Genomic DNA, 115,343 nt, shown 5'->3' on the forward strand with positions numbered 1-115,343 from the left:
TATCTCAACGGGAACCTGTTCGGGTGGTTTTTTAGCGCTGATCATGATTGCTGCTGCAACGAATGCAACAACAATAATAATAAGTGGTATACCACTCTTCTTTAGACCGGAGTTCTTCATTTTCTATCCCTAGGAACGTGTTGCGAAGGCCTGTTAAATAAGACCTGATATTTTATTATTGTATGTAACCAGTGTACTGATTTTTCTTTTCTGTTGCTTTACATAGATTGTTAGATTTTATGTATTTTTTTTGAAAACCGCATCGCTACATAAAGCACGGGTAATATAAGGAATTATTGGACTAATAAAAAGTCTGATTGAAAAACTTTCGATAATCGGTGATTATTTATGCGCTCAAGTGAAAAAGAGCGTTAGAAAAGACACTTTTTTCTAAAAATAATATTTTCGCTACGTTGAAGAGAAACACATTATGAGTCTTAAGAAGCAATACCTTAAATCTAAACCAGTGTGCAAAGTGACATTTCGACTGAATGCGGAAGCAGCAGGAGAAGCGAAAAACGCAGAGCTTTGCGGCGACTTTACTGGCTGGGACGAAAAGCCCCTGTCGATGAAAAAGCTAAAAAGCGGTGACTTCACCCTAACAGTTAACCTAGAAAAAGATGCCGAATATCAATTCCGCTACCTTTTAGACGGTAAAACTTGGGAAAATGACTGGGAAGCCGATGCATATAGAACATCACCAGTTAGTTTTGAAGAGAACTCCGTAGTTCGCGTATAAGCCACTTGCAAGCCACACTAAAATAATTACAGATTCCCTACAGAAAGGGCTGCAGAAGCAGCCCTTTTTTATTGCGTGTTATCGCTCTTATTCAAACAGGTATTCAGTCAGCTGTTATACAAACATGCTGCTAATACTTAATTAAATAGCGCCTTCCAATTCTGGAAGTACTTCAAACAAGTCACCCACCAAGCCGTAATCTGCAACTTGGAAAATAGGCGCTTCTTCGTCTTTGTTGATAGCGACGATAACTTTAGAGTCTTTCATACCAGCAAGATGCTGAATGGCACCAGAAATGCCCACTGCAATATAAAGCTGAGGAGCAACAATCTTTCCTGTTTGACCCACTTGCATGTCGTTGGGCACAAAACCGGCATCAACGGCTGCACGAGATGCACCCATAGCTGCGCCTAGTTTGTCAGCAATACCTTCAAGAAGCTTGAAGTTCTCGCCGTTTTGCATACCGCGACCGCCAGAAATAACCACATCGGCAGCAGTAAGCTCAGGACGCTCTGACTCTGTAAGCTCTTCAGATACAAAATCAGACTTCTCGTTTGCTTTTACTACGTCGATAGCAGCAACTTCAGCACTATTACCTGTTGGAGCAGCATCGAAAGACGCAGCTCGCACAGTAATCACTTTCGTTGCATCGCTTGATTGTACAGTCGCTATCGCATTACCCGCGTAGATAGGACGAATAAACGTATCTTCGCTTTCTACGCCAATGATATCGGAAATTTGAGCTACATCGAGAAGTGCCGCAACGCGAGGCATGAAGTTCTTGCCCGTGGTTGTTGCTGCTGCAATGACGTGAGAATAATCGCCCGCTAGTTCAAGTACTAGATCTGCAACATTCTCAGCTAGCTGATATTTATAAACCGCGTTGTCTGCAAGCAATACCTTAGTAACGCCGTCTACTTGCGCCGCTGCATCAGCAACCGCCTGACAGCCTTCACCAGCAACCAATACATGAATGTCGCCACCCATTTGCTTTGCAGCATGCACTAGTTTATTAGTTTCGGTTTTTAGGCTCGCATTGTCGTGTTCTGCGTATACAAGTACTGTCATGAGATCACCTTCGCTTCATTTTTAAGTTTATCTACTAACTCAGCAACGTCTGCTACCTTAATACCACCCTCGCGCTGTGGCGGTGGCGTTACTTTAAGCACTTTCACGTGAGACTCTAGCGCTACACCAAAATCTGCCGCTGCTTTAACATCTAAAGGCTTGCGTTTAGCCTTCATGATATTAGGAAGTGATGCATAACGAGGTTCGTTTAAACGAAGGTCTGTGGTTACTACCGCAGGAAGAGAAAGCGCAATAGTTTGAAGGCCGCCGTCTACTTCACGTGTAACGTGTACTTTTTCACCGTCGATGGCCACTTCAGAAGCGAACGTGCCTTGAGGCATTCCCGTTAATGCTGCTAGCATTTGACCCGTCTGATTATTATCAGAGTCGATGCTTTGCTTGCCAAGAATAACCAGCTGTGGCGCTTCTTCTTCAACAACTTTAGCTAAAAGCTTAGCAACTTGTAAAGAATCTAGGTTTTGATCGGTATCAATCTGAATGCCACGATCAGCACCTAATGCCAATGCCGTGCGAATTTGCTCTTGGCAGCTTTTATCGCCTATTGAAACAACAACGATTTCAGTGGCAATGCCCTTTTCTTTTAATCTTACTGCTTCTTCAACAGCAATTTCACAAAACGGGTTGATGGCCATTTTTGCATTAGTAAGGTCGACGCCAGATTCATCGGCTTTCACTCTTACCTTAACGTTGTAGTCGATCGCGCGTTTGACCGGTACGAGTATTTTCATATTTACCTCAATTATAGAGTTCGTCGGTGTCTACTACGTTTCACTAATAATTAACTATTAAAAATTAAAAACGTATTACTTCACCACGCTTTTTGAAACTTTAATAAAGCACTTTACGTTAAAAAAAAACCGTGGAACGTCCGTTTTTACAAGGCTAGCTCGAAAAAGGCGTTAACACCACGTTTACCAGCGCATAAAATGCGTTGTCAGTTAACGTTAACGTAAACTGCTATGCAATGTACTTACTGTTGACGTAAACGTCAACCTGGATTACCTTGCAGGTCGACATTTAATTTACATGTTTTTGACACATTGCATTATTTGTTTCATCAATAGTGCATTATAAAAATACGAACATAAGGAGCCTCCCGTGGAACGAGAATCGATGGAGTTTGACGTAGTCATCGTCGGTGCCGGCCCAGCTGGACTATCAACTGCTTGTAAGCTCATGCAGCTTGCAAATGAAAATGACCAAGAATTAATGGTTTGCGTAGTCGAAAAAGGCTCCGAAGTAGGTGCACATATCCTTTCGGGTGCTGTTTTTGAGCCTCGAGCCATGAATGAACTCTTCCCCGATTGGAAAGAGAAAGGCGCGCCGCTTAACACGCCTGTTACCGAAGATCACATTTACCTGCTCAACGATGAGAATTCGGCCAAAAAGCTGCCAAACGGTATTACCCCAAAAACCATGCATAATGAAGGCAACTATATTGTCTCTATGGGTAATGTTTGCCGCTGGCTTGCAGAACAAGCTGAACAGTTGGGTGTTGAAGTATTCCCTGGCTTTTCTGCCGCAGAAACAATTTACAATGAAGACGGTAGCGTTGGCGGTGTAGTAACTGGCGACATGGGCGTTGGTGAAAATGGCGAGCATAAAGACGGCTACATGCCGGGTATGGAGCTTCGCGCAAAATACACGATATTTGCAGAGGGTTGTAGAGGCCATCTTGGTAAAGAACTTATTTCTCACTTCAACCTAGATAAAGACAGTTCGCCACAACATTATGCCATCGGCTTTAAAGAAATCTGGGATATCGACCCAGCCAAACACCAGCCAGGTTTAGTGGTGCACAGCGCGGGATGGCCATTAGATGAAGCCACTGGCGGCAGTTATATGTATCACGCCGAAGATAACCAAGTGTTTGTGGGCTTAATTGTTGACCTTAATTATGAGAACCCTTACTTAAGCCCGTTTGATGAGTTCCAACGTCTAAAACATCACTCGGTATTTAAGCAATACCTTGAAGGCGGTAAGCGGGTTTCTTACGGCGCTCGCGCCATTGCTAAGGGTGGATTTAACTCACTGCCTAAAATGACGTTCCCTGGCGGTCTATTAGTAGGTTGTAACGCTGGTACGCTGAACTTTGCGAAAATTAAGGGCAACCATACGGCCATGAAATCTGGCATGCTGGCTGCTGAGAGTATATTTGAAGCAATAAAAGAAAATAATGAAGCACCGGTTAAAGAATTAACCAGTTTCACAGACAAATTTAAATCGTCTTGGGTATACGATGAATTATTCCGTTCGCGTAACTTTGGCCCGGCAATTCATAAATTGGGTAATTTCTGGGGCGGTGCATTTAACACCTTAGAACAAAATTTCTTTAAAGGTAATTTACCCTTTACCATGAAAGACGAGCATAAGGATTATGCGCAGCTTAACGAAGCGGATAAATCACAAGAAATCAGTTATCCCAAACCAGACGGAGTCTTGAGCTTCGATAAACTATCTTCTGTGTTTTTATCCAATACAAACCATGAAGAAGATCAACCCTGTCATTTGCAATTGAAAGATCCTTCTATTCCAATTCAGATAAACTTACCGAAATTTGCAGAGCCTGCTCAACGTTACTGCCCTGCTGGTGTTTATGAAATTATTGAAGATGAAGGTGAAAAGCGTTTTCAGATTAATGCACAAAACTGCGTACACTGTAAAACCTGCGATATCAAAGACCCAAGCCAGAACATTAAATGGGTAGTGCCTGAAGGTACTGGCGGTCCTAATTATCCGAATATGTAAATGTTGAGTCGATTTGTGTAAAGGTTTGCTTTTTAGCGACTGAATTACGCTATATATCGTATTAAATTAAAAAGTGGGCTCTGCCCGCTTTTTTTTTGCCCGTTTATTAATTATTATCATTATGAATTTACACCCAACGTACTAAGGTTAATTAATGAGTGATTTTTTAGATATTTTAACCCATGGAAGACGTTTACAAGGTGCAGTAAAGGAATTAAGCATTGAAGAACTGGAAGAAGTTCAAGAAAAATTAGCAAATATTGTTGATAAGCGAAAAGAAAAAGCGCTAGAGCAAGAAAAAGAAATACAGGAAAAACGGGAAAAACTGGCCGCCATTAAACAACAAATGGAAGAAGCAGGTTTAAATGTTGAAGACCTGCAGGCTTTAAGTAGCGAGACAAGCAAGAAAACAGGTAAAAAACGCCCTGTTAAATATAAGCTTGTAGACGAAAAAGGCGTTGAGCATCCTTGGACCGGTATTGGCAGAATGCCACGGGTTTATAAAGACGCCCTTGATAGTGGTAAATCGTTGGATAGCTTTTCAATTAATTAAGGCACGCCTTAATACATACTGTTATTAATTACATTTATATAGGTCTGCATTGCAGGCCTCTTTTTTTCATCAATTTATTTGGCGACTACGTGGATATAAATTACAAAATATCTCAATGCGATAATTCATCGTCATGGCTTTTTTTAATTCATGGATTATTTGGAAGCGCTGATAATTTAGCAATAATTAAACGGCATTTTGAAAAACAATACAATATTGTAAGCATCGACCTTCCCGACCACGGTGAGTCGAAATGGACAAATGGATTTGACGTCACTAACGCAGCCAGCGCCATTAACGATATTGTCGAAGCACTTTCCCTTTCGAGTGTAGCGCTACTAGGTCATTCCTTAGGTGGCAAAGTCGCAATGCAGTTTGCACTTAACTACCCAGAGAAAGTGAGTCATCTTGTTGTGGCTGATATTGCGCCAGTTGCATACAATCACAGGCATTACAGCATATTTAATGGTTTAAATGCGGTTCCACTAGATGACATACAGGGCAGAAAAGACGCTGAATCGGCAATGTCTGAGTTTATTGAAGAACCTGGTGTACGACAGTTCTTACTTAAAAGCTTGTACAAAACGGACGAAGGTAAATGGTCTTGGCGATTTAATTTAGCAGGACTGATAGAGAGCTACCCTCACATAGTAGATTGGCAACAAACGTCTAAACAATTTAACGGGCCTACCCTATTTATAAAAGGGGGCAATTCCGATTATATCACCGCGGAGCATAAAGCCGCTATCGGTACCTATTTCCCGAATGCGAAGGCGCATATTATTGAAGGTGTCGGGCACTGGCTGCACGCGGAAAAGCCTGCGGCTTTTAACGCAATTGTAGAGAGAATGTTACAAAAAAATTGATTTTTTGTATTGATAAAACAATCTCTTATTAAATTTGCGATGACAGCGAATACTATTACATATTTTTGAATGTTTTGGTCTCTTACACATTCGCATATTGTGATATCATTCGCGCAGATTTTGTAGATTACTGATATTGAATTAACGAAACCATGCTTGCAGAAAACTATGAACTAATAGAGTCCATTATGCTATATGGCGGCCTTGCAATACTTTTTGCATTGATGGGCTTTGCTGTGCACGATGTATTGCGTAAGAACGATGTTCCTCTCATTGGTAAAGTAGTGACCTACGGCGTGCTTGGCTTAGGTGCCGTGGGGTTTCTAGCTAAGGGACTCATCGAATGGTTCTGGCTTAATTCAGGCGTTTAAACAGACAGAAATGATTAATAGAGGTTAGTTATGGCGAGCGTTGGCCTATTTTTCGGCAGTGACACGGGTAATACCGAACACGTAGCGAAGATGATTCAAAAAGAATTAGGTAAGCAACTCATTGACGTAAAAGACATTGCTAAGAGCAGCAAAGAAGATATTGCCGAGTTTGACCTTCTTATCTTTGGAATACCTACGTGGTATTACGGAGAAGCACAATGCGATTGGGACGATTTTTTCCCAGAGCTTGAGGGCATCGACTTTACCGATAAGCTAGTGGCAATTTTCGGCTGTGGCGATCAAGAAGACTACGCTGAGTATTTCCTAGATGCCATGGGTATGGTGCGCGATATCGTTGAAGCGAAAGGCGCAATTCTTGTTGGTCAGTGGTCTACCGATGGCTACGACTTTGAAGCGTCTAAAGGCATGGCTGATGACAATCACTTTGTCGGTCTTGGTATTGACGAAGACAGACAGCCAGAGCTTACTGACTCTCGAGTGAAAGCTTGGTGTAAGCAGATTCACGATGAGCTATGTCTTGCTGAACTGGCATAAGCAGCGCCCGTTTATTAAAGATAATAAAAAACCGCTCATGATGAGCGGTTTTTTTGTGTCTGGTATTTTATCCCTGACATTATGCTTTCGTTTATAATTGAAAACGCTCAACCGCTTTTCGCAAGCTTTCAGTTTGCGCATCTAACTTCATGGTCGATTCGTTAGACTGCCTTGTGCTTTGAGCACTGGAGTCTGCCAAGCTGACAATGGTGTTTAAGCTTTGCGCTACGTCGGCCAACAACACGTCCTGCTGTTCGGTATCGGTGACAATGTGCTCGTTGATGTTGCTTAGCTGCTCGATAATTTCCCGAATACCTTTTACCTGCTCTGCAACCTGGTGGGTAATATCAACGCTGCCCTTTGCCTGCTCTTTCCCAGATTCAATGGCTTTAACCGCTTCAGCAGCATCTTTTTGTAAGTTGCCAATCATCTGCTCAATTTCTTCGGTTGAGTCATGAGTTCGATTTGCTAGGGTTCTTACTTCATCAGCAACAACGGCAAAACCACGTCCTTGCTCCCCTGCTCTGGCAGCCTCTATGGCCGCGTTAAGCGCCAATAGATTAGTTTGTTCTGCAATGGTTTTAATAACGTCAAGTATGCTACCAATGCTGCGAGAGTTATCATCTAACCGGGCGATAATCTCTGCAGATGTTTCAGCCTGTTTAGCTTGGCTATCTACTTGCTGTCTATTTCGCTCTACGAGGTGGCCAATGTCTTGACTCTGATTGGTAATATCCCGTAGCGCAGACATAGCCTGATTAATTTGTTTAAGGTTACTGCGGCTTTTTTCCTGTACATGTTGCGTATTGGTGGACGTAACCTTAACTTGCTCTCGTTGGTCATCCACATCAACGAGGCTCTTATCACCCAATTCGACGCTCTCTTTCGCTATTTCGATTAATCGCGTTTCTTGCTCTAAAATATTCCCAACCAGCTCTCTTAGGCTATCGGTCAGGCTATTCACTTTGGCAGACAGTGCTGAAAACTCATCATTCCCTTCTTCTGGTAGCTTCTGGCTTAAATCCCCCTTACTCAATAAACTCAAACCGCGGTTAATGCGACTAAGTGGTTTTGAGATGCTGCGGGTAACCACAACGGCCAGCACGATAGCGGTAATAAGGCCAAAGATAGCAACAATAGTATTTTTAACTAAGTTAGCTTGTACCGATTCTAATATTGCGTTTTGCCCACTTAACGCTTGAGCTTGAACCCGTTTAAATAACGCGTTGATATCGTCTAAGGCCGTATTGAGCGATGAGGTCGCATTGCTTCTCTCTTTCACCGTGTTTTCAATCATGTCTAGCTTTGCTGTTTGCAGCGCTGTTAGCTTATCAACAGCGACCAGTAAGGCATCGTACTGCTCATTAAACGCACTCACCGTGCCACCGTCGTCTATGCCGCTTGCTAACCTATTTATATAGTCTCTATCTACCTGAAGGTTACTGAGTTGATAACTTAAATCATCAATAATCCCTAGGCTTTCTTCTGAGCGATTAGACTCTGCTAATTCGATAAAAGAGTCATTGATTGTGAGAAGCTTGTTATCTATGGCAGTGCCAGCGCCAATTAATGTTTCTATACCTGGATCGTTAGAGTCGATGTAAGAAAGGTCAAGCATAAGTGCACTGGCCTCATCGGCCACCATTAGCACTTGTTCAAGTTGGCTTTGCAACTGCGCCTCTACTTCCATACGCGATTTTATGGCCGCATACATTTTATTACTGCTATCGACGTAATGAAGACTATCTGCAATTGCTTTTTGGGCGTCGTCATTTGAGGGCATTAACGATTTGAGGTTATCGAGATCTTTTGTGAATTCAGAAGATAAAGAATCAAATAATGCTTTATTTTTTTCGAATGAAGCAGCGTTTTCCACATGGAAGCCGTTTGCTGTGATAACAGATAATGACAAAATTTCTGTTTTCACTCTTACCATGCTGGTTTGCTCAGGCATTTTTCGCTCAACAACATCTTCTGCAGATTTGCGGATATCGTTAAGGCCGAAGTAAGATAAAACACTGGTAAATAAAAGTAAGCATCCGAACAGACCAAAGCCTAACGTTATTTTATTTATTATTGTTAACTGCATAATAGAATCCAACAAGTACGCCCGACAAAAGCAAGGAGTGTCACAATAGTCTTTCAATTCTAGTTTAACAATATGTAAATTCAATGCACCAAAAGTTTATATCTATTTTACATATTCATGTTTCTTATCCTGCACTTAATGAACAATCGCTACCTTTTTACGCTTAATTGAACAAACTCTTATTTTTTGCTCATTATTTAGTCGATGAGTAAAATTCGTTCATAAGGTTAAAGAAACCTTAGTTTTACTTTAAAATCGCTACAAGTTACCTATAATACCAGCAAATGTTTTTCACACTTTCTCAGTAGGTTGTAATGGATCAAAATAAAGAATTGAAAAGAGCAGGGCTTAAAGTCACTCTGCCTCGCCTTAAAATTTTACAAATTCTGCAAGACCCAAATAATCAACACATAAGTGCGGAAGATGTGTACAAGATTCTTATCGAACAAGATGAAGAAATTGGTTTAGCTACGGTATATCGTGTTCTTAACCAATTTGACGACGCCGGCATTTTAAATCGTCATCACTTTGAAGGCGGCAAATCTGTTTTCGAAATAAGCCATAAAGACCATCACGATCATTTAGTATGCCTTAAGTGTGGAAAAGTGATTGAGTTTGAAGACGATATTATCGAGCAGCGACAAGAAATGGTGGCAAAGCAGCACAATATTAAGCTTACTCACCACAGCCTGTACCTTTACGGTGAATGTACCGACGGGAACTGCGATACCCTCGACTAATTTAGGCGTGTTGACCTAAAGTTCAAATGAAAAACCTGCCTTTACTCACGTATCGGCAGGTTTTTTTTCGCTTTTCAAGCGTGGCTTATATGCGCATTAAGCGTCAAATTTATAAGCGTGATACGCCCTTATTGCCCGTTCCCACACTTCGCCTGCCTCGCCCTCACCGATGACATTCCCATCAATTTCAATAACCGGAGACACTTCCTTACTCGATGACGTAAGCCACACCTCATCTGCATCGAGAAGTGACTCTTTAGAAAACCACTCCTCTACAACGTTAAGGTTTGCACGCTTAAACGATTCTAGTGCAATTTGGCGGGTGATCCCTGGCAGCAATTCATTATTTAAGGGCGGCGTTTTAATCATGCCGTTTTTCACCATAAATACATTGCACGAACTTGCCTCAGTTATCAGTCCTTTCTCATTAAACAAAATCGTTTCGTTAACACCAGCTTTCACGCCACTTTGAAAGTGCATGACGTTGCCAAGCAACGATGTGGACTTTATATGGCACCGTTGCCAACGCTTGTCTTCTTCTAGTGCCACTTTAAACACCTTGGCACTGCTTCTTGAATTTGACTGGGGGGCTGCCATTTCAAACGCGAAAGCAAAAACCGTTGGTGTAACGCCAGTTGGGTATGCATGATAACGCTTAGTGTCAGTACCTCGACTCACATGGAAATACACTCCCACGTTACCACTTTCTATATGCTGAGCATTTTCTGTTGCCAGCTGCAGCACAATGGATGTCCACATGGCATCGTCATAAGGATTATCAATTTCAATGGCCGATAGCCCCGAGGCCAACCGCGACAAATGGCCCTTAAGCCCTACCGGTTTTCCCGCATAGGTCGGTATCACTTCATAAATACCATCACCAAATAGGAAGCCCCTATCCATCGGTGAAATTTTTGCTTCACTAAGGGGAAGGTATTCACCGTTTAAAAAAGCGACTGTCATGCAATTTCTCCTCTCAATCGCTGCACGTGTTGCCGAGACAAAAGAATGTCGGCTCGGGCTTCTTCACTATTTTGAAAAATAAAGGAAACACTTTCCCCAGGAACCCGCTGAGCCAAGCGACTCACATCGAGTGGGTTTAAACATCCTAGCTTCGGATAGCCACCTAGGGTTTGTCTATCGCGCATCATAATAATAGGCTGTCCATCTGGAGGTACTTGAATGGCGCCTACATGAATAGCCTCTGAGCGCATTGAAGATAGTGATGAAGCAATATCTGCTCCGGTCAAACGATAGCCCATTCTGTCGATTGATGAACTGACCGTATACTCTGAGCTTTCAAACATGCGCTTCGCTACCTGACTAAAATGCGCTTCTTGATAACCTTTAATAACACGTAAAGGCGCGTCTATGTCATTGGCTACATGCTTTCTGCACTTTATCGACATGCTGTGCTGGATTGGCAGCTGTCGAACAGATAACGTTGCATACGTTTGCTCACCGCAACTACTAATATCAATACAGTCACTGTCGCTAATCACTCGACCATCGCCATGAAGGCCGCCAAGGGATTCTCGAACTACAGTACATGCACTGCCAACGTGATAAGGAACCTTCCACTGACCACAAATAGCAAGATACGCCTTACTTCCAACATATTCACTTTCAAAGCTTAAGCGGTCATTTTTATTGACCTTGATACTGGAATAAGACGGCTGGTCATGCCCGTTTACCTGCACCTTTACCTGCCGCCCAGCAACGGCAACAATAGTAGGCTCACTAAAACAGACCGTCATTTTTCCCATCACTTCTAAACAGGGTGTATTGTCGGGGTTGTGAACAAGAAAATTTGCCCAATGATACGCCATTTCGTCCATAGGGCCGGATTGGGAGAACCCTTGGCGCTGCTTACCTATTCTGCCTTCATCAACAATGAGGCTGAAAAGGCCTTTCGAAATTACTTCAACCTTCATGATAGGCGTTAAACTCACTTTCTGTTATCGACACAAATTTTACGGTATCGCCAGCACTTAGCAAAGGTTGATTGTCTTTATCCAACATGTTTTCAGGGCACAGGCCCATTAAATTCCAGCCGCCGGGAGATTCGCTAGGATAGACGGCGGTTTGTCTATCTGCGATGGCAACCGCTCCCTTCGGCACTTTCTTTCTGGGCGTGCTTAATCGTGGGCACTGTAGTTGTATCGGAATATCTCCCATGTAGCCAAATCCAGGAGCAAACCCCACCGCGTAAACCTTATATTCAGTGCTGGTATGAAGTGAAATTGCCTCTTCAATCGACAGGGATGTTTTTTGACTAATTTCAGCAAGATCGTTAGCGTCTGGCGCACCATACCACACAGGCAATATATGGCATTTTCCTGGGGCTACTTCAGTTTCACCACCTGCCGAGCTGCCAACTTCAGGGCCAATCATGGTGTTTCCACCGTTTTGCCAGCTGCGAAGCGTATTGTATACAAAGTGGCTATCGACTCGCTCAATATCGAATATTATTAATAAGCTATCGTAGGATGGCACACATTCTACAAGCCAAGGCCGCTCGCTATTTCTGGCAGCCCTATCGAGTACACGCAACCATTGCTGACAGGCGGCATTTGCTTGTTCTAGGTTTGAACCTGAAAAATACAACATAATGGCATCTGCTCCCACGGGAACAAACTGCTTAATACTGCCAAAAGGTTGCATGAGCATCTCCTACCTTAAGACCACTTTCAAAATAACGTGTTTTTTGAAACAACATAGTTATAGGTAAGCTCTAATTTGGCGGGCTATCTCTACAGCGCCGGCTGTATCGCCGTGCACACACAAACTGTCTGCTTGAATAGATAACGTGGCGCCTGATGCAGTTGTTACTGTGCCCTGCTCTATAAGTTGCTTGGCTTGTACTAACGCGTCTTGCGAACTGAGTACAGCACCGTCTATTTGACGAGACTGTAGATAGCCTTCATCGGTATAGCGTCTGTCAGAAAAAGCTTCAAACAACAGCGATACGCCATGCTGTTTTGCTTCATCTATGATTTCTTGGTGTTCAGATGTGGCTTGTACCATCAACGGAAGTTTTCCTTGGCACATGGCGGCAACACTTTTCATCACGGTTTGCCTAATGTCCTTATTTTTCATCATGTCGTTATAAAGTGCACCGTGTGGCTTAACATAATCGACCTGCGTGCCCACTATGTCAGCCATCCCTACTAATGCACTTACCTGATATTGAATACAGGCACTAAGCTCATTCGCTTGCATTGCCATACTTCTGCGTCCAAACCCTTGCAAATCAGGGTAAGACGGATGAGCACCAACCGACACACCATGGGCTTTGGCAATATCCAGCGCGGCTTTCATTACCAATGGATCGCCAGCGTGAAAGCCACAGGCAATGTTTGCCTGGTCTATCTCAGACATAATGTCTTTTTCCACAGGCATAGACCAGGCCCCAAAACTTTCACCTAAATCGCAATTTAACTTCATAATGGTTTAGCTCTTAACTCCAATCCGATATTATGTTACCTGTTCTATTAAAAAAGTCAGTGTTAATGATAAATATTGGAAAAATTAATACATTGCGCGTGGTAGCAGAATACCCTTTTGGGTACGCCCTAGCCGCCCTAGACGCTAATGAAAACGAGTTTGAGAGTGGTACTGATAACGAAGGTGCTGCTGTTTTCGATTCAGAGGCCCACACCCTTGGCATCGATGAAACCGTTACTCTTCCTCTTGATGAGGTTGAAACACCCCTTGCAACAAATGCGGAGATAGATGTATTTGTTGCCACAAATCAGCGTGGAGAGCCCTACGCAACGGTGAAAAAACCGCTGATTCAAGTGGGTGAAGTCAAAATATTAAAAGCGGTATCTGCAACCAACTTCGGCGCTTTTTTCGACTGGGGTTTAGATAACGATTTACTTGTTCCAGATGACTATCAAGCCGAGCCTGTTAGTGCGGGTATGAAATACGTTGTTTATACGTTTTTTGATAATAAAACCCAGCGCATCTTAGGTGCGACCAAGCTTCACTACTTTTTACAGGAAAGTAACGCCTATTTGAATGAAGGCGACGATGTTGAATGCCTAGTTTATGCCAAAACTGATCTTGGTTTTAAAGTCGTGATAAACGAAAAGAATCTTGGTCTGATTTTTCACAGCGACGCGTTTAAACCATTGAAAGTAGGTCAAGCTACCTCAGGTGTGATAAAAACAATTCGCGAAGATGGCAAAATTGACGTTGTCCTTCAGCGTATAGATAAAGATGCGCGAAGTGAGCTTCAGCAGGCCATTTTAGACGATTTAGACGCCCACGGCGGCATATCGACACTCACTGATAAGAGTGCACCTGAAGATATTTACACGCATTTTAATGTGAGTAAAGCGGCCTATAAAAAGGCGTTGGGTGCGCTGTATAAACAGAAAAAAATCACTATTAACGCTGATGCAATACGATTGAACACTAACACTTAATCTACACAATTCAGGATATATAATGAAAGCACGTGTTTCATGGGATAAAGACCTTACGTTTACTGGTACTACCGACAGTGGTTACAACACCGTGATGGATGGAAACGGCAACGCTGTTTCACCTATGGAGTCGGTGCTTGTTGCTATTGGTGCCTGTTCAAGTGTGGACGTCGTCGATATTTTGAAAAAAGGGCGCTTTGACATTACAGCGTGTCATTGTGAACTTGAGGCCACCCGCGCTGAAGAGCCACCACGGGTGTTTGAAAAAGTACATGCTCACTACACGGTGTCGGGAAAGGGAATTACCGACAAAGCGTTAGCCCGTGCTGTGCAGTTATCAGCGGAAAAATACTGTTCGGTCATGTTAATGCTTAAGGGCAATGTTGACATTACCACCAGCTACACCTTGGTTGAATAAATAATAGGTGGAATAAGCGTTGTCTAGGCAGGCTTTGGGCTTGTAGACTTTAGTTTAAATCGCTGTAACTTAGCGATATTGGCTAACAGATAGTAAAAAAGGCTAACCATTTCGGTTGGCCTTTTTGTTTTTCACCTTCAAAAAACCCTAACATACTGAAACTTAAAGCGTTTAGTTTACTGGCACGTTATCTGCTGATACTGGTCATTATGATATAACGACAATAAATGTTAGGGCATTGACCATGGAAACAACACATAACACCTCATATCAGAACTCAAACAACGCGTCACTTCGCAGTTCGAACACTAACTCTCCATTTTTACGCTATGCCGTTATCGGTAGCACAATTCTTGCGCTTAGCGCATTTGCAACAGGCTGCACAGATGCTGATGCGATTGATGCAGCGAATGGCCCTGACAAAGTAGAAGAGACGGTATTCGCTATTCCCGTTGAAGCACTGCACTTAAAAACGGGCGACATTACTTCAACGTACGATACTACCGCTATTTTAGAGGCCCGTGAAGAAGCGTTTGTCTCTGCCCGCGCATCAGGAATTATTGAAGCCATATTCGTAGAAGAAGGCGACTACGTAGAAAAAGGACAAGCGTTGGCACAGCTAGATAAGCGCAGGTATGAGCTCAATGTGTCAAAAGCACGCGCTGATTTACAAGGTATCGAAAACGAGCTTGAACGCGTCAACAAGGTATACTCACAAAAACTCATTAGTCACGATACCTACGACAAACTCAACGCACAGTATGAATCAGTTAAAGCCTCGTTGAGCATTGCTGAATTGGATTTAAAAGAAACCACAATAGAAGCACCTATCAGTGGGTTTATTGCATCTCGCAATGCCAAAGTAGGTAACCTCACCGAGTCTTTCCAACGTGAAAGAATGTTTCATATTGTGCAGCAAAAAGATCTTCAGGGCGTGGTATTCCTACCAGAAAACGAATTAACGAATGTGTCTGTAGGCCAAGTTGCTACCCTAAACGTTGCCGCGTTAAACAATCAAGAAATAACCGCACATGTCGAGCGAATCAGCCCCGTTATCGACGCCACTACCGGCACCTTTAAAGTAACCCTGCGAGTGCCCAATGGACAAAACACGTTAAAAGCCGGCATGTTTACCGATGTGTCTCTTGAATATGCCACTCATGCCAATACCACACTAGTGCCCCGCCGTGCCCTGGTTACCATTGATAATACCCACAGCGTTTTTGTAGTTGACGGTGGCGTGGTTAAGAAAGTCAATGTATCTACCGGATTTGAAAATAACGATGTTATTGAAGTGACTCACGGGTTAACCGGTAACGAACAAGTCGTTACTGCGGGACATCAAAACTTAAAAGACAATGCGCCTGTTGAAGTTGTAAACAGCTAAGCGAAGATAAATAAGGAATAGTATTATGCGTATTGTCGATATTGCTGTTAAGCGTCCCGTCGCCGTTTCTATGTTTACTTTCGCGGTGTTGTTATTTGGTATGGTGTCTCTTGGTAGGCTGTCGGTGAATTTATTGCCTGATTTGTCTTACCCCACTTTAACTATACGCACCGATTATGATGGCGCCGCTCCCGCAGAAATAGAACAACTGGTATCTAAACCCATTGAAGAATCCATCGGCGTCGTTAAAGGCGTGCGTAAAGTTACCTCTACCTCACGTGCAGGCCAATCAGACGTAGTCTTATCCTTTGCTTGGGGTACGGACATGGACTTTGCCAGCTTAGAAGTAAGAGAAAAACTAGACGTACTTCGACTTCCTCTGGACATTGAAAAACCTCGACTGCTGCGTTTTAACCCCAGCTTAGATCCCGTTATCAAGTTAGGCCTCACTACTGACATCGAAAACCTTTCCGAAAGCGGTATGAAGCGCTTGCGTTTATATGCCGAACAACAAGTAAAACGAGGCTTAGAGTCTGTTGAAGGTGTTGCGGCCGTGCGATTAGGCGGAGGGCTAGAAAATGAAATTCACATTCTTATTGACCAGCGTAAAGCCAGTCAGCTATCTATTCCCATCACAGATATTGTTGAGCGTATAAAAGCGGAAAATGTTAACGCCGCAGGCGGAAGAATAGACAATGCCGCCCAAGCCTTTTTAGTTCGAACACTAAACCAGTTTGAAACACTAGACGAAATCGAAAACTTATTTATCGGCCGCTCAGGTAATCGAAACATCCAATTAAAAGATGTTGCTGTTGTACAAAGTGCTTATAAAGACAGAAGTGTCATCACGCGCTTTAATGGCACAGAAGGTGTTGAAATAGCCATTTACAAAGAAGGTGACGCTAATGCGGTGGATGTGGCTACAAATGTGTCACGTCGCCTGAAAGAAGTACAAAAAGCCCTCCCCTCAAATTATGCACTTGATCAAACTTATGATCAGAGCGTGTTTATAAAACAGGCCATCGACAACGTGAAGTCAGCAGCCATTGTGGGCGGTATTCTAGCCATGTTGGTGCTGTATTTGTTTCTAAAAGACTTCTGGGCAACGGTCATCATTTCTGTGTCTATTCCTGTGTCTGTTATTGCCACGTTTAATTTAATGTATGCCAACAACATAAGCTTAAATATGATGAGCCTTGGCGGTATAGCCCTTGCTGTTGGGCTATTGGTAGATAACAGCATTGTTGTGCTTGAAAATATTGACCGCCACCGCAAACACAAACGTGGCTTAACAAAGGCTCAACATGGCGAAGACGCTACGCAATTTGAGGCGGCCTCTAAGGGCACCAAAGAAGTATCAGGTGCGATAATCGCCTCTACATTAACCACCATGGCCGTCTTCGTTCCACTTATATTTGTTGAAGGCATTGCTGGTCAGTTATTTCGAGACCAAGCACTAACGGTTTCCTTTGCACTCGCCGCATCTCTCGTGGTAGCGCTCACCATCATTCCGGCGATGGCAAGAAGAAAATCAACGCAACAATTATCTCACCAAGATACATTCGATAACCCGTCAGCCTCTGTAAAAACTGCTCCCACTAGTCTGTTAGGTAAAATAGCGTTTTACGCCACCTGGCCTGTTAGAGCACTGTTTAAATTTGTTTTTGTTTTCTTACCTGCCGCTCTTGTGACCTTGATAATTGGTGCGTGGCACATCATCAGCAAATGTTTATCGGTAGTGTTCACACCCCTTGTTTGGCTGTTTTCCAAAGGGTTTGATGGCCTATCAAAAGCGTATGAAGTGTTACTGAAAGCAAGCCTTCGCGCTCGAACTGCAGTGCTAGGTATTGCAGTAGCCGTATCTGCTGGAGGGGTTTTGCTGTTACCTCAGTTGGGTATGGAACTCATTCCCACCATGTCACAAGGAGAGTTCTCAGTAGAAATCACCTTGCCAGCAGGTTCTCCTTTGCAGAAAACCGATGCCGAACTCAACGCACTAGCGGCCGTTGTATTTAATGAGATGAACAGCGTGGGTAGTGGTCCAGAAGACGAACAACAGAGCGGATCGCACACAAAAGTGCAGCGTACTTATGCGATGTCTGGAACGGGCAGCCTCATTAGTGCTGCGCCAAATCAAGGTGGCGATCATTGGGGTCGCTTAAATGTGGTTATGCACGCCAATGCCACCCAACATGACATGCAGCAGGTTCAGAACACCTTGCGTGATTATCTAAACAACAAACCAAATATCGAATCAGTGTTTTCTGAGCCTGAACTCTTTAGCTTTTCATCGCCAATTCAAGTGGAAATTACGGGATACGATTTAAATCAGCTGCAAGAATATGGTGACGCTATTGCGCTTAAGCTAGCAAGCTTTGCGAATTTTACCGATGTAACCACCAGCATTCGCGATGGCAATCCAGAGCTTAAAATAGTCTTCGACCACGCTAAGCTTGCTCGGCTAAATTTAGATGCAGCCACTGTGTCGCAACTGATCGCAGCCAAAGTGGGCGGGCGCATTGCCACCCAATACAGTGTTGAAGATAGAAAGGTTGATGTACTGGTTCGCACAATTGAAAGCCAGCGCAACGATATAGCGGGCGTAAGGGCAATTGTTATTAACCCTCGTTCAACACAGCCTATTCCCTTAAGCGCAGTAGCCGATGTATACATGAGTGTGGGTCCAAGTGAGATTACCCGTGTGGGGCAGCAGCGTGTCGCTATCGTTACGGCAAATTTAGCGAAAGGAAAGCTAGACGAAGCTGTTGAGGTTGCGAATACTGTTCTTGACGAAACACAACTTCCCCTATCACTCAGCGCCACCATTGCAGGTCAAAGTGAAGATATGCAAAACAGCTTCCGTTCGCTGCAATTTGCTCTCGCCCTGGCAGTATTTATGGTGTACCTGGTTATGGCGTCGCAGTTTGAATCCTTGCTACATCCGCTTCTTATTTTGTTCGCAGTGCCACTTGCAGGCGCAGGCTCAGTGTATGGCTTATGGCTCACCAACACACCGCTTAGTGTGGTGGTGTTTATCGGGCTAATTATGCTGTGCGGTATTGTTGTGAACAACGCCATTGTGCTTGTCGATAGAATAAATCAGCTGCGCAGGGACGGGATGGAAAAACACGCTGCCATTGTTGACGCTGCCCAAACCCGTTTACGACCCATTGTAATGACTACATTGACAACCGTTCTCGGTTTGCTCCCCATGGCATTAGGTTTTGGTGAAGGTGCGGAAATAAGAACACCTATGGCGGTAACGGTTATTTTTGGATTACTGTTTGCCAGCTTACTTACGCTCATTTTACTGCCGGTGCTGTATAGCTTATTCGACAATAAAAAAATACCTGTGGATACCAGTGCAGTGATGACACGCAACGAGTCTATTGCAAAAGGAGGCGCGCTATGAAGCCTTCACAAGAAAAGCCGCCCACTGTAGGCGAGGCGGGTCGCGTAGACAAAGTTGCTGGTGCTGGTGCGGGTGTGGATAAAGGCGCTGGTGCCGATGCTGGTAAAGTAGCAGGTATAGGCGCGGCGTTAGCAAGATTTGCCCTTAACAAACCCGTCACTATAGGCATGCTATTTTTCTCCATGCTGCTGTTTGGATTAGTGTCTTCTAGACTGCTTCCGTTAGAGAAGTTTCCCGGTATTGATATACCCCAAATGGTTATCGAAATCCCCTACCCTGATGCTACCCCAATTGAGGTAGAAACCATGATAACGCGGCCTGTGGAAGCGGCCATTGCCACCATGTCAGGGATTAAGCGCCTGCAAGCCCGTTCTTATGATAATAAAGCAGAAATCGTTGTTGAGTTTGATTGGGAAGAAAATCTTAAAGCCAAAAGTATCGAGGCAAGGGAAAAGGTAGACGCGATAAGAAATGAGCTGCCTTCAGATATTGAACGCATTATGGTGTATAAATTTAACACCAATGACATGCCTATTTTTCAGCTGCGCGTGTCTAGCGATCGGGATCTTTCTAACGCTTACGATTTGCTTGAGCGCAATCTAAAGCACCCGCTCGAGCGAGTCCCCGGCGTGTCGAAAGTTGAGCTTTATGGCACCATGAAACGTCAAATCACTATTCGGCTGAACGCTAAAAAGCTTTCTACCTATCGCATAGACAGTAATGAGCTTGAACGAAAATTACAGGGGGCTAACTTTTCCCTAACTGCAGGCTACATGTATAACGATGGTCAAAAGGTGCTTGTTAACCCAACAGGTGAATTTGACGACATCAACGACTTTAAACAAATGTGGATCAAACCCAATATTCGTTTATCGGATGTGGCTGAAGTGAGCTATGAATTGCCTTTGCGAAACGAAGGACGCCATTTAGACAGAAGCTTTGCTGTAGGTTTCAATGTTTTTCGTGAATCTGGTAGTAACTTGGTCAACGTATCAGACGCCGTAATGGCCGTGATCAATGAAGCAAAAAACGACCCTGAGTTTTCGGGTATCAACCTTTTTGTAATGGACGACACCGCCAAAAGCGTTACGTCTTCTCTAAGCGACTTGTTAAGTGCGGGTTTGCTAGGTGCACTACTGTCAGTCATCGTTTTATACTTATTTTTGCGCCAGCTGGTCACCACACTTATTGTTGTGCTGTCGGTGCCATTTTCAATATGTATCGCCCTGGGCGTCATGTATTTACTGGGTTACACCCTAAATATACTGTCACTGATGGGACTGATGCTGGCCGTTGGTATGCTGGTAGATAATGCGGTGGTAGTGACTGAAAGTATTTTTCAAGAGCGCCAGAAAAACAATGATATTGGTTATGCCACACAAAGCGGAGTCAACAAGGTAAGCTTGGCCGTAATTGCGGGTACCGCAACCACCGCCATTGTATTTTTACCCAATATCATTGGCGTTAAAATTGACGTAACCATCTTCTTAGAGCATGTAGCAGTTGCCATTTGTATTTCGCTATTTGCCTCTCTTTTTATTGCGAAAACCCTCATTCCCTTACTGACCACTAAAGTGAAAATTCCGGTGGTCAAGCAGTCAGCGCCCCCGGCTTACATTTCTCGTTACGGGAAAATACTTCAGTGGGTACTTAACAATCAGGGTAAAACATCACTTATTGCTGTTGGTATTCTGGCATCCACTATTATTCCCATGCAGGCGGTGACGTCAGATGATGATGGTAATAACAACCAAGAACGCATTTGGCTGAATTACCACATTACCGAAAACTACACCCTATCGGAGGTAGAAAATACGGTTGAAAAAATGGAAGCCTATTTGTATGAAAATCAAGAACGCTTTCATATTAAACAGGTATACACCTATTTTACTCCAGGGTATGCCACAAGCGGCCTTACGCTTAATGACGACCTACCTGTGCCGGTTAGCCAGATCAAAGAGGATATCCGTGAGTCTATGCCCTCTTTCGTAAGAGCACGCCCCACATTTCAGTGGGAAAGTGGAAGTGGTGGCGGTATTCGAGTGACATTGCTTGGCGAGTCTTCAGAGCAATTAATGAAAATTTCAGACCAGCTGGTGCCGGTTCTTGCCAAAGTGGAAGGACTTAAAGATGTGAAGGCTGATACAGGCTCAACCCGTGACGAAGTTCAGATTCGAATTGACAGAGAAAAAGCCAATCGATTCGGTATTGCGGTTAATGATGTGGCCAAACTAGTTGCTACCGCCCTTCGCGGTAGTAATCTAAGGACGTTTCGCTACAGCGACGCTGGAGAGGTTAACGTACAGCTCAAGTATGGTAGCGATATTCAGTCCTCACTCAGTGCACTCAAAAATATTAATATCGGCTTTGCCCAAAACCAATCAATTACCCTTAATATGATTGCTGATTTTGAAATAAAGCCTCAGCTGTCGCAAATTAACCGTAGTTATCGCCAAACCGCGTTGGCTATTGGTGCCAACCTTGAGGGTGAAACCACCACCGAACAGGCTAGACAGCAAATAGAGGTAGCCCTCGAGAATATTACCCTGCCTACGGGCTATACTTGGACTTTGGACGGCAGTTTCTCTCGCCAAGATGAAGCTAATGCGGTTATGCAGATGAACATGCTATTGGCGCTTTGCATGATATACGTGGTGATGGCAGCGTTGTTCGAATCGCTGATCTTACCTACATCCGTCATAACATCATTATTGTTTTCCTTCACCGGCGTATTTTGGGCGTTTATGGTAACCGGAACATCAATGTCAGTAATGGGTATGATTGGTATGCTTATACTTATGGGCATTGTAGTAAATAATGGTATTGTGCTGGTAGATAGAATTAATCAGCTGGTCAATGAGGGACTCTCTTTGTATGACGCGGTTGTTGAAGGGTGCGTTACCCGAATAAGACCCATACTCATGACAGTGGCAACCACTGTGCTGGGGCTAATTCCGCTTGCCATAGGCACAACGCGGATAGGCGGCGATGGTCCACCTTATTCCCCAATGGCCATCGCCATTATTGGAGGTTTGCTATTTTCTACACTAACCAGCTTGTTCCTTGTGCCGTTAGCATATGTACTACTCCTCAAGTTGAGATTCCACACTCAGCGACTCTTTATCAACGGACGCAACAGAGTGTCGCGTTGGGTAAGGGTTTGAGCCAAGCATCATTAACCAGTTATGACTTCCTGGCTGGGTGTGTGATGTTCTTTTAAAGAACAGCACCACCCGCCTTCTCATATTAACCATAGTCAACGCTTACCTTAACTACGTGAAGTAAGGTATTCGTGAACCGTATCAGCGCCACGTTCAGCTGAAAACTGAATGAGGTTACTTCCATTACAGGTTAACCCTGTGTCTGAGGTAACTAATCGTAGTACCTGACGCTGGCTATCACCAATACGGCCTACATTGCGTGATATATTTGAACGGAAAGTTTTGATGTCGTCGTTGATAATGGCTTTGCAAAATCCTGCAAATTCAGTTTCACCAACAAAGCGTACTTCTTTTTCTGAAGTAGCAGCACTTGCACTGCATGCTATTGATAACGTTGCTGTAGCAATAATGGTCTTTAGCAATTTCATAATGTTTTCCTCGATGCATAAAAAGGTTTTTAGCACTCAGGTCATTCCTGAGCGCCTATTAGTTATGCATCAAGATTGAAACTTTTTCTGTTGTAATGTTGTGTAAGGTAGGTAAATTTGCAGTAAATTCAATTGTTAATACATAATTAATAGCTTAACCAATTGAAATATAGAGATTTAATTGAAATCAATATTCCAGATTGTTATTACAAATAGGAAATGAGAAACAAAAAACTCTAATACTAAAGTATAAAAAACGTTTTTTTGAACCTCCAATTCTGAAATTTTAACAAAAAAAATGGCATTTCAGATTATTTTTCACACTGAAATGCCATTTTATTTTGTAATAAAACTACATTTTACTCGTATTTTCTTTCGACTTTCGTTTCTATCGCGTCGATATAAGCATGCCAAGACCCATATCCAATAAGCGGCATTAGAATGATAAAACCGACAAACCCAGTGACAAATCCTATGGCAACGGCCGAGAAAATTATTGCCGCCCAAATCAACATGGGAACTTTATTTAACCACACCGCGTTGACACTCGTTAGCACAGCGGTAGCAAGATCGACTTTGCGCTCCATGAGTATTGGTTGAGTGAATGCAGTAATAAACAGCATGATCATGGTAAATGCCGCCCCCACTAAGGTGCCCAACATTAGAAACGGTAGTAAACTCTCAAGATTGTTATCGATATAAGGAGGATAAAGGGCATGGATTAGCGACGCTACACGTAGCCAAAAAATCATCATGACCATGATGAGTAGCGCAAAACCCCACTCATTAAATGCATTTCTTCGCATTGCTCGCAATGAATGTCTTAACGTAGGTTTGTGACCTTTTTCCATTTCCCAGCTTACATCGTAAAGACCTGCGGCTAAAAACGGGCCTATCAACATAAAGCATACGATGGCAGGCAGAATAACCAAGTGCCAACCCGTCATTTCAACTAAATACATAATGAACCATGGAATAACGGCGAACAGTACACCATAGAAAACTGTTAATCCTGGCGCTCGCATGGCGTCTCGCAACGCCAATGACAACCATTTTATGGGGTCGCCAACATCTAATTCTTTACAGGGAATGACACGCGCAATGCCACTTTGAGTAATCGCATTTTCTGGAGTTTCTTTAAAATGGTGCGACATATTAAAATCACCTCTGATGGTAAACTTGCTTTTTCTTGGTGTTTTTATAAACACCTTATTCTTACGATAGGCTTATATGAATAAGTTCACAAGTTATTAACATAAATTTTATAACTTTATAGACAAATGGATAGTCAAAAGGATAGCCATCACCATTATTGTTCGCAATTTGTGCAATGAGGGATAAAAAGTGTCGTCATTCGCTGAATTCATCTAAATTGCCGTCGCATCTCACTGTGGATTGCGATAATCTCAAGGCATGTAAATCAACCAGATAGACCATGAAAACTGTATCTCGCTCACATAAATTAGATAACGTTTGTTATGACATTCGAGGCCCAATAGCAGCACAAGCTAAAAAGATGGAAGACGAAGGTCATCGCATATTGAAATTGAATATCGGTAACCCTGCCCCGTTTGGCTTTGAAGCCCCCGACGACATAGTGAAAGACGTTATTCATAATCTGCCGACTTCCCAAGGGTATTCAGACTCAACGGGAATTTACGCGGCGCGTGTAGCAGTTATGCAGTACTATCAACAGCGAAATATCAAAGATATTCGCGTTGACGATGTTTATATTGGTAACGGGGTCAGCGAACTCATCATGATGGCGATGCAAGCACTGCTTAATCATGGTGACGAAGTGCTTATTCCAAGCCCTGACTATCCACTGTGGACAGCAGCGGTAAGTCTATCGTCAGGCTCTCCGGTTCATTATCATTGCGATGAACAGGCCGATTGGTTTCCTGACCTTGATGATATTAAAAGCAAGATCACCAGCAAAACTCGTGCAATTGTTCTGATTAACCCGAATAACCCTACGGGGGCTGTGTATGATGAAGCGCTTCTGCAAGACATTGTTGAATTAGCGCGGCAACATGGACTTGTTGTATTCAGTGATGAAATTTACGATAAAATTCTTTACGACGATGCGAAACACACCAGTATTGCGTCGCTAGCCGATGACGTGTTTTTTGTTACTTTTAGCGGCTTAAGTAAGAACTACCGTGTCGCCGGATTTCGCGCTGGTTGGCTATTGGTTAGTGGTAATAAGCGACTGGCCTCAGATTATATTGAAGGGCTCAACATTCTCTCTTCAATGAGAATGTGCGCAAACGTACCTTGTCAAAGCGCTATTCAAACTGCACTTGGCGGATACCAAAGTATTAACGACTTGGTAAATGAAAACGGCAGGCTGCGTATACAGCGTGATGTGACCACTGACATGCTTAACGGCATCGATGGCATACACTGCGTTAAACCTAAAGGCGCTATGTACTGCTTTGCCCGAGTGGACGAGAAAAAATTCAACATTCACAACGATGAGCAAATGATTTTAGACTTGCTTAGCTCGGAAAAAATTCTGCTGGTACATGGCAAAGCATTCAACCTTAATAGTGGCATTTACTTCCGCTTGGTATTTTTACCTCACAGTGACGTTTTAGTGCCTGCCCTGCATAGAATTGGAAATTTCTTTAGAACCTACAAGCAGGGAGCTTAATATGTCAGATAGAAGTCATTTCTTTGCTCACTTATCTCGGCTTAAGTTAATTAATCGCTGGCCACTGATGCACAATGTGCGTACCGAAAATGTGCAGGAACACAGCTTACAGGTGGCAATGGTTGCTCATGCCCTTGCGCTTATCAAAAATAAATTTTTCGGTGGCACCGTTAATCCAGAGCGTATAGCCACAATGGCCATGTTTCATGACGTATCTGAGGTGTTGACTGGTGACCTTCCCACGCCGGTTAAGTACTTCAACCCGGCGATAAAAGAAGAATATAAAAAGATAGAAAAGATAGCGGAAAATAAGCTCATTGAAATGGCGCCTGAATCCTTTCGCGATGACTATGCCGCGCTGATAGATTCACAAAACCATAACCCAGAAGATGCTTTCATTGTGAAAGCAGCGGATGTGCTGTGTGCTTATCTAAAAACGTTAGAAGAAATTGCCGCTGGAAATCGCGAGTTTACGCTAGCAAAGAAACGCTTGGATAAGATATTGAAAGAGTATCACTCTGAAGAAGTGGATTACTTTCTCACTCAATATGTACCGAGCTTTTCGTTGAGTCTTGATGAAATAACCCAAGACGAAATGTAACATTCAAAAAGGAGTTACTGTGACGATATCTCAATGGGAATTAGATTTACACGAGCGTCGCCTTCCTCGCAGCGAATCGAGAGACGGCGATCACAGAAATCCTTACCAAAGAGATAAAGCAAGAGTACTCCACAGCGCCGCTTTTCGACGGCTTCAAGCAAAAACACAAGTATTGGGCGTTGGTTTAAGTGATTTTTACCGAACTCGACTGACGCACTCGCTAGAGGCCGCTCAAATAGGTACGGGGATCACCGCGCAGCTTTGGAACAAATTTCCCGATATAGCCAAAGACTTAGTGCTCGACCCAACCTTAATTGAAACCATCTGTTTAGCTCATGACATTGGCCACCCTCCTTTTGGTCATGGTGGAGAAATTGCGCTCAACTACATGATGCATGAACACGGTGGTTTTGAAGGTAACGGTCAAACGTTTCGTATTGTTACTCAGTTGGAGCCGTACACGGCCGACCATGGCATGAATTTATGCCGACGCAGTATTTTGGGATTAGTCAAATACCCCAACTTCATAAATACACTGCATACTAAAGAGGCTGCCGGCGCTCGGCCCCAATCATTGCGCCAAGTTAAAGCCGATGATTGGCACCCGCCTAAAGGGTTATTTCAATGTGATAAGCCCTTGTTCGATTGGCTACTTGCTCCGCTAAACAATGACGATAAACAGTTGTTTATGCAATTTACTGGCAGTACAAGCGCTCACAGTAAAACCTGCTTCAAGTCATTTGATTGTTCTATTATGGAGCTGGCCGATGATATTGCCTACGGAATCCACGATTTAGAAGATGCCATTGTCATGGATATGGTGCAAAAAGCGCATTTCATAGAAGATGTGACGACCCCATTAAAAGCTCTGTCTATTCCATGGCTTTCAGATAATATCGAATCGCTGACCACAAAATTGTTCAGTCATGCCCACCACGAGCGTAAAAATGCTATTGGCGCGCTGGTAAACAGCTTTATCACTGCTATCGAAATTCAAAAGGTAGACGGCTTTTCTCATCCGCTATTAGCCTTTAATGCCACCATGCCCCAAGGCTTTGGCGAAGCATTGGCGCTATTTAAGCGATTTGTGTTTAGAAAGGTAATACGTCGCCCTGATGTTCAGCTGTTAGAATATAAAGGGCAATTGGTGGTGATGGTGCTCTTTGAAGCCTTTGCCTCAGATCCTGCCCGCTTGCTGCCAGAGAACACACAAGAGCGCTGGCGTAAAGCAGAGGAAGCGGGAAACGGAATGCGTGTGATCGCCGACTATATATCAGGTATGACCGACGAATTTGCATCTCGCCTTTACAGCAGTATATTTTCCCCTAAACAAGGCGGTATTCAAGACAGCTTCCATATCTAGCGCTAGGTGTAGAACAAGATTATTAGGTTCAGTTGCGCAAGGCTAATCGTTAACCGCATCCGCAACAGTTGTTGCATTCACAACTTGGTTCACACTCCCCTGAATAACCACGGTGGCTGATATTTTATCCTGAATAGCCTGTCTGTTTGGATCCCAGTAAACCTGTAAAAAGCCTAATAACCCTGTCGCAAAACCTGCTCCGTAACCGCCGTAGCGGCCAAAGCAATCAAGCATGCCCAGTGGCTCACCGCTTAGTGAAACCACGCGAATATTACACACTTTTTTACCTGGAGTTTGCCCGCGCCAAAGTAACGAGAACAAGGTAAAGTAAACAGCAGCCCAACCAAAACCTAAACCTAGGTCTTGTATAATACCTTTGCCCCACTGCAAGATACTGGTTACAGGTGTTGTATTGTTTTCGTTTGTATTTTCGTTTGTATCTTGGCCCGCAATACTCTCTGGCGCTGAATCTACATTTTCAACATCATCTGCTGCCATAGGTTCATCATCAGCTATAACCATTAAGTGCAATAGCGCTCGAGCAGCTTGACTATTTCCAGTGTCTTCAATTTCAGCAAGTTCAGGCAATTGAGCAACTAAATTAGCGCTAGCAGCACTTTGGCAAATATCATCGCAATTTTTATCATCGTCTGTTTGCGCTAAATATGTGCGAATTATTGATTTATCATGCTCACTTAACTCATCTTTTTGTTCTGCTTTGTTTATTTGTATTCCTTGCAGAGTGCTGCCGTCTTCAAAGAAGTCTATGGCTAACGAGAGTACCGTTAGCGAGCTTACAAATAAAAAGCCTGCTGCAAAAAGCTTAAGGGCTCTGCGCCAAAACGACGACATTTTAGGAAGGTATTGTTGTGCTGTGCCTTTATAAAAAGCCATAGCAGCGACAAAGGCAATTAACGTTGCGCTAAGCTTTGCAGCCATAAATATTAGAATGACATCAATGATCATTGCCATTGCGCGTTTAATAGGTGGAGCCAAAGGAATGCCTAATAGCGCTTGGTCAACTTTAAAGGCATACGGGGTTATAACATTTCTGGTTTCTGAGCCAGACAGCGCTAATTGCTCTATTTCGTTGGCTTTCATTTTTATACTTGTTATTAAAATATGTAAATCATTCAAGTTACGCGCTTTTCATTTTCAGAACAAGCTAAAGCTATTGATTACTATGCATAAAAAAGCATTGTGGGTTTATTTAGGGCGTGTTCTTTTTAATTCATGAAATTTTATTCTTATTAAATGGGTCTTATTTTATACGTGTTAAATCTGTAGTGACTTTTTATAAAATTCGCGTGTGTAATTTCATGTAATAAAACGCGTGTAAAACAAGGCGTGTAATACAAGGCATTTAATACAGGTGCAATCCTAAAGCCTTGTCTTCACGTAAGTAATGTAACCTTGGTGCCTCCGCGCGCAGTCGACGTTAGCTGCTTTTCAGTTTTTAATATCTAAGCGCGCTCAATAATTATGGTGTAAGTATGTCTAAACCTTTTAAGCCTTCAGTAAGGCTAACCGACAATCATGTTACCGATGAAAGTGTTTATATGAACCGGAGATCATTGCTTAAGTCTCTTGGGTTTGTCGGCGCGTCAACGCTACTTGCACAATCTGCAAGTGCGGCTGACTGGTTTTGGGAAGACGAGAAAGAGAAAGCAACCTTTCAAAGTAAGTCGCTGGATTTTACCAAACCTAGTCAGTATCAAATTAATGAGACTCGAACCCCAGAAAAGAAAGTCACGTCTTACAATAATTTTTATGAGTTTGGCACATCAAAAGATGCGCCAGCAGAAAACGCCAGTGAATTTAAAACCGACCCATGGACATTGAAAATAGATGGTTTAGTTAAAAAGCCATTAGTTCTCGACCATGACTCATTGACAAAGCGATTTCCACTGCAAGAACGCATTTATCGTTTGCGCTGTGTAGAAGCGTGGTCGATGGTGGTGCCTTGGATAGGGTTTGAATTAGCAGCACTTATCAAACAAGCCGATCCATTAATGTCAGCAAAGTACGTGGCATTTGAGACCCTGTACGAACCAGAACAAATGCCAGGGCAAAGTAATCGATTTTTGGGTGGCGGCATTGAGTACCCCTATGTTGAGGGCTTACGCTTAGATGAGGCTATGCATCCATTAACGCTGATGTCGGTTGGCTTATACGGGAAAACCCTGCCCCCACAAAATGGAGCCCCCATTCGATTGGTTGTACCTTGGAAGTATGGGTTTAAAAGTATTAAGTCTGTGGTGCGTATCCGTTTGACAGATAAACAACCTCCGACAACGTGGAATCGACTTGCCTCAAATGAATACGGTTTTTATGCCAACGTGAATCCTAAGGTCTCTCATCCTCGTTGGAGCCAGGCGAGCGAACGTCGAATTACCTCTGGTGGTCTTTTATCTCGAAACCGAATAGAAACGCAGCTGTTCAATGGGTATTCAGAAGTGGCTCCTCTTTATTCGGATATGAACTTGGCAAAGTTTTACTAATATGGCACCTAGGAAAGCTCCCCTGCGCCTGTCTCCATGGCTCAGACGTTCAATTAAATCAGTCATTCACATAGTCGCTCTCGGTTACTTAGTGTGGCTGTTCTACGCTGGAATTACCGACACGCTAGGGCCAGACCCAGTGGATACACTCTTAAACGAGACCGGCATCTGGGCAATTCATCTTTTATTCATTACCCTATTGCTCAGCCCGCTGGCTAAGCAGATGCGTAGCCCAGCTCCCATTCAGTTCAGAAGAATGCTTGGTGTGTATGTGTTCGTCTACGCATTGGCTCATTTGAGTACCTACGTTTTGTTTGAGCTTCAACTTGATATGGCGCTAGTGCTAAGTGAACTCGTTAGTCGCCCTTACATTGTGGTTGGCATGGTGGCGTTATTGCTACTATTAGCTCTTACTGCGACTTCTTTTAAGGTAATACAAAGAAAAATGGGGAAGCGTTGGCAGCAGCTGCACAATGCAATTTACCTCATATTACCACTGACTCTTTTGCACTTTAGCTGGTCACAAAAAACCTTTTGGCAAGAGCCCATTTGGTATTGGTTAGCGGGAATCATTCTCTTAGCACCGAGAGCAAAACAGTGGCTAATGACATATAAAAAGAAAAGAAGTCGTAAGCAGGCAAAAAAATCAGCGGCTAAAGCAAATAGCCCTCAATACCCTTAATTATTTACTTTCAGCGTATGATTCTTCAATAAGCGCATTGAACGATTTATGACAGTATGAATAGTAGCAGTGAATAGCGAGCGGTTTTCGCCATAGTAACAACACAAAGGAAAAACCAAAAATTACTGCGAAGCACTCCTGCTACTAGCGTGATTGGGTCGCCAATAATTGGCACCCAACACAAAAGCAGGCTCCACTTTCCCCAACGGGTAAAAAAGTGAGAAGCGCGGAGAAACGCTTTTTCGCCTATTCTTAAAAGCTTTGTAGCGACCACCCTGCCGTATTTAAAACCCAGTGCGTAGTTCACCAGAGCACCTAGAATATTTCCACTGGACGCCACTAACAATAAACCCCAACCAGAGAGTCCATTGCTATACAGTGCTGTGATAACTATTTCTGAACTAAAGGGCAATATTGTGGCAGCCAAAAATGCACTGACAAACATGCCCGCATAACCAAGATTAACAAAGAAGTTCATTATGCTCTCTTTTTATAATTGCTTTGTCCTCACTGCCTTATCACTTTGCCTTAAACTCACTGCCCGAGCACTTTGCCTTAAACTCACTGCCAAATGTATGTGAGGTTATCAATAAAGGTGCAGCTCAATTTCTAAAAAGCCCGTGGTTACTTTAAATGTACACACAAGAAATAACGGGTATTTCCTATCTCTAGTTTCTTTACTTGTACTGACACCTGTACTGATACCTGTACTAATACCTTCAACTGCAAACAGTACCAGATTCAAATTTTACGGCGTAATAAAAATTCCTTTTATTTAAAAGCACTTAGATAGATTTCTCGCAGTTGTTCGAAAAAAACACAATCTACTGCTTGCAAAAGGGATTCATCACAACTACTGTATACACATACACACTGTATACTTAAACAGTTAAAATGGTTTTATAAAAATAAGGTATGTCCTATGAGTAATTCACCAGTTTGTCGATTCAATGCACTTCGCAACGCAGTATCTAATACCGCGGTTGAAAATGTAGTTCAGCTTCCATTACCCATTGAAGGTTACCCCGGTGAAGGAAAAGGAAGCTTTGAAGAAAGAAACGACAAGGGGTGGAGTTATCTTCTCTCTGACTCAGTAGCGTTTTCTAAAGACGTTGTAAATGCTATTCGCATTCAAAAGCCTGAGAAAGAGAAAGTACCAGAGTGGATAAGTAAGCTCATCACTGGCGGCCAATGTAAAACGCTGTATGTTGAAAATATAGATTTAGATTTACAACCCACAGACAGCGACATGATCCGCAAGCTCTGTGAACTTTACTCTGTGAGTTTAGTTAACGTAAAAGTAGACAATACTCAGCAGAGCAAAAATGTTGCGATTGGCCCCTGGTGAAACACAGAAGAAATAGAGAAGAAACACAGAAGAAGTAAAAAAAATGGAGAGAAAATAGAGAGGAAACAGGCAATATAGCAGTCTTATTTGGCTACGCTTTCAATATGCACTCTCGCAGTGCTTCCTCGCAATTCACTCTGGTAATGCGATACACTACCCCGTCATGAAACCCTAAGTGTAGATGAGTGTTATGCGTTGCTATTGTTGTTCTTCCGCTTCTTTTGAACGTTGTTGTGAGCCCTTTTTAAATGGTACCGAATCGCCGAAAAGTGCAGAGCAACTTATGCGTTCTCGATTTTCAGCGTATGCGACAAAACAGTACGATTACGTACTGAATACCTACACTCGTGAAAAACAAGAAGGCTTGACCTTAGAAAACCTTAAACAAAGTGCTGATGGCACCTTGTGGTTTGCTCTTCAGGTAACGCCCCACTCCGCTCAAGAAACAACATCTGATACCGTTGAATTTACGGCATTCTATTACGAAAACAAAAGCCTATTTCAGCTGCATGAAACATCAAATTTCCTTATTGAGGATAACCAATGGCGTTATCACGATGGCACGCTTCACGATGACTGTGGAAAAATAAAATACGGTCGGAATTTGCCATGTCTTTGTGGCAGCAATAAGAAGTTTAAGCAGTGCTGTGCAACAAAATTGCGGTAGTGAGTGTCGTCTTGGAATGTGCATGTGCATGTGCATGTGCATGTGGGCAAAGTGTAGGCCTGTGATATACATCACAGGCAAATAGGTATAGGTAACAAGCAGATGCTGAGCTTCTATACTTTAAAGAACTTGATACTCAATGGGTAATGCCACAGCTCGCCACCGTTGGCTTTTAACGCTGCAACAATCGCAAAAATTAAGTTTAGAATGCCCAGAATCATTAATCCGAATGCACCAATAAATATCAACAGCAGAATTCCGCAGATTATTGAATAGATAACCAAGCTTATAAGCCAGTTTGCCGTTACTTTACCGTGTTTATCTATGTCTTCATTTTGGTCTTTGTGGGCTATCCACATTACAATAGGCAAAATAAGCCCCAGCCCAGGTATAACGATACTCGCTAGTTGGCTTACATGTATGAGCGTGCAGTATGTTCGTGCTGTAAGCCCCCAATATAATTTTTCTTCCGTTGTCATTACTACTCCCTTAATTATGTTTTTAGAATGAGGTGTACATTGAATTTAGTTTTTCAACAGTTCATGGTTATTGAATGTTGTTTATAGTATCGCTGTTAAATTCGATACATCGTGAAAGCTTTGGCGCATTCCTACGGTGTAATTATTAGCAGCAATGGAAATATTAGTACCACTAATTTACCTCATTGGGTAGTCAACATACTGGCTGTTAGACAAGTTTTTCAACGTTACCCCAACAAACAATGCCCGATGCTATCTCTAAAACGCAATTCGGCACTCAGCATTCAATTTGTAGCATTCAGTATTCAGTCTGTCCAAACACTATTACGCCCTCGTCCTCAGTCAGCGAAAGTGATGTGCGGGTTGCATAATCAGCCAACCACTTCTCAGTAAGGTGTTTGTACTGGCTTGATTGTTTAAAAGCAGTTGACGCTTCAATAAGTTTTTCCACAAGTTCAGGGGTGGTGCCCTTTTTTGATACCGCTAAATACGTTGTTGCTTTTTGATAGGTAAAAAGTTTAGTGATGCTATTGCACTTATCACCTAAATCATCACAAATGATGTCCATTCCGCCATCGGAGAAAAACAGGTAGTCTGCACGACCGCTTTCAAGGGCTAACACAGCACTCTTCCAGCTGTTTTTAGGTACAGCCCAATAACCTGCCTTTTTAATAATCTCCTGTCTAAAGTCTCCCTTAAGCACCGCAATTCGGCTACTTGCAGGCAATTCGTTCAGTGAGGAAATGTCGGTATTACTTCCACGTTTGGAAAATATAGAATAGGCGTTTTGAGTTATGGGAGTGATCCAATGAAATAGATCCTCTCGTTCTACGGTTCTCGCTAGTGAAAATACGAGAACATCTTGTTTCATTGCACTTTCAATTAAAATACGCTGCCAGGGTGCACTTAAAATATCAGTTTTGATACCTGCTTCAACCAAAATGCTCTGAACCAAATCAACGGCGTATCCTGTAAGCTCTCCTCGCTTGTTTCGTTCACTAAACAACGGCTCCTCATTGGTAATAACCCAAGGTTTTGGCTGGCTATTGTCATCTACCAGGGTTTTGCCAAGAACGATGACTCCTTCTATTTCAGACACATTGGGCGAGTAATCTTCTAATACTGGCAGCCATCGACGTTTAATTTCCGCATACTCTGGACGCTTTAAAAGCCGACTGACTTCTTTGACTAAATCAGTGGCGTACTCTCTATTTTTATCTGTCTTTGGCATCGCCACGTAGCTGTACAACACGTTATGGGAATATTGTCTGCTGACGGTGGAGCAATCTAAGTCGTTTTGCTGACAAAAAATAGCCATACCAAGATCAGAGAAAAATATGGCGTCTACCCGGTCTTTTAGTACAGCATCTACCGCTTGATTCCAGGTATTGAACTGGTGCAAAACAAACTGGGGGTATTCACTCCCTAACTCAACTCGATAATCTCCCCGCATTACAGCAACAGAAATGGTTTTGTTTTGCGCCGTCAGTAAATCAAGATCAATGGCCTTTTTGCCATACAACCCCACTACGTTTGCCGTTAATGGTGCTATCCAAAAATATTTGTCTTCTCGTTCTGCGGTTCGACCAATGCCAGTCGCTAACATGAGTTCGCCGGTATCGAGCTCTTGAATTAACCGCGCGAAAGGCAATGGCGTCACATCAGCTTGAATACCCGCTAAATCGAGTAATGCGGTGGCAAAGTCCACTGAATAGCCTTTAACACTTCCATCGCTTTGAAACTCGCTAAATACAGGCGTATTTGCCGAAAGAACTTTCATAGTTTCAACAGCACTAACGTGCTTCATTTGAAAACAAAAAGTGGAAACAAGCGTAAGAAGTATCAACTTTACTTTGGGCACATTAAATTCTCGTAAGCATGTGTATACTAATTGTACAACAAACATCATTGCTTATGCCATTTACAGAAATTGAATTATTAACGTAAAGCAGGTGATAAAACGCGAGCATTTACTTTTATGTATATAAAACAGGTATTTTATCGCTTTGAACCGCAGTTACGTGCAATTTATCGACGTAACTGATCGTTTTTGATTGTGTGGACTATCAATAGGTACACACAATCAAGGAGGTATATTTATGGCGAAAGTACTCGTAATTGGCGCATCTGGTCAAATTGGTAAACAAGCGACAGGAAAACTCTTAGAGCTTGGTCATCATGTTATTGCACCAGTCAGAAGCCCAGAAAAATTGTCTGATCTTGATAACAGCAACCTAAGCGTTATTGAGCAAGATTTAGAAAAAGACTTTTCTTCCCACTTCGAAGGCGTGGACGTTGTCGTATTTACCGCAGGTTCAGGTGGTAATACTGGTGCAGACAAGACGATTATGATTGATCTGTGGGCTGCGCAAAAAGCCGTCGACTACACTAAGCGCGCAAAAGTCCCTAAGTTTATTATGGTGAGCTCTATCGGCGCCGGTGATCCTGACTCAATACAGGGCGAAATGAGACCCTATTTAGTTGCCAAACACGTGGCGGATGAATACTTAATAAATAGCGGTGTGAATCACATTATTTTACGTCCGGGAACATTACTCAATGAGCCTGGCACGCATCTAGTGAGAACTGACATGCCAGACAACCAAGATGAAGCAGTGATCCCAAGAGAAGACGTGGCTACTGCAATCGTGGAAAGCGTGGGACGTACAAGTGAGGATAACTTAATTACCTACCTGTTCAAAGGCGACGAGCCAATTTCTAAAGTATTGGGTTAACCACCTGCTAGGCTATCTGCTGAGCCGCCTGTGATTCTATATGGCGGCTCTGCTTCCTATTCCCCTCTTTTTAACCCTCTCTCATTTACTCCCTTCCAGCCTAAGTGGCAGTTGAGCTCTTTAAGAACGCTTCTTCAAGCTGGTTTTTCGGGCACATTTTTCAATCGAACTTTTTAATCGCGGTTTCAACCACTCGTGGCTAGCTAAAACCTCAAATTCGAGCCATTGCCTTAAGTCCTAGCCTTAAGTCCCAGCCTTAAGTCTCAATCGCTCAATCGTGAGTCTTAACCGTAAGTGGCATTACGGAATGAGCGACTGACTCACCCAGTTGTCATTTTCATCTTTTTCGTGCCATTCCCTATGCTGTGGATTACCACGTAAATTAAGGTAGTCCACATTTTCAATGTTAAGGGATAGTACACAAAAATGTGCGGGAACGATTGAATAATCCCCTTCGATGTTCAATGCAGACTCATCTTGCCTAGGCGTTCCCGGCCGGCCCCACAGAAACTGCTTTTTACCCGCATCAGAAAGCTTTTCCCACTGCGCTTCCACCAAATCAGGCTGTTCAACCTTAGTTACCATTGAAGCTATACAGTTAAAACGATACTGCTCGCGAGTTTTAGCAAAGTACCACGACACGTGACATCGGTTGTTTTCACTCAGCTGCTGATACTTGTCTGTACGTGTATCTGAAATCACCAACAGCTTGTTATCATCGGTTATTCCACGATGAACAACCGTTCTACAAAAAGGCACGCCCTCGCGATTAGCCGTGGCTATTTGAAAATATCGGCTTTCAGGTATGCTTCGCGTTTTATGTAAACTTTTCACTAAGCTTTGGCGCCATGATGGCATAGTCAGTCCTTACGCAGCGCTCTTCTTCGCTAATGCGAAAAGAGTATAAAAATTTTCAGTAGTAATACGTGCTAATTCTTTCACCGATATACCCTTAAGGTCTGCAATAAACTCAGCCACTTCAACAACATATCCAGGCTGGTTTTGCTTTCCTCTATGGGGCACCGGCGCTAACCAGGGTGAATCAGTTTCAATTAACAAACGCTCTAAAGGGATTTCCTTCACCACCTCACGTAATTCATCTGCTGAATTGAACGTAACGATCCCTGAAATAGAAATATAAAAGTCCATCTCTATCGCAGCTTGGGCCATTTCCAAAGATTCAGTAAAGCAGTGCAACACCCCTTTAGTACTCGGGTCTTTATGCTCTTTCAGTAAATTGATTGTATCTTCACGGGCGTCTCGAGTGTGAATGATAAGTGGTTTATTGGTGACGTTCGCCACTTTTATATGGTCGATGAACGAAGTTAACTGAACATCTTTACTTTCAGGGCTATAAAAATAATCAAGGCCCGTCTCGCCCACTGCCACTACGTCACTCTGCTGTGCTTTTTCTAGCAATTCATCGTAAGTGCATGCTTCATCTTGATGAAGAGGATGTACACCACAGGACACGGAGACATCATCAAATTCGGCAACGGCCTCTCGCATGCTGTCAAAATCGGCAACCGAAACGCAAACACATAAAAAGTGCTCAACGCCACGAGTGCGCGCAAAATTAAGGGTTTCAGCCAAGGCCTCAGGGCCCTGCTTTAATCTGTCTAAATGACAATGAGAATCTACAAACAAGTTACACCTTTACTCATATTAGTCGTTATTCGTTGGCCACTATTTATCGCTGAAATAACTTTAAAAGCCCAAATAGTACCATCGACCTATTCACCCCAGGATGTTGCAATGTTTTCACTACATCTACGCACTGTGCGTAACGGGAATAATCTGACGGCTGTTGGCTAGCCATATAATCGCCATGGGCTTTTTGCATGCACCACTGGGACGCTAGCACCGCTTTATCTTGCCATTTTTTTGCCAAGCGATGTGCTTGACTGTCGGCATCGCCCGCAAGCAATGCCTGAAAATCATCATTAAACGTGCGAAAGCTAAATTCTTCCTCACCTTTTAAAGCCGCTTCAGCGCGTAACGGCGCGTTACCATACGCTGCTAATAATGCTTCACTGGCATCTTCTACGCCACATTCGCGCAGGTAGTTCAAACTTAACGCTAGACTAGGTAGCGGCAGCGCGTGCTTTTCACATCGACTCAATATGGTAGGCATTAATTTTGTTATGCTACTGGTAATAAGCACGAGATAGGTATTCGCCGTTGGCTCTTCCAACGTTTTTAGCAGCGCGTTGGCCGCGGCTTCAGTCATTGTATCGGCATTGGGGATAAGCAGCACTTTATTACCACTCATCTGAGCTGTACCACTTAGTTTAGCAATGCCTTCGCGTATTTTATCAACACCTAACTGCTTTTCACTTTCTAAAATATACAGGTCGGGATGATTACCCGCTATACGCAGCAAGCAAGATGAGCATGTTCCACACGCGCCTTGCGCTGTAGGTGTTTTGCATAGAAGTGCGTTACCTAACTCTTGTGCCAACCTGTATTTACCGATACCACTTGCACCACTTAGCAATAAAGCGTGATGAAGCTTGTTCGCTAAGTATCGGGAAGTAAATGAATGAAAGACATCATTAAACCAAGGATACATTGGTTACACACCTACCACATAGTTATTGATTAAGGCCTTAACGGCACTGTGAACGCTTTCCATTGGCTGCATAGCATCAACAACTCGAATACTGTCATCGTTATTGGCAAGCGCTAGGTAACGCTCTCGGGTACGCTCGAAAAATGCGATCCCCGATTGTTCAATTCTATCAAGCTCTCCCCTTCCGCGGGCGCGCTCCAGACCAATAGCAGGCTCAACATCTAGGTAAATGGTAAGATCGGGCTTAAATCCTTTAAGGGCGATATGACTTATTGCGCTCATCGTATCGGGCGATACGCCCCTGCCACCGCCTTGATATGCTTGTGATGACAAGTCGTGCCTATCTCCAACTACCCAAACACCGCTCTCTAACGCTGGATAAATGCGATTTGTTAAAAGCTGAACTCTGGCGGCGTACATCAACAAAAGCTCTGTTTCTTCAGAAACCTGTTCATCCCAGTCGTGTTTTACACAATCACGAATAGCTTCTGCCATGGGTGTGCCGCCTGGCTCCCGTGTTTGCTCAACGGATTTTCCTGCGTTCTTTAAGGCATCCACGATAAGTCCAATGACCGAACTTTTGCCCGCGCCCTCAAGGCCTTCAACGACTATAAACTTTCCATTCATGGTTTCAAAAACATCTCTTTAATTGATTGCTATTCGACGAATAAGTACGGCTATTGTCCGGCCTCTACTAAGTTATTTTTAGCTATTACTTAAACTTAGCGTCGCAATTGGTACTGTCGTACGGCTGCATTATGTTCACTTAACGTATTTGAGAATTGATGACTTCCATCGCCTTTAGCTACAAAATAAAGTGCATCCGTCGTTCTCGGGTTTAAGGCCGCGCGAATGGCCGCCTTGCCTGCCATTGCTATAGGGGTCGGCGGAAGGCCTTTTATGACATAGGTGTTATAAGGCGTTCGCGTACGTAAATGCTTACGCGTTATATTACCATCAAATGAAGGTCCAATACCGTAGATTACCGTTGGATCGGTTTGTAGGCGCATGTTCTTGTGTAGTCGATTTACGAAGACACCGGCTATCAGATCCCGCTCCTCTGGTACTGCCGTTTCTTTTTCAATAATGCTGGCCAAAATAAGTGCATCGTAGGGCGTTGCTAGTGGCAAATCTACTTCTCGGGCTTCCCATTCAGAGTTAAGAAAATCAACAAGGGCGATATGTGCCCGGGTCAATATTTCGCTGGCTTTAGTGCCTTTAGTGAAAAAGTAAGTATCAGCAAGATAGAGCCCTTCGGTATTGTCGAGTTTTTCGCTCTTACTTACCCCTAATTGAGCTAACGTATTGGTTTGCGACAACAGAATAGACGTCATGTCTGGTGCTAACGCCTCAGCCTTTGATGATGAACTTGCAACGCCCGATAGCGAAGACGCACTGTCATTGGCTGCTTGTTGGCCCAAATCAAATTCAATTTCGCCAATGCCCTTTAGTGTATTGTGCCATTGAGCCAACGTTAACCCTTCAACCAGACTGACAGAAAAGAAGTACTCATCACCTTGTGTGAATATAGTGAAAATATCGGCCAGCGACTGCCCGGGAAGCAACATATAAGTGCCCGATTTAATATCTGTACTGGCGGCAAAGAACTTAAGCCACACTTTGGCAACAGTAGGGCTAATGTCAGTCATTTCTTTATTGCGAAGCTGCTTTATAGTTCTGTACGCGCTGCCCCCTTTTTCGATAGAAAACAGCGTATTCTGCTTTAACTCAAGAGGCGTGGTAACCATGTTAGAGATGTAATAAACGCCTGCTGCAGCGCAGAGCGAGGCGAATACCATCAAAAAAGTAATTACGTATAAAACACGTTTCACAATCATGACTCCTGTCTTTTCGATTGATAGCGAAGGGGCTCAACACCTGTTTTATTACTAAGCTCGTTTTTATACAGGCGTTTAAGCAACAGTGTTTGAAGAGTGTCGATGTTGTTGTGATTCACCGGATATAATGACGTACTACCATCAGCAAAAGTAATACTTTTTATTGGAGCGACCTTCATTAGGGCATTTGTAATAACCACGCAATCTGCCCGCATAACGTCGTTAAACGTAAACTCTCCTACCTTGTGCGGTACATTTTCTTCATTCAGTGCATTAAGTAAACATTGCCTGACTACACCATTTACACCGCTACCTGTCAGCGAGGGGGTGCACCACGTATTATTAGTGAAAAAGAAAATATTACCTGCACTGCATTCAATAACGTTACCTTGTGTGTCGCACACAAGCGCATCGTCAGCATCGGCTTGGTTAATTTCTCTTTTAATCAGTACTTGCTCTAAACGGTTCATGTGCTTGATGCCGGCTAACGCAGGCTGAATAGCCAATGCTGTTTGCGCACACATTAGGGTAACGCCCGTGGCAGAAAGAGAGTCGTAATGAGTAGGATATGGATGTTGAGTGAATCGAACTAACGGTGGATTTGCTTCATCACGACTGTATCCTCGCCCGGCCTCTCCGCCAGATACATGCACTTTTAATACGTACTTAACTTCTGACTTATCCTGTTGTGGCGGGTTTGATTCTCCCTCTGATAGCGCGTCTTTTCCATCGCCTATCTGTGAGGCTTCTTTTCTTTTTAGACAGGCGCTAGCTTGAAGTGCCTCTATCTTAGACCCTATAGCGCGTTCTAAGATGTGAGTATCAATAGACAGACCAATTGCCGCACAATCGTGGGATAGCCGAGACAGATGAAGAGACAGTAATTCAGGATGGTCGTTTACCACACATAGGGTAGTAAATACGCCGTCACCATAATTAAAAGCCCTGTCGCTTGACGCTATGGGCGTGTCACTGGAAATTATTTTCACTGCCTGCTCGGTATCTCAAGTGCTAATGTTAGTAGTGGGGAGTATACCAAGTTGTAGTGGGGAGTATACCAAGTTGTTGAGTGCAAACAACAAAGGGTGATACATAAGATGCATCACCCTTTGATTTATAAAAGCTCAGTGTAAAAGCGCATTATGACAAGGCACTGTAAAAACTCAGCTAAGCCTAACTATGTCGTGTGCTTACAAACGCTTGAAGATTAACGAGCCGTTCGTACCGCCAAAACCAAATGAGTTGCATAACGCATGGTCAGCAGTAAACATTTTTGCTTTATTAGCTACAAAGTCTAAATCGCACCCTTCGCCCGGCTCATCAAGGTTGATGGTGGGTGGCGCCATTTTATCTCTCAACGCTAATATCGTGAAAATGGCCTCTACAGAACCCGCAGCACCTAACAAGTGGCCTGTCATTGATTTAGTAGAACTCACCAACAAATCGTAGGCGTGTTCGTTAAATACTCGCTTAACCGCTGCAACCTCGGCGACATCTCCGGCTGGCGTGGATGTACCGTGAGCATTTACGTATCCAATTTCGGTGGGGTCGATTTTCGCGTCTCGAATTGCGTTTTCCATCGACGTTGCCGCACCTTCACCGTCTGCTGGTGGAGAAGTCATGTGATAAGCGTCACCACTCATACCAAACCCAACAAGTTCTGCATAAATAGTCGCGCCGCGTGCTTTCGCCGCTTCGTACTCTTCTAGCATTACCACACCAGCACCCTCGCCCATTACAAAGCCATCTCTGTCTTTGTCCCACGGACGACTTGCAGCTTTAGGATCGTCGTTACGAGACGACAACGCGCGAGCAGCAGCGAAACCTGCAATACCTAGCGGCGTAATAGTTGCCTCGGCACCGCCGGCTAACATTGCATCTGCATCGTCATAGGCTATTGTTCTTGCGGCGATACCTATGTTGTGAACCCCTGTGGTACAGGCTGTTACAACATTGATATTAGGCCCTTTCAACCCTTCCATAATGGAAAGAAAGCCAGAAATCATATTCGTTATCGTGGATGGCACAAAGAAAGGAGATACACGCTTTGGCCCACTGTTGAGCAATTTTGAATGATTTTGTTCAATTTGCTCTAAACCACCAATTCCCGAACCTATTGCTACACCTACGCGGTGAGCATTATCACCAGTAATTGGCAGCCCTGAATCGGCTAGTGCTTGTTTACCCGCTGCAACACCTAACTGGATAAAGCGGTCCATTTTTTTCGTTTCTTTCTTATCGATATAATCCAGGGGATCAAAATCGTTAATTTGGCCTGCGAAACGGGTTGAATAGTTACTACAATCGAAATGAGTGATTTCACCTATGCCGCTCTCGCCTGCGAGCAGTTTGCGCCATGTGTCTTCACTGTTAAGACCCAATGGTGAAAGCATCCCAATACCGGTAACCACTACGCGACGTTTTGTCACAAAAAGTCCTCGCTTTGGAACTAAGGAAGGAGAAACAAAAACGGCTCTAAAAAAGAGCCGTTTCGTAACTTAATAAAGACTTATGCGTCTTTATTTGCATTAATGTAATCAACCGCTGACTGAACAGTAGTGATTTTTTCAGCTTCTTCATCAGGAATTTCAGTATCGAATTCTTCTTCCAAAGCCATTACCAACTCAACAGTGTCAAGTGAATCAGCGCCTAAATCGTCAACGAATGAAGCTTCTGCTTTTACTTCTTCTTCTTTAACGCCAAGCTGTTCAATGATGATTTTCTTAACGCGTTCTTCAATGTTACTCATAATTCTAGGTTTCCCTTAAACGTCACTAGATAACAAAAGTGTCGCTAGTTTATTTTGCTAGGTCGTTCCTTGCAAGCACCAGTGTAAACTAATTTTCTGGTCAAACCAGCGACATTCGAAATTGTTTAAATACTATTTTTACATCCAAGTTTGGGTAAATACCACCCTAAACTCAACAAAATTCGCAAAAATTGCGAATTTACCCCATATACATTCCACCGTTAACGTGGATTGTTTCACCTGTAATATAGGCGGCACCGTCGCTTACTAAAAACGCAACAGTGGAGGCAACTTCATCCGGCGAGCCTAATCGGCTTGCTGGAATATCTTTAAAAATGGCTTCTTTTTGGTCATCAGACAATGACTTTGTCATATCTGTATCGATGAAACCAGGCGCAACAACGTTAATTGTTATGCCTCGTGACGCCACTTCTCTCGCCATAGACTTAGAAAAACCGATTACGCCTGCTTTCGCAGCGGCATAATTAGCTTGGCCAGCGTTACCGGCACTGCCTACAACAGAGCCAATATTGACAATACGGCCAAAGCGTTTCTTCATCATACCGCGAAGTACCGCTTTTGACAGCGTAAATATTGACGTCAAGTTAGTATCAATGATGTCCTGCCACTCGTCGTCTTTCATTCGAAGCAAGAGATTATCACGAGTAATACCCGCATTATTGATAAGAATATCAATGCCGCCGTCGGCGCTACTAATCGCTTTTATGGCTTCATCTACGCTGGCTTTATCGGTTACATTGAGTGCCAAGCCTCTACCGCCAAACGCTTCGAGATACGCCGATATAGCAGCTGCACCATTGTCACTTGTTGCTGTACCGATTACCGTTGCGCCTTGACTAGCAAGTGCAGTAGCAATGGCTTTTCCAATACCTCTGCTCGCACCAGTAACAAGGGCAACTTTACCGTCTAACTGACTCATTGCATTTCCTTATTGTTGTAATGCTTCCACACCCTCGGGTGTATTAACAGCAAGAGACTCAAGGCTCTTGTTAATTCGTTTATTCAAACCGGTAAGCACTTTACCAGGTCCTATTTCTATGACGCGAACAACACCTGCCGCGGCTAAATATTCAACCGTGCGAGTCCATTGAACGGGACAATATAATTGACGCACTAATGCGTTTTTAATTGCCTCACCTTGCGTTTCAATGGTTACATCCACATTGTTTACAATGTTAATGGCCGGTTCTTTTACCAATAGTGAAGTTAATGCGTCTTCTAGTTTGTCTGCAGCTGGGCGCATAAGTTCACAATGTGAAGGCACGCTTACCGCCAAAGGCAACGCACGTTTTGCACCTGCCTCTTTACACGCATTAGCAGCTTGTTCCGCTGCATTTTTTTCACCGGCAATAACCACTTGCCCAGGAGAATTAAAATTAACTGGAGCAACCACATCACCCGTTGCAATAGCGGTTTGCTGACACACGTTAGCGATAGATGAATCATCTAAACCAATAATGGCAAACATTGCACCTGCGCCAGCTGGTACAGCTTCTTGCATATACTTACCACGAGCTTCAACCAGTTTGACCGCGTCGGTAAAGTCCATAGCGCCACCGCACACCAAAGCGGAATACTCACCTAAACTGTGACCGGCAAGATAATCTACCTCTATGCCCTGCTCACGAATAACGCGCCATGTCGCCACGCTTGCGGCTAATAATGCAGGTTGGGTAATGTGAGTCTCGTTAAGTTGACCGTCAGAGTCGTTCTGAACAAGGCTCCAGAGGTCGTAACCTAGTGCGTCAGACGCTTCTTTGAACGTTGCCTCAACCACTGGGTACTGAGCTGCTAACTCTTTTAGCATGCCCACACTCTGAGACCCCTGACCTGGAAATACACAGGCTGTTCTAGTCATTCTTCTTCCTTATTATTGTATAAATCATTAGAAGTGAAAAATGGCGTGGTTTACGTTCGCTTAGTAGCGAACTAACGCAGACGCCCACGCAAAACCGCCACCAAATGCTTCTAATAGCAAATGTTGACCGCGCTGGATTCTACCGTCTCGTATCGCAGTGTCTAACGCTGTAGGAACCGTAGCGGCTGACGTATTGCCGTAATGCTCTAACGTTAGCACCACTTGATCAAGAGACATATTCAGCTTTTTAGCTGTCGCTTTGATAATTCTGAAGTTGGCTTGGTGCGGCACTAACCAATCTAAATCTGTCTTTTCCATACCGTTGGCAGACAGAGTCTGCTCAACTACCTGAGATAATTTGTTCACGGCTACTTTGAACACTTCATTGCCGCGCATTACGCCCCAGTTTTCGTGTACCGACTTTTCGTCGCCCCGAGTTGGGTTGCCTACGTAAAGAAGGTCGCCATATGAACCTGCCGCATGAATATGCGTTGATAAAATTCCAGGCTCGTCGCTTGCTTCAATGATTGTGGCCCCTGCCGCATCACCAAATAAAATGACCATGGTTCTATCAGCGGGGTCAATAAGGCGGCTTAAGCAATCAGTGCCAATAACCAGAATGCGTTTCGCCATACCTGACTTAATATACTGATCGGCCACACTCAATGCGTAGCAATATCCTGCACAGGCTGCTGCAACATCAAAGGCGGGAATGCCGTCTAAATCGAGCATGCGCTGAATTTCGCACGCCGTGCTAGGTAAAGCATAACGACCACTTGTGGTGGCACACACTATCATATCAATGGTTTTAGGATCGATACCCGCCATTTCAATGGCTTTCTTGCTGGCCTCTACACCCATGGTCGCAGCAGTTTCATCTGCACCAATTATGCGACGTTCTTTGATACCTGTGCGATCAGTAATCCACTCGTCACTGGTATCAACCATGACTTCTAAATCTGCGTTTGTGCGCACGTCATTGGGGTAATAACTGCCTGTTCCTATAAAGCGAGAATATTTGCTCAAAGTTGCTCCAACAATACCGTTTCTATCTTTGTTTTTATCTTATCCGGCAAATGCATTTCTGCTTCTTTCATTGCTTGAACAATGGCGTAATAAAAAGCATCTTTTTGTGCATTTCCGTGACTCTTGATAACAATGCCGCGCAATCCTATCAGACTCGCACCATTATACTGGTCGGGGTTCACGCTATTGTAGATAGATTTCAGTAATGGGAAGGCAATTCTAGCTAATAAACGGGTGTATAAATTCTTTTGAGACTGGCGTTTTACTTCATTAATCACTAGCTTAGCCAAACCTTCGCTCGACTTTAGCGCGATGTTACCAGTGAAGCCATCGGTGACTACAACGTCAGCATAGTCGGTGAATATATCATCACCTTCGACATAACCAATGTAATTAATGCCAGGGGCATCTCTAAAAAGCTGATCGGCAGACTTCACTTGTGCGTTGCCTTTTATATCCTCTTCGCCGACATTGAGCAGCGCGACTCTGGGAGATGAAATACCAGAGACTTCTTGAGCCAGCACTGAGCCCATCACTCCGTATTGAAAGAGAATTTCAGGCGTGCAATTAACGTTAGCCCCCAAATCGAGTAGAAAAACATTATGGTTACTCGTGGTTGGCAACATATTGATCAGTGCGGGTCTATCAATGCCTGATAAGGTTTTAAGTAAATAAAAGGAAAGTGTCAGCAAGGCGCCGGTGTTTCCGGCACTTACGCAAGCATTGGCTTGACCGCTTTTAACGCGCTCAAGTGCTCGTCGCATGGAGGAGTCTTTTTTATTTCGAAGTGCTGACGTCGGCGCTTCTCCCATTTCAACAATTTGGGAGCAATGAACAATGTCGACGCGGTCGCGTTCTTCAGAGGTAAGGGCTGTGATGCCGCTTTCAATAACTGATTCGTCGCCGCAGAGTGTGAAGCGAATATGGGGATGTAGCTGAATAGCCTTTACGGCCGCAGAAAGGATAACAGGGGGACCATGATCGCCCCCCATGATATCTAACGCGATGGTTAGCTCTGACAAAATGTAGTCGCCGTATTACGCGCCGATTACTTTCTTGCCTTTGTAGTATCCATCAGCAGTCACGTGGTGACGAAGGTGAGTTTCACCCGACGTTGAATCGACGGACAAAGTAGCACCTGTCAACGCATCGTGTGAACGACGCATACCGCGCTTAGAACGCGTTTTACGATTTTTTTGTACTGCCATAACTTACTCCTGGTCTCGCTTAAGTTCTTTCAAAACCGCGAAAGGGTTTTGTCGCTCTTGTTCCGGTTCAATCTTTCCGAATGACATCTCATCTCGCTTTATTGCACACTCCGACTCTGCATGAAGGGGTACAATTGGCAACGATAATAGTAACTCGTCTTCAAATATCTGAAGCAGACTAACTTCTCCGTGGTCGTTGACCTCTACCGGTTCGTAAGCCTCGGGAATGATGTCCTCATTTTCTTGCTCTCCTCCCTGCACTGGAGTAAAGCAAAAATCCGAATGAACGGATAAATCGAGTTCACCATTACACCTCTGACAGATAAGTGTAACATCAGTAGATAGGTGGCCGTGAAAAACAGTAAGACCCTGCTCGTCTTTTCTAAACTGTACTTCTGCGTCCACATACTCACTGCATCGGACAACTGCCCCGCTCAATCGTTCCATATCACTAGCCAAAATAACACCCCTATAATCGGAACGTTTGGTGGCGGTTTTAATCGGTTCAACCGAATGGGGTAATTTCACTTTCTGCATAGGGCGCGCATGATATAGCGTCACCCCGCTTCTGTCAAAGCAAAATTGCGATTTAACTTGGGGGGAAACAGGGTAAACTAACCGACATACCTTTATTAAGGCGTATTGACGTAGAACGCCGAAAATAAGAGCTCGAAACAGGAATACTCACCATGACTACACTAATTTTAGCCTCGTCTTCTCAATACCGCAAAAAGTTACTGGCTGATATTGGTCTACATGTAGAGACCATGAGTCCAGATATTGATGAAACGCCCAAGCCTGACGAAACCGCCCTTGAACTGAGTAAACGCTTAGCACAAGAAAAAGCGCTAAAAGTAAGCGCACGTGTGAGCAACGATGAGGCCATCGTTATTGGCAGCGACCAAGTCGCTTTTTTAGCCACAGACGAAGAATCGGTATTACTTGGTAAACCTTTAGATGTCAGTACCGCTGTTGAGCAGCTCAAACGCTGCCAAGGTAAAACTGTGTCTTTTTTTACCGCTATCTGTGTTTATCAAGCAAGTAGCGATACGTTAATAACTGATGTGGAAGAAACACGGGTTCACTTTCGTGAAAACACGACTTCTTTATTACAAGACTATGTTGAAAAAGAACGACCACTAGATTGTGCTGGTAGTTTTAAAAGCGAGGGCATGGGCGTACTTCTATTTAAACGTGTAGAAGGAAGAGACCCAAACAGTCTCATTGGGCTACCCATCATGCTGTTAAACGATATATTGTCTTCCCACTTTAAGACCAACTTGCTAAAGCTAGCTACTCGTTAGTATCATCTTGTTGTCGCTGGCTCTTCACCCAAACGCTGTTCAACTAAAAGCCGTTCTAACAGGAGAGCTCACCTATTACGCTACTTACCCAGTAAATAGTGCTGCAACTCTTTAATCGAATGCACAATCACTTTTGGTTGCAGCGCTTCTAAATGAACTTGTGCGTGAACGCCATACGACACACCTATTCTGTCCATGCCAATAGACTTAGCCATTTGCATATCATAGGTGGTATCACCAATCATCACAGCATCGCTGGCAGGAATAGCCAATTCATCGATGAGTTGCAGCAGCATATCAGGTGATGGCTTCGACTCTGCTTCATCTGCAGTGCGTGAGGCAGAGAAAAAGCTCCCCGTGTCCGTTTGTTTCCAAGCTCTGTCCAAACCTCTACGGGCTTTACCTGTGGCGACGGCAAGTGTACAGCCAGATTCTTTAAGCGCATTAAACAGTGCTTCAGCGCCATCGAATAAAGGGCATGGCGTGGTGTCTTTGGCAATAAACGCTTCTTTATAAGCTAACACTAACTGTTCTGCGAGTGCGTCATCGTCAATACCAAAAAGTTGCTTAATAGCTGGCTTAAGGCTGATACCAATAATGTGCCCCACTTCATCACGACTTGGAATTGGCATACTGCATTGCTTTGCTGCAATCTGCATGCAGTTAACAATTTTGTCTGCAGAGTCCATCACGGTGCCATCCCAATCGAAAATAACGAGTTTGTAGCGAGGCGAAATTGAAGGTATTGGCGACGTTTGTGTTTGAGGCGCTGTTGAAATGTCAGACATAAATCGTTACTACTCGTTATTTCGTGTTTAGGGCGTTTAAGGAATCGGTCAGCGCTTTATCAAGGGGTGCGGTAAACGTCATTCTTTCTTCTGTGGCTGGGTGAATAAACGCAATACTTTGGGCATGAAGAAATAATCGGTCTAATCCTTTTTCTCTCATACTGGCATCGAAGTCACTATCGCCATACTTTGGATCGCAAGCAATAGGATGCCCTGCGTGCAAACAGTGCACGCGTATCTGGTGCGTTCGACCAGTAATCGGTGAGGCTTCAACCAGCGTTGCCCCAGCAAACTGCTTTAATATTCTGTAACGGGTTTCAGAAGGCTTACCATCATCACTGACGCTGACCATTCGCTCACCTGATTGCAGGGTGTTTTTTCTAAGAGGCGCCTTTACCTTAAATCGATTTGCCGGCCACTCACCTGCGACAAGCGCATTATAACGCTTATCCATTTTGCCTGTACGCAGCTGTTCATGCATATGACGCAGTGCTGAGCGCTTCTTGGCGATGAGCATGCAGCCTGATGTATCGCGATCGAGTCGGTGCACAAGTTCCATAAACTTTGCGTCTGGACGTAATGCTCTTAATCCTTCGATTAGACCAAAACTTAAGCCGCTTCCGCCGTGAACTGCAATACCGGTAGGCTTATTCATGACAATGAGACGATCGTCTTCAAATAAAATGTGCGATTCAAGTGCCGCTATCTTATCAAGTTTGGGTGAGGGTGCTGGCGCGCCCTCAGATACTCTGACAGGCGGTATGCGTATTACGTCGTCAGCTTGAAGTTTATATTCAGGTTTTATCCTACCTTTATTAACGCGTACTTCGCCTTTGCGTAAAATGCGATAAATCATACTCTTTGGCACACCCTTCAATTGAGTGCGTAAAAAGTTGTCGATGCGTTGGCCTGCTAAATCGGCCTCTACCGTTATAAAACGGACTTTTTGGGGAGCTTGTTCTTTCATGCCATTGATTATACCGCAATGCTTCGCCGCCAACATTATGAAAATATCTATTTGCTAAAATTTCTTGTTTTTGGCTCTTTTTTGCTCTGAGCTCATCGTTTTATGAAAATATCTCAGTATTAGTTGCTTTTATTCACCGACTTACCTTGCTTAATTTTGCTTATTGGTGCGATAATCGTTAGTGGTTTTTACACGAAACAAACGCGAATAATAACCTTGCGCAAACGCGCTCATTTTGCGAACACAACGCGTAAAAACAACATAGACGATATTGAAGCAAAAACGACGACATATTGCGGTCGATGCTTCACGTCGCAAACGAAAAAGCATGAGTTAGATGTCGGTAGTGTCAGTAAAGAAACAAGACATTTCATACCGAACTCGCTAAGAGGCAACGACAACACTGCCGTAGTAAAGCGAAACCGTGCTTGCGAACATAAAATAAGTTTGCCGTTTAGCCAACAGAATTAAATGACAAACAAGCGAGGCTCATTATTTCGCTTGTTAAAATGAAAATTGAAATAAGGGTTTGTCGCTCCCGACATCCTCAAAGCAGCGTGGCCTTAGATAAGGTCAGTCGTTTAGGTAAAATAGACAAGCAAAAACAACGTTTGTAACCTGTAACGCTGACAGAGATGCATTTAGAAAGTGCATAGGCTACCCACTCGGGATAATGCGATGTAACAACAAAGTCCCCGTCCAACCGTGAGGTTGCGCGGTGAGGGTTTGCACATGTCACTTTAATTTTGTGTCTTAACGGCTGTACAAAAACAGAGTTAGATACAATGAAAAGAATGTTAATTAATGCAACTCAACAAGAAGAGTTGCGTGTTGCTCTAGTAGACGGGCAACGCTTGTACGACCTAGATATTGAAAGTCCTGGGCACGAGCAAAAGAAAGCAAATATTTACAAAGGCAAGATAACCCGCGTAGAGCCAAGCTTAGAAGCGGCTTTCGTCGATTATGGCGCTGACCGCCACGGTTTCCTCCCTCTTAAAGAAATAGCCCGCACTTACTTCCCTAAAGGTTACAAGTTTGAAGGCCGCCCTAACATTAAAGATGTTATCAAGGAAGGTCAGGAAGTTATTATACAAATCGATAAAGAAGAGCGTGGCCAAAAAGGCGCAGCACTGACTACTTTCTTATCGTTAGCAGGCAGTTATTTAGTTCTTATGCCAAACAACCCTCGTGCTGGCGGTATTTCCCGTCGTATCGAAGGTGATGAGCGTACAGAGCTTAAAGAATCATTAGGCAAATTAGACCTTCCAGATGGAATGGGACTTATTGTGCGCACGGCTGGCGTTGGCAAGTCGTATGAAGAATTAGAGTGGGATTTAAAAGTACTTCTTAAGCACTGGGACGCGATATCTGCAGTGGCCCAAGACCGTGAAGCACCGTTCTTAATTCACCAAGAAAGTAACGTTATTGTTCGCGCTATTCGCGATTACCTACGTCGTGATATCGGTGAAATTCTCATCGACAAAACCAGTATATACGAGCAAGCGCTTCAGCATATCGAACTGGTTCGCCCCGACTTTGCAAACCGCGTAAAACTGTATCGCGGTGAAGTACCGTTGTTTAGCCACTACCAAATTGAAAGTCAGATTGAATCAGCATTCCAAAGAGAAGTGCGCTTACCATCGGGCGGTTCAATTGTTATTGACCCAACAGAAGCGTTAACCTCTATTGATATCAACTCTGCCCGTTCAACAAAAGGCGGAGATATTGAAGAAACGGCACTGAACACAAATCTTGAAGCGGCTGATGAAATTGCTCGCCAGTTGCGTTTACGTGACCTCGGTGGGTTAGTGGTTATCGACTTTATTGATATGACTCCAGTTAGACATCAGCGCGATGTGGAAAACCGCATGAAAGACGCGGTACGAAGCGATAGAGCGCGCGTGCAGTTAGGCCGAATTTCACGCTTTGGTCTTCTTGAAATGTCTCGTCAGCGTTTGCGCCCTTCTCTTGGTGAATCTGCCCATCACGTATGTCCACGTTGTTCAGGTCACGGCACTATTCGTGGTACTGAGTCTCTTGCACTTTCTATCCTTCGCATATTAGAAGAAGAAAGTATTAAAGAGAATACGGGACAGATTGAAGCGCAGCTTCCAGTGTCGGTGGCAACTTACCTGTTAAATGAAAAGCGCAAGTCCATTCAGCTTCTTGAAAAGCGTCATGGTGTTGATTTGCTGCTTATTCCAAACGCAAATTTAGAAACGCCTCATTATCAAGTAGAGCGCCGTCGTCCAGATGATGCCCTGCAAGATGCAAGCTATGAAGTTGAGTTAATGCCTGCTGTTGAAACAGAGAAAGTGACGACGACCACTGCCCCTGTTAAACGTGAAGAGCCCGCACTTAAAGGCCTTGTTGCTCCTACTACGGCAGCGCCTGTTGCTCAGCCTAAAGTTCAGGAACAAACGGCGCAGACAAACGAATCTCCATCATTATTCGCTCGCATTGGTAAGTGGATAAACGATGTATTTGGCGATAGCAACAAGCCTGAAGCTAAGCCGAAGGAAAACCAAGAGAAAGACGAGAAAACGTCGTCTAATTACAAAGGTAAAAACCCGCGTAATACTCGCAATAATGACGACCGTCGTCGTAAGCCTCGTAAAAATACCCGTCGCAATGGTCCAACTCAAGCAAAAGACGGTGAGCAGGAACAACGCCCACCACGCAGTGATCAAGACGACAAGCGCAATAACCGTGGCCGCAAGCCTCGTAGAGCGCAGCAGCCTCGTGACGAGCAGCAAAAGCCAAATCACGAAAAGCCTCAACAAGACGCTCCTGTTAATGACAATGTGGAACAACAGGACAATCAAGTTGAGAAGAAACGTGAAGTTGCCGAGCGCAGAAAGCGTCGTGATAAGCGTCGCAGCGTTCGAGTGAACAAAGATGACTCCGCAAATGCTAATGCGCAAAGTGCGCCAAAAGCTGAAACTAAACCAGCTGCACCTAAGAAGCCAGAAAGCGCTGAGAAGCAGCCTGAGGAGCAAATTGTTAACACTGCGCCTGTTACTGAAGACGCAGCAGGAAAGCCGTTAGAGAAGCATCACGCTAAGCAAAAAACGGTTATCGGTTCGACGGCAGAAACCTCTGACGCCAACGAGGAAACTCAAGAAGCAGCAGTGATCTCTGAGCTAACTAATGACGAAAACGGCCAAAAACGTGAAAGCAGAGGACGTTCACGTCGCTCTCCTCGTCACGTTCGCGCTGCAGGTCAACGTCGTAAGAAAGAAGCACAGCAAAATGAGGAAGGTACTACCGAGGGTAGTAACGACAATCATAATAATACTGCGCCAGTAAGCGCTGATGAAACGCAGGCTACACAGCCTGGCGTGCTCGCTTCAGAAGCACAATCGAATGACATTAAAGCAGCGGTTACCGACACTGCTGAGCAAACAACGTCAACCGCTGAAGAGACTAAGTCGCCTGTTACTGACGCTTCTGTTCAGTCTGAAGAGCTAGCGAAAAAATCAGCGACAGCGCCAAGTGTTGAAGCGGTTCAAGATGAATTGCAATTTGAGGCAGCCCCGCAAGCAGATGAAGCAGCAAAAGCAAGTGGTACTCAAGAAGAAGCACCTGTAAAAGCGGCTCAACAAGATGACGCAGAAACAGCAACACCAAAGCAAGTTGAAATAAACTTAGCAGAGGAAGCTGAGGCCGCTACTGTGACAACTACTGAGCAAGCGTCAACAGAGGCAACAGAAGCGCCTGCTGATGAGCAGTCTGTGACTGAAGAGAAGCCTGCAGTGGTTGAAGAGCCTTCAGCGGGTAAGGAGCTTTCAGCGGATAAAGAGCCTTCAGCGCCTTCTAAGCCTGTAGCTGATGAAAAGCCTGTAACGCCTGCAACAGCTAAAAAGGCTGACAAGCCAGCGTCGCCACTAGGTGCTAGCGGAACAGGGAAACGCAGAGCGTCTCACCCAATGACAACCCCTGCATCTGTTGACGATGAGTTTGTCGATGTGAAGCTTACAGCGAAGTCAGATGATTCTCGCCCCGCTATAACGGTTTGCGGTAAAACTGCAAACATGGCTCAGGTATCAGCGCGAGCATCTGCTCCTGCCACACTGCCAGGCAGCGTAGATTAAGCGTTTGCTAGAACCTTTGAGATAAAACGTCTCTAATAATAAAAGCCGCTGTTTAAAGCGGCTTTTTTATGCCTCTCGTCCTAAAATACGTTATAAAAATAAGGAGCTAAGCGATGAGTCAACCCGTTAACCCACACTTCATATCTTGGCTAGAACAACATTGTCAGGCAAACGCAATTGAGACATCGCTTATTCAAACACTATGGAGCGGCTATGGCGCCTGCTTTCGCGCAACGCTGCAACCTGCTGGAAACAGTCACCTTGCTGCGCCTTTATCTGCGGTGGTGAAATGCGCGGTGACACCTGTAACTCAAGAACATCCTCGAGGCTGGAACGGTGATGCTGGCCATCACAGAAAGCTACGCTCATTTGCTATAGAAAATAGTTTTTACCAGCACGTTCAACCTTTTACCACCGAACGCTGTAAAACCCCTCGCTGTATCGCAGCCGCGAACGACGGTGACAGCACGTTATTAGTCATGGAAGACCTTGGAGAGTTAGGTTTTACGCAAACAACCCTCGAACTGTCAGTAGCGCAGGCCGAGGTAGTGCTTACCTGGTTGGCTGAATTTCACAGTCGCTTTATTCACACAAAATCGTACTTTCAAACTAATAATGTATTGCTTTGGGATACGGGTACCTATTGGCATTTAAAAACCCGTGAAGATGAATACCAAGCCATGACTCCCTGCCAATTAAAAGATAGCGCAAGTAAAATAGACAACGCGCTGAACAACGCTAAATATCAAACCTTGGTGCATGGTGATGCCAAGGTCGCCAATTTTTGTTTTACACCTGATTATCAATCTTGCGCGGCAGTAGACTTTCAATACGTTGGGTTTGGTGTAGGTGTAAAAGACGTGGCGTATTTTTTAGGGAGCGCGCTAAGTGAAGATGATCAAGTAACGTATTCTGAGCATTGTTTAGAGGTTTATTTTAATGCGCTAGCGCTCGCCTTACACCAGCGCTGCTCAATGGGTTCTCAAGCATGCGAATCTGTGCCGCCAGCAGCACTGGAAAAGTCAGAAATACCTCTACTCATCAACGAGTGGCGTACACTCTACCCCATCGCTTGTGCTGACTTTCATCGATTTTTAGCAGGGTGGAGTCCACATCATTGGAAAATTGATAAAGCGCTACAGCATCAAACCGCTATTGCGTTATCAATGCTGGAAGGCAGCACTGATTAAGAATTCAGGTTTATTTTAGAATACAATTAATTAGGATATTTGGGATAGCGACATTTGGATTACTGGGTTTATAAGTGACCAATTTACAATAACATAACGTAATAGTTATAAATACCGGAAGCTTACTGCTCTTATGTACAAACGCAAACTATACCTTTTTGGCCTTCTCTCTACCTTTATTCTATTCATCGCTCTTGCTAGCGCTGCGGTAACTGCACATCTTACGCGAACCAATTTAGAACAAAGTCAGCTGGCTCAGTCCTTATTGTCTGAACATCAGCAGCTTTCCAGTACATCCTACCGACTATTTAAACAACTGACTGACGAACTTATCTTCGGTAAAAGTGCAAACCAAGCAAACGTAAGAAATAAACAGGAAAGAATTGACCAATCTATAGCAAGAATAAAACAATTTGAGCTTGCTCAGCGTGACGCTCTTGGCCTTGACGCAACTCAGGGAAGTGTTGAAGACACTGACGAACTAGAGGCATTGATTGGCAGTATTGTCGACGAATTTCGCGCTATAGCCGCGCGCAATGATAGTACACCATTAAAAGAGCAAGAAAGACTGCATACGCTGCTTGAAAGCACCATTGATAATCAATTTCGAGAAGCCATTAATACCGCTGTTGTGCGCCAAAGCAGCGTGGTGTCGGGCATTAATTCAAGTATAGACACACTGAATACCAGTATTGTTTGGTTTACCATTATTTTAGGTGCCATTACATGTCCGTTTATCTTATTAGGATGCTATTGGCTATTTAATGCGTTGTATCATCCGCTCACTGTTATTCGAACGGGAACAGACGCTATTGCCTCCGGTAACTATCATTATAGGCTACCAGAAACTCTCGATAGCGAATTTACCGATTTAGTTAAAGCGTTTAATTCTATGATTGTGCGGCTTGGCGCCCATGAAGACAAAGCGTCTGCACACCGAAAGCAACTTGAGTATGAGGTGGAAACACGAACGCGGGCACTGCAGGAGGTCAATAACAAGCTGACGCAACTCGATACTAAACGCCGTCAATTTATGGCGGATGTCAGCCATGAGCTGCGCACCCCTCTCACTATTATTCGAGGAGAAGCGCAGGTAACCCTTCGTCAACAAACCGCTACTGTGGAAATTTACCAAGAAACGCTTAACACCATTTTAGAGCAATCGGTAAAGCTCAGTAAGCTGGTAGACGATCTGCTTTTATTAGCAAGGGCTGAAATGCACGAATTTACCTTAGACGTTGCTCAGTGCACGCTCGAGAGCGAACTTTCTGAACAAGTGACCAAGTGGCAGAAAGTGATTAAAACACGTGACATTACTTTTCAGAGCCAACTTCAACACAATCAGAGCGTTGTGATAGACAAAGAGCGAATCATTCAGGCATTAACCATTTTGATTGAGAACGCTAATAAATATTCCTCGCCCGGCACCCCCATCGTAGTATCACTAGATGATGATAATAACTGGATACGTATTAATATCATGGATACCAGCGAAGGTATTTCTTCTTCCGACTTGGAGCATATTTTTGAACGCTTTGTTCGCCTTAAGCGACAGGGAGATGGCATGGGTTTAGGTCTTTCAATTGCAAAAGCCATTGCTGAAGCGCATGGCGGAACACTAACGGCAAGCTCAGTGCTATCAAAGGGGTCGGTCTTTACAATATCCTTGAAAAAACCAGCATCGCATTAACGCTAGCGCCGGCTCTTAGGGCTAACAGCGAACAAACAAGAAAGAGAAGAGACAAGCTATAATGAAAATTTTAATTGCCGACGATGAGGCGCCTCTATTGCGATTTTTATCTCGCGGCCTCACTGCCGAGGGATATCAATGCGTAGAAGAGAGTACGTTACACAATCTAATTACACGAATTCGGCAAGAGTCGCCAAGTATTGCTGTGCTAGATAGAATGTTTGGCGATGAGGACAGTGTCGAGCTTTTACCCACGATAAAGGCCATGCCAAATGCACCAATGGTATTACTACTGACTGCCGTGGATGACGTAAAAGAGCGCGTTAATGGCCTTACTTTAGGTGCTGATGACTATTTATGTAAACCTTTCGACTTTGACGAATTATTAGCGCGTATCACTGCACTAAAACGCAGAGCGGGGTCGGCAACTGTGGACGACAGTTTAACAGTGGGCCCCTTGCAAATTGATAAAGATTCTAGAATTGTGACCTTGTGCGGCGATGAGCTATCACTTACAAAGCTAGAGTATGACACCTTGTATTATTTTGCTGAAAATGCGGAGAAAGTGCTCTCGCGAGAACGGATACTGAGTCGAGTTTGGAAAAGCCATAGCGATCCACTCACTAACGTTGTCGATGTGTATATCAGTCGCCTAAGGCAAAAGCTTAGCGCCAATGACTCAATTTCAATAGAAACATTGCGGGGAAATGGTTATCGTTTAACGGTAAAATAAAACCGCAAATAAAAAAAGCCCAACGAAGGGACAACGTTGGGCATAGTTGTAGCGATAATGGCGGTGTTGTCGTTAACACGGTTTATCATTGGCACACACATCAAATCCTTAACCCAAGATATTCCGCCGACATCCCTGATGTCCTTTAAGCATCAGGGCAACTGCACTTGCTACCCTTTGTATAGTAGAGAAAAATTATAACGAAACCTTTTACGCTTGATTAAAAGTAGATGAACAGAAGATTAAAAACCCTCTGCCCTTCTACCTCTGCCCTTCTACCTCCGTCCTTCTACCTCTACCCTTCTACTGTCGCCACTAATACATTCAACCTTCTACCGGTTAACTAAAAGAATCCGAGTGGATCCTCGCTATAACTAACTAACAGGTTTTTGGTTTGTTGATAGTGACTAAGCGCTAGCTTGTGCGTCTCTCGGCCAATGCCTGATTTTTTATATCCTCCAAAAGCGGCATGGGCAGGATACATGTGATAGCAGTTAGTCCATACCCTGCCCGCTTCTATTTTGCGTCCCATGCGATAGGCCAAATTCATATTTCGACTCCACACGCCAGCACCTAAACCAAACTCGGAACTATTGGCCAATTTGAGGGCTTCAGCTTCATCTTTAAACGTAGACATAGAAATAACGGGCCCAAAAATTTCCTCTTGAAACACTCGCATATCGTTGGTGCCTTTCAACAGCGTTGGCTGAATATAAAAACCGCCGTTGAGTTCGTCAGTTAGCTTTTCTATATTGCCGCCGGTAAGCACCTCTGCGCCTTCTTTCTTGCCGATATCAATGTAATTTAAAATTTTATTAAACTGGGCTTCAGATGCCTGAGCACCAACCATGGTTTCGGTATCAAGAGGGTTACCGCGTATAATTTGGGCGGTACGCTCAAGTATTTTCTCCATAAACTTGTCGTATATATCCTCTTGGATGAATAAGCGAGATGGACAGGTACACACTTCCCCTTGGTTAAAGTACGCGAGCACTGCTCCTTCAATCGCTTTTGAAAGAAATGCATCATCGTGGTCCATGACATCGTTGAAGAATATATTAGGTGACTTACCGCCAAGCTCTACGGTAGAGGGAATAATATTATCTGCAGCACATTTCAAAATATGAGAGCCAACAGGGGTAGAGCCTGTAAAGGCAATTTTGGCAATTCGTTTACTGGTTGCTAGCGCTTCTCCGGCTTCTTTGCCAAACCCGTTGACAATGTTGAGTACTCCCGGCGGAAGTAAATCACCCACTATTTCGGCTAACACTAAGATAGATGCAGGCGTTTGCTCGGCAGGCTTAAGCACAACGCAATTCCCAGCGGCCAGCGCAGGTGCTAATTTCCAAGCGGCCATCAGAATAGGAAAATTCCAGGGAATAATTTGCCCCACCACACCCAGAGGCTCGTGAAAATGATAGGCAACCGTTGTTTCATCAATTTCACCAATAGAGCCATCTTGCGAACGCAAGCAACCGGCAAAGTATCTAAAGTGATCTGCTGCTAAAGGAATATCTGCAGCGAGGGTTTCCCGCACTGCTTTACCGTTATCCCACGAATCGGCAACAGCGAGTAGCTCGAGGTTTTCATCAATGCGATCTGCAATTTTAAGGAGGATATTGCTGCGCTCAGTAACCGAAGTGGTTCCCCACTCAGCTTTCACGGCATGGGCTTTATCCAGCGCAAGATTAATGTCAGCACTATCTGAACGGGGTATTTTACAGAATACTTTGCCGTTAACTGGGCTAATATTGTCAAAATAGTTCCCATTGACCGGCTTCACCCACTCTCCTCCAATGTAATTCCCATACTCAGATTTAAAGTTTACGAGGGCACCATCGCTTCCAGGATTTGCATAAATCATATCTTTACTCTCTTTTTGTTGTTTAAAGGGGTAAATCGCTATCGCTATTAGTCGTAACTCTTGACGAAAAAAACATGCTTTATATTTACCATTGCTTTACATTAAACTAACAAATTGGCGTTCTCTTGATTTGCTGTCCAAGAAACTTGTCTGTAATTCCACAATTAACAAGTACAAGAAAAAGTACAGGAAAAAGTAAAGGTTAAAGATGCACACACCAAGATTAGATAAAAAGCGTCAACAGCTTGATGTATTGATTGAAAATAAGGTGACGTTTGCTGCCGACAACAGTGAACTGAGTATTTACGATACCTACGAAAGCGCTCAAAAAGTGGCGCTTCACTCAGATGAACTTCTTTTTTGCGCCATGCTGACTGGCAAAAAAATTATGCATGTGGATAGTAGTCAGTATCACAACGCTTTTTTACCTCATGAGTCTTTTGTCATTGCGCCAAAACAGAAGGTGCTGATTGACTTCCCTCAAGCTTCGTTAAATACCCCTACCACATGCCTTGCGATTGAAATAAGTAAAGATAAGATTAACGCAGTATCTGAGGCGCTGAATATGCAGCAGAGAATAGCGTCAGACGGATTGTTTGAATACACACCAGATTTAGTACATACAAAGCACAATGCTCAAACCCAACAGCTTCTAGAGCGAATGGTACATTTATTCAGTGAGCAGGGCGCAGAGCGTCACTATTTAATTGATTTATCGCTGAATGAACTGATCACTCGTTTGCTTCAGCAACAAAGCCGAGATTTGCTGCTTGCTAGCTCACAGACACTGCAACTTAAAGGGAAAATAAGTAACGCGATTGAATACATAGAAAGCCATTTAGCAGAAGAATTGGATATCAATGAGTTGTGTAAAATAGCGTGTATGAGCAGAAGCAAGTTTTATCAGCAGTTTAGACTGGCCTTTGGCACCACACCAGCGCTGTTTCAAAGGCAGTTAAGATTACAAAAAGCCCGCTCTCAACTGTTAAAAGGCAAGGCAATTAGCAGCGTATGCTTTGATTTAGGCTTTAATAGCGCAAGCCACTTCAGTCGCTTATTCAAACAAGCTTTTGGCATTGCCCCACGGGAATGCCGACACTAGCCTTCGTGCTAATGTGGTATTTGAAATGAGTGAATAGAATAAAAAGATTGATGCACTGAGGGGTTGAAAGCATTGTTCGACTTAAATCGATTCACACCCGTTTCATATCCACATGAGGGATATCATCTTCCAAATACATAGGCGATATAGAAACAAAACCAAAGCTTTCATAGAAAGACAGCAGATACTCCTGTGCGCCTATTTCAATGGCTTCATTAGGCCACAGCATTTCGCACTCTGCTATCGCTTTATTAACTAACGTTTTACCCGCCCCTTTGCCGCGAACGTCTTTATGCGTTGCAATTCGCCCAATACTGACTGACGGAAAGCTAACACCCTTAGACAGCAGTCTCGCACAAGCGACTAAGATACCATCAACAAACCCCATAAGGTGCCGAGTATCAGGGTGCCTGTCTTTTTCGTCAAGTTCAGGGTACGGACAGGTTTGCTCTACCACAAACACATCAACTCTCAACTTTAACAAGTCGAAGAGTTGATTAGTCGTTAGTTCATTGAAAGAACACAGTTGCCAAGTAATGACCAAACCAGTTACCACGTTAAATCATCAGGGATTTCGTAGTCAGCATACCAGTCATCTTCTGCTTCATCTTTACCGTCTGTACCGCTCTTATCTAAATCGGCACGGTAAACAATAACGCTATCGTCGCGCTGGGCTATTTTATCCGCCACAGGCGTCGGCACTAGCTCATACGCATCATCAAGTAACACGACGGTTAAACGACCCTTTGTCACCTGGCGATGAATGTCTGCGCTCACGTACATACGCTTTACTACATTATCGTGGGTAAAGTTGAGCACCGTATCGCCTTTGCGCGCTTGCTTATTAGTTTCAATAAGCTGTTTAACCTGAGCGACAATCGAGCGTTTCTCTCGTTCGTTTTGCTGAAGCTGGTTCAGCTCTCGCGAACGTTCCTTTTTCTCTTCTGCTGCTTTTTGAGCAGCCAGAGTGGCTTCATCCACTACTGGCTTCTTCTGTTTCTGCTTTTTGCGCTTTTCAGCACGGGCTTTTTTAGCCGTGCCTTTGTCCGCTAATCCCGCTTTCAAAAGTTGGTCTTGTAAAGAGGCCATATTTCGTTCAATTACCTATTTAGTTACTTCTTTTTGGCTTTAGATTTTGCCGCTGGCTTCTTTGCAGCTGGCTTTTTCGGTGCCTGCTCTTGCCACTTGCCGTTCTCATACCACGCCGACCATCCAGTCGCTTTGCCCTCTGCATTCTCACTCATCACGTACTGTTGCTTTGTCTTACGACTGTATCGAACAATAGTCTCGTTTCCGTCTGAATCTTTAGCTGGCGCATCGGCAAGATAATAGAACTTAGGCGAAATACGGTCTCTAAAGCGAGCAAGTTCGTGAACTTTAGGCGCACGGGTCTCTCTGGACTTAGGGAAATTGTGGGCCGCTAAGAAAATACCTGAAGCACCATCACGCAGCATAAAGTGTGCGTCGGTTTTCTCGCATGGAAGTTCCGGTAAATCCACTGGATCTTCTTTAGGTGGAGCTGCTTCACCATTTCGAAGTAGTTTACGGGTGTTTTTGCATTCTTCGTTAGTACAACCAAAGTATTTGCCAAATCGACCGTTTTTCAGCTCCATATCACTGCTGCATTTATCGCATTCAATGATAGGGCCGTCGTACCCTTTTATTTTAAAGGTACCGGTTTCAACAACTGTTCCGTCACAGGTAGGCGTGTTACCACACACGTGTAACTTTCTCGTCTCATCCACGAGATAGCTGTCCATCGCTGTGCCGCACTTAGCGCAACGTTTTTTAGAGCGCAGTGCTTCGGTTTCTAGCTCTTCTTCGTCATCAACCTTCACCACCTCATCACCCGATGTTAGGTTCATGGTGTTGGTACAGCGTTCCTTAGGTGGCAGGTTGTAGCCTGAACACCCTAAAAAGACCCCTGTGGAGGCAGTCCTAACGTTCATTTCACGGCCGCACTTCTCGCACTCTATGCCAGCAGGAATAGCCTGGTTTAGGCGCATACCACCGTCTTCTGGATCTTTTTCAGCGTTTAATAATTGACCGTAGAAGTCACTGTAAAAGTCGTTAAGTACGTCTTTCCAATTTTTATTGCCTTCGGCGATATCATCTAAGTGCTGCTCCATATTCGCGGTAAAGTCGAAGCTCATTAAATCGTCGAAGTTTTCCATCAAACGATCGTTCACTATCTCGCCCATTTTTTCAGCGTAGAAGCGTTTATTATCCAGTCTTACATAACCGCGATCTTGAATGGTTGAGATAATACTGGCGTAAGTCGAAGGACGGCCAATTCCACGCTTTTCAAGCTCTTTTACCAAGGAAGCTTCGTTAAAGCGAGCTACAGGCTTAGTGAAATGCTGCTTAGGATCTAATTCGTTTAGCGTAAGTGAATCGCCCTTTTGCACGTCAGGTAGCAATAATTCATCGTCACCTTTTTTGCGCAACTGAGGCTGAACACGTGTCCAACCGTCAAATTTAAGCACTCGGCCTTTTGCGGTGAGTTCATAATCCGCCGCAACCACTTTAATCGTTGTTGCATCGTATTTAGCAGGCGTCATCTGACAGGCTAAGAATTGACGCCAAATTAGCTCGTAAAGACGCTGAGCATCACGCTCCATATCGCCTAGACTTGCCGCACTTATGGTCACGTTTGAAGGACGAATAGCTTCGTGAGCCTCTTGTGCACCCTCTTTACTGCCGTAGCGTATGGCAGAATCGGGGAGATATTTATCACCGAAATTATCGGTAATATAAGCCCTTGCACTTTCAACCGCTTCTTGGCTTAAGTTGGTTGAGTCAGTACGCATATACGTGATGTATCCAGCCTCATAAAGACGCTGAGCCATCATCATCGTTTTCTTAACGCCAAAGCCTAGACGAGTGCTCGCCGCCTGCTGAAGGGTTGATGTAATAAATGGTGCAGAGGGACGGCTTGACGTAGGCTTAGACTCACGACTTTCAACGGTGTAATCGGCACCTTTTAAATCGGCTAATGCCTTATCTGCATCGTCTTTATTTTTTGGCTTAAATGCACTGCCCTGATACTTGGCCACAAGCATTTTTAGCGCGGCTTGTTCCTTGCTGGTAAGGTCTGCGTGAATATCCCAAAACTCTTCGGGGACAAACGCTTTAATCTCTCGCTCACGCTCTACCACCAAACGCACTGCAACAGACTGAACGCGCCCTGCAGACAATCCTCGGGCTACTTTTTTCCAAAGTAGAGGCGATACCATAAAACCAACGACTCTATCGAGGAACCGTCGTGCTTGCTGCGCATTAACACGAGAGATATTAAGCTCACCAGGCGCAGAGAACGCATCCTGAATGGCATTTTTTGTAATTTCGTTAAACACCACACGCTGGTAGGTTTTGCCTTTGCTGCCGAGTAATTCCTGTAGATGCCAGGCAATGGCCTCTCCTTCTCGGTCCAAATCCGTTGCGAGGTAGATGGTGTCGGCATCTTTAGCCAACTTCTTTAGTTCGTTAACAACTTTTTCTTTACCTTGCAGCACTTGATAATGAGCATGCCAATTTTTTTCAGGATCGACGCCCATTCTGTCTACAAGTTTTAAATATTCATGGCGGCGAAGGTATTCTTGACGTGCTTCGTCGCTGTATGTTTTGAGTTCTTTTGCCGGTTTTTTAGGCTCTACGTTACCTAAAGCCTTCGTTGGAAGATCCCGAACATGGCCAACCGAACTTTTTACGATAAAATCTTTACCAAGATATTTATTTATCGTTTTCGCTTTGGCTGGTGACTCGACTATGACCAGTGATTTTGCCATATAATTGAACTAAACCTATTGATTTTAAATGACTTCTTACGTCAAATACCGAAAATTGATGCAACCTTGCACTATATATAGGGTGCCCGCTCTTTTTTAACATATATCTACAAAGTGAATGGAAAACAAGATCTTCTTCATACTTATTCTTCCACTTGCTTCAATCTCACACAAAAACTGTACAAGAAATAAGCAGCGCGATTGGCAAAGCCTTTAAAAGCCGTATAATGCCAGCCATTCCACTAACACCACTGCGCCCTGTTACAGGTTAAATGCGCATTGGTGGTAAAAAAAGCGCGATTGTTGAACGCCTTGCTGAATGCCTAGAACTATACAGCGTAGCGTTCAAATGCCCAAACACCAAATAGAGGGAAAGTATGAAGCAATTTGAAGTGAATTTTGATGGCCTTGTTGGCCCAACCCACAATTACGCCGGCCTATCATTCGGTAATGTTGCTTCTCTCAACAATGCCAATGCAGTGAGTAGTCCAAAGCAGGCTGCTAAACAGGGATTGGCCAAAGCGAAAGCGCTGTCGGACATGGGAATGATGCAAGGCGTGTTGGCTCCGCAAGAACGACCTGACATTAACGCGCTACGTCGATTAGGCTTCACCGGCACAGATGCGAGGGTACTAGAAAGCGCTGCAAAGCAATCTCGCGAGATATTTTTAGCATGTTGCTCTGCCAGTAGCATGTGGACAGCAAATGCCGCCACTGTGTCTCCTAGTGCCGATACAGCGGACGGACGGGTGCATTTCACCCCTGCAAACTTAACAAACAAGTTTCACAGGTCGTTAGAACCTCAAGTCACAGGCAATATTTTGCGCGGTACGTTTGCAAACGATACCTACTTTGCCCATCACCAACATCTGCCTGACAATGAACATTTTGGCGATGAAGGTGCAGCAAACCATACCCGTTTGTGCAGCGATTATAACGAAGCGGGTGTTGAGTTATTTGTTTACGGTAGACATGCCTTTGACCCCTCAAAGCCTGCACCAACAAAATACCCCGCTAGACAAACACTGGAAGCGTGTCAAGCGGTAGCTCGTTTACATGGTTTGCGTGACGAAGGTGTTGTGTATATGCAGCAAAACCCTGATGTTATTGATCAAGGTGTATTTCACAACGATGTTATCGCGGTAGGTAACCAAAACGTACTGTTCTTCCATGAACAAGCGTTTCATGAAAAAGAGAAAGGGTTTGCCGAATTACAGCGTAAGTTTGGTGAAAAGCCACTGCACTTCATTGAAGTGCCTACGGCACAAGTGTCAGTGCAAGACGCAGTGAAAACCTACTTGTTTAATACGCAAATCATTACTCTGCCAAATGGTGAAATGACGATTATTGCGCCTACGGACTGTGCTGAGAACGATTCTGTTAAAGCCTATTTAGACAACCTTGTCACTCTGGGTACGCCTATAAAGTCGGTTAACTATTTTGATGTTAAACAAAGCATGCGAAACGGTGGCGGCCCGGCGTGTTTACGCTTGCGCGTAGCAATGAGTGAAGATGAGCTAAACGGTGTTAATCAGTCTACTCTGATCAACGACACCCAATTTGCTCGCCTAAATGCGTGGATTGATAAGCATTATCGCGATGAATTAAGTGAAGATGACTTGAGAGATCCGCAGTTACTTATCGAATCTCGCACTGCACTTGATGAACTTACACAGCTGCTTCAAATAGGCTCGGTTTATCCGTTTCAGCAGGGGTAATAGCCTATTAAATGCGCTTTAGCGTAAGTAGCTTTCACAGCATATTAAAAAGCCGGCAATGAAGCCGGCTTTTTATTGTTAACTAGTGTCTCACTACCAATCTAATGGCATTACGGAGTCACCTCAGTACATTGGTCTGTTACGCCAAACGGATTAGCCGGCGGGGATGAACCTTCATCAGTTACATCATCAGCAGAAATGCTCAATGTGTAATGCATCGATGCTTTAGCTTCACTACCTGTCGATTGACCGAATACAGAAATAACCGCATCGTACCAAACCGCATAGCTTGCAGGATAACGATACTCTAGCTCCGCATAGCCATTCTCATCAGTCACCGAGTCCACCGCAAATGTGATTGTGCCAACCGAACCTGGCGTTAACATATCGTCGCCATTGGTATCCTCGTCGCGAGGCGTAGTGTCTAAAATACCGTTGTCATTCACATCTTCAGTTTCACAGTTTTGATTGACGATAGCCTGCCAAATGGATTCATCGTCGTTGTAAAACCAAAAGCCGGTACGATACTCGCCGCCATCCACAAATTTAACAGGGGTAACAGATGCAGTAAGCTCTACGCCGCTAACAGGCTGACCCACAGAGTCTGACACAAATACGCTGAAGCGTTTTAAGTAGGTTGTTGAAGTAGGCTCTTCCAACTCGTTACCGGTACCGATCGAGATATCAAAAGCACGGTTACCAACGGTTAAAACAACATCGTCTTCTATTGCCGGATCATCAGCAACGAATGCTGTAATAACCACCGCGTCAGGCGTAGAAACAGACCCTGACGTAAATACAGTAGTCGCAATGCCTTTACTGTCTGTTGTTGCTTGTGAAGGTGAAACAAAACCGGTTGAAACGTCTGACACCGAGAAATTAATCACACTGTTTTTCACCAAATTGCCATCTACATCTCTCACAACAGCGCTTATAGTACTGGTTTGACCGTCTGGACCCAATAAATCCGGTGACGCATCAGCAATTAACGTGTGTGGAGTGGTAGCAACAAACTCAATTTGCGTGAGCGCAGAAACAAGCACATCGCCATTCACGTCTGTCGCCGTTGCCGTGATAGATGATATGCCGGCATTGGTTGAGCTTATGCTAATTGTAGCCTCACCGTTTGCATCGGTTGCCACCGTTGATGCACCGTTTATTACACCGCGTGAAGCACTAAACGTAATGTCTTCGCCAACGACGGGTGAATTGTTCTGACGCCACTGCACTGTAATCGACTGCTGCTGGCCTACAGGCACTTCTTCAGTAGGGAGATTGACGAAGTTAAATTCATCTTGCTGTACTTGCACAGTAAACGTAGCACTGGCATTAAGCGCGGTCGCCGTAATTGTATTTTCCCCTGACTCTGATGCGGTATAGGATACCGTTGCCTGGCCTGTAGAGCCGGTGTTCACCTCAGAGGTGCCAAGTGTACCGCCGCTGGCTTCAAGCTGGACAGATTGATTCAGTATTGATGTGCCATCAGAGTCTTGAACGCGAATGGTGTAATTTACCGTATCATTTAAAATAACTGATGATGCACCGTTTACCGTTACTTCCGTTCCATCAATTTCGATAGACACGTTTTCTGGGCTAAGGGAACCTGCTTGTGCTGAAACCGTGACAATGCGATTAGCGGCATTGTTTCGAGTAGATAATAGTGCACGGGCGGTACCATCTGCCGCTGTAGTAGTTTGAATAAGCTGTAATTCAACGCCATCTGCGCTCGGCGCTGAAAAGCTCACTTCCACGCCTTCCATCAGCACACTTTGCTCGTTTTTAACCAGTGCGATTAACTCAACTTCATCGCTACCGCTTGATGCTAGTTGAATACTGTCTGCAAAAAGCTCTAACGAGGCAGGCTCTTCACTGACACTTGTGCGCCCTTGAGAACTAAACGTTGTAGAACCAGACTCGCCCGTTGGTAAGGTAACAGTTACTTCTCCATCGCCAGATAAATCGCTTACCGTTATACCAATGGAAGCAATACCGTTTTCATCTGTTAATGCAGTTGCCGTGTCATTTGAAAACTCTGCTAGGTCACTGTTGCTCAGTGAGAACGTAAGCAATACGTCGTCTTGTGGATTCCCATCAGCGTCAGTCACCGTTGCAACTGCGGTAAGTGCGTTATTAGTAGAAAGCTCATTGTCTTCTTCGCCATCACTGTTTTGCAATGTCAGTGTTACGGACGATTCTGTTGACCCGGTTGCTGCGGCTGTTGCCGAAAATGTCGTCGTTCCCGTCTCCCCAGTATTTAAACTGGCGGTGATTTGACCGTCGCCCGACGCGGTGCTGGCATTAAGGCCTATACGCGCGACCCCGCTGTCATTGGTGCGGGCGGTGCCTGTATCATTAGCAAAGGTTGCCAGCGCGGCATTGTCCAGCGCAAAAGTCACTAAGCTATCAGACAGTGCATTACCGTCTTGATCGGTGACTGTGGCTACCACGGTGAGGCTGTTGTTTTCTGATAAGTTGTTATCGCCTTCACCATTGGCATTTTCAAGGGCAAGAGACACCGTGTAGGTCGGTGTAGTCGTCCCACCGTTGCCATTTCCAGCACCATTGTCCGTGTCGTCTCTAGAGACGGAACCGCCTCCCCCACATGCTGTTAGCATAAATATTGCGCTAAATAAGCTTAGCGTCTTCGCTAATGTCCGCATAATTCGTTCCTGAACCTCTATTAATGGCAATTGCGTCGTTTTTTATGTTTAAAAATCAAATGAATCTGGCACACTACGTGAGACTAAAAAAGTATAATAATGCACAGGGAACTTTCATGTCTCAATCTGCACACAAGTATAGTTTAACCGCTCGCATCTTTATCGGCATGGCAACCGGTATCTTGACAGGCGTGTTACTCCAATTATTGTTTGATGATAGCGGAGATTTCACATTTTCGATATTCGGTTTAGAACTCTCTACGTATAACATTCTTGTAGAAGGTATATTTTCAACTTTAGGCCAAATATTCATTGCCAGCTTAAAAATGCTGGTGGTGCCATTGGTATTCGTTTCACTAATATGTGGAACTAGCACACTGTCAGACCCCAGTAAGTTAGGTCGGTTAGGCGCAAAGTCTGTCGGACTTTATGTTGTCACAACCGCCATAGCAATAACACTGGCTATGAGTATAGCGTTAATTGTTGCACCAGGCGACGGGCTAAATTTAGCGACTGAAACCACGTTCCAGGCAAAAGAAGCACCGAGCCTGTCAGACGTTATCGTCAACATGTTCCCCAGTAATCCTATCAATTCTATGGCACAAGGGAATATGCTGCAAATAATTGTTTTTGCAGTGCTATTTGGTATAGCAATGGCAATGACGGGGAATGCAGGTAAACGACTTACCGCCGTATTTGAAGATATCAACACAGTAATAATGCGCTTGGTGACTATTATTATGAACCTAGCACCCTATGGTGTGTATGTGTTGATGGCAAAGCTGTTCTCAACCATTGGCGGCGATACCATTCTCAGCCTTGCCAAGTACTTTTTCTTGGTATTTGGCGTGCTTATTCTTCACGGTTTGGTGACCTACTCGGTACTGCTCAAGGTACTTGCTGGACTAAACCCACTTATATTACTTAAGAAAATGCGCGATGCCGCCCTGTTCGCCTTTAGTACATCAAGCAGCAGTGCAACCCTGCCTGTGACTATGGAAACGGCAAAGAACAAGTTAGGGGTGGGTAACTCGGTGTCTTCATTTACCTTACCTTTAGGCGCAACCATTAATATGGACGGCACCGCTATTATGCAGGGTGTTGCCACGGTATTTATTGCTCAGGTTTACGCTGTCGACTTAAGCTTAGGCGATTACATGATGGTTGTGTTAACCGCCACATTGGCGTCAATCGGTACTGCAGGTGTGCCAGGTGTTGGTCTCATTATGCTTGCCATGGTGCTTCAGCAAGTCAACTTACCCGTTGAGGGAATTGCCCTTATTATCGGTGTAGACAGACTGCTTGATATGACCCGTACTGCCGTTAACATTACTGGCGATTGCATGGTGTCCTGTGTTGTCGCTAAAAGCGAAGGCGCGTTAGATGAAGATATATTTAACGACCCTAACGCGGGTGAAAAACAAGAAGACGTAGACTTTGAGCACTTCGACCGCAACAAATAATGGCAAGGTGAGATAAAACGTCATGGCAAGAATAACTTAGGCGTTTGTCTTGTCTTTATCCCATACATAAAAAGGTAGCTTATACGCTACCTTTTTTATTGGGCTTTCATATCAAACCCTATTCGCTTCAATACGTTTACCCTGCTTCAATGCGTTCACCCTGCTTCAATACGGTAACCCTGCTTCAATGCGTTCACCCTGCTTCAATACGGTAACCCTGCTTCAATACGGTCACCCGTATGTCCTCAACGCCGCATAGTCATGATGCTGGCAACGAATAACGCACCCGCAATGATACTGGCGGTCATCTTGGGGTACTTATTAGCGATCATATTAGTTTTCTTATTAGTGCTCTTATTAGTGCTCTTATTAGTAGCAGGGCAATTAATGAAGCGCTGAGGACGGTGATATTTTTACCGCCTTTTGGGCTGGGTACAGCGTAGCCAACACACATAATGTTAAGGCCACAGTGATTGTTATGCCAACGTCTCCCCAGTGTAGCTCAGACGGTAAAAAGTCAATAAAGTAGATATCGCCTGAGAGCACCTCAATACCTAAAGCGTTTTCTATAAACAGCACGATTGCAGACAAGTTAGGTGCGACTAACAACGCTAATAAGACACCTGTTGTGATACCCACCACCCCATTAATGATCCCTTGTAAGATAAAAATAGTCCGTATCAGCGAATCTGTAGCGCCCATTGTCTTTAAAATTGCAATGGCGGCTTGTTTTTCCCTTACTGCCATCACCAGAGAAGACACAATATTAAAGCAGGCAACACCAATCACAAGCACAAGGGCGATGTAAACCACTGCCCTTACCAGTTGAATATCGTTGTACAGGTGCCCCTGAGTGCGAGTCCAATCAGACATATACACGGCTTGTGGGTAGCTATAGCCTATCTCTCGCATAATCTCATTGGCAGAGTACGCATCGTTAAACGTGAATTGCATGCCCTGAGCCTTTGACGTTATTTCGGCCGCATTCGATGCCATATCAAGGTGCATCAACCCTACTAGGTTGTCCAACTCTCCACCTATAGATAAAAACCCACTCACCGTCAGGGTAATTGTTTTAGGCGCTTTAAACGTTAGGTCATTCGTTGCTACAGGAACTAATACCTGCACGGCATCGCCTGGCTGCACGCCAAGCTTTTCAGCAATACCTTGACCAATTAACACCCCTTTATCGTTGGCTTGAAACGATAACCACTGAGGCTGTGATACCCGTTCTTCAAAATGCTGCTGATTGTCTTTTGCAATAATACCCGTTAGTTCTATTGCTTTTAGCTCTCCCTTGTATTGCAACATTCCTGTTAGCTTTGTATAGGGCGTAACCCGCGCTATTCTCTCGTCTTGCTCCAAACGATAGCGCTGGGCGTCAAGGTTATCGATTCCTCTCTTATCAACGCTGTAAAGCTCTCCGTGGGGAATAACACTGAGTATTCTATTAGTGAGCTCTTTTTCAAATCCGTTCATAACACTTAATAGCAATATAAGTACAAAACAACCAAGCGCTATACCTACCGTTGACGACATAGAGATAAAGGAAATAAAGCGCTGCTGCGAGCGCGTTTTACGAAACTGCCTTGCAAGTTCTAATGCGAACATTATGACTGCATCCCAACAGCGTCAGACTGAACCAGCTTTCCATCTTTAATACGCAGTACTCTATCCATTCTGTTTGCTAGCGCTAAATCGTGGGTTACCACCACAAATGCGGTGTGCTTTTTCTCACTTAACGAGGTTAGCAGCTTATATATTTGCTCACCCGTGCTGTCGTCTAAATTACCGGTGGGCTCATCGGCCAGCACAACGGAAGGCTCTGTCACAAGCGCTCGGGCAATTGCAACCCGCTGACGTTCACCGCCAGAGAGGGCCGCAGGCAGATGAGAGATACGGTGTGATAAGCCAACTTCTTCAAGCATGGCTTTGGCTTTATCTTGGGCTGCCTTTGCTGAAAGCCCTCTTATTCTTAGAGGCATAGCCACATTTTCTAGTGCCGAAAATTCACCCAGTAAGTGATGAAACTGGTAAATGAACCCCATCTCTTCGTTGCGTAACGCAGCAAGAGTATTCGCGTTTAGGGAGGATAAGGTTTTGCCTTTAAATTGTACTTCCCCACTGCTTGGCTTATCGAGCCCACCAAGCAAATGAAGCAAGGTACTTTTGCCTGAGCCTGAGCTACCTAAAATGGCAACATGCTCACCGGCTTTAATTGACAGTGATATGTCTTGAAGAACGGGAGTTTCATTACTGCCGTCGTGATAACTTTTATGAATGTTGTGGCAACAAAGCACGTCCTGCATGCGGTTTTTCTTCTCTATTTATCCGTGTGCGAATGGTAGCGTTAAACACTACCAACACCAAATAGAAAATAACAGGGGCATGTTATTTTGGCGGTTTATACTTTTTCTTGTTAAAAACCCGTTATTTAAGCGCTCTGTTGTACACTTTCTGCAAGGCTTTCTACTGATTGTGGTTTTCCATATAGCCAACCCTGACCGAAACCAACGGACAGGTTGCGCAGTTCACTGGCCTGTTCACTGTTTTCTACGCCTTCAGCAATTAACTTAATTTCAAGGCCGTTGGCAATACCAACAATGTGAGGAATAAGGGATGAACGAATACTGTTCTCTTCCATTTCCATAACAAAGCTTCTATCAATTTTTAAGAAATCGCAGTTCATCGTCTTCAACTGACTAAGATTTGAGTAGCCTACACCAAAATCATCAATAGCAAACAGGAACCCTTTACTCTTCAATGATTTAATATGCTTGATGGCACTGTGCGTTGAAATTTGCTCATCTTCAGTAATTTCCAGCACTAGCTTAAAATCTTTTGTATTGAGTGTAAGTGCAAAATCGAGATCGAGGCAGTAGTCTTGGTTAAAATCCATGGGAAATAAGTTAAATGAAACCTTAAACCCTTTAGGAATACCCTCACAGTTAGTAAGTTCAAGCATAGATTTTTTGATCATGTCTTCTGTGAACTCTCGGGTAATTCCTAGCGCTTTAATTTGTGGAATAAACTCATCAGGATAAATCGCGCCTAATTCATCCTCAAAGCGACTTAACACCTCACAGCCAATAACCTCTCCGGTATCAAGGTCTACAAAGGGCTGATACACGCAATAAAAACTAGATTTTGCCAAGCCTCTTTTTATTCTCGACTCAAGAGAATGTTTATGGCGAAGGTAGTTAAACGTAAACATATGAGAAAACGCTGCAGTCATTAGCATGATAAGAAACAAAAGAAACAGCTTGCCAATATGTAGCTCGAATAAACGATTCATATCCGGCTTTACTTTTAGGCAGGTGAGATAATAAACGTCATGGCATAGAGTAAAATCTAAAGACAGACGTGAGCTGTCTGACAATTCATGTTCAGCGATGGAACTTTCAATCAGCGTTTCGTTACCCGCCATGTGGTAAAACTTATCGCCGTTGTAAAAAAGCTGCCAGTCTTGAGAGCGACTGAAACCTATGGTGCTCTCCATGTCGAGAACGGCATTGTAACGGCCTCTTCTAACAATAGTGCCAGCCGCTTTTTCGTCGAATAGCGCAAGAGGAGTATTTATCCAGAAGATGTCGTCTTGCACCGTCACAAAATCAGGCTCAGCATCGGAAAAGGGCACATCAAGAATACCTAAGTAGGTACTACAACTTAGCGCATCGTTTTCATAAAACCCTATTTCTTTGACGAAGCGAGAGCGAAACAAAACTTTTCTCATCTCAAAAAGGTGAGCATCGTCGCAGACCAAAAAAGGTAAATCATTGACTCTGTCAAGAGTAGCCGCGGCATCTTGAAACACCATACCCACGCCATCTAAGATGCCTACGGCACGCTTTTCTTCCTGCGATCTCACGAATGAAAACATAAGCAGCATAAGAAGGAATGTGACCATTACAACACTGAGTAAAGCGACAAGCGTCGCTTTCGCTTTATCAGCGAGAATATAATTATTGGTGGTTTCCTGAGGCATTCGAGAACATGTGTTTAATAGTGTTAGACCGTATAAAGAGTAAACTATTTTGCAAAAAAAACACTTGGACTTTCGTTCAAATACAACGAGGGAAATTATGGATGTAGACTGGTGGTGATTGTAAAAGCTGAGAAAAACAGATGGGATGAAATGTGTTGAAGTATAAGGACCATTGATGGCGGAGCGGACGGGACTCGAACCCGCGACCCCCGGCGTGACAGGCCGGTATTCTAACCAACTGAACTACCGCTCCACACAATGGGCTTACAAATATAACGTTAGCTTTACTTCAATGCATAACTTGCAGTTAATGGCGGAGCGGACGGGACTCGAACCCGCGACCCCCGGCGTGACAGGCCGGTATTCTAACCAACTGAACTACCGCTCCACATAACCGAGCTTACATTGTAAAACTAAATAATAACTAAATGGCGGAGCGGACGGGACTCGAACCCGCGACCCCCGGCGTGACAGGCCGGTATTCTAACCAACTGAACTACCGCTCCGAAGACCTTTTAGTTATTTCATTGAAAGTGGCGGAGCGGACGGGACTCGAACCCGCGACCCCCGGCGTGACAGGCCGGTATTCTAACCAACTGAACTACCGCTCCACAATCTCAATGTTATCAGTGAGTTAAAAAGGTTGCTGTAACCCTGTGCCCTCACTGCGGCGCAGATAATACGTATTCCCCAATGTGGAGTCAATGCTTTTTATTAATAAAATTGTCATCTGCAGTTTGTTTGCCTGTTAAATAAACACAATGTCGAAATAAAATCCAAGATGGGCAATTTTACGCCATGAGTGAGAACTACAGGCCTAGCTTTCATCCTGTTTTTTCTTTTTAAACATCGCAAACAATTTCTTTATCCCTTTAGGGCTGTCATCTAGGGTCAGATTAGACTCATCAGCAGCATTGTCTTTCGCTTTTTTCTTAAGCCCTGCTTTTGATGGCTTAGCCTTTCCACTACTTCCCTTTTTTCGTTTTAAGATAATAATAACAGCGACAATAAGGCCAATGAGAATGATTGAACCGTTAATGGCGATGATCAGAAGCGTCAGTGTGGCAGAATCCATATCGCCCTCAGACGACTGTTCGGTATCAAGGGGCATTTCAGTGTTGCTGGTAACCAATGGGGCGCTTCCATCTACAATAGGGTCTTCGCCGTACACGAGAGGGTCTTCTACCTCAGGCTCTGCAGGGCCCTGACCTAAAAAGGTGTATTCTGGTACATCGAGAATAAAGTCTCGGCCATCGGTAGTGGTGCCATAAGCCGTAAGCTTTATGCGAAATACGCCTTTTTCATAAGCAACAATCTGGTATTCCCTTGCGTCTGGTCCGCCTTCGGTAAGGGAAAAATTTTGTGTATCCCCATTGGGAAAGCGCACCTTTCCATCTACTAACAAGGAATCAATTTGCACGAGCTCTCGGTCTACATCAATAAGCAGGTTATGGTAGCCGGAATCGTTTTCATTCATTACCACCGAAATGTCTACGGGGTTTTCATGCAGTACGATTGGCAAGCCCTCTTGCTCGCGAGTCATCATTGGCGTTGCGACAGAAAAAACGGGTTTCCACTCTCCAGACGCTATTTTTAAATTGAACTGGCCGGTGAAAATACCATCTCCAGGCCGCTCATCCATACCTAGGCCATCGTCTTCAAACGTGGCAACTAACTCGTCTACTGCGCCAAAGTTGTTGTAGTTTGCATTATTGGTGCTTATAAATTCTATTTCCACATCCACAACGTTTCTAAATTCGTTGTTTTTTATTTCTTCTCCACCATTTGTGAGATAGGCCGTAGACTTTAAAATCTCGCCAGAAAAAAGAATGTTTGGAAGTGGGTCGGCGGTTAGCTCTATATCAGAAACAACCATTATTCGGCTTTCTGGCAGCACTTGCCCTACTGCTTGCCACGGGCCGGGGACAGGGTTTTTAATTGTGATCATGTCGAAGGAATCGGAATCGAACCACTCAACTTTTTCTTCGTCTACCCTTCCTTGAAATAACTTAGAGCCATCGGGGCGAACCAGCACTACGGGTGCAGAACCGTATTTGCGAAAGAACACCATGGTGATTTCTTCAACATTGTAGTCCACACGAAAACGATTCTTCAGCAATTCTATGGAATTGGTGTAATCATCTCCAAGCTCAGAGATAACAGAGGTGTCTACCGACTGCTTTGTATCTTCCTCTGGCGTTACCGCACCATCAGCAGTTTGTAGTGCAAAATCTTGCTGCTCCCGCAACGATTGTGAAGACGCGTTTGTACACCATGTGCCCAAAAGGACAATTACGCAATAAATCCACACTCTCACGTTGCTATGCTCCTGCATTTAATTATGTCGGCTATCTACAGCTGGCTCGTTTTGATCACTGAGGTCGCCATATACAGCTACCACCCGCTTCCTGGACAATATTCAGGCGAGCTTCATGCTGTTCTAATTCATCGGCGCTGGCCTTGATAACCTTTAATTTATTTGCCGAACGCTCGATACGACGAAGTGCTGTAGCATCTGCATCACTGGTGCCGCTAGACGCCAATTTCAGTTTGGTCTGCCCACCTGTCATCAACAGGTAAACATCGGCAAGAATTTCGGCATCGAGCAATGCACCGTGCAACGTTCGATGACTGTTATCTATACCGTAACGCTTACACAAAGCATCAAGATTATTTTTCTGCCCTGGGTGCATTTTTCTGGCAAGAGTGAGCGTATCCAACACATCGCAGATTTTATTGGTAACCACACCTTTAGTTCGCGCTTCCATTTTGAATTCATGGTCCATGAACCCAACGTCAAAGGGCGCGTTGTGAATCACCAACTGTGCACCTTTGATAAAATTCACGAAATCATTCGCCACAGTTGAAAACACCGGTTTATCTGCCAGAAATTCATTGGTAATACCATGTACTTCTATCGCTTCTTGCTCTATGTGACGACCGGGGTTGATGTAAGCGTGAAAGTGATTACCGGTTAAACGACGGTTTACGACTTCAACACAGCCAATTTCAATGATTCTATGGCCTTCTTTAGGGTCAATACCCGTCGTCTCAGTATCTAAAACAATTTGGCGCATACATCCTCTGCTATTAATGTGTTTCTATTTTTTGATAGTATATCAAGGCCTTCACTACAGGCTAAGGGAAATAGTTAAAATAAATGTATCAGTACCTTATAAAAGAGCTAACAACAGCCGAATAAAAGCTGTAGGCGCCTAACACATAAAGGATACTTCTTGCCAAAAGCTGCGTTTACCAATGCTGCAATAAGCGAGTGCGTGAATAAAAAGCTGCAGTTACAAAGCGTGCGGTGAAAACATATGGGAAAAGAAGACATGACACAGAAAACCATAGATATTTTTACCGATGGCTCCTGTCTAGGTAATCCAGGGCCAGGGGGATATGGCGCCGTACTTATCTATAAAGGTCATAGGAAAGAATTAAGCGATGGCTTTGCGCATACCACCAACAATAGAATGGAGCTACTGGCTCCCATTGAAGCACTAAACTCTTTAACAGAAACCTGCAAAGTGGAACTCACCACCGATAGCCAATATGTTAAAAATGGGATTAATCAGTGGATCCATAACTGGCGCAAAAACGGCTGGAAAACATCAGACAAAAAACCTGTGAAAAATGCAGATTTATGGAAGCGTCTAGACGAAGCAGTGAAAAAACATTCCGTTAATTGGCACTGGGTGAAGGGACATTCAGGACACCCAGAAAATGAACGATGCGACGTATTAGCAAGAACTGCGGCTGAATCTAAGCCAACGAAACCAGACGATGGCTTCGTTGCCAAATAGACTGCTTTAGGTTCAATTTACCAAGACACCACTATCTTGCCCTTTGTATCATTGCTTTCTAAACGAGCATGGGGCTTACTTATGTCTTTAATGTTGTAATGCGTGTCTAAATTCACCATCAGCTCACCTGTTTCAAACGCTGGCAAACAAACTGTGGCAAAGTCACTAATAAGATTTGCTTTGTACCCATCGCTGCGATTGCGAAGAGTCGTTCCCGTGATAGTGGCGCGTTTACCGAGTAATAGTGCCATATCTAAATTATCAGCATAGCGCCCGGCTAACATGGCAAGGTTAACGATAATGCCATCTTGTTTTATTACGCTGAGGTTTTTATTGAGATAGTCTCCCCCAACCATATCAAGCACCATATCAATGCCTTCAGGCCATTCCCGTTTAATTTCATCGGCAAATGATTGTGTTTTATAGTTTATCAGTAGCTCTGCCCCATTCTCTTGGCACAATTTCAACTTTTCCTGAGCTGACGCCGTCACTGCACTGTGTACCCCCCAATAGCGACATAGCTGTGTAGCGGCCAGACCCACTCCGCTCGCGCCTCCATGGATAAGGGCATGCTGAGCGGGCTTCACATGAGCTATGGTTCGCAAACATTGAAAGGCGGTTAAAAAGACCTCAGCAAGCCCCGCTGCTTCAACAAAAGGCATGCCTTCAGGAATAGCCATTAAATGGGAAGGGTTAACGATAGCTTCTGTTGCGTATCCACCACCGGCGACGAGTCCAAACACGCGATCACCCTCTTTTACATTGGTGATGCCTGATGCCACTTCCGTTACCGTACCTGCAACTTCTAATCCTAGTATTGGGCTTTCTCCCGGTGGAGCCGGGTAGTGTCCTTGACGTTGTAACGTATCTGCGCGATTAACGCCAAAAGCGTTTACCGCCACTCTAACCATTCCATCGGGCAGTTCATAGGACTCTCTTTCTTTTACAACGAGTTCTGATGGCGAACATCCTTTTTCAAAGTCTACGTAATACATTTTGCTCTCCTGTCGGTAACCGCATTTGCGGATGTGACTTGTTTACGGGACTGCCAAGGTTAAAGTTTAGTAAGCGCTTGGCCTGCTGGCGTTGTCATCTCAATTTTTTTCACAACAGATACCAACACAAAGTAAGCTAAATTTCGGTATAATATTGCTTGCGTGGTCGTTCGAGTGGTCGTTGCGTAGTTATTCGCGGAAGCACCCATGTGGCTTTCCACGCATTTTCATCCTCTTTAAACCGTTTTATATCTACTTTATTTAGTAAGAGAGCCTTCATGTCAGCACAAGTCATCCTTCAGCCCAATCGAGATAAATCGTTGCGTCGGCGCCACCCGTGGATTTTTGAAAGCGCGGTAGCTGAAGTAAAAGGTCGAGCAAAGCTTGGCGATACGGTAGATGTTTTCGACTCTGAAGGTGAATGGTTAGGACGCGGGGCTTATTCTCCAGAATCGAAAATTCGAATTCGTATGTGGACATTTAAAAAAGATGAAAGCATCGACAACGGCTTTTTTATGCGCAAATTAGAAACTGCACTAGCCCTTCGTAAACGCTTATTCAATCCCGCAACAACTAACGCGTTTAGATGGATAGCGTCAGAGAGTGATGGCCTGCCTGGCATTACTATCGACTTATACGACAACGTGGCCGTGGTTCAACTGCTCAGTGCTGGTGGAGAAAAACACAGAAGCAAAATAGTGTGGGCAATTACTAAACTACTTCCTGATGTGCATATCTATGAGCGCAGCGATGTAGATGTGCGCAAAAAAGAAGGGCTAGAGCCAGTGATGGGCGTATTACACGGTACACCGCCTAGCCAAGTTACCGTTTTAGAAAACGGCCTCAAGATTGTTGTTGATATTGAAAATGGCCACAAAACAGGGTTCTACCTCGACCAAAGAGACAGCCGAGCTGCCGCCGGCTATTATGCAAAAGACGCCGACGTATTAAACTGCTTTAGTTATACCGGCACCTTTTCATGTTATGCGCTTAAAGGTGGTGCAAATTCAGTTACCAACGTCGATGTGTCTCAACCCGCTTTAGACTTAGCAAAACACCACGTTACTATTAACGAACTTGACGAAGATAAAGCGCAATACATCAATAAAGACGTTTTTAAAGCATTACGAGAGTATCAAAGTGAAGGAAAACAGTTTGATATGGTTATTCTCGACCCACCAAAGTTTGTCGATAACAAGGCTACTCTCAATCGCGCTGCCCGTGGTTACAAAGACATTAATATGTACGGCATTCATGCGGTGAGATCAGGGGGGCTTCTACTGACGTTTAGTTGCTCTGGCTTGATGCCTGCAGATCTATTTCAAAAGATTGTTGCCGATGCCGCCCTTGATGCAGGTCGTACCATAAAGATTATTGCTAGGCTTAATCAAGCCTCTGACCACCCTATCATTGGTAGCTACCCTGAAGGATATTACTTGAAAGGCCTGGTTTGTGAGGTCACTGACGACTAGCGTAAAACGCGCTAGTCGTCTAACTTGACAAGCGTTTGCAAACGCTTGTCAAACGCCACTAAATTGTGTGAGGAAGCAGTTGTATGAGGTAGCTGTTGGCACTACGAAGGTTATGGTTTACCTTACGCTACTTTTACCTTAAAGTGCCACCTGAGACATACCACTGTCACTCTCAGGCTTTTCCTCTAGCTTTCTCCACACCATTTCGTGAAAGTAAAAAGCCACCGTATTCACTGCTGGCTCAACGAGTGCCACCAGACCACCAACAACCATACTGCCCGTTAGTAAATAGGCAACGGTAAATGCTACCGCAAAGTGCATAATGGCGAATGTTATTGTCTTTTTCACAATGAGCTCCTCAAATTCGCTTCAATTGGTTTCACTTAATTCGTGATAATTTATCGTAATGAGAATTATTATCAATTGCAAGCTAGATTACTAATTCTTTTTCTATAACAAAGTAATCGCTTTTTTAAATCCAGACATAAAAAAACGGCGTAAGACCCAAAGTGACCTACGCCGTTTTTAAATATCAAATAATAGCCCACAGCTGTTGCGTGACAGCAGTACGTACAAGCAGCGCCTATACGCCTCTCGCTATGCGGTGCCAGATTCGTGCTACCTAATTCGCACTATTTCATTTGCGTAATTTCGACACCGATAATGCAGCTTGAATCGGTTTCCGGTTCACATCGCACTACATTAGCAAGGGCTGCTAGTGATGGTATTTGTGAACTAGAGGATTCTATAGCAACACTAATCTGCGTTCCCACCTCAATAGCAGGTTCATCAACTTCTAAAGACATGCCCGTTGCGCTTATATCCCTACACATCGCCTGCATCGTGCGGCTAGACTCATCGTCTGTAACCTGTAACTGACACGGCGAGTTGACCATCATCCTGAAAAAATTACGCTTATCGTCGTATCCTAGCATGCCTACTTCCTCTGATTTTTAGCTCACGCTTACTACCCTCTTTCTGTTATAGATTGAGGATAATCACTTGTCAAACCAAGCGATTAAATTACGTACAATTATGTGTACATACAGTGTGTAATAGCAAGAATTAAAAATCGTCTAAGAACAAGGAAATACGTTTTGCCGATATGGGATACGCAGTACCAAGCTGTTGTGCGAATAAAGATACTCTTAGCTCTTCAATCATCCACCGCGCGTCATCAAGGGCCTCTGGTACCTTTCCCTTCGGGTATTTACTGCGAGCCTTCTCCCATTCTTTAATACTCTTTTCAATGGTCAGTTGATGCATTCTGTCTTTATTAGGATCGATGGGCAGTTTTTCCAACCTACGTGAGAGGCCTTTTATATATCGGTTCCAATCCTCTAGCCTTCCCTCACCAATTTGCGAGGCAAACCCAGGATAGACCAACGACGCTAAGTGAGACTTACAATCGCCTAATGCGTTAATCATCGTCAGTGGCACATTGCCCTTCATTTGCTTTTGACATTGATGGGCAAGCGTAAGCCCCTGCTCTACTTGCTTAGCAATATCGAGCACTCTGTCATTAATGTCAGCCCTGACTTTATCAACACAGGCTTCAAAGTCTGCCTTATTTCTAATATCAGTATTATGCGCTTTGCAATAGTCAGACACCAAGGCATCGATCCCCGCAAAAATACAGTCATCGATGAGCGCTTTAACATGACCAAAAGGATTAAAGTAAAGACCCAGCTTTGCTTTATTCGGCAGCTTATTTTGTAAGTAATTCAATGGAGAAGGCATGGCGTTTTTAATTAAAACGTTAACGCCTTGTCGATGTTCAAGTACGGCCTTATCGGCTTCATCAACAAGGGCAATATCTACTTTGTCCCCCCGTCTTACCAGCGCTGGAAATGCCTGTACTTCAAAGCCACCCACCTTTTGCACAAAGGTTTCAGGAATGCTTTCAAAATCCCACTGCTCAATATCATTTCGTTCTAAATCAGGGGTAGCCGCTTTCTCGAACGTCTTTTGCACTTGTCCTGCACACTGCTGTTTCAGAGCGTGCAAATCGTCACCAACCGCAATATTTTCGTTGTTGTCATTGGTCACAGCAAAATGCATCTTTAAATGCTTGTCTAGCTGATCGAAATTCCAATCCTCTGGCTCAATCACAACCCCTGTCATTTTGCGCAATTTATCAGCCACTGCATCTACCATCACCACAGGGCGATTGTTTTTGTCAGTTTCACTGATATCGGCAAGGCAAGCATCTGCAAAATTAGGCGCAGGAACAAAGTTTCGACGCAAACGTTTGGGCAAGGTTTTTATCATTCCCACAATAAGCTCGTGCCTTAACCCCGGTACTAACCAATCAAAACCAACATCATCAACTTGGTTAAGTACGGGCAGCGGAATAAGAACAGTGACACCATCATCTTCAGCGTTCGGTTCAAAGTTATAACGAAGAGGCAGCGTGACGTTACCTTGTCGCCAAATATCAGGAAACGCATTGGCGACCGACTGCCCTGGCTGTTGACGATAGACATCCTCTTCACTAAACGTGAGGTTTTCATTACTACCGTGCTGCTTAAACCACTTTTTAAAGGCAGCGTCGTTATTTGCCTCAATGGGAACACGCTGAGCATAAAAATGTGCAAGCTCTTCATCGTCGACCAGCAAATCTCGGCGTCGAGTTTTTTGCTCAAATTCGTCTGCCTGCTCAAGCAATGCTTGGTTTTCCTGCAGAAATTGATAATTGATTTTCGTATTGCCCGCCACCAGCGCTTCGCGAATAAATAGCTCATGGCAAATAGCGGGGTCGATAAGGCTGTACACTTTCGCTCGTTTCATCACAATTGGCAGCCCAAAAAGCGTTACCTTTTCAAAGGCAATAACAGCGCCTCTCTTTTTGGACCAGTGGGGCTCTGAATAGCTACTTTGCGTCACGTGCGTGGCAAGGGGCTCTATCCAAGACGGCTCGATTTTGGCAACCATACGGCCAAACAGCTTTGATGTTTCTACTAGCTCCGCCGCCATTATCCATTTAGGTTGTGCTTTCGACAAACCCGAGCCTGGAAAGATCATGAACTTGGTATTTCGAGAGCCTAAATACTCTCTGTCTTTGTCCTTGAAGCCCAAATGAGAAAGAAGACCACTGGCAATTGCTTGGTGGATAGCTTGATAGTCGGCCTCTTGACTGCTGATCCCAAACCCTAATTCGGCAATGGATTTTTTCAGTTGGCTGACAATGTCCTGCCACTCTCTCATACGCAGGTAATTGATAAACCGAGTTTTACACCATTTCCTAAGCTGGTTTTGAGTAAGGTTATTTTGCTGCTCTTTAAAACCTAACCACAGGTTAAGAAGGCTAATAAAATCTGAGTCTTTATCTGCAAACTCACTGTGACTCTCATCCGCTTGTTGACGCTTTTCTTGTGGCCGCTCTCGTGGGTCTTGTATAGAAAGGCCTGCAGCGATAACCATGACTTCGCTAAGCGCGTTGGTACTGTCTGCTTCAATAACCATTCGCGCATAGCGAGGGTCGATAGGAAGTCGCGCAATGCTTCTTCCCATTTTCGTCAGCTGCATCTTGTCTTTGTGTTTTGCAATTGCTTGAATTTCTTCTAGCAGCCTAAAGCCGTCATTGATATTGCGGTTATCTGGGGGCTGTACAAAGGGAAAAGCGGCAATATCCCCTAAACCTAAGGCCAGCATTTGCAAAATGACTGACGCTAAGTTGGTTCGCAATATTTCTGGGTCCGTAAACTCCGGGCGGCCCAAGTAATCGTCTTCACTGTACAGTCTAATACAGATACCGTCAGATACACGACCGCAGCGCCCTGCCCGTTGATTCGCCGATGCTTGAGAAATTGGCTCTATGGGTAATCGCTGCACTTTACTGCGGGCGCTATAGCGAGAAATACGTGCAAAGCCAGGGTCAATAACATATTTAATGCCGGGCACAGTAAGAGAGGTTTCCGCTACGTTGGTAGCGAGTACAATCCGCCGACCGCTGTGAGACTGGAATATTCGATTTTGCTCTGAAGCCGATAAGCGCGCATAAAGGGGAACCACTTCGGTGTTGCGGTAATGTTGTTTACTCAGGGCATCTTGAGTGTCGCGTATTTCCCGCTCACCGCTGAGAAACACCAATATATCACCTGGCGCTTCGCCCATAAGCTCATCGACAGCGTGGATAATTGCATCAGTTTGCTCCACTTCGTTGTCAGCGTCTTCATTGGAGCGATAGCGAACCTCAACAGGATATGTTCTGCCGCTTACCTCGATAATGGGCGCATTATTAAAGTGCTCAGAGAAGCGCTCAGGATCGATGGTTGCAGAGGTAATGATAAGCTTTAAATCTGGGCGTTTATCTAGCAGCTGACGTAAATACCCCAGTAGAAAGTCAATATTGAGGCTTCGCTCATGGGCTTCATCAATAATAATGGTGTCATACTGGTTTAAAAATCTGTCTTGCTGCATTTCAGCTAGCAGCATGCCGTCGGTCATCAGCTTTACATAGCTGCGTTCGCTGACTTGGTCGCTGAAGCGAATTTTAAACCCTACTTTTTCCCCAAGAGGCGTGTTCAATTCCTCAGCGATACGCGTAGCTACGCTTCGCGCGGCAAGTCGTCTTGGCTGCGTGTGAGCAATCATTCCGTCTACGCCGCGGCCTAACTCCAAACAAATTTTTGGCAGCTGTGTGGTCTTTCCTGAGCCGGTTTCACCTGCAACGATAACAACTTGGTTATTCGCAATGGCTTCTTTTATATCCCCTCTTTTGTCGCTGACGGGCAGCGGTGGATAGTCGACCTCGGGTAAATTGGCTTTTCGCTGGGCTTTTTTCTCGGCAGAGCGTGCAATGTCATTCTCTAGTTTTTCAAATTGCTGCCGCAGTTTTTCATTATTGTGTTCATTGCCTTTTGAAACGACCTTACCGTCAGATGCAGCCTTGGTTTCAGGAGCGGCTTTGCCGTCAGGTACAGTATTGGCTTTAGAAGAGGCCTTGGTTTCAGATGCTTTGGTTTCAGAAGCTTTGGTTTCAGAAGCTTTGAGGGCTTGAACGAGCTGAGTAAGACGTCGCTTCAATCGAAATTTATCAGCGGTAAGGCAAGCGTCAAGTTTTTGATAAAGCGGTTTTATTGCAATGGGTGAAGACAAAGTAACATCCTACGGAAAATGACTTTAGAGCGTTAAATTCAAATATTGGCAACTAGTACGGAGATTTAGCGCGACTGGGTTAACTCATCGCCCTGTGGTTCACTGAATCGAGGGAAACCAAAGCTAATTGCCGCTATCCCGAAAACGAAAATCAACATGGGATACCAACAATAAGGGGTAATGGCTAGGGGAGAAATCCCCACTACTGCCGCAGCACTAAGAAGCTGTGCGCCATAGGGCACGAGTCCCTGAAAGCTGCATGAAAAAATATCCAGTAACGAAGCAGTTCGGCGAGGATCAACTCCGTACTTTTCGTTCAAATCTTTGGCGATAGGCCCAGCGGTTACAATAGCAATGGTATTATTCGCAGTGGTTATATCTAAAAAGCTGACTAAACCTGCAATACTAAACTCAGCGCCTCTTTTAGTGGTGACGCGTCGTGTTAGCCTTTGTATTAGCCACGTAATACCGCCATTAGCATGCATTAACGCCACAATGCCGCCAATAGTGATAGCAATCATCGCTAAGTCCTGCATCCACCCCATTCCTTTTTGAATGCTTTGCATCATCGACAGTAAACTAAAACTATCTTGGGCAAGACCTACTATGCATGCACTGGCAATACCAATAGCCAGAACGCTGATAACGTTAAAACCACCAAGCGCAAAAGCTATAATGCACAAGTACGGTAAAATTCGCCAAAAATCATAGCTTTCTGCTTGCACAATTCCCGATGTATCCACATCAACAAATAAAAGCAAAATCATGGTCACGATGCACGCAGGTAGAGCAACCATCAGATTCGCGCGAAACTTATCTTTAAGCTGAACCCCTTGGGTTCTAGTTGCAGCAATAGTGGTGTCTGACACAAATGAGAGATTATCACCAAACATCGCTCCACCAACAACAATTCCCAGTGCCATTTCAATAGGAAGCCCGAGATTAGTAGCAAGGCCCGCGCCTATAGGCGATAGCGCGGTTATCGTTCCCATCGACGTACCCATTGCAAAAGAAATAAAACAACAAATTAGGAATAAGCCCGGCAAAATGAGTGACGACGGGACAAACTGCAGCGCCATGTTTACTGTTGCATCACGGGCACCAATATCAATCGTGACCGCATAGAACGCCCCCGCAAGGAGAAAGATGAGCACCAGCAGGATGATGTTCTTATCACCACCGCCTTTACAGAAGGTTTGGACTTTTTCAGAAAAGCTCACTTTTTCGTTCTTAGGGTTTAGACAAAGGCCGTATCCCGCGCTGATAAAAAACGCAACTAAAATAGGCATTGAAGTGATGTCATTGGTAGTCACACCGGTCACAACAACAAGAACAACGAAAAGAAGAATGGGCGTTAGCCCTATTGGATTTGGCGCGACAGAATTAGTTGGATGCACAGGAACTCGTTTATGTTTCGTCAAATTTCATTAGGTGGAGAGGATAAAAGGTTTTGATTATATTGCAAAAGAAAATTAAAAACCTGATGGGCTCTCAATTTATCACGCACGTGTTCTGTGCATTAAAAAAGTGACACGTCCAAATGAGGGTAGAAATACAAAGCTTAATGTAAACGCTGCTTCGAATTTTCACCGCGCCCAATGCATTTAAGGGGGCGCAATGAAAAAGAGGGAATTAGACAGATTGCAGTGTTACTTGGCGTGTTGACCTTGTCCCTTTCAGATAACCTCGCAACTATCGGTAAAAAGAGACAAAGCCAATGCATTTGGTTAAACCGCGTGTCGATAGCCATCATTTAACTGAACATCAATAGCTTTTAACACGGACGTTCTATTAATGCATCCCAACAATATGCCGTCATCATCTACCACTGGGTATACTTTGGGCTTTTGTTTCAAAAACAACTCCCCTAATTCAATCACAGACATATAGGGTTTTACGGAGAGCACCGGGGTTTTCATAATATCGCCCACCCGACATATCTGCTCTCGGTAATAGCTAGACGCAATCATTGTAGCAATACAATCTTGCTCGGATAAAAACCCGATGACTCTACCTTTTATATCGAGTACCGGACCTCCGCTTTGTTGGGTGGATAGTAGTGCTTCTACAGCCTGCGCAACGGGCATCTCAGCACTCAACTTTACTGGATGCGTATTCATATAATCACTGACTTGCAACGATTCCATTTTTGTTCTCCAGTCGACGCGCCTATTAGCAGTTAAATCGTAAAAAGAATAAGCGATGCGACATTTTCATTATTATAAAAACCCGTGAAAGCGACATTCCCTCACTGTTTTAGCGTAGACCGAGAAATTAGCTCAAGCCAGTTGATTTAACAAAATTTTTACAGTGATGATGTGCAACCGTTAAAAATATGGACAAACACCTTGTTTCTCACCTTGTTTAACGCTTTTTACAAACAGAATGGTGCCACTGATAAAAGGTTAAAATGTGGCAGGATAGAAATTTGGCGCTGGCTGTATCCCAGTGTAAACTGGACCGCAAATTTAAGGGAACATTTCGGTGGTTATGCAAACACCTACTTTTTTATGGCACGATTTTGAAACCTTTGGCACAAACACCCATAAGGACTTACCCTGCCAATTTGCAGCGGTGCGCACGGACGAAAACTTAAACATCGTGGGAAAGCCCATTAATATAATGAGCGCCATAGCCAATGACTATCTTCCCCACCCGGAAGCCTGCTTAGTAACAGGAATTACACCGCAGCAAACATTGCGTGATGGTTCTAATGAAGCTGACTTTGCTGCAAAAATTTATCAGGAAATGTCCATGCCCAACACATGTAGCGTTGGGTACAACAGTATTCGGTTTGATGACGAAGTTGCCCGCTTTTTGTTTTATCGCAATTTTTACGATCCGTACTCAAGAGAATGGAGAAACGGCAATAGCCGCTGGGACATCATCGATCTGGCCCGGGCGTGTTATGCACTTCGCCCTGAAGGTATTGTATGGCCTGAACGGGATGACGGCTCGCCAAGCTTTAAACTAGAACTACTCACCAAGGCCAATGGACTTGAGCACGGTAACGCCCACGACGCATTAAGTGATGTGTACGCTACCATTGCCCTTGCAAAGCTAATAAAAGAAAAGCAGCCAAGATTGTTCGATTACGCCTTTTCTCTTCGCAGTAAACACGCGGTAATGCAGCAAATCGATCTCTCAAAGCGATCGGTATTGCTTCACATTTCTTCCAAGCTACCTGCTTCACAAGGCTGTTGTACATGGATAATGCCTATTGCCAAGCATCCAAAAAACGGTAATGGATTCATTACCGTCGATTTATCTCACGACGTTGATAGCTTACTGAACGACACACCTGAAGAGATAAAACAAAAGCTCTATGCCCCAGCGGAGCAATTTGCTAGCAAGCAAGAACGACCCGGTATTAAGGTTATCCATGCAAATCGTTCCCCATTCATTACCACTGCGAAAGCCATGTCTGAAGATAATGCACAACGATTAGGACTTGATCGCGAGCGCTGTCTAGATAACTACAGAAAAATTGCGGCAAACCCCGAAATAGCGCAAAAGCTAGTGGCACTGTATGACATTGAGGAAGAGCATGGTGAACAGGATATCGACCATGCGCTGTATAGTGGTGGCTTTCTAAGCGAGGAAGACAGGCGCTGGTGCGAGCAAGTCATTGAGTCTCGTCCAGAAAACTTGATAGCTATTGCTGACAATACCCAACATCAGGGGTTACGAGCACTACTTTTCAGATATCGCGCTAGAAACTTTCCAAATACCCTTACCGCTGATGAGATGACACGATGGCAGCGTCATCGCCACGCCCGTTTAACCGATGCTTCGTCTAATGGTTCTATCACCTTAGATACCTATTTGGTTAAACTCGAACAGCTTGCCCACGAGTATAGTGATAACCCTGACAAGCAGGCAATTTTGCGAGCGCTGTATCAATACGCTGAAAACCTCTGATACGCTGAAAACCTTTGACGCAAAGCCAGTATCAGAATAAATTGTTGGATATAAGGAAATAGTGGCCGATTGTCGCAATAGGTACGTTTTGTACTAACGATACGTCAGACAGTGACAATAGTCATAGAAAGTACCATTAAGTAACAATACGAGCGGCCGATAACACATCAAGGTGTGCTCAGAGGATTATGTTGTCATGAATGGCGTTACAATTAGTTTCGATAAATCTAGAACGTATATAAATATTCAGCTCGACCCTTCTTTATTTGATGCCGATATTGATATCAGTAGCATTCGCGCCGAGCTTGAACGCGGCGAAACATCCGGTCTATACGTTTCAGAAAAATCGCTAAAGTCTGCATGTGATACTGCCAACCATTATTTTAAAACTGGCGACAGTACAATAGTAAGAGAGCGTATTGGCGAGCGAAAAAATGCCGAAGTAGAGTTTCGTATTCCCGAAGACAATATGTCGGCAAATTTAGTGTTAACAGCACCTTATGGCGGCAAACTCCCCTCAATGGGTGCAATAATGTCTCTTGCAATGAAAAGTAAGATTGTTAAGGGCATTAGCACTAAGCGCATTAAGGCGTTGCTGATACAGGCGAAACACGCCACAAGCGGCGAAATCCTTGAAGACACCATAGCAAAGGGCCTTCCCCCAAGAAATGGTAAAAATTCTAAATTCATCCCCCTCGTTCCTAACGCATTAGAACGAATTTTAAAACCGCAAACCCAGGTGGGTGAGCGAGTTGATATGCGTAATTTGGGCGAGGTAATTTGCGTTAAAGTAGACACACCAGTCTTGAAACGCACGGCACCTACAAAGGGCCGCACTGGATTTGACATCAAAGGCAACAAGCTTCCATCCGTGCCAGGCGAATGGCTTGATTTCAAAATGGGAAGCGGTACCGTCGTATCAGACAGCGATTCAAATCTGCTTGTATCAAGCATATCCGGCATGCCGAAATATCGCGATCAAATAATGAATATAGACGACACCTTTATTTGCACAGGCGTAAATGTGGGCTCCGGGCATGTTAATTATGAAGGTGCAGTACTGGTTAACGGTGATGTTACCGAAAAAATGCAAATTAAAGCGTCAGGCGATGTCACCATCAATGGCTTTGTAGAATCGGCTCTTATCGAATCAGGCGGCGATATCATTATTACTGAAGGAGCCATGGGCAAGGTTAACGATAACGATGGTGAATACCATTGTAAATTGATTGCTGCAGGCAGCATTCACGTTCAGCACGGACAAGGTGTTGAGGTGCAGTGCAAAGGCGATGTCACTGTTGGCAGACAGCTAGCCTACAGCAGGTTGCGCTGTGGCGGCGCTGTTATCGTTGGTCAGTTAGATAACCCCATGGGGAATTTGTTTGCCTGCGACATCATCAGCCAAGGGCGTGTTGAAGCGGGCACACTAGGGGCGGTATCAGGCAGTACGTTAAAAATAGATTTTAGCCCGGGCTTTAACTTATTATTGGAACGAAAAGACGGCTTAGATGAACTGCTTAAGCAAATTCGGGAAAATAACTCAAAGCACAAAGAAAAAATCGATTTACTGAAAAGTAAAAAAGTCCCTAAAGAGCTCAAACAAAAAATGACTGATGCTCTTGAGCTATTTAACAACGAAACTGCGTTACTTGAATGGATTGAAGGAAAAGCGTCTGAAGTGAAAGGCGCCAAAGAATCCTATCAATCAGACGTTAAGCTGATAGCGAATAAGCGACTTTACCCTGGGGTTACTGCCAAACTTAACAACAGAAACTGGCGTTCAGAGCGCGAGTACAATCGCTCCCAGATTCGTTACGACGCACATCAGTGGCACTACGACCCTATTGTTTAGACGTTTTGTTTACCTGAAGTGATAGGCCTGCTTTTGATTGTGAGTGAGGCTTTTTGTGGGGGGTATAAGCTAAGTCTCTGTATTGACCGAGCTAAGCGCAAGCGCTTAGCTCGTACCCCCAGCCCTTTAGCCCAACTTATGAGCCTGAATTATTTCTCGGCCACAGAGATGCTGTCTACACCTTCGCGCTTTGTTTTATTTAAAGCTTTGAGTGTTCGCTCGTACCAATCGGAAAACTCTTCTTCATCTTTCAGTTCAGCTAACCCCATAGACACACTCATTAGCGATGAAATTGCGTCTTCTTGCTTCATTCGTTCTAACAACCGATGAGCAAGCGTGGTTGCCGCATCCAGTTCTGTTTGAGGGCACAGAATAATAAACAACTGTTCGTTGAAACGAGACACCACATCCACTTCTCGTATTGTGCTTAAACAGCTTGCCGCTGTTTTTCTCAACAAATCCTCACGCACAAAGTCGTCGATAGCTCTCGCTTTAACATCTCGCTGTGCTAAATCAATAAGAATGAGCGTTGCGGTTGTGTGAAAGCGCTGGAAACGAGAAATTTCCTCTTCAGCTCGCTGTATCATATGGTTTCGGTTATACAGCCCGGTTGTTTTGTCGTGGGCAGATAAGAAAGCGAGCGTACGGTTCTTTTCTAACAGCGTTGCCTGAAGCGCTCCTATTTCTACATCTTTTTGCGCCACGATATGTTGGTATTTTCGCACATATCGATTGCGGTAAATTAACCATAGCAACACAAGCAATACGATAGTTACCCAAAGCATTAATTGAGAATAGCTGCGGCTATAGCGCATTTTAACGTTATTCCAGCGCTTATAGATTTCTACTTTCTTTTCTTCAGGAATGCGCTCTATGGCGAAATTCAGCTTTGGTATTAGGTGGCTCGACGATTTGTTCACGCCAAACGCTAGAGAGTCGTGTGGCTCTGCATACCCTACTATGCTTAAGTCTTTTAGGTTTTGATTATTGATATGCATGTTCACGCTAAGCAGTGAACCAACCATTACGTCGAACTTATCTTCACCGAGAAGATTAAGTCCTTCTTGCTCAGACGGCACCATCGCTAAACGTACATTGGGGTAATGACGATAAATGTATTCAAGCTGGCGATAGCCATCAACGATACCAACCGTTCGGTTACCTACCCCTGCATACCCTTGTAACATCGGAGTTCCCTCTTTTGCAATCAGCACATTCGGGGCTTCAAAGTAAGGGAGACTAAAATCGAGAAATTGCCGGCGATAGTCTGAAGTATTCAGCATAGGAATGACTTGGCAACGCCCTTGTTGAACAAACTCTAAGCTTTGCTGCCAGCTCTCTGTAGGAACTAATGTAAAAGAGAGGTTGCCGATGTCGGCGATAATGTCGAGGTATTCAGCAGATATACCAACATGAAGGTTATTGCGGATGGCTTCGTAGGGCGCCCAATTAGGATCGACGCAGTAGGTCACATTCTCAATAGTATTGTCGAGTATTTCGCTCTCAAACTCATTTTCAATTTGAGCGGATGCCGCGCAAATAAGCATATTTACGCTCAAGAAAACTGTCCACCCGACATAGCTAAATAATTTCAAAGCCTTACCATTAACACTACTTGCAAAAACAGCGAGAAAGTGTTCATTCTTCACCGCCATTTTGCAATGTTTTCAAGAACGTTTTTCTGTGAATTTCTGTGATTTTGCAGTTAACTGGTTACGTAACGTGCTGTTTGCGTTGAAACTCGGCCTTTTCATATGTCTTTTTTTGCATGATATCGGCCAGTTTAGACACCGCGACTTCAATATCCTCAAATGATAAATAAAGTGGTGCAAAGCCTATTCGCAAAATATTGGGGGCCCGAAAATCTGCAATAACCCCCTTAGCAATCCACGCCTGGCATATTGCATAGGCTTCTGGGTGCGACAGTGCCACCTGACTACCTCTGTTTTCGATAGGAGGGCTGACAATATCCATATAGTCGCAAAGGCCTGCGCGCTTTCCTTCTGCGGCGAAAAAAGCTTGAAGCTTTTTGGATTTTTCATCTATCGCTTTCAAGCTTATATCGTCAAACACTGACAAAGCGGCATCAAGCACACTCATGCTCAAAATACCCGGGGTGCCGCATAGGTTCTGACTCACTGAATCATCAGCTTCGTAATCGGGCGTAAATGCAAATGGAGATTGATGACCCATCCATCCTGACAAAGGCTGCCTATATTGCTGTTGATGTCTTTGCGCTACATACACAAACGCCGGCGCGCCCGGACCACCGTTAAGATATTTGTAGGTACAACCTACCGCAAAATCCACGTTACACTTGTCTAATTCTACTGGAAACGCCCCTGCACTGTGCGCTAAATCCCATAATGTAAGAATACCAAGCTTCTGTGCTTGGCAAGTTATCGTCTCCATATTCAATTTAAAGCCGGAGCGAAAGTTTACCTGAGTCAGCATAAGTACCGCTATGTCGTCAGACAACTGGCCTTCTATATCGCCTTCATCTATGTAACGAATAGTGTAGTCATCACCAAGCAACGTGAGCAGTCCTTGGACCATATAAATATCGGTTGGGAAATTGTCACGGGTGGTTGCTATCACCTTTTTATCAGGCTGCATATTGAGCGCCGCGCTTAGCACTTTAAACAGATTAATGGATATTGAGTCACAAGAAACGACTTGTCCTGCCTCTGCTCCTATTAGCGAGCCTATTTTATCACCTACCTTTTGAGGAAGTCTTATCCAATCGTGGCAGTTCCAGCTTTTTATTAAATCCTTACCCCACTGGTTAGTTACCACGTCGCGAGCTCGCTCCTCAGCGGCCTTTGGTAGTGGCCCCAGTGAATTCCCGTCTAAGTAAATGGTATCGGGAGGCAGTGCAAATTGACTGACAACGTGGCGTAAGGGATCTTTATCGTCTAACTGCTTGGCGGAAAAAACCTTGTTAATCATTTGCTGTCACTACCTTTACGAGTGCTTTGTAGGAGTCTGATTTAGGATGTAGCCAATCAAAATGGCCACCGTTTACAATAGAGATTGTTTTGGCATGCTCGCTCTCGCTGTGCAAAGCGGGCACTATGGCGTCCGCATCACCCTGCATCAGCACTACCGGATACCCAATACGCTCTAAATGTGGTGTTGCTTGTTTATACGCCTCAACACGTGCTTCGGGCTTGCCGCCCATAAAATCAGGCGTTGCGGTTTGACAACTATTTGTACCCTTGGCGTACTCGGTTATATTGGTAATCGCTGCAAGGCCGATAACGGCTTTTATATTTATGCTCTTCGGTATATTTAGCTGAGAAGCGGCAGCAAGCAGGGCCAAGTGACCTCCCGCCGAGTGGCCTACAATGTAGACATTTTTTTCTTTATTTGTTTGGGAAAGTGAGCGCGTTACTGTGTTTATCGCGTTTTGAATATCGTGAAAACTGCCGGGCCAACCTCCACCCTCATCGCCGGTTCTTCTGTATTCCACCGCGTAAGTATCGATGCCTGTGTTAGCCAAAGCTGAATAGAAGCCAGCGCCATGGGAAGCATCGTATGCATTTAGCCAGCAGCCACCGTGGATAAAAATAATGGCAGAATGAGATGCGCTTACTCCCCCGCTATCTCTTTGTGCTTCATATACTGACACCGTTTGAAGCGCATCGCTGCCGTAAGCTATTGTGCGTGTCGGCACAGTTTTAGGCAGCAATAAGAGTGAGCTGTAGGGAACTTGGTCGAAGGAAGTTAATGTCTCTGGCGTCTTTGTCTCGCTGTGTTTTTCATCCACAGCTGTCAGTGATGAACACCCGGCCAAAGTCAACATGGTAACAACTAGCAAAAGTAATTTATTCGGTAGCCTGATCATTACAGGCCAGGCTTTCTTATGCCAATCCGTAGCAGCCCAGTTCATGACAGCGCTAATTTTGAAGATGCGTTTTTGTAGGCGCTTACGTTTTCACAGATGTTTGCGTTTGCGCTTGCATTTGCGCTTGTTTTTGCATTAGTACCGACGTTTAAATTGGCGCCTAAGTAAATAAAAACTGTATTGGCAGAAAAAGCTTTAAACTTCATATAACGTTCTTATTATGTATTTTTTTATTTATTTAAACATAAATGGCACCACAAACGGTGCCATTTATGCTATTAAAATTATGTAACTATTTATGTACTTACTTATGTATCTACTTATGTACTTACATAGTGATTTATCTACCTAGCTACATAATCGCTGTTAAGCGCGTTTAGTTGCACTTGATTACTTTTTATAAAGTGAAAATCGTAGTCTTTATGTAACCTACAGCATCTCTACAGCAAGTGCTACACCTTCACCACCGCCGATACACAGTGAGGCAATGCCACGCTTTTTATTGCGCTGTTTAAGCGCATGAAGCAATGTAACAAGTAAACGAGCACCCGAAGCGCCAATTGGATGGCCAAGAGCACAAGCGCCACCTTTAACGTTTACTTTACTCTCATCGAGGCCTAACTTTTTAATGGCAAGCATAGTGACCATGGCAAATGCTTCGTTTATTTCAAACAGGTCTACTTCTTCTTTTGTCCAACCTGCTTTGCTTAATACTTTTTCCATTGCACCTACTGGGGCTACGGTAAAGTTTTCTGGCTCAATAGAATGTGTTGCGTGGGCCACTACTTTGGCTAGCGGCGTTAGCCCCATTTCTTTTGCTTTTTCTTCGCTCATTACCACTAGCGCTGCTGCACCGTCCGAAATTGAGCTGGAGTTTGCGGCTGTAACGGTGCCGTCTTTTTTGAAAGCAGGTCGAAGTGATGGAATTTTTTCTGGACGGGCTGAGCCAGGACCTTCATCGGTATCGACAACTATATCGCCCTTGCGACCAGAAATCGTAACTTTTGCAATTTCGTCACCAAAGGTCCCGCTATTAATGGCTTCATGAGCCTTTGACAGAGAGCTTAATGCGAACTCATCCATTTCTTCTCGAGTAATGTTTTCACTGTCGGCGGTGTCTTGGGCGAAACAACCCATTGCTTTTCCGTCGTAGGCGTTTTCAAGTCCATCCAGCATCATGTGATCGAGCACTTGGCCGTGCCCCATTCGATAACCAGAACGGGCCTTAGGCAGCATGTATGGTGCGTTACTCATACTTTCCATACCGCCGGCAACAACCGTGTCTGCACTTCCCGCTTTAATTAAATCATGGGCAAGCATGACGGCCTTCAGCCCTGAACCACAAACTTTATTGATTGTGGTAACACCTGCACTTAGCGGTAAACCGGCACCTAGCGACGCTTGACGCGCAGGTGATTGACCTAGACCCGCTGGCAATACACAGCCCATTACCACTTCGTCTATTTGAGAAACATCCATGCTCTCACACACGGCTTTAATCGCCACATTACCCAAATCTGTTGCACTCACTGGCGCTAGGCTACCGTTAAAACCGCCCATTGGCGTACGTTTAGCTGCAACAATTACTACTGTTTTATCACTCATAATTCCACCCTTAATATATAATATTTTCAATTACTTAAATGTGTTCGCTTTACGTCATGTATACAAAAGTAAACACCTTGAACCGTGCTAAACAAAGACCGTCATCATGAAAAATTGACGTTAGCAAAATGTTACTTTACCTTTACGTAAAATGTAATTAACGTTAACGTAAACCTGTAACAAGGAACTGTCAACCAAACGCAACATTCTTACTTCATACAGAAAGTAAGCACAGCCGTAGCGTGATCAAAAGGATGGCAGTGAATTATGCGCACATAAAGTATACGCGCAACGTTAAGGACATGAGTCCACGTTTAATTTTGGACAGCAAGAAAATGCTATACGACAAGGTACATGTAATGAGTCAGTCGGACAATGAAACTACTTTCGCCATTGGTGAGCTTGCGAGAGAGTTCGATATTACGCCCCGCTCCATTCGTTTTTACGAAGAGCAAGGGCTTCTATCTCCCACTCGCACTGGGCAAAACCGCGTTTATTTAAATAAAGACCGGGTTCGCCTAAAGCTAATATTGCGCGGCAAGCGCCTTGGCTTTTCACTTGCCGAAGTAAAGACGCTATTCGACATGTACGACAGTAATCCAAACTCGGCCGTTCAGTTAGAAGCGATGCTAGAAATGTCCGAGCAAAAGCGTGCAGTGCTTAATCAACAATTAGAAGACATACAAATGTTGATGACAGAGCTGGACGACGTTGAAACCAGATGTAGAGAAGAACTCGCAGAACTTAAACGAGGAAAAATTGCATGAACACCTCCTACCCTACGATGAATTTTGGACTTGGCGAAGAAATCGATATGCTTCGAGATCAGGTCTATCAGTTTGCTCAAAACGAAATTGCACCACTTGCTGCACAGGCTGACGAAGACAATCAGTTCCCTAACCAGTTATGGACGAAGTTAGGCGACATGGGCCTTAACGGCGTGACTGTTTCAGAGCAGTATGGCGGCTCAGGAATGGGTTATCTAGCTCATACTATTGCCATGGAAGAAGTAAGCCGTGCCTCTGGCGGCATCGGTCTAAGCTATGGCGCTCACTCAAATTTGTGCATCAACCAAATATACCGTAACGGCAACGAAGCCCAACGAGAAAAGTACCTTCCAAAACTCGTTTCTGGTGAGCATATCGGCGCCCTTGCGATGAGTGAGCCAAACGCTGGTTCTGACGTGGTAAGCATGAAGCTGCGCGCAGAGAAACGAGGCGATAAATACATCTTAAACGGTAACAAAATGTGGATCACTAACGGTCCAGATGCGCATACCTTTGTCATCTACGCGAAGACCGACCCAGCAGCTGGTCCAAGAGGCATAACAGCATTTATCGTTGAGCGCGACTTCCCAGGGTTTAGCCGTGCACAGAAGCTAGATAAACTCGGCATGCGCTCGTCAAATACATGTGAACTTGTGTTTGAAGACTGTGAAGTGCCAGCTGAGAACATCTTAGGTAACGAAGGCGAAGGCGTTCGCGTGTTAATGAGTGGCTTAGACTACGAGAGACTTGTGCTATCTGGCGGCCCCCTTGGGATCATGCAAGCATGTATGGATATTGTGGTTCCTTATGTGCACGACCGAGAGCAGTTTGGCCAATCAATTGGACAGTTTCAGCTAGTACAGGGCAAAGTTGCCGACATGTATACGCAAATGAATGCATCAAGAGCCTATGTTTACGCGGTAGCACAGTCTTGCGATCGCGGCGAAACCACGCGTAAAGATGCAGCGGGTGCCATTCTTTATTCTGCTGAGCTAGCAACGAAAATAGCATTAGACGCCATTCAATTGCTTGGTGGTAACGGCTATATCAACGAATATCCTACGGGTCGTCTTTTACGCGATGCCAAGCTGTATGAAATTGGCGCAGGTACCTCTGAAATTAGACGTATGCTAATAGGCCGAGAGCTATTTAACGAATCTAAATAAGGTTTTTGAACTAAATACGCAAGGCAGAGCGTCGGTAAAGGCTTAGCTATAGCGCAGTTAACGCGCAGCAGTAGCTTAATGTATGAAGCGATTGGAAAGCAGAGAAGCTAGAGACTGTACTTAAGAGACATTTATATTCAGTGACCTACTGGTATGGGTGTCTCTCGCATTTGCATCTTAAGATTCAAGCCCCTGCCAGAAGCTTTGCCTGCTTGCAGATCTTAATTTTACGTTTGAAGCTTCGGGTTAATAATAAAACGAAATACAACAACACCGACTATCCTTTTAGCTTCAAGATAATTTGAATAATAAATTAACAGCGCCGCTATCAAGTGCTAATACACAGGAGGGGGTATGCCCGTTCTACGTTCAAGTGTAAATACCAAATCTGAAACGTTCGCAGCAAACCGCGAACATATGCAGGCGCAAGTCGATGACTTGCACGAAAAAATAATGAAAATCGCACAGGGCGGCGGAGAGAAAGCTGCCGAACGTCATATCTCACGCGGAAAGCTTCTCCCAAGAGATCGTATAAACGCCCTTCTCGATAAAGACACCCCATTTCTTGAAATTGGCCAACTTGCAGCATGGGAAGTCTACGACGACTACGTGCCGTGTGCAGGTGTAGTGGCAGGTATCGGTATGGTTGCCGGCACTGAATGCATGATTGTGGCCAACGACGCCACAGTAAAAGGCGGCACCTATTACCCGCTCACTGTTAAAAAGCATTTACGAGCCCAAACGATTGCCGAGCAGAACAATCTTCCTTGTATCTACCTTGTAGACTCAGGTGGCGCAAACTTACCTCGCCAAGATGAAGTATTTCCTGACAGAGAACACTTTGGTCGAATCTTTTTCAATCAAGCGAATATGTCGGCTAAAAATATTCCGCAAATTGCGGTAGTGATGGGGTCGTGCACCGCGGGTGGTGCCTACGTTCCCGCCATGGCTGATGAAAGCATCATTGTGAAAGAACAGGCAACTATCTTTCTGGGTGGTCCACCGCTGGTAAAAGCGGCCACCGGTGAAGTGGTTACCGCTGAAGAACTGGGTGGCGGAGACGTTCATACCCGTATTTCCGGCGTTGCTGATCAATTAGCCAATAATGATCATCACGCTTTATCGCTTGCTCGAAATGCAGTGTCGCGCCTTAACAGAGAAAAGCCAAAGCTGCTTGATGTTAAAGAGCCTAAGCCACCTAAATTCGATCCAAAAGAAATTTATGGAATTGTGCCTAAAGACAGCAGACAGACTTTTGATGTGAGAGAGATTATCGCTCGCATAGTCGATGATTCTGACTTTGATGAGTTTAAGCCACTTTACGGCACCACACTTGTGTGCGGTTTCGCCCGCCTTTTCGGAAACCCCGTTGGCATAGTTGCTAATAACGGCATCCTATTTGGCGAGAGCGCCATGAAGGGCGCGCACTTTGTTGAGCTTTGCGCTCAACGGAAAATTCCTCTTATATTCTTACAAAACATCACCGGCTTTATGGTGGGTAAACAGTACGAGCATGGCGGCATTGCGAAACACGGCGCCAAAATGGTAACGGCTGTAGCCTGTGCTAACGTACCTAAACTAACGGTGCTCATTGGCGGTAGTTTTGGTGCTGGTAACTACGGTATGTGCGGCAGAGCATACGACCCGCGCTTTATGTTTATGTGGCCCAATGCACGTATCTCTGTGATGGGCGGTGAACAAGCTGCTGGCGTATTGGCGCAGGTTAAGCGCGATCAAAAAGAGCGTGCTGGCGAAAGCTGGAGCGAAGAAGAAGAAAAGCAATTCAAACAACCTGTTGTTGATAAATACGAAGAGCAAGGACATCCCTACTTCGCGTCAGCGAGATTATGGGACGATGGCGTGATTGACCCCGCAGACACTCGCTTAGTATTGGGTTTGTCATTATCTGCAGCACTTAATAAGCCAATTGAAGAAACGCAATTCGGCATATTTAGAATGTAGGAGCATCACGAATGGACGACACCCAAAGAAATAATCCCCAAAAAGAAACTATAGTATCCGACGCAGTAACGTATCACGTAGACGATAATCATATAGCTACCGTCACATTGAACCGTGCTGAAAAGCACAATGCGTTTAATGATGACATGATTGCCGAGCTAGAAAGGCTTTTTAAAAAAGCAGGCCTTGATGACTCTGTTCGCGCTGTTGTTTTACGCGCTGAAGGTAAGAGTTTTAGTGCCGGTGCCGACCTCAACTGGATGAAAAAAATGGCCAGTTACACCGAGGCACAAAATCGTGAAGATGCCATGGGGCTTGCCTCAATGCTTCATACGCTTTACACCCTACCAAAACCTACCATTGCAAGGGTTCAAGGTGCTGCCTTTGGCGGCGCGGTAGGTCTTATCGCCTGCTGTGATATTGCCATCGGCAGTAAACTGACCAACTTTTGCTTAAGCGAAGTGAAAATTGGTTTAGTGCCCGCTACCATCAGCCCTTACGTTATTGAGGCAATGGGCGCGCGCGTATGCAGACGCTATTTCCAAACTGCTGAGGTGTTTTCTGCAAGACGAGCCAGACGTTTGGGCTTGCTAAGCGAAGCGGTCAATGAAGAAGACTTAGACAGCACGGTTGACGATATCATCGCTAGCATTTTGAAGAATGGTCCGCAGGCCGTATCACAATCAAAGGCCCTGGTTCAGTGGGTATCACATAAACCAATAGACAGCGACATGTTAAACGATACCAGCAAACTCATCGCCAAAGTAAGAACTTCTGAAGAAGGCCAAGAGGGCCTAAGTGCGTTTCTTGAAAAGCGCAAAGCAGCTTGGTTGGAGGCAAAATAATGATAAATAAACTCTTAGTGGCAAACCGCGGTGAAATAGCATGCCGAGTAATGAAAACGGCTAAGCACTTAGGTGTAAAAACCGTCGCCGTTTATTCTGATGCCGACGTTAATGCACGTCATGTTGCCATGGCCGACGAAGCCATTCACCTTGGACCATCCCCCTCTAAGGATAGCTATTTACGCAGCGACCTTATTATTGAGCACGCCAAAGCACTGGGCGTTGACGCGATTCATCCTGGCTACGGTTTCTTATCTGAAAATGCCGAATTTGCCAATCTTTGTAAGTCTAATGACATTATTTTTGTGGGGCCGCCGGCGTCTGCCATTGAAGCCATGGGCTCGAAATCTGCTGCTAAGCGGATTATGGAGGAAGCTGGCGTACCGCTAGTACCAGGCTATCACGGTGATGACCAGCAAGAGTCTACGCTTAAACAAGCGGCAGATGACATGGGCTACCCAGTATTACTGAAAGCGGCCGCAGGTGGCGGCGGTAAAGGTATGCGTCAAGTGTGGAACGAAGGCGAATTCACTCAGGCGCTTAACGCGGCAAAACGCGAGTCTATGGCAAGCTTTGGCGACGACCATATGCTTGTAGAAAAGTACCTCACTCGCCCTCGCCATGTGGAAATACAAGTATTTTGTGATAGCCATGGCAACGGTGTGTACCTATTTGAGCGCGACTGCTCGGTACAGCGTCGCCACCAAAAAATCATAGAGGAAGCGCCTGCGCCAAACATGACCCAGAGCATTCGGGAAAGCATGGGTGAAGCGGCAATCTTGGCGGCAAAAGCGATTAATTATGAAGGTGCTGGTACCGTCGAGTTCTTATTAGATGAGGACGGCTCGTTTTACTTCATGGAAATGAATACCCGCCTTCAGGTAGAACACCCTGTTACGGAGATGATCACTGGCGAAGATTTGGTCCAGTGGCAGCTGAGTGTGGCAGAAGGCAATACGCTTCCTAAAACCCAGCAGCAACTTACTCTTAATGGGCACGCATTTGAAGCCCGTATTTACGCTGAAGATCCAGCCAATAACTTCTTACCGTCCACCGGTGTTCTGCATTTGTTGCAACCACCTGAAGAGTCTTCACTTATACGGGTAGACACGGGTGTTGTGCAAGGTGACGAGGTGAGTGTTTATTACGACCCTATGATTGCAAAGCTTGTGGTATGGGGCGAGTCTCGTGATATCGCGCTTAAAAGATTACTGCATGCCCTTGGCGATTATCATATTGCGGGTGTGACAACCAATATCGATTTTCTCAAGCGCGTAGCAAGCAATAGCGCATTTAAGGCTGCAGAATTAACCACAACCTTTGTTGAAAAGCACAACGACGCATTGTTTGCTGAGGCTACGCGCGATATTCAGGCAAAGTTACCGGTAATGGCGATACTAGCCGTATTACGTCGCCGTTTTGAAAAAGGCTTAGCTGCTGACAGAGCAAGCTCTTCCCCTTGGTTTACAGCCGGTGCATGGCGGGCAAACGCGTCTCACAAAGAGCAGCTTACGCTATTAGTTGGCGAAGAAGAGTTCTCGGTAACGGTGTGTCATGTGTTTAATGCCGATGCATCTGCGGCGTGGGAAATTACAACGGCAAATTCCACGGTGAAAGTCAGTGGCGCCATTAATGATCATCAGCTAAGCGTTGAAGTAGCAGGTATTAAATCGAAATACACCTTCGCAGTAAGCGATGGTGATTTTGGTTTATACAACCAAGATACGCATATCAACTTCACTGTTGTTGCCCCATCTGAGGGTGATGATGATGAAAATAGTGGTAACACTAACTTCGATGCCCCAATGAACGGCACCATAGTGGCTCACTTAGTGAAATGCGGTGAAAAGGTTAAAAAAGGCGAGCCAATTCTCGTTATGGAAGCCATGAAAATGGAACACAGCATTGTAGCGCCTAGCGATGGTGTTGTGGACAGCTTTTACTTTGAACCAGGTGAATTGGTAGACGGCGGCGCAGCCTTGCTTGAATTCACAAGTGCCGACGCACAGGGAGCTTAGTCGCCATGGGTATACCACAGCACGTCAGTATTGTTGAAGTTGGGGCAAGAGATGGTCTTCAAAATGAAAAGTCCATCGTTACTGTTGATGACAAAATTGCGTTTATCAACTTACTGTCTGAAACAGGCCTGAAGCGCATTGAGGCTGGCAGTTTTGTTTCGCCCAAGTGGGTGCCACAAATGGCTGATTCTGGCAGTGTGTTAACGGGCATCAACAAAGCCAACGCTATTGTCTATTCAGCCCTAACCCCAAACGTTAAGGGGTTAGATGCTGCCATAGAGGCTGGAGTAACAGAGGTAGCGGTATTTGGCGCCGCCTCTGAGTCGTTTTCTAAGAAAAATATAAACTGCTCAATTGACGAGAGTTTGCAAAAATTTGAACCCGTTATTGAGAAAGCCCATGCCCATAACATGAGAGTACGTGGGTATGTGTCATGTGTTATGGGTTGCCCTTATGAAGGCGAAATAGCACCTAGTGCGGTTTCAAAAGTATCTAAGCAGCTGCTTGACATGGGCTGCTATGAAATTTCATTAGGCGACACCATAGGCACTGGTACACCTGCGGCGACTCAGCGCTTACTAGATAGTGTGTTAACTGTTTTGTCCGTCGACGATGTTGCCGTTCACTTTCACGATACCTATGGACAGGCGCTTGTGAATATTTACGCGGCGTTGCAATACGGAGTGGCGTCTGTTGACTCTGCTGTAGCCGGCTTAGGCGGTTGCCCTTACGCTAAAGGTGCAAGCGGTAATGTGGCGACTGAAGATGTGCTTTATATGCTAAACGGCATGGGCATCGAGACAAACATCGACATGCAAAAGCTGCTTTTAGCGACAGACTTTATCTCGAAGGTGATCAACAAGTCTCCAGCTTCTAAGGTAGCCAACGCGCTTTTGGCTGGCTAGTTTGTGTTTTTAGCCTAGGTGTTTTTAGCCTAGGCCTTGTTGAGCTTAGGCTAATTTAGCAAAGGCTGTTTTAACCTAGTTTTAAAGTAGTTTTAAAGTAGTTTTAAAATACTGGGGCTGCTGACTTAAACATAGTAGGGTGCTGATTTATCAGCACCCTTTTTTTGTCGTTATCAAAACAAGCCTGTCGTTATCGAGACAGGCTCTAGTCTGGCTTAATAAAATAATTTTTTACGTACTTTTATTTTTCGTTCGGCAGTATCACTGTGGAAATTGTAGCCACAACCATCATGGCGGTCATAATATACACCACCGAGAACGACAAAAATGGGCCGATGGCGGCATACACCGCCCCGAAAGTGAGTAGGATAATGCCAATAGCCGTGTTTGAAAACCCCACTAGTTCGGTGCGCTCTTGCCCTTCTTTAACATCAAGGCTGTATGTCTTTCGTCCCGTTCTCACCCCAGAGTGAGCAATAGACAAAACGAAGAACAAAATGGCAGAAATGATAAGCGTGTCAGAGTTTATAATCAGTAACCCTACGCAAGCGGCAATAGTAAGCACGCCTGCTATTTGCAGCGTAAGCTTAGCGCTATAGTCTGCAACTTTTCCCCAAAGTAACGACGAGCACATAGATGCTAATGCTTGTGCGGCAATATAAATAGGTAATAATTTCTGCGCATTTTCACCATTTTCCAGCATGAAGTATGGGGCAACCAGCGCAGAGTGAACAAAGAGACCGCGCACAAAGACAAACTGATAAACCGTTTTATCGAAACGGATAGAAAACATTTTGCCTTTATCATCGCCGTTGTCTTCTACCTTTGTTTTCAAATTGAACATGCATAAAAGCGTAATAGTGAACGATACCGCCGCGCATACTAGTACGCCCAGCAAAGCGTTATCTTTAAACGTGTCATCAAAAATGAGTAGAGGAACCGCAACCAGCAGCGTCATTACACCTGAAATAGTAGACGCCAATCCAACAAGATTACCCCGCTCGCCCTTGGGTACCACATCTGCTTCAATGTCTTTAACGGTTAACGAACATGCAGAACGACCTAAGCTCAGCAGTATGAGAAAACCTAGTATGCACAGTCCCGCATTAAAGCCATCAAGTAAGACTGCTGAGCACAATATGCCCACCACTGACGAGATTTGAATACAAATACCCACACGCCACACTTTATACCGGGCGGCATTGTTACGTAGATACATGCTAATGAGCACTTGAGGCAAGAGTGCACCAGATTCGCGTATTGGCACCAGCCACCCTACCATCCAAGCCGGAGCGCCCAGAATAATGAGTAAAGCAGGAAGCGTGGTTTTCGCAGAAATAAGTAAGTCAGCTAATTTATTAAACGATAACCCAGTGACTAAAAGGTGCTTCTTGTTGGCCATGATGTAGATTCGTTTTTTATTATATGTAAAGTTTTACGAGGTCTTATGTTTAAGGATCATGTTAAGAGACTATGTAAAAGATCATGTTAAACGAACAAGATAAACGCTTACGTTACTAGCCTATCGGTAAGCGCTTTGTGGAGAAATGCATTAGGGCGTGTTGATCTTTGTTGTACGAGTTTTGGGCTAAATGAAAGCATTTTAATCGCGAAACAGTCCTGTAGGCCTAGTGGGCTAAGTCAAAGGGCCCAAATAAAAAAGCGGCGACAAAGAGTAAAATGCTTCCATAACGCCCCCTTCGGGCAGCGCCTGTGAGCTATTTATCCTGCGTTAAATGGTTTCGATTTAGCCCGCTAGACCTTCAACCATTCGCCTTGTCTAAATAGCTCACAGACCGCTGCAAAAATGTACAGAAAAGATCAATACGCCCTAGATTTAGGCGTTATTTTCCACCACGGTTTTTAAATTCTCTAAACCCATTGCGAAATCTGGGCCTATCATGTCGTCTATAAATAAAACAAACAGCTTATTAATCGGGTTGTTATCCACCGTGCCCTCATCGCGCCAAGTCACGCGGCTACCATTGTCTGTGGCTTCAATTTCTACAACACCGCTCGACCCCATATCCATTTCTGGAAAATAAAGCGTGTAACCCACCTTGCTGTTGTGCTCTAGTTGAACAATCTCCATTTCACCATCGCCTTCGGTATCGCTTTTCCACTCAAGTCGCATGCCGATAGCACGATCCGGTCCTGTATAGGAAAGTTCCATATTGGGGTCTCGTTTAAACCACACTCCCCATTTTTCCCATTGCTTTAAATTTACTACGTATGGGTATACGTCTGACGTTTCGGCATCAATGATGATACTGCGTTCCACGGTATATTGTTGAGGCATAAAGAAACTGCTGACAATCACAAGGACAATTAGCCCGCTCACAGTAAACAATAACTTTTTTAACACACCCATGTTTTACTCCTCTTTAATCACCGGCACCAAAATATAACATTTAATTAACAAATGTCATTGTGCATTTGTATAAAAACCCTTTTTAACGAAAAAGTAATTCGTCTCTGTTGGTAAACCAATCATCTATTCGCACTGAGGAACCTGCATAGGGCGCGTTTGCTTAGTATGGTCTATAAAATGATTTTTTTTAAAAACAGCACCTGTTAATTCAACCGCCACCTACGTGCAGCTCTCTATGAAATGCGTTGAGCAGAGAGAATAAATGTGAACCCTTAGCGGGATTCTAGAGTCTCTTGGTCAAAATAAAATTGCATTGTTCTTGCTGTAGAGGCGCGGCACAGGCAGCGGGTACTTAACGTATTATTTTATAAATATGCTCTTTTTGGCGAACACATTTTTCTTATATGCTCAACGAAACAAAAGAAAGCGCTATCATTGTCCTAAATGTTAATAAAAAAGTGATGTAAAGTTATGAAATCAACCTATTATTTTTACAGGTGTTCTGTAATATGAGACTAAGAAAGTCCACGTATCTATCAAGACGTGAGAACAAGGGATTTAATAATCAAAGAGCGCATTCAGCCGTGTTAATAGCGATATTACGTAGTCCAAGAGATTTATCATCGTGTTAAGTCGGCACCATTTATAAACAGGAGTTGTTAAGAAATGACTGATCGGAGTTCTCGTTACATAAGCAACCTTACTCGTGATACTTATGCGTTGATTCTAGCTGGTGGTAAAGGCTCTAGGTTACACGAGCTCACAGAATGGAGAGCAAAACCTGCACTGTATTTTGGTGGTAAATTCAGAATTATTGATTTTCCTTTATCAAATTGTATTAACTCAGGAATAAAGCGCGTTGGCGTAGTAACGCAATACAAATCACACTCTCTTATTCGCCATCTTGTTCGCGGTTGGGGTCATTTCAAAAGAGAGTTAGGTGAATCTGTAGAAATTCTTCCAGCTTCTCAGCGCTTTTCAGATAATTGGTATGAAGGTACCGCAGACGCGGTGTTTCAAAATATCGACATCATAAGGGATGAACTTCCTAAGTATGTCATGATTTTATCTGGTGACCATATTTATCGCATGGACTACGGCGATATGCTGGCTAAACACGTTGAGTCTGGCGCAAAAATGACCGTGTCGTGCATGTCTGTGCCTATTGAGGAGGCTGCTGGCTCGTTCGGTGTTATGTCGGTAGACGAGTCATACCGTATAAACGGATTTGAAGAAAAACCGGAACACCCTACTCCGCTTCCTCACGACGATACTCGCTGCCTGGCATCAATGGGCAATTATGTTTTTGATACTGAGTTTTTATTCGAACAGCTGCGTGTAGATTCTAAGAACAGAGGCTCTCAGCGAGACTTTGGTAAAGATATCATTCCTTCCATTATTGAAGAGCACTTGGTTCATGCGTTTCCCTTTGAAGCCGATAACGGTGAGAAAGCGTATTGGCGAGATGTGGGTACACTTGACTCATTCTGGGACGCTAACATGGAAATGGTATCACCGGTTCCGCAGCTAAACCTTTATGACAAAAAATGGCCTATCTGGACTTATCAAGAACAATTGCCACCTGCGAAGTTTGTGTGGGAAGACGAAGATAGACGAGGCGAAGCCATCAACTCAGTGGTGTCTGGCGGCTGTATTATCTCTGGTTCCACCCTGCGAAACTCAATCTGCTTTTCAAATGTTCGCGTGCACTCATACGGACTGATTGAAGATGCAGTCATACTGCCTGGCGTTGAAATTATGCGCGGGTGCAAATTGAGAAAGGTAATCATAGACAGAGGCTGTGTTATCCCTGAAGGCACTGTCATTGGCTATGACCATGACGAGGACCGTGCCAGAGGATTCCGAGTATCAGAAAAAGGCGTAGTCCTTGTTACTCGTGAAATGTTAGGTCAACACGTAGGCGCGTACTAAGCGCCTAGCAATTTAACTATACCCTCGTTTACGAAGCATTCCATTGTTGTAAGGTGGTAGCAATAAATTTAGCTACCGCCTCTGGATGCTCTAGCGGAAACATGTGCCCCCCTTCAAGCTCGGTGTGCGTTATTGCGTTATGCTGAAGTAATCGAGAATACATTTCTGGTCTGCATACCTTACTTTTTGAACCAGTTACTAACACTGCTGGACACTTAAGCTTACCCCTGTACTTTCCAAGGTTATGGGGCACGTTTCTAAATAACGCCGCTTCCACATCTGCTTTGAATGTTAATGAGATACCGCCCGACTTATTTGCTGTTACAGCATTAACGTAATCTCTTACACAGCGTTTATCCATATCTCTAAATAAGGCTTTTCCATGAAAGTAAGCCACCATATCGGTATTAGCGGGCCACTGTGTGTTTCTTGTTTGAGCTAACTTAGCCGGGGTTAATTTGTTGATTAATGGCGTGTACTTGGCCAACCTAAAAAAGTGGCTCATTGGCCCTACAACAAGAGGAGGGTCTAATAATATTAGGCCTCTAAATAATTCCGGCGCCTCACACGCAGCCATGTACGATATTACCGCGCCGAAAGAATGCCCAACTGCAAATACACCACGCTCGTCCTTATTCTCAGCCCTTATGTGGCGAATAAGTTCTTGTACCTGATTGCGCCAGTTACCATTTACGGGAAGCTTTGGATCGTGACCGAAGCGCTCAACATGTAAACGATTAAAGTTGTTTGGCAATTCTGAAAATAGGGTATTGTAGCTTCCCGCTGGAAAGCCATTGGCATGGGCGAAGTGAAAACTTAACTCTGCTGATGACACCGTGTCACTCCTGAACCTGATAAAAAGACTTCAAAATAAAAGGGGCCTATAGCCCCTTAATCATACAGTATTGTGATCGTTGGCGAGATAGTACTATAACCCTCTCGATTCTGCCATTTCCCAGTCTTTTACAATCTTTGTGCTTGTCCACAAGAATACCGCAATTGACAATGCGTACGGTACAACGAGATAAAGCAGTGCTTGTCTTAATGCTTCCGTCTCACCTAGTGTTGGCACGAGGGATTGACTGATGATACCGGTTAGCGTTGGTCCGCCACCAAGAGCAATAATGTTAAGCACGAAGAAGAACAAGGCGGTAGACATTGCTCGCACGTTGATAGGTGCTAGCGTCTGCGCCATTGCGAAGCTTGGGCCTAAATAGGAACCACTGGTGAACAAAAGAAGCGCCATCAATCCTACCGATAACCATAAATCTTGTACTTGTAAAGAGATGTAAAACGCGGGTAAACCCACAATAAGCATAATAGCTGGCAACAGAGCATAGGCTTTTTTATTGTGTTTGCCCCATCTATCAGCGATGTAGCCGCCTAACCATACGCCTAGTGCATAAGCAGTACCGTTAATGATGCCGAAGACTACCAGCAGTTGGGTAATGTCTAATCCAGCAAAGGCACGCACATAGTAATCAATGATCCAGGTCGAAATTGCGTAGTTACCGAAAGAGCCAAAGGAAATACCCAAGGCCATTCCCCACCACGTAGGAATTTTGAGCAACTGCTTCAACGACTTCTTAACGCTTGGCTTATTAGCACTTTCTGTTTGCGAAGGAGCGGTAACAGAGCGAGTGGGCTCTTTAACCGTAAATTTAAGCAGCAAGGCAAGCAAAACGCCAGGTATGCCTACGCTGTACATAACCGTTCGCCAATCGGCCGAGCCGCCTTGTAAGAAAAACGCCGAGGCAAAAAACGCGAGCATTATGCCAAACGGGATCCCCAGTGAGTAAATAGACAATGCACCTGCTCGTTTTTCTTTTGGGAACAAGTCAGAGATAATACTGTGCGAAGGCGGGCTTCCGCCGGCTTCTCCAATACCTACCCCAATGCGAGCTATTGCCAACTGAACATAATTGCCTGCAAGCCCTGAAGCTGCCGTAAAACCGCTCCATAGGGTAAGTGAAATGGCAATGATGTTGACCCTGCTATATCGGTCGGCAAGCCAAGCGATAGGAATTCCCATCACGGTGTACAGCAAAGCAAAGTATATACCTTTGAGCCACCCTAATTGCGCATCATCAAGACCCAAGTCGGCTTTTATGAAGGGAGAGAGAATACCTATTATCTGACGGTCAATAAAATTGAATGCATAGACAAGTGTGAGAATAAAGAGTACGTAGTTGCGGTAACTTCGAGATACACCCGCTTCTTGTGCGGGTAAACCTTCAACGCTTGTATGGGCCATAACAGTCCTTTTAAATGAAGATAGGACAGTCTAGGCATGAGGTAAATTATTTGGCAACTAATTGTTACTTATTTGTAAACATAACGAAAATTTGTAACTGAGGCTTTTTGTTCCATACGGCTTAGGGTAGGATATTTAGCCTAAGACTCATCAGACCAGATAGGCAGTTATGACAGTAGATGAACTGTTAGATATCCCTTCCCTAACCCAAACTTCTGAAAATACCTGGAAGGTAGAAAACCTTGTTATTCCGAAAACATGGGGACAAGGTAGAACCGCATTCGGCGGTATTTCGGCAGGCATGTTGTACACCGCGGTAAAGCAACAGATTACTGATGACAGGGTATTACGCTCATTCACCACCAACTTTGTTGGACCTCTCATGCTCGACACGCCCTTTTCAATAGAAGTTACCTTGTTGAGAATGGGAAAAAACGTGTCTCAATACACAGCGCACGCAATGCAAGATGGTAAAAGCTGTGTGTTTTCTCAAGCGTGTTTTGGCATTGGCCGAGAATCAGGCATACGGGTTGAAAATACCGAAACGCATCAGATGTCTACGCCTAACAAAGCGAAGTTTATTCCTCAAATTCCTAAAATAACGCCGAAGTTTTTACGCTATTTCGATCTAGCGATAGAAGATGGCGGTATTCCGTTTACTCGCAAGAAAACCAGCATTTATCACGGGTTTATGCGCTTTAAGCAGCCACCAGCGCAAATAACTGACGCTCATATCATCACAATGATCGATGCTTGGCCACCTACGCTACTGCAAATGATGAAGCTCCCTGCCCCAGCAAGTACCGTAAGCTGGAACTTAGAGTTTATTCATCCGCATAAACCAGTATCACCCAGTGATTGGTTTGCCTATAAGGCACATACACGTCAAGCTGCAGATGGGTATGGCCACACAGAGGCAACCATTTGGGACAAAGATAACGAGGTTATTGCAATAAGCAGACAGACTGTGGCGGTGTTCGACTAGTCTTTTGGCACCAAGCTTTTTTAACACCTGAGGTTTGGCGCCTGAGATTTAAGGGCCAGCGCCATGCTGGCCGCTGTTGTTTCTCACAACCTCAATAAAGCATAAATGCGTTGGGGTTAAACAACGATATTACTGAAATACACTGAAGATTGGTGATATCTAAGGCATCCTCCAAGTCGTCTCTTTTCAATGTCAGTTGCTCGTGCAGCTCTGGTTTTAAATTATGATAGCTAGGGTAAATTTCAGGATTGACATTATCCAGTGACAGAACGTAAGAAAGTTGAAGTATGCGGTTTGAGTCTGATTGCGGCTCATCTTGTACATTATGAATGTTCGCTATTGGCTCTGAAATACTATCTGGTATACCCCATTTCTTTATAAGGCCAGCAGACACTTGGCTGTACGTATAGCCTAACACGCCGTACTGAAGTTCAGCAGGTGTAACCTGCTGGCTAAAGTTTAAACAGCGCTTGGCGGCATCTGGCAATGTAGACACTACAACAAGCTCGCCGATATTGTGCAGTAATCCTGCAACAAAAAATCGCTCAGGCTCTCTGATCCCTTTAATTTCAGCAAAATATTTCGCTAGCAATCCGCAGGATACGCTGTGCTCCCAAAATTTATCTAAATCAATAATTTGGGCATCGACTTTGCCGAATGCTTGACTCACGCCATAGGCTAATGCGAGGTCGTACGTTGAGCGTGTACCAACCACTTGGACCGCTCTGGATACCGTATCTATCTTGTTAGGGAATTGATACAGCGCAGAGTTTGCTACACGCAACAGCTGCGTGGCTAAGGACGGATCGAAAGCGATAATCTCACTGATGTCATCTATGCTTGACGCTTCATCATCCATACAGCTTTTCAAGCGTAATACTGAATCTGGCAATACGAATAAGTCTTCGGCGGTCGAAACTAATTCATCTATGTTCATGTGTGCACTCACTCCAATGCAACCAATGTGGTGTTTGTGTTGTTAGAGAGGTCCGATTCTCCGTCAATACTGTAGGTATAGGCGTATTTATCTTGCTGGTCAACAGACGCCGCATCATCAAAAAGTATGATTTCTTTTTATATCAGAAGCTTAAAATTACAAAAATAGACTAAAAGATAAAGCGCTCTGCTAAATAAGTTAATACCTTTCACAGACTTAGCAAAGCGTACTGTGTTCATTATAGCGCTGTACGAGCTTAAATACTTTCCAATCCTCTTTGATTAATACTTTTTTATAAAAAGAAGCGTTTTTCCCCTACTCTTTTTGTTCAACCCACTTTGATGCAGCAGTGACGAGCTTATACGCCTCGTTCAGCCCTGTAATTCTCAACATCACCTGATTGTTTTGGTATAGTCCGCGCACATTCGTTGTAATAAGAAATTTTAATATGCTTAACATAGTGGTGATTGGTTACGTATGGCCTGAGCCTAATTCGTCTGCTGCGGGGCAGAACATGCTTTCGTTGATAAGACAACATTGCGACGCTGGCAATAAAGTAACCTTTCTTACCGCTGCTGCCGACAGTATTCACAAAGCTGATCTGGCAAAACTTGATGTTACAAGCGAGGCGATTGCCCTTAACTGCAGTAGTTTCGATGAACGTATTCGTGAAATAAGCCCAGACGTGGTTATCTTTGACCGCTACATGACAGAAGAACAATTTTCCTGGCGGGTAAAAGACGCATGCCCACATGCATTGAGAGTGTTGAATACGGAAGACTTACATAGCCTTCGACAGGCGCGTCACGATGCGGTAAAAAGCTCAGGTGACGCATCTAATGCACAGCTCAACACTGAGCTAGCGCTACGAGAAATTGCCTCTATTTTGCGTAGCGACTTAACGTTGGTTATTTCACAATATGAAAAGCAATTGCTGGAAAACCACTACAACGTGCCGCGTGCTCAACTTCGATTACATCCCCTTTTTGTTGAGGACGCATCCACAAGCACATTAGACTACTCACAGCGTCAACACTTTGTGCACATTGGTAACTTTCGTCATGCGCCAAATTGGGACGCTGTGCTGCAGTTAAAGCAGCATATTTGGCCAGCTATTCGCAAACAAATTCCTGATGCCCAACTACACATTTACGGCGCCTATCTGCCGAAGAAAGCCTCTCAACTACACAACGTTGCACAAGGGTTTATTGTAAAAGGCTGGGCAGATAATGCAGAGGAAGTGATTTCAAAAGCTCGCGTCCTCATCGCTCCCATTCGATTTGGCGCAGGTATCAAAGGAAAACTGCTTGATGCCATGCGTACACACACCCCAAGCGTGACTACTTGGCTAGGCTCTGAAGGTATTAGCTCTGAAGGTATAAGCTTGGAAGATAAAAGCTCAAAAGGCGATTTGCTAGATACACACACCAACAATGAAAAAGAAGTAACGCCAATATCTACCCAGTGGCCGGGCGCTATTTGCTCACCCATTATGGATAAGACTGCTGTCGATAACTTTGTTGAGCATGCAGTGTCACTTTATCAAAACGAAGCAAAGTGGCAGAAAGCGAGCTTGCAGTGCGAAGAGATGCTTAAGGCTTACAGAGCACAGGCTGACGACATGACGCTACCTGAACAGCTGCAGTTGCTATTCAACGGGCTAAAAACCCATCGAGGATCGCTCTTTTTACAAAGCTTGCTGTGGCACCAGAGTTTGAATGCGACAAAGTATATGTCGCAGTGGATAGAAGAAAAGAATAAATAGCGGGCTATAGCGTAAAGGCCTAGATTAAAGAGATTAAAAAGAATAAAAGAGGGTTAAGGGATTTAAAGCTCTTTTAATTGGTTCACCACTGATTTTATTCCGTTTCCTCGAGACTCGCTCATGTAACGCTGCAGCTGGCACTCATTTAAGTAAGCCCCAAAATCAAAATTAGCGCGCTCTTGGTGTTCTAAACTATTGG

Annotated in this window: 97 protein-coding genes and 4 tRNA genes (2 of these 101 only partly in view); 41 read left to right on the plus strand and 60 right to left on the minus strand. The window is 44.4% G+C overall.

The window, feature by feature from the left end:
* Positions 1 to 120, minus strand: the 5' portion of a protein-coding gene (locus AC27HD_RS03150) for an efflux RND transporter periplasmic adaptor subunit (RefSeq protein ID WP_487103725.1). 1,128 nt of this gene lie to the left of the window's left edge; 120 of the gene's 1,248 nt are visible here — the first part of the coding sequence; it begins with the start codon at positions 118 to 120; its stop codon lies beyond the left edge, outside the window.
* A gap of 310 nt (positions 121 to 430) precedes the next feature.
* On the opposite strand from AC27HD_RS03150, the gene AC27HD_RS03155 reads away from it, so the two are divergent.
* Positions 431 to 739 (plus strand): isoamylase early set domain-containing protein, encoded by a 309-nt coding sequence (locus AC27HD_RS03155; RefSeq protein ID WP_269519848.1) that lies wholly within the window; start codon positions 431 to 433, stop codon positions 737 to 739.
* Between the two features lie 141 nt (positions 740 to 880).
* Here the strand turns inward: AC27HD_RS03155 and AC27HD_RS03160 are convergent, their stop codons facing one another.
* Together AC27HD_RS03160 and AC27HD_RS03165 are read right to left on the minus strand one after the other, a co-directional pair.
* Positions 881 to 1,807 (minus strand): electron transfer flavoprotein subunit alpha/FixB family protein, encoded by a 927-nt coding sequence (locus AC27HD_RS03160; protein WP_349378334.1) that lies wholly within the window; start codon positions 1,805 to 1,807, stop codon positions 881 to 883.
* Positions 1,804 to 2,556 (minus strand): electron transfer flavoprotein subunit beta/FixA family protein, encoded by a 753-nt coding sequence (locus tag AC27HD_RS03165; protein WP_032095834.1) that lies wholly within the window; start codon positions 2,554 to 2,556, stop codon positions 1,804 to 1,806. The genes AC27HD_RS03160 and AC27HD_RS03165 overlap by 4 nt, the downstream gene beginning before the upstream one ends.
* Before the next feature lie 370 nt (positions 2,557 to 2,926).
* Here AC27HD_RS03165 and AC27HD_RS03170 point away from each other — a divergent pair, with 370 nt between their 5' ends.
* The 5 genes from AC27HD_RS03170 (at position 2,927) to fldA (ending at position 6,921) form a co-directional block, all read left to right on the plus strand.
* On the plus strand, positions 2,927 to 4,576 hold the full coding sequence (locus AC27HD_RS03170) for an electron transfer flavoprotein-ubiquinone oxidoreductase (protein WP_032095833.1): 1,650 nt from the start codon (positions 2,927 to 2,929) through the stop codon (positions 4,574 to 4,576).
* A 154-nt stretch (positions 4,577 to 4,730) separates the two neighbouring features.
* On the plus strand, positions 4,731 to 5,129 hold the full coding sequence (locus AC27HD_RS03175) for an H-NS histone family protein (protein WP_487103728.1): 399 nt from the start codon (positions 4,731 to 4,733) through the stop codon (positions 5,127 to 5,129).
* 89 nt (positions 5,130 to 5,218) lie between these two features.
* Positions 5,219 to 5,995 (plus strand): alpha/beta fold hydrolase, encoded by a 777-nt coding sequence (locus AC27HD_RS03180; protein WP_487103730.1) that lies wholly within the window; start codon positions 5,219 to 5,221, stop codon positions 5,993 to 5,995.
* Positions 5,996 to 6,147: 152 nt separating this feature from the next.
* A complete protein-coding gene (locus AC27HD_RS03185) occupies positions 6,148 to 6,366 on the plus strand; it encodes a DUF2788 domain-containing protein (protein WP_032095830.1) in 219 nt (72 codons plus the stop codon).
* Positions 6,367 to 6,396: 30 nt separating this feature from the next.
* Complete coding sequence (gene fldA, locus AC27HD_RS03190; RefSeq protein WP_032095829.1) at positions 6,397 to 6,921, plus strand: flavodoxin FldA; 525 nt, start codon at positions 6,397 to 6,399, stop codon at positions 6,919 to 6,921.
* A gap of 91 nt (positions 6,922 to 7,012) precedes the next feature.
* On the opposite strand, the gene AC27HD_RS03195 is transcribed toward fldA, so the two are convergent.
* Entirely contained in the window at positions 7,013 to 9,010 is a 1,998-nt protein-coding gene (locus tag AC27HD_RS03195) for a methyl-accepting chemotaxis protein (RefSeq protein WP_487103732.1), read from the minus strand.
* 314 nt (positions 9,011 to 9,324) lie between these two features.
* On the opposite strand from AC27HD_RS03195, the gene fur reads away from it, so the two are divergent.
* A complete protein-coding gene (gene fur / locus AC27HD_RS03200) occupies positions 9,325 to 9,750 on the plus strand; it encodes a ferric iron uptake transcriptional regulator (protein WP_032095827.1) in 426 nt (141 codons plus the stop codon).
* A 96-nt stretch (positions 9,751 to 9,846) separates the two neighbouring features.
* Here the strand turns inward: fur and AC27HD_RS03205 are convergent, their stop codons facing one another.
* The 4 genes from AC27HD_RS03205 to AC27HD_RS03220 are packed head-to-tail and all read right to left on the minus strand — an operon-like array spanning position 9,847 to position 13,197.
* Positions 9,847 to 10,713: a D-amino acid aminotransferase gene (locus AC27HD_RS03205; RefSeq protein ID WP_487103734.1), complete on the minus strand. Its 867-nt coding sequence runs from the start codon at positions 10,711 to 10,713 to the stop codon at positions 9,847 to 9,849.
* A complete protein-coding gene (locus AC27HD_RS03210) occupies positions 10,710 to 11,684 on the minus strand; it encodes a 5-oxoprolinase subunit C family protein (RefSeq protein ID WP_487103736.1) in 975 nt (324 codons plus the stop codon). Before AC27HD_RS03210 ends, AC27HD_RS03205 begins: the two co-directional genes overlap by 4 nt.
* Positions 11,674 to 12,414, minus strand: coding sequence for a 5-oxoprolinase subunit PxpB (gene pxpB / locus AC27HD_RS03215; RefSeq protein ID WP_487103738.1), 741 nt, complete (start codon positions 12,412 to 12,414; stop codon positions 11,674 to 11,676). The genes AC27HD_RS03210 and pxpB overlap by 11 nt, the downstream gene beginning before the upstream one ends.
* Before the next feature lie 57 nt (positions 12,415 to 12,471).
* Complete coding sequence (locus tag AC27HD_RS03220) at positions 12,472 to 13,197, minus strand: 5-oxoprolinase subunit PxpA (protein ID WP_487103740.1); 726 nt, start codon at positions 13,195 to 13,197, stop codon at positions 12,472 to 12,474.
* Positions 13,198 to 13,262: 65 nt separating this feature from the next.
* Here AC27HD_RS03220 and AC27HD_RS03225 point away from each other — a divergent pair, with 65 nt between their 5' ends.
* The 5 genes from AC27HD_RS03225 to AC27HD_RS03245 all read left to right on the plus strand — a co-directional run bounded on the left by AC27HD_RS03225 (position 13,263) and on the right by AC27HD_RS03245 (position 22,564).
* Positions 13,263 to 14,183, plus strand: a complete 921-nt coding sequence (locus AC27HD_RS03225; protein ID WP_487103742.1) for a CvfB family protein — start codon at positions 13,263 to 13,265, stop codon at positions 14,181 to 14,183.
* Between the two features lie 22 nt (positions 14,184 to 14,205).
* On the plus strand, positions 14,206 to 14,601 hold the full coding sequence (locus tag AC27HD_RS03230) for an OsmC family protein (RefSeq protein ID WP_334028992.1): 396 nt from the start codon (positions 14,206 to 14,208) through the stop codon (positions 14,599 to 14,601).
* A 244-nt stretch (positions 14,602 to 14,845) separates the two neighbouring features.
* Complete coding sequence (locus tag AC27HD_RS03235; protein WP_487103744.1) at positions 14,846 to 15,988, plus strand: efflux RND transporter periplasmic adaptor subunit; 1,143 nt, start codon at positions 14,846 to 14,848, stop codon at positions 15,986 to 15,988.
* A 25-nt stretch (positions 15,989 to 16,013) separates the two neighbouring features.
* Positions 16,014 to 19,400 (plus strand): efflux RND transporter permease subunit, encoded by a 3,387-nt coding sequence (locus tag AC27HD_RS03240; RefSeq protein WP_487103746.1) that lies wholly within the window; start codon positions 16,014 to 16,016, stop codon positions 19,398 to 19,400.
* Positions 19,397 to 22,564 (plus strand): efflux RND transporter permease subunit, encoded by a 3,168-nt coding sequence (locus AC27HD_RS03245; protein WP_487103748.1) that lies wholly within the window; start codon positions 19,397 to 19,399, stop codon positions 22,562 to 22,564. The genes AC27HD_RS03240 and AC27HD_RS03245 overlap by 4 nt, the downstream gene beginning before the upstream one ends.
* Before the next feature lie 104 nt (positions 22,565 to 22,668).
* Here the strand turns inward: AC27HD_RS03245 and AC27HD_RS03250 are convergent, their stop codons facing one another.
* Entirely contained in the window at positions 22,669 to 22,989 is a 321-nt protein-coding gene (locus AC27HD_RS03250; RefSeq protein WP_032095818.1) for a DUF3718 domain-containing protein, read from the minus strand.
* Positions 22,990 to 23,348: 359 nt separating this feature from the next.
* On the minus strand, positions 23,349 to 24,143 hold the full coding sequence (locus AC27HD_RS03255) for a DUF2189 domain-containing protein (RefSeq protein WP_032095883.1): 795 nt from the start codon (positions 24,141 to 24,143) through the stop codon (positions 23,349 to 23,351).
* A gap of 281 nt (positions 24,144 to 24,424) precedes the next feature.
* Here AC27HD_RS03255 and AC27HD_RS03260 point away from each other — a divergent pair, with 281 nt between their 5' ends.
* The 3 genes from AC27HD_RS03260 to AC27HD_RS03270 are packed head-to-tail and all read left to right on the plus strand — an operon-like array spanning position 24,425 to position 27,609.
* The gene (locus tag AC27HD_RS03260; protein WP_163107244.1) at positions 24,425 to 25,645 is read left to right on the plus strand and encodes a pyridoxal phosphate-dependent aminotransferase; all 1,221 of its coding nucleotides are present in this window, start codon (positions 24,425 to 24,427) and stop codon (positions 25,643 to 25,645) included.
* Between the two features lies 1 nt (position 25,646).
* A complete protein-coding gene (yfbR, locus tag AC27HD_RS03265; protein ID WP_032095816.1) occupies positions 25,647 to 26,246 on the plus strand; it encodes a 5'-deoxynucleotidase in 600 nt (199 codons plus the stop codon).
* Positions 26,247 to 26,265: 19 nt separating this feature from the next.
* Positions 26,266 to 27,609 (plus strand): anti-phage deoxyguanosine triphosphatase, encoded by a 1,344-nt coding sequence (locus AC27HD_RS03270; protein WP_487103751.1) that lies wholly within the window; start codon positions 26,266 to 26,268, stop codon positions 27,607 to 27,609.
* 42 nt (positions 27,610 to 27,651) lie between these two features.
* Here AC27HD_RS03270 and AC27HD_RS03275 read toward each other — a convergent pair whose 3' ends face one another.
* A complete protein-coding gene (locus tag AC27HD_RS03275; RefSeq protein ID WP_487103753.1) occupies positions 27,652 to 28,710 on the minus strand; it encodes an RDD family protein in 1,059 nt (352 codons plus the stop codon).
* Between the two features lie 392 nt (positions 28,711 to 29,102).
* Here AC27HD_RS03275 and msrP point away from each other — a divergent pair, with 392 nt between their 5' ends.
* Complete coding sequence (gene msrP, locus AC27HD_RS03280) at positions 29,103 to 30,110, plus strand: protein-methionine-sulfoxide reductase catalytic subunit MsrP (RefSeq protein WP_487103755.1); 1,008 nt, start codon at positions 29,103 to 29,105, stop codon at positions 30,108 to 30,110.
* A gap of 1 nt (position 30,111) precedes the next feature.
* Positions 30,112 to 30,792, plus strand: a complete 681-nt coding sequence (locus AC27HD_RS03285) for a protein-methionine-sulfoxide reductase heme-binding subunit MsrQ (protein ID WP_487103757.1) — start codon at positions 30,112 to 30,114, stop codon at positions 30,790 to 30,792.
* Positions 30,793 to 30,838: 46 nt separating this feature from the next.
* On the opposite strand, the gene AC27HD_RS03290 is transcribed toward AC27HD_RS03285, so the two are convergent.
* Positions 30,839 to 31,270 (minus strand): YqaA family protein, encoded by a 432-nt coding sequence (locus AC27HD_RS03290; RefSeq protein WP_235207817.1) that lies wholly within the window; start codon positions 31,268 to 31,270, stop codon positions 30,839 to 30,841.
* Positions 31,271 to 31,714: 444 nt separating this feature from the next.
* Here AC27HD_RS03290 and AC27HD_RS03295 point away from each other — a divergent pair, with 444 nt between their 5' ends.
* Entirely contained in the window at positions 31,715 to 32,140 is a 426-nt protein-coding gene (locus tag AC27HD_RS03295) for a hypothetical protein (protein WP_032095812.1), read from the plus strand.
* 190 nt (positions 32,141 to 32,330) lie between these two features.
* Positions 32,331 to 32,807 carry a YchJ family protein gene (locus AC27HD_RS03300; protein WP_487103906.1) on the plus strand — a complete coding sequence of 159 codons (477 nt, stop codon included), beginning with the start codon at positions 32,331 to 32,333 and terminating at the stop codon, positions 32,805 to 32,807.
* A gap of 113 nt (positions 32,808 to 32,920) precedes the next feature.
* Here AC27HD_RS03300 and AC27HD_RS03305 read toward each other — a convergent pair whose 3' ends face one another.
* Together AC27HD_RS03305 and AC27HD_RS03310 are read right to left on the minus strand one after the other, a co-directional pair.
* Positions 32,921 to 33,286 (minus strand): DUF4870 domain-containing protein, encoded by a 366-nt coding sequence (locus AC27HD_RS03305; protein WP_032095810.1) that lies wholly within the window; start codon positions 33,284 to 33,286, stop codon positions 32,921 to 32,923.
* 298 nt (positions 33,287 to 33,584) lie between these two features.
* Positions 33,585 to 35,066 carry a substrate-binding periplasmic protein gene (locus AC27HD_RS03310; protein ID WP_487103759.1) on the minus strand — a complete coding sequence of 494 codons (1,482 nt, stop codon included), beginning with the start codon at positions 35,064 to 35,066 and terminating at the stop codon, positions 33,585 to 33,587.
* A gap of 319 nt (positions 35,067 to 35,385) precedes the next feature.
* On the opposite strand from AC27HD_RS03310, the gene AC27HD_RS03315 reads away from it, so the two are divergent.
* Positions 35,386 to 36,021 carry an SDR family oxidoreductase gene (locus AC27HD_RS03315; protein WP_487103761.1) on the plus strand — a complete coding sequence of 212 codons (636 nt, stop codon included), beginning with the start codon at positions 35,386 to 35,388 and terminating at the stop codon, positions 36,019 to 36,021.
* Positions 36,022 to 36,321: 300 nt separating this feature from the next.
* Here the strand turns inward: AC27HD_RS03315 and AC27HD_RS03320 are convergent, their stop codons facing one another.
* From AC27HD_RS03320 to yceD, 14 genes are all read right to left on the minus strand, one after another.
* Positions 36,322 to 36,879: a pyridoxamine 5'-phosphate oxidase family protein gene (locus tag AC27HD_RS03320; protein WP_487103763.1), complete on the minus strand. Its 558-nt coding sequence runs from the start codon at positions 36,877 to 36,879 to the stop codon at positions 36,322 to 36,324.
* 9 nt (positions 36,880 to 36,888) lie between these two features.
* On the minus strand, positions 36,889 to 37,668 hold the full coding sequence (locus AC27HD_RS03325) for a TatD family hydrolase (protein WP_487103765.1): 780 nt from the start codon (positions 37,666 to 37,668) through the stop codon (positions 36,889 to 36,891).
* A gap of 43 nt (positions 37,669 to 37,711) precedes the next feature.
* Complete coding sequence (locus AC27HD_RS03330; RefSeq protein ID WP_487103767.1) at positions 37,712 to 38,593, minus strand: AAA family ATPase; 882 nt, start codon at positions 38,591 to 38,593, stop codon at positions 37,712 to 37,714.
* 3 nt (positions 38,594 to 38,596) lie between these two features.
* Entirely contained in the window at positions 38,597 to 39,220 is a 624-nt protein-coding gene (gene tmk / locus AC27HD_RS03335) for a dTMP kinase (RefSeq protein ID WP_487103769.1), read from the minus strand.
* Between the two features lie 95 nt (positions 39,221 to 39,315).
* Entirely contained in the window at positions 39,316 to 40,425 is a 1,110-nt protein-coding gene (gene mltG / locus AC27HD_RS03340) for an endolytic transglycosylase MltG (RefSeq protein WP_487103771.1), read from the minus strand.
* 2 nt (positions 40,426 to 40,427) lie between these two features.
* Positions 40,428 to 41,420: an aminodeoxychorismate lyase gene (gene pabC, locus AC27HD_RS03345; RefSeq protein WP_487103773.1), complete on the minus strand. Its 993-nt coding sequence runs from the start codon at positions 41,418 to 41,420 to the stop codon at positions 40,428 to 40,430.
* Between the two features lie 201 nt (positions 41,421 to 41,621).
* On the minus strand, positions 41,622 to 42,860 hold the full coding sequence (gene fabF / locus AC27HD_RS03350; protein ID WP_032095801.1) for a beta-ketoacyl-ACP synthase II: 1,239 nt from the start codon (positions 42,858 to 42,860) through the stop codon (positions 41,622 to 41,624).
* An 80-nt stretch (positions 42,861 to 42,940) separates the two neighbouring features.
* Complete coding sequence (gene acpP, locus AC27HD_RS03355; RefSeq protein WP_032095800.1) at positions 42,941 to 43,180, minus strand: acyl carrier protein; 240 nt, start codon at positions 43,178 to 43,180, stop codon at positions 42,941 to 42,943.
* A 199-nt stretch (positions 43,181 to 43,379) separates the two neighbouring features.
* Entirely contained in the window at positions 43,380 to 44,120 is a 741-nt protein-coding gene (gene fabG / locus AC27HD_RS03360; protein ID WP_032095799.1) for a 3-oxoacyl-ACP reductase FabG, read from the minus strand.
* A 9-nt stretch (positions 44,121 to 44,129) separates the two neighbouring features.
* On the minus strand, positions 44,130 to 45,059 hold the full coding sequence (fabD, locus tag AC27HD_RS03365) for an ACP S-malonyltransferase (RefSeq protein WP_487103776.1): 930 nt from the start codon (positions 45,057 to 45,059) through the stop codon (positions 44,130 to 44,132).
* A 60-nt stretch (positions 45,060 to 45,119) separates the two neighbouring features.
* Positions 45,120 to 46,085 (minus strand): beta-ketoacyl-ACP synthase III, encoded by a 966-nt coding sequence (locus AC27HD_RS03370; RefSeq protein WP_032095797.1) that lies wholly within the window; start codon positions 46,083 to 46,085, stop codon positions 45,120 to 45,122.
* A complete protein-coding gene (gene plsX, locus AC27HD_RS03375; RefSeq protein ID WP_487103778.1) occupies positions 46,082 to 47,107 on the minus strand; it encodes a phosphate acyltransferase PlsX in 1,026 nt (341 codons plus the stop codon). The genes AC27HD_RS03370 and plsX overlap by 4 nt, the downstream gene beginning before the upstream one ends.
* A 15-nt stretch (positions 47,108 to 47,122) precedes the next feature.
* Positions 47,123 to 47,293: a 50S ribosomal protein L32 gene (gene rpmF / locus AC27HD_RS03380; RefSeq protein ID WP_032095795.1), complete on the minus strand. Its 171-nt coding sequence runs from the start codon at positions 47,291 to 47,293 to the stop codon at positions 47,123 to 47,125.
* Positions 47,294 to 47,296: 3 nt separating this feature from the next.
* Positions 47,297 to 47,830, minus strand: coding sequence for a 23S rRNA accumulation protein YceD (gene yceD, locus AC27HD_RS03385; protein WP_032095794.1), 534 nt, complete (start codon positions 47,828 to 47,830; stop codon positions 47,297 to 47,299).
* Positions 47,831 to 47,982: 152 nt separating this feature from the next.
* Between yceD and AC27HD_RS03390 the strand changes: the two genes are divergently transcribed.
* The gene (locus tag AC27HD_RS03390; RefSeq protein WP_487103780.1) at positions 47,983 to 48,597 is read left to right on the plus strand and encodes a Maf family protein; all 615 of its coding nucleotides are present in this window, start codon (positions 47,983 to 47,985) and stop codon (positions 48,595 to 48,597) included.
* 80 nt (positions 48,598 to 48,677) lie between these two features.
* On the opposite strand, the gene AC27HD_RS03395 is transcribed toward AC27HD_RS03390, so the two are convergent.
* The gene (locus tag AC27HD_RS03395) at positions 48,678 to 49,385 is read right to left on the minus strand and encodes an HAD family hydrolase (protein ID WP_032095792.1); all 708 of its coding nucleotides are present in this window, start codon (positions 49,383 to 49,385) and stop codon (positions 48,678 to 48,680) included.
* A gap of 16 nt (positions 49,386 to 49,401) precedes the next feature.
* Positions 49,402 to 50,352, minus strand: coding sequence for a 23S rRNA pseudouridine(955/2504/2580) synthase RluC (gene rluC / locus AC27HD_RS03400; RefSeq protein ID WP_032095878.1), 951 nt, complete (start codon positions 50,350 to 50,352; stop codon positions 49,402 to 49,404).
* A gap of 785 nt (positions 50,353 to 51,137) precedes the next feature.
* Here rluC and rne point away from each other — a divergent pair.
* The 4 genes from rne to AC27HD_RS03420 all read left to right on the plus strand — a co-directional run bounded on the left by rne (position 51,138) and on the right by AC27HD_RS03420 (position 58,059).
* The gene (rne, locus tag AC27HD_RS03405) at positions 51,138 to 54,446 is read left to right on the plus strand and encodes a ribonuclease E (RefSeq protein WP_487103783.1); all 3,309 of its coding nucleotides are present in this window, start codon (positions 51,138 to 51,140) and stop codon (positions 54,444 to 54,446) included.
* 113 nt (positions 54,447 to 54,559) lie between these two features.
* Complete coding sequence (locus tag AC27HD_RS03410; protein ID WP_487103785.1) at positions 54,560 to 55,636, plus strand: phosphotransferase; 1,077 nt, start codon at positions 54,560 to 54,562, stop codon at positions 55,634 to 55,636.
* A gap of 133 nt (positions 55,637 to 55,769) precedes the next feature.
* On the plus strand, positions 55,770 to 57,326 hold the full coding sequence (locus AC27HD_RS03415) for a sensor histidine kinase (protein WP_487103787.1): 1,557 nt from the start codon (positions 55,770 to 55,772) through the stop codon (positions 57,324 to 57,326).
* Positions 57,327 to 57,387: 61 nt separating this feature from the next.
* The gene (locus AC27HD_RS03420) at positions 57,388 to 58,059 is read left to right on the plus strand and encodes a response regulator transcription factor (protein WP_032095789.1); all 672 of its coding nucleotides are present in this window, start codon (positions 57,388 to 57,390) and stop codon (positions 58,057 to 58,059) included.
* 343 nt (positions 58,060 to 58,402) lie between these two features.
* Here AC27HD_RS03420 and exaC read toward each other — a convergent pair whose 3' ends face one another.
* Positions 58,403 to 59,923: an acetaldehyde dehydrogenase ExaC gene (gene exaC, locus AC27HD_RS03425; RefSeq protein ID WP_487103788.1), complete on the minus strand. Its 1,521-nt coding sequence runs from the start codon at positions 59,921 to 59,923 to the stop codon at positions 58,403 to 58,405.
* Positions 59,924 to 60,131: 208 nt separating this feature from the next.
* On the opposite strand from exaC, the gene AC27HD_RS03430 reads away from it, so the two are divergent.
* Positions 60,132 to 61,025 (plus strand): AraC family transcriptional regulator, encoded by an 894-nt coding sequence (locus tag AC27HD_RS03430; RefSeq protein WP_487103789.1) that lies wholly within the window; start codon positions 60,132 to 60,134, stop codon positions 61,023 to 61,025.
* Between the two features lie 91 nt (positions 61,026 to 61,116).
* On the opposite strand, the gene AC27HD_RS03435 is transcribed toward AC27HD_RS03430, so the two are convergent.
* From AC27HD_RS03435 to topA, 3 genes are read right to left on the minus strand one after another with little or no spacing between them, the layout of a single operon-like run.
* Positions 61,117 to 61,581, minus strand: a complete 465-nt coding sequence (locus AC27HD_RS03435; protein ID WP_235207815.1) for a GNAT family N-acetyltransferase — start codon at positions 61,579 to 61,581, stop codon at positions 61,117 to 61,119.
* Positions 61,575 to 62,114, minus strand: coding sequence for a DUF2058 domain-containing protein (locus tag AC27HD_RS03440; RefSeq protein WP_032095785.1), 540 nt, complete (start codon positions 62,112 to 62,114; stop codon positions 61,575 to 61,577). Before AC27HD_RS03440 ends, AC27HD_RS03435 begins: the two co-directional genes overlap by 7 nt.
* A 23-nt stretch (positions 62,115 to 62,137) precedes the next feature.
* On the minus strand, positions 62,138 to 64,813 hold the full coding sequence (topA, locus tag AC27HD_RS03445) for a type I DNA topoisomerase (protein ID WP_487103790.1): 2,676 nt from the start codon (positions 64,811 to 64,813) through the stop codon (positions 62,138 to 62,140).
* 377 nt (positions 64,814 to 65,190) lie between these two features.
* Between topA and astB the strand changes: the two genes are divergently transcribed.
* On the plus strand, positions 65,191 to 66,531 hold the full coding sequence (gene astB, locus AC27HD_RS03450) for an N-succinylarginine dihydrolase (protein WP_487103791.1): 1,341 nt from the start codon (positions 65,191 to 65,193) through the stop codon (positions 66,529 to 66,531).
* A 110-nt stretch (positions 66,532 to 66,641) separates the two neighbouring features.
* Here the strand turns inward: astB and AC27HD_RS03455 are convergent, their stop codons facing one another.
* Positions 66,642 to 69,191: a beta strand repeat-containing protein gene (locus AC27HD_RS03455; RefSeq protein WP_487103792.1), complete on the minus strand. Its 2,550-nt coding sequence runs from the start codon at positions 69,189 to 69,191 to the stop codon at positions 66,642 to 66,644.
* Between the two features lie 116 nt (positions 69,192 to 69,307).
* Between AC27HD_RS03455 and AC27HD_RS03460 the strand changes: the two genes are divergently transcribed.
* On the plus strand, positions 69,308 to 70,654 hold the full coding sequence (locus tag AC27HD_RS03460; RefSeq protein WP_032095781.1) for a dicarboxylate/amino acid:cation symporter: 1,347 nt from the start codon (positions 69,308 to 69,310) through the stop codon (positions 70,652 to 70,654).
* Positions 70,655 to 71,038: 384 nt separating this feature from the next.
* Here the strand turns inward: AC27HD_RS03460 and AC27HD_RS03465 are convergent, their stop codons facing one another.
* From AC27HD_RS03465 to dnaQ, 9 genes are all read right to left on the minus strand, one after another.
* Positions 71,039 to 72,265 (minus strand): lipoprotein-releasing ABC transporter permease subunit, encoded by a 1,227-nt coding sequence (locus AC27HD_RS03465; protein WP_487103793.1) that lies wholly within the window; start codon positions 72,263 to 72,265, stop codon positions 71,039 to 71,041.
* Positions 72,265 to 72,963 carry a lipoprotein-releasing ABC transporter ATP-binding protein LolD gene (gene lolD, locus AC27HD_RS03470; protein WP_032095779.1) on the minus strand — a complete coding sequence of 233 codons (699 nt, stop codon included), beginning with the start codon at positions 72,961 to 72,963 and terminating at the stop codon, positions 72,265 to 72,267. The genes AC27HD_RS03465 and lolD overlap by 1 nt, the downstream gene beginning before the upstream one ends.
* A 125-nt stretch (positions 72,964 to 73,088) precedes the next feature.
* Positions 73,089 to 74,639, minus strand: a complete 1,551-nt coding sequence (locus tag AC27HD_RS03475) for an EAL domain-containing protein (protein WP_487103795.1) — start codon at positions 74,637 to 74,639, stop codon at positions 73,089 to 73,091.
* Between the two features lie 176 nt (positions 74,640 to 74,815).
* A tRNA-Asp gene (locus AC27HD_RS03480) sits at positions 74,816 to 74,892 on the minus strand.
* Between the two features lie 58 nt (positions 74,893 to 74,950).
* A tRNA-Asp gene (locus AC27HD_RS03485) sits at positions 74,951 to 75,027 on the minus strand.
* 41 nt (positions 75,028 to 75,068) lie between these two features.
* A tRNA-Asp gene (locus AC27HD_RS03490) sits at positions 75,069 to 75,145 on the minus strand.
* Positions 75,146 to 75,173: 28 nt separating this feature from the next.
* Positions 75,174 to 75,250: transfer RNA gene (locus AC27HD_RS03495), tRNA-Asp, on the minus strand.
* Between the two features lie 206 nt (positions 75,251 to 75,456).
* The gene (locus AC27HD_RS03500; protein WP_487103796.1) at positions 75,457 to 76,956 is read right to left on the minus strand and encodes a TIGR03503 family protein; all 1,500 of its coding nucleotides are present in this window, start codon (positions 76,954 to 76,956) and stop codon (positions 75,457 to 75,459) included.
* Between the two features lie 55 nt (positions 76,957 to 77,011).
* Positions 77,012 to 77,716, minus strand: coding sequence for a DNA polymerase III subunit epsilon (gene dnaQ, locus AC27HD_RS03505; RefSeq protein ID WP_032095776.1), 705 nt, complete (start codon positions 77,714 to 77,716; stop codon positions 77,012 to 77,014).
* Positions 77,717 to 77,974: 258 nt separating this feature from the next.
* Here dnaQ and rnhA point away from each other — a divergent pair, with 258 nt between their 5' ends.
* Entirely contained in the window at positions 77,975 to 78,445 is a 471-nt protein-coding gene (gene rnhA, locus AC27HD_RS03510) for a ribonuclease HI (protein WP_032095875.1), read from the plus strand.
* A 17-nt stretch (positions 78,446 to 78,462) separates the two neighbouring features.
* On the opposite strand, the gene AC27HD_RS03515 is transcribed toward rnhA, so the two are convergent.
* Positions 78,463 to 79,440, minus strand: coding sequence for an NAD(P)H-quinone oxidoreductase (locus AC27HD_RS03515; RefSeq protein ID WP_487103797.1), 978 nt, complete (start codon positions 79,438 to 79,440; stop codon positions 78,463 to 78,465).
* A gap of 278 nt (positions 79,441 to 79,718) precedes the next feature.
* Here AC27HD_RS03515 and AC27HD_RS03520 point away from each other — a divergent pair, with 278 nt between their 5' ends.
* Positions 79,719 to 80,912: a class I SAM-dependent rRNA methyltransferase gene (locus AC27HD_RS03520; protein WP_487103799.1), complete on the plus strand. Its 1,194-nt coding sequence runs from the start codon at positions 79,719 to 79,721 to the stop codon at positions 80,910 to 80,912.
* Between the two features lie 138 nt (positions 80,913 to 81,050).
* Here the strand turns inward: AC27HD_RS03520 and AC27HD_RS03525 are convergent, their stop codons facing one another.
* From AC27HD_RS03525 to AC27HD_RS03545, 5 genes are all read right to left on the minus strand, one after another.
* A complete protein-coding gene (locus AC27HD_RS03525; RefSeq protein ID WP_487103801.1) occupies positions 81,051 to 81,260 on the minus strand; it encodes a DUF2061 domain-containing protein in 210 nt (69 codons plus the stop codon).
* Positions 81,261 to 81,544: 284 nt separating this feature from the next.
* Positions 81,545 to 81,847 carry a PilZ domain-containing protein gene (locus AC27HD_RS03530; RefSeq protein WP_032095772.1) on the minus strand — a complete coding sequence of 101 codons (303 nt, stop codon included), beginning with the start codon at positions 81,845 to 81,847 and terminating at the stop codon, positions 81,545 to 81,547.
* 130 nt (positions 81,848 to 81,977) lie between these two features.
* A complete protein-coding gene (gene hrpA, locus AC27HD_RS03535) occupies positions 81,978 to 86,012 on the minus strand; it encodes an ATP-dependent RNA helicase HrpA (protein ID WP_487103803.1) in 4,035 nt (1,344 codons plus the stop codon).
* Between the two features lie 65 nt (positions 86,013 to 86,077).
* Positions 86,078 to 87,409 carry a Na+/H+ antiporter NhaC family protein gene (locus AC27HD_RS03540; RefSeq protein WP_032095770.1) on the minus strand — a complete coding sequence of 444 codons (1,332 nt, stop codon included), beginning with the start codon at positions 87,407 to 87,409 and terminating at the stop codon, positions 86,078 to 86,080.
* A 330-nt stretch (positions 87,410 to 87,739) separates the two neighbouring features.
* Positions 87,740 to 88,159, minus strand: coding sequence for a CBS domain-containing protein (locus tag AC27HD_RS03545; RefSeq protein ID WP_032095769.1), 420 nt, complete (start codon positions 88,157 to 88,159; stop codon positions 87,740 to 87,742).
* A 343-nt stretch (positions 88,160 to 88,502) separates the two neighbouring features.
* Between AC27HD_RS03545 and sbcB the strand changes: the two genes are divergently transcribed.
* Together sbcB and AC27HD_RS03555 are read left to right on the plus strand one after the other, a co-directional pair.
* Positions 88,503 to 89,933 carry an exodeoxyribonuclease I gene (gene sbcB / locus AC27HD_RS03550; RefSeq protein ID WP_487103805.1) on the plus strand — a complete coding sequence of 477 codons (1,431 nt, stop codon included), beginning with the start codon at positions 88,503 to 88,505 and terminating at the stop codon, positions 89,931 to 89,933.
* Positions 89,934 to 90,129: 196 nt separating this feature from the next.
* Positions 90,130 to 91,785, plus strand: coding sequence for a flagellar assembly protein A (locus AC27HD_RS03555; protein WP_487103807.1), 1,656 nt, complete (start codon positions 90,130 to 90,132; stop codon positions 91,783 to 91,785).
* Positions 91,786 to 91,934: 149 nt separating this feature from the next.
* Here AC27HD_RS03555 and AC27HD_RS03560 read toward each other — a convergent pair whose 3' ends face one another.
* The 4 genes from AC27HD_RS03560 to AC27HD_RS03575 all read right to left on the minus strand — a co-directional run bounded on the left by AC27HD_RS03560 (position 91,935) and on the right by AC27HD_RS03575 (position 97,237).
* Entirely contained in the window at positions 91,935 to 93,344 is a 1,410-nt protein-coding gene (locus AC27HD_RS03560) for a diguanylate cyclase (protein ID WP_487103809.1), read from the minus strand.
* Positions 93,345 to 93,498: 154 nt separating this feature from the next.
* On the minus strand, positions 93,499 to 94,734 hold the full coding sequence (gene kynU, locus AC27HD_RS03565) for a kynureninase (protein ID WP_487103811.1): 1,236 nt from the start codon (positions 94,732 to 94,734) through the stop codon (positions 93,499 to 93,501).
* A complete protein-coding gene (locus tag AC27HD_RS03570; protein WP_487103813.1) occupies positions 94,727 to 95,677 on the minus strand; it encodes an alpha/beta hydrolase family protein in 951 nt (316 codons plus the stop codon). The genes kynU and AC27HD_RS03570 overlap by 8 nt, the downstream gene beginning before the upstream one ends.
* A 384-nt stretch (positions 95,678 to 96,061) precedes the next feature.
* Entirely contained in the window at positions 96,062 to 97,237 is a 1,176-nt protein-coding gene (locus AC27HD_RS03575) for a thiolase family protein (RefSeq protein ID WP_487103815.1), read from the minus strand.
* 359 nt (positions 97,238 to 97,596) lie between these two features.
* Between AC27HD_RS03575 and AC27HD_RS03580 the strand changes: the two genes are divergently transcribed.
* From AC27HD_RS03580 to AC27HD_RS03605, 6 genes are all read left to right on the plus strand, one after another.
* Entirely contained in the window at positions 97,597 to 98,004 is a 408-nt protein-coding gene (locus tag AC27HD_RS03580; RefSeq protein WP_032095765.1) for a MerR family transcriptional regulator, read from the plus strand.
* Positions 98,001 to 99,170 carry an isovaleryl-CoA dehydrogenase gene (locus AC27HD_RS03585; protein ID WP_032095764.1) on the plus strand — a complete coding sequence of 390 codons (1,170 nt, stop codon included), beginning with the start codon at positions 98,001 to 98,003 and terminating at the stop codon, positions 99,168 to 99,170. The genes AC27HD_RS03580 and AC27HD_RS03585 overlap by 4 nt, the downstream gene beginning before the upstream one ends.
* A gap of 354 nt (positions 99,171 to 99,524) precedes the next feature.
* Complete coding sequence (locus AC27HD_RS03590; protein ID WP_349377818.1) at positions 99,525 to 101,132, plus strand: carboxyl transferase domain-containing protein; 1,608 nt, start codon at positions 99,525 to 99,527, stop codon at positions 101,130 to 101,132.
* Between the two features lie 11 nt (positions 101,133 to 101,143).
* Entirely contained in the window at positions 101,144 to 101,977 is an 834-nt protein-coding gene (locus tag AC27HD_RS03595) for an enoyl-CoA hydratase/isomerase family protein (protein ID WP_487103817.1), read from the plus strand.
* Entirely contained in the window at positions 101,977 to 103,995 is a 2,019-nt protein-coding gene (locus AC27HD_RS03600; RefSeq protein WP_487103819.1) for an acetyl/propionyl/methylcrotonyl-CoA carboxylase subunit alpha, read from the plus strand. The genes AC27HD_RS03595 and AC27HD_RS03600 overlap by 1 nt, the downstream gene beginning before the upstream one ends.
* 5 nt (positions 103,996 to 104,000) lie before the next feature.
* Entirely contained in the window at positions 104,001 to 104,900 is a 900-nt protein-coding gene (locus tag AC27HD_RS03605) for a hydroxymethylglutaryl-CoA lyase (RefSeq protein WP_487103821.1), read from the plus strand.
* A gap of 241 nt (positions 104,901 to 105,141) precedes the next feature.
* Here the strand turns inward: AC27HD_RS03605 and AC27HD_RS03610 are convergent, their stop codons facing one another.
* The gene (locus tag AC27HD_RS03610; protein WP_487103823.1) at positions 105,142 to 106,302 is read right to left on the minus strand and encodes an MFS transporter; all 1,161 of its coding nucleotides are present in this window, start codon (positions 106,300 to 106,302) and stop codon (positions 105,142 to 105,144) included.
* A gap of 435 nt (positions 106,303 to 106,737) precedes the next feature.
* Positions 106,738 to 107,271, minus strand: coding sequence for an SRPBCC family protein (locus tag AC27HD_RS03615; protein WP_487103825.1), 534 nt, complete (start codon positions 107,269 to 107,271; stop codon positions 106,738 to 106,740).
* A gap of 666 nt (positions 107,272 to 107,937) precedes the next feature.
* Between AC27HD_RS03615 and glgC the strand changes: the two genes are divergently transcribed.
* A complete protein-coding gene (gene glgC / locus AC27HD_RS03620) occupies positions 107,938 to 109,203 on the plus strand; it encodes a glucose-1-phosphate adenylyltransferase (protein ID WP_032096867.1) in 1,266 nt (421 codons plus the stop codon).
* A gap of 28 nt (positions 109,204 to 109,231) precedes the next feature.
* On the opposite strand, the gene AC27HD_RS03625 is transcribed toward glgC, so the two are convergent.
* Positions 109,232 to 110,038, minus strand: coding sequence for an alpha/beta fold hydrolase (locus tag AC27HD_RS03625; RefSeq protein ID WP_487103827.1), 807 nt, complete (start codon positions 110,036 to 110,038; stop codon positions 109,232 to 109,234).
* 93 nt (positions 110,039 to 110,131) lie between these two features.
* Positions 110,132 to 111,457: a spinster family MFS transporter gene (locus AC27HD_RS03630; protein ID WP_487103829.1), complete on the minus strand. Its 1,326-nt coding sequence runs from the start codon at positions 111,455 to 111,457 to the stop codon at positions 110,132 to 110,134.
* A gap of 169 nt (positions 111,458 to 111,626) precedes the next feature.
* On the opposite strand from AC27HD_RS03630, the gene AC27HD_RS03635 reads away from it, so the two are divergent.
* Complete coding sequence (locus AC27HD_RS03635) at positions 111,627 to 112,442, plus strand: acyl-CoA thioesterase (RefSeq protein WP_032095113.1); 816 nt, start codon at positions 111,627 to 111,629, stop codon at positions 112,440 to 112,442.
* Positions 112,443 to 112,533: 91 nt separating this feature from the next.
* Here AC27HD_RS03635 and AC27HD_RS03640 read toward each other — a convergent pair whose 3' ends face one another.
* Positions 112,534 to 113,379: an HDOD domain-containing protein gene (locus tag AC27HD_RS03640; protein WP_487103831.1), complete on the minus strand. Its 846-nt coding sequence runs from the start codon at positions 113,377 to 113,379 to the stop codon at positions 112,534 to 112,536.
* Between the two features lie 448 nt (positions 113,380 to 113,827).
* Between AC27HD_RS03640 and AC27HD_RS03645 the strand changes: the two genes are divergently transcribed.
* Positions 113,828 to 115,144 carry a glycosyltransferase family 4 protein gene (locus AC27HD_RS03645; RefSeq protein ID WP_487103833.1) on the plus strand — a complete coding sequence of 439 codons (1,317 nt, stop codon included), beginning with the start codon at positions 113,828 to 113,830 and terminating at the stop codon, positions 115,142 to 115,144.
* Between the two features lie 62 nt (positions 115,145 to 115,206).
* Here AC27HD_RS03645 and AC27HD_RS03650 read toward each other — a convergent pair whose 3' ends face one another.
* Positions 115,207 to 115,343, minus strand: the final stretch of a protein-coding gene (locus AC27HD_RS03650) for a SufE family protein (RefSeq protein ID WP_487103835.1). It continues 301 nt past the right edge of the window; the window shows 137 of its 438 coding nt (coding positions 302-438); its start codon lies beyond the right edge, outside the window — the gene reads right to left on this strand; it ends in the stop codon at positions 115,207 to 115,209.

The sequence above is a fragment of the Alteromonas sp. 4NS20-0143 genome (genome assembly GCF_057542855.1).

Bases quoted from the DNA above. Each gene is read 5' to 3' on its own strand.
- AC27HD_RS03295 (WP_032095812.1), top strand. From the start codon at position 31,715: ATGAGTAATTCACCAGTTTGTCGATTCAATGCACTTCGCAACGCAGTA.
- AC27HD_RS03195 (WP_487103732.1), bottom strand. From the start codon at position 9,010: ATGCAGTTAACAATAATAAATAAAATAACGTTAGGCTTTGGTCTGTTC.
- AC27HD_RS03420 (WP_032095789.1), top strand. From the start codon at position 57,388: ATGAAAATTTTAATTGCCGACGATGAGGCGCCTCTATTGCGATTTTTA.
- AC27HD_RS03555 (WP_487103807.1), top strand. From the start codon at position 90,130: ATGAATGGCGTTACAATTAGTTTCGATAAATCTAGAACGTATATAAAT.
- AC27HD_RS03545 (WP_032095769.1), bottom strand. From the start codon at position 88,159: ATGGAATCGTTGCAAGTCAGTGATTATATGAATACGCATCCAGTAAAG.
- AC27HD_RS03155 (WP_269519848.1), top strand. From the start codon at position 431: ATGAGTCTTAAGAAGCAATACCTTAAATCTAAACCAGTGTGCAAAGTG.
- AC27HD_RS03305 (WP_032095810.1), bottom strand. From the start codon at position 33,286: ATGACAACGGAAGAAAAATTATATTGGGGGCTTACAGCACGAACATAC.
- AC27HD_RS03235 (WP_487103744.1), top strand. From the start codon at position 14,846: ATGGAAACAACACATAACACCTCATATCAGAACTCAAACAACGCGTCA.
- AC27HD_RS03260 (WP_163107244.1), top strand. From the start codon at position 24,425: ATGAAAACTGTATCTCGCTCACATAAATTAGATAACGTTTGTTATGAC.
- AC27HD_RS03415 (WP_487103787.1), top strand. From the start codon at position 55,770: ATGTACAAACGCAAACTATACCTTTTTGGCCTTCTCTCTACCTTTATT.
- AC27HD_RS03205 (WP_487103734.1), bottom strand. From the start codon at position 10,713: ATGACAGTCGCTTTTTTAAACGGTGAATACCTTCCCCTTAGTGAAGCA.
- topA (WP_487103790.1), bottom strand. From the start codon at position 64,813: ATGGCAAAATCACTGGTCATAGTCGAGTCACCAGCCAAAGCGAAAACG.
- AC27HD_RS03310 (WP_487103759.1), bottom strand. From the start codon at position 35,066: ATGAAAGTTCTTTCGGCAAATACGCCTGTATTTAGCGAGTTTCAAAGC.
- AC27HD_RS03245 (WP_487103748.1), top strand. From the start codon at position 19,397: ATGAAGCCTTCACAAGAAAAGCCGCCCACTGTAGGCGAGGCGGGTCGC.
- AC27HD_RS03440 (WP_032095785.1), bottom strand. From the start codon at position 62,114: ATGGCCTCTTTACAAGACCAACTTTTGAAAGCGGGATTAGCGGACAAA.
- AC27HD_RS03585 (WP_032095764.1), top strand. From the start codon at position 98,001: ATGAACACCTCCTACCCTACGATGAATTTTGGACTTGGCGAAGAAATC.
- exaC (WP_487103788.1), bottom strand. From the start codon at position 59,923: ATGATTTATGCAAATCCTGGAAGCGATGGTGCCCTCGTAAACTTTAAA.
- astB (WP_487103791.1), top strand. From the start codon at position 65,191: ATGAAGCAATTTGAAGTGAATTTTGATGGCCTTGTTGGCCCAACCCAC.
- AC27HD_RS03165 (WP_032095834.1), bottom strand. From the start codon at position 2,556: ATGAAAATACTCGTACCGGTCAAACGCGCGATCGACTACAACGTTAAG.
- tmk (WP_487103769.1), bottom strand. From the start codon at position 39,220: ATGAATGGAAAGTTTATAGTCGTTGAAGGCCTTGAGGGCGCGGGCAAA.
- AC27HD_RS03570 (WP_487103813.1), bottom strand. From the start codon at position 95,677: ATGAACTGGGCTGCTACGGATTGGCATAAGAAAGCCTGGCCTGTAATG.
- AC27HD_RS03520 (WP_487103799.1), top strand. From the start codon at position 79,719: ATGTCAGCACAAGTCATCCTTCAGCCCAATCGAGATAAATCGTTGCGT.
- fabD (WP_487103776.1), bottom strand. From the start codon at position 45,059: ATGACTAGAACAGCCTGTGTATTTCCAGGTCAGGGGTCTCAGAGTGTG.
- AC27HD_RS03575 (WP_487103815.1), bottom strand. From the start codon at position 97,237: ATGAGTGATAAAACAGTAGTAATTGTTGCAGCTAAACGTACGCCAATG.
- glgC (WP_032096867.1), top strand. From the start codon at position 107,938: ATGACTGATCGGAGTTCTCGTTACATAAGCAACCTTACTCGTGATACT.
- AC27HD_RS03595 (WP_487103817.1), top strand. From the start codon at position 101,144: ATGGACGACACCCAAAGAAATAATCCCCAAAAAGAAACTATAGTATCC.
- AC27HD_RS03645 (WP_487103833.1), top strand. From the start codon at position 113,828: ATGCTTAACATAGTGGTGATTGGTTACGTATGGCCTGAGCCTAATTCG.
- AC27HD_RS03320 (WP_487103763.1), bottom strand. From the start codon at position 36,879: ATGCCATCATGGCGCCAAAGCTTAGTGAAAAGTTTACATAAAACGCGA.
- AC27HD_RS03610 (WP_487103823.1), bottom strand. From the start codon at position 106,302: ATGGCCAACAAGAAGCACCTTTTAGTCACTGGGTTATCGTTTAATAAA.
- rpmF (WP_032095795.1), bottom strand. From the start codon at position 47,293: ATGGCAGTACAAAAAAATCGTAAAACGCGTTCTAAGCGCGGTATGCGT.
- sbcB (WP_487103805.1), top strand. From the start codon at position 88,503: ATGCAAACACCTACTTTTTTATGGCACGATTTTGAAACCTTTGGCACA.
- AC27HD_RS03185 (WP_032095830.1), top strand. From the start codon at position 6,148: ATGCTTGCAGAAAACTATGAACTAATAGAGTCCATTATGCTATATGGC.
- AC27HD_RS03395 (WP_032095792.1), bottom strand. From the start codon at position 49,385: ATGTCTGACATTTCAACAGCGCCTCAAACACAAACGTCGCCAATACCT.
- dnaQ (WP_032095776.1), bottom strand. From the start codon at position 77,716: ATGCGCCAAATTGTTTTAGATACTGAGACGACGGGTATTGACCCTAAA.
- AC27HD_RS03300 (WP_487103906.1), top strand. From the start codon at position 32,331: ATGCGTTGCTATTGTTGTTCTTCCGCTTCTTTTGAACGTTGTTGTGAG.
- AC27HD_RS03635 (WP_032095113.1), top strand. From the start codon at position 111,627: ATGACAGTAGATGAACTGTTAGATATCCCTTCCCTAACCCAAACTTCT.
- AC27HD_RS03615 (WP_487103825.1), bottom strand. From the start codon at position 107,271: ATGGGTGTGTTAAAAAAGTTATTGTTTACTGTGAGCGGGCTAATTGTC.
- AC27HD_RS03465 (WP_487103793.1), bottom strand. From the start codon at position 72,265: ATGTTCGCATTAGAACTTGCAAGGCAGTTTCGTAAAACGCGCTCGCAG.
- AC27HD_RS03315 (WP_487103761.1), top strand. From the start codon at position 35,386: ATGGCGAAAGTACTCGTAATTGGCGCATCTGGTCAAATTGGTAAACAA.
- AC27HD_RS03580 (WP_032095765.1), top strand. From the start codon at position 97,597: ATGAGTCAGTCGGACAATGAAACTACTTTCGCCATTGGTGAGCTTGCG.
- AC27HD_RS03160 (WP_349378334.1), bottom strand. From the start codon at position 1,807: ATGACAGTACTTGTATACGCAGAACACGACAATGCGAGCCTAAAAACC.
- fldA (WP_032095829.1), top strand. From the start codon at position 6,397: ATGGCGAGCGTTGGCCTATTTTTCGGCAGTGACACGGGTAATACCGAA.
- rne (WP_487103783.1), top strand. From the start codon at position 51,138: ATGAAAAGAATGTTAATTAATGCAACTCAACAAGAAGAGTTGCGTGTT.
- fur (WP_032095827.1), top strand. From the start codon at position 9,325: ATGGATCAAAATAAAGAATTGAAAAGAGCAGGGCTTAAAGTCACTCTG.
- AC27HD_RS03460 (WP_032095781.1), top strand. From the start codon at position 69,308: ATGTCTCAATCTGCACACAAGTATAGTTTAACCGCTCGCATCTTTATC.
- acpP (WP_032095800.1), bottom strand. From the start codon at position 43,180: ATGAGTAACATTGAAGAACGCGTTAAGAAAATCATCATTGAACAGCTT.
- AC27HD_RS03515 (WP_487103797.1), bottom strand. From the start codon at position 79,440: ATGTATTACGTAGACTTTGAAAAAGGATGTTCGCCATCAGAACTCGTT.
- AC27HD_RS03225 (WP_487103742.1), top strand. From the start codon at position 13,263: ATGATAAATATTGGAAAAATTAATACATTGCGCGTGGTAGCAGAATAC.
- AC27HD_RS03530 (WP_032095772.1), bottom strand. From the start codon at position 81,847: ATGCTAGGATACGACGATAAGCGTAATTTTTTCAGGATGATGGTCAAC.
- AC27HD_RS03590 (WP_349377818.1), top strand. From the start codon at position 99,525: ATGCCCGTTCTACGTTCAAGTGTAAATACCAAATCTGAAACGTTCGCA.
- msrP (WP_487103755.1), top strand. From the start codon at position 29,103: ATGTCTAAACCTTTTAAGCCTTCAGTAAGGCTAACCGACAATCATGTT.
- AC27HD_RS03605 (WP_487103821.1), top strand. From the start codon at position 104,001: ATGGGTATACCACAGCACGTCAGTATTGTTGAAGTTGGGGCAAGAGAT.
- lolD (WP_032095779.1), bottom strand. From the start codon at position 72,963: ATGCAGGACGTGCTTTGTTGCCACAACATTCATAAAAGTTATCACGAC.
- rnhA (WP_032095875.1), top strand. From the start codon at position 77,975: ATGACACAGAAAACCATAGATATTTTTACCGATGGCTCCTGTCTAGGT.
- AC27HD_RS03430 (WP_487103789.1), top strand. From the start codon at position 60,132: ATGCACACACCAAGATTAGATAAAAAGCGTCAACAGCTTGATGTATTG.
- fabG (WP_032095799.1), bottom strand. From the start codon at position 44,120: ATGAGTCAGTTAGACGGTAAAGTTGCCCTTGTTACTGGTGCGAGCAGA.
- AC27HD_RS03330 (WP_487103767.1), bottom strand. From the start codon at position 38,593: ATGTATCCTTGGTTTAATGATGTCTTTCATTCATTTACTTCCCGATAC.
- AC27HD_RS03410 (WP_487103785.1), top strand. From the start codon at position 54,560: ATGAGTCAACCCGTTAACCCACACTTCATATCTTGGCTAGAACAACAT.
- AC27HD_RS03175 (WP_487103728.1), top strand. From the start codon at position 4,731: ATGAGTGATTTTTTAGATATTTTAACCCATGGAAGACGTTTACAAGGT.
- AC27HD_RS03240 (WP_487103746.1), top strand. From the start codon at position 16,014: ATGCGTATTGTCGATATTGCTGTTAAGCGTCCCGTCGCCGTTTCTATG.
- AC27HD_RS03630 (WP_487103829.1), bottom strand. From the start codon at position 111,457: ATGGCCCATACAAGCGTTGAAGGTTTACCCGCACAAGAAGCGGGTGTA.
- yfbR (WP_032095816.1), top strand. From the start codon at position 25,647: ATGTCAGATAGAAGTCATTTCTTTGCTCACTTATCTCGGCTTAAGTTA.
- pxpB (WP_487103738.1), bottom strand. From the start codon at position 12,414: ATGCAACCTTTTGGCAGTATTAAGCAGTTTGTTCCCGTGGGAGCAGAT.
- AC27HD_RS03390 (WP_487103780.1), top strand. From the start codon at position 47,983: ATGACTACACTAATTTTAGCCTCGTCTTCTCAATACCGCAAAAAGTTA.
- AC27HD_RS03285 (WP_487103757.1), top strand. From the start codon at position 30,112: ATGGCACCTAGGAAAGCTCCCCTGCGCCTGTCTCCATGGCTCAGACGT.
- AC27HD_RS03600 (WP_487103819.1), top strand. From the start codon at position 101,977: ATGATAAATAAACTCTTAGTGGCAAACCGCGGTGAAATAGCATGCCGA.
- AC27HD_RS03255 (WP_032095883.1), bottom strand. From the start codon at position 24,143: ATGTCGCACCATTTTAAAGAAACTCCAGAAAATGCGATTACTCAAAGT.
- yceD (WP_032095794.1), bottom strand. From the start codon at position 47,830: ATGCAGAAAGTGAAATTACCCCATTCGGTTGAACCGATTAAAACCGCC.
- kynU (WP_487103811.1), bottom strand. From the start codon at position 94,734: ATGATTAACAAGGTTTTTTCCGCCAAGCAGTTAGACGATAAAGATCCC.
- AC27HD_RS03455 (WP_487103792.1), bottom strand. From the start codon at position 69,191: ATGCGGACATTAGCGAAGACGCTAAGCTTATTTAGCGCAATATTTATG.
- AC27HD_RS03640 (WP_487103831.1), bottom strand. From the start codon at position 113,379: ATGAACATAGATGAATTAGTTTCGACCGCCGAAGACTTATTCGTATTG.
- AC27HD_RS03220 (WP_487103740.1), bottom strand. From the start codon at position 13,197: ATGAAGTTAAATTGCGATTTAGGTGAAAGTTTTGGGGCCTGGTCTATG.
- AC27HD_RS03230 (WP_334028992.1), top strand. From the start codon at position 14,206: ATGAAAGCACGTGTTTCATGGGATAAAGACCTTACGTTTACTGGTACT.
- AC27HD_RS03275 (WP_487103753.1), bottom strand. From the start codon at position 28,710: ATGAAAGCCAACGAAATAGAGCAATTAGCGCTGTCTGGCTCAGAAACC.
- AC27HD_RS03250 (WP_032095818.1), bottom strand. From the start codon at position 22,989: ATGAAATTGCTAAAGACCATTATTGCTACAGCAACGTTATCAATAGCA.
- rluC (WP_032095878.1), bottom strand. From the start codon at position 50,352: ATGAAAGAACAAGCTCCCCAAAAAGTCCGTTTTATAACGGTAGAGGCC.
- AC27HD_RS03475 (WP_487103795.1), bottom strand. From the start codon at position 74,639: ATGCCTCAGGAAACCACCAATAATTATATTCTCGCTGATAAAGCGAAA.
- AC27HD_RS03210 (WP_487103736.1), bottom strand. From the start codon at position 11,684: ATGAAGGTTGAAGTAATTTCGAAAGGCCTTTTCAGCCTCATTGTTGAT.
- AC27HD_RS03290 (WP_235207817.1), bottom strand. From the start codon at position 31,270: ATGAACTTCTTTGTTAATCTTGGTTATGCGGGCATGTTTGTCAGTGCA.